The organism is Stenotrophomonas sp. 2201_Sma (assembly GCF_056486685.1).
Map to the genome: position 1 here is coordinate 2,702,799 of NZ_CM151329.1, position 110,950 is coordinate 2,813,748.

General features: G+C 66.0%; 108 protein-coding genes and 8 tRNA genes (2 of these 116 only partly in view). 59 read left to right on the top strand and 57 right to left on the bottom strand.

Translation table 11 applies throughout. The annotated features are described in order from the left end of the window. The 5 genes from lldD to ACZLIF_RS12550 all read right to left on the bottom strand — a co-directional run. On the bottom strand, positions 1 to 303 hold the beginning of the coding sequence (lldD, locus tag ACZLIF_RS12530; protein WP_128988028.1) for an FMN-dependent L-lactate dehydrogenase LldD. It extends 837 nt beyond the left edge of the window; 303 of the gene's 1,140 nt are visible here — the first part of the coding sequence; its start codon is at positions 301 to 303; its stop codon lies off the left edge, out of view. Positions 304 to 307: 4 nt separating this feature from the next. Then, positions 308 to 1,072 carry a transcriptional regulator LldR gene (gene lldR, locus ACZLIF_RS12535; RefSeq protein ID WP_128988029.1) on the bottom strand — a complete coding sequence of 255 codons (765 nt, stop codon included), beginning with the start codon at positions 1,070 to 1,072 and terminating at the stop codon, positions 308 to 310. A 71-nt stretch (positions 1,073 to 1,143) separates the two neighbouring features. After that, positions 1,144 to 2,802: an L-lactate permease gene (gene lldP, locus ACZLIF_RS12540; RefSeq protein ID WP_065182750.1), complete on the bottom strand. Its 1,659-nt coding sequence runs from the start codon at positions 2,800 to 2,802 to the stop codon at positions 1,144 to 1,146. 215 nt (positions 2,803 to 3,017) lie between these two features. Beyond that, complete coding sequence (locus ACZLIF_RS12545; protein ID WP_053517640.1) at positions 3,018 to 3,467, bottom strand: MgtC/SapB family protein; 450 nt, start codon at positions 3,465 to 3,467, stop codon at positions 3,018 to 3,020. A gap of 127 nt (positions 3,468 to 3,594) precedes the next feature. Next, positions 3,595 to 4,353 carry an SDR family NAD(P)-dependent oxidoreductase gene (locus ACZLIF_RS12550; RefSeq protein ID WP_128988030.1) on the bottom strand — a complete coding sequence of 253 codons (759 nt, stop codon included), beginning with the start codon at positions 4,351 to 4,353 and terminating at the stop codon, positions 3,595 to 3,597. Positions 4,354 to 4,525: 172 nt separating this feature from the next. Between ACZLIF_RS12550 and ACZLIF_RS12555 the strand changes: the two genes are divergently transcribed. Then, the gene (locus ACZLIF_RS12555; protein WP_128988031.1) at positions 4,526 to 5,617 is read left to right on the top strand and encodes an alkene reductase; all 1,092 of its coding nucleotides are present in this window, start codon (positions 4,526 to 4,528) and stop codon (positions 5,615 to 5,617) included. Between the two features lie 95 nt (positions 5,618 to 5,712). Here the strand turns inward: ACZLIF_RS12555 and ACZLIF_RS12560 are convergent, their stop codons facing one another. Further along, positions 5,713 to 7,623, bottom strand: coding sequence for a CocE/NonD family hydrolase (locus tag ACZLIF_RS12560; RefSeq protein ID WP_128988032.1), 1,911 nt, complete (start codon positions 7,621 to 7,623; stop codon positions 5,713 to 5,715). A 462-nt stretch (positions 7,624 to 8,085) separates the two neighbouring features. Beyond that, positions 8,086 to 10,881, bottom strand: a complete 2,796-nt coding sequence (locus ACZLIF_RS12565; protein ID WP_128990822.1) for a beta-glucosidase family protein — start codon at positions 10,879 to 10,881, stop codon at positions 8,086 to 8,088. A 334-nt stretch (positions 10,882 to 11,215) separates the two neighbouring features. On the opposite strand from ACZLIF_RS12565, the gene ACZLIF_RS12570 reads away from it, so the two are divergent. The 5 genes from ACZLIF_RS12570 (at position 11,216) to ACZLIF_RS12590 (ending at position 17,599) form a co-directional block, all read left to right on the top strand. After that, positions 11,216 to 11,650 (top strand): VOC family protein, encoded by a 435-nt coding sequence (locus tag ACZLIF_RS12570; protein WP_053517644.1) that lies wholly within the window; start codon positions 11,216 to 11,218, stop codon positions 11,648 to 11,650. 210 nt (positions 11,651 to 11,860) lie between these two features. Further along, the gene (gene imuA / locus ACZLIF_RS12575; protein ID WP_128990820.1) at positions 11,861 to 12,475 is read left to right on the top strand and encodes a translesion DNA synthesis-associated protein ImuA; all 615 of its coding nucleotides are present in this window, start codon (positions 11,861 to 11,863) and stop codon (positions 12,473 to 12,475) included. A 9-nt stretch (positions 12,476 to 12,484) separates the two neighbouring features. Beyond that, a complete protein-coding gene (locus ACZLIF_RS12580) occupies positions 12,485 to 13,894 on the top strand; it encodes a Y-family DNA polymerase (RefSeq protein WP_111185971.1) in 1,410 nt (469 codons plus the stop codon). Positions 13,895 to 13,900: 6 nt separating this feature from the next. Next, positions 13,901 to 17,011, top strand: coding sequence for an error-prone DNA polymerase (locus tag ACZLIF_RS12585; protein WP_128990817.1), 3,111 nt, complete (start codon positions 13,901 to 13,903; stop codon positions 17,009 to 17,011). 81 nt (positions 17,012 to 17,092) lie between these two features. Next, complete coding sequence (locus ACZLIF_RS12590) at positions 17,093 to 17,599, top strand: hypothetical protein (protein ID WP_053517653.1); 507 nt, start codon at positions 17,093 to 17,095, stop codon at positions 17,597 to 17,599. Positions 17,600 to 17,613: 14 nt separating this feature from the next. On the opposite strand, the gene ptsJ is transcribed toward ACZLIF_RS12590, so the two are convergent. After that, a complete protein-coding gene (gene ptsJ / locus ACZLIF_RS12595; RefSeq protein WP_128990815.1) occupies positions 17,614 to 18,897 on the bottom strand; it encodes a MocR-like B6 salvage transcription factor PtsJ in 1,284 nt (427 codons plus the stop codon). Positions 18,898 to 18,973: 76 nt separating this feature from the next. Between ptsJ and ACZLIF_RS12600 the strand changes: the two genes are divergently transcribed. From ACZLIF_RS12600 to ACZLIF_RS12635, 8 genes are all read left to right on the top strand, one after another. Next, positions 18,974 to 19,747 (top strand): YggS family pyridoxal phosphate-dependent enzyme, encoded by a 774-nt coding sequence (locus tag ACZLIF_RS12600; protein ID WP_128990813.1) that lies wholly within the window; start codon positions 18,974 to 18,976, stop codon positions 19,745 to 19,747. Further along, entirely contained in the window at positions 19,744 to 20,445 is a 702-nt protein-coding gene (locus ACZLIF_RS12605) for a glutamine amidotransferase (RefSeq protein WP_128990811.1), read from the top strand. The genes ACZLIF_RS12600 and ACZLIF_RS12605 overlap by 4 nt, the downstream gene beginning before the upstream one ends. Beyond that, entirely contained in the window at positions 20,442 to 20,666 is a 225-nt protein-coding gene (locus ACZLIF_RS12610) for a hypothetical protein (RefSeq protein ID WP_065175302.1), read from the top strand. The genes ACZLIF_RS12605 and ACZLIF_RS12610 overlap by 4 nt, the downstream gene beginning before the upstream one ends. 134 nt (positions 20,667 to 20,800) lie before the next feature. Further along, the gene (locus ACZLIF_RS12615) at positions 20,801 to 21,310 is read left to right on the top strand and encodes an RNA polymerase sigma factor (protein WP_065175303.1); all 510 of its coding nucleotides are present in this window, start codon (positions 20,801 to 20,803) and stop codon (positions 21,308 to 21,310) included. Further along, a complete protein-coding gene (locus ACZLIF_RS12620; protein ID WP_128990809.1) occupies positions 21,307 to 22,233 on the top strand; it encodes a FecR family protein in 927 nt (308 codons plus the stop codon). The genes ACZLIF_RS12615 and ACZLIF_RS12620 overlap by 4 nt, the downstream gene beginning before the upstream one ends. Positions 22,234 to 22,297: 64 nt before the next feature. After that, positions 22,298 to 24,769 (top strand): TonB-dependent receptor, encoded by a 2,472-nt coding sequence (locus tag ACZLIF_RS12625; protein ID WP_128990807.1) that lies wholly within the window; start codon positions 22,298 to 22,300, stop codon positions 24,767 to 24,769. A 10-nt stretch (positions 24,770 to 24,779) separates the two neighbouring features. Further along, complete coding sequence (locus ACZLIF_RS12630; RefSeq protein ID WP_241686025.1) at positions 24,780 to 25,556, top strand: ChaN family lipoprotein; 777 nt, start codon at positions 24,780 to 24,782, stop codon at positions 25,554 to 25,556. Then, on the top strand, positions 25,549 to 26,262 hold the full coding sequence (locus ACZLIF_RS12635; protein WP_128990802.1) for an energy transducer TonB family protein: 714 nt from the start codon (positions 25,549 to 25,551) through the stop codon (positions 26,260 to 26,262). Before ACZLIF_RS12630 ends, ACZLIF_RS12635 begins: the two co-directional genes overlap by 8 nt. 140 nt (positions 26,263 to 26,402) lie before the next feature. Here ACZLIF_RS12635 and ACZLIF_RS12640 read toward each other — a convergent pair whose 3' ends face one another. The 6 genes from ACZLIF_RS12640 to ACZLIF_RS12665 form a co-directional block, all read right to left on the bottom strand. Continuing rightward, positions 26,403 to 28,691 (bottom strand): Orn/Lys/Arg family decarboxylase, encoded by a 2,289-nt coding sequence (locus tag ACZLIF_RS12640; RefSeq protein WP_128990801.1) that lies wholly within the window; start codon positions 28,689 to 28,691, stop codon positions 26,403 to 26,405. A gap of 20 nt (positions 28,692 to 28,711) precedes the next feature. Next, positions 28,712 to 30,064 carry an arginine/agmatine antiporter gene (adiC, locus tag ACZLIF_RS12645; RefSeq protein ID WP_128990799.1) on the bottom strand — a complete coding sequence of 451 codons (1,353 nt, stop codon included), beginning with the start codon at positions 30,062 to 30,064 and terminating at the stop codon, positions 28,712 to 28,714. Positions 30,065 to 30,141: 77 nt separating this feature from the next. Next, positions 30,142 to 31,572 carry a DcaP family trimeric outer membrane transporter gene (locus ACZLIF_RS12650; protein ID WP_128990798.1) on the bottom strand — a complete coding sequence of 477 codons (1,431 nt, stop codon included), beginning with the start codon at positions 31,570 to 31,572 and terminating at the stop codon, positions 30,142 to 30,144. Positions 31,573 to 32,031: 459 nt separating this feature from the next. After that, a complete protein-coding gene (gene dsbG, locus ACZLIF_RS12655; RefSeq protein ID WP_053517670.1) occupies positions 32,032 to 32,874 on the bottom strand; it encodes a thiol:disulfide interchange protein DsbG in 843 nt (280 codons plus the stop codon). A gap of 30 nt (positions 32,875 to 32,904) precedes the next feature. After that, positions 32,905 to 33,708, bottom strand: coding sequence for a TlpA family protein disulfide reductase (locus ACZLIF_RS12660; RefSeq protein WP_478462634.1), 804 nt, complete (start codon positions 33,706 to 33,708; stop codon positions 32,905 to 32,907). An 83-nt stretch (positions 33,709 to 33,791) separates the two neighbouring features. Next, positions 33,792 to 34,865, bottom strand: a complete 1,074-nt coding sequence (locus tag ACZLIF_RS12665) for a GlxA family transcriptional regulator (protein ID WP_065182735.1) — start codon at positions 34,863 to 34,865, stop codon at positions 33,792 to 33,794. 181 nt (positions 34,866 to 35,046) lie between these two features. Between ACZLIF_RS12665 and ACZLIF_RS12670 the strand changes: the two genes are divergently transcribed. From ACZLIF_RS12670 to ACZLIF_RS12700, 7 genes are all read left to right on the top strand, one after another. Beyond that, positions 35,047 to 35,445 carry a heavy metal-responsive transcriptional regulator gene (locus tag ACZLIF_RS12670; protein ID WP_128990797.1) on the top strand — a complete coding sequence of 133 codons (399 nt, stop codon included), beginning with the start codon at positions 35,047 to 35,049 and terminating at the stop codon, positions 35,443 to 35,445. Positions 35,446 to 35,555: 110 nt separating this feature from the next. Continuing rightward, positions 35,556 to 35,631, top strand: a tRNA-Ala gene (locus ACZLIF_RS12675). Between the two features lie 54 nt (positions 35,632 to 35,685). Further along, positions 35,686 to 35,761, top strand: a tRNA-Glu gene (locus ACZLIF_RS12680). 180 nt (positions 35,762 to 35,941) lie between these two features. Further along, positions 35,942 to 36,017, top strand: a tRNA-Ala gene (locus ACZLIF_RS12685). Between the two features lie 49 nt (positions 36,018 to 36,066). Continuing rightward, positions 36,067 to 36,142, top strand: a tRNA-Glu gene (locus ACZLIF_RS12690). 42 nt (positions 36,143 to 36,184) lie between these two features. Then, positions 36,185 to 36,260 (top strand) — tRNA-Ala (locus ACZLIF_RS12695). A 48-nt stretch (positions 36,261 to 36,308) separates the two neighbouring features. After that, positions 36,309 to 36,384, top strand: a tRNA-Glu gene (locus tag ACZLIF_RS12700). A gap of 92 nt (positions 36,385 to 36,476) precedes the next feature. Here ACZLIF_RS12700 and ACZLIF_RS12705 read toward each other — a convergent pair. Next, positions 36,477 to 36,839: a GNAT family N-acetyltransferase gene (locus ACZLIF_RS12705; protein ID WP_128990481.1), complete on the bottom strand. Its 363-nt coding sequence runs from the start codon at positions 36,837 to 36,839 to the stop codon at positions 36,477 to 36,479. A 77-nt stretch (positions 36,840 to 36,916) separates the two neighbouring features. Here ACZLIF_RS12705 and ACZLIF_RS12710 point away from each other — a divergent pair, with 77 nt between their 5' ends. After that, on the top strand, positions 36,917 to 37,873 hold the full coding sequence (locus ACZLIF_RS12710) for an SOS response-associated peptidase family protein (protein WP_053520435.1): 957 nt from the start codon (positions 36,917 to 36,919) through the stop codon (positions 37,871 to 37,873). A gap of 40 nt (positions 37,874 to 37,913) precedes the next feature. On the opposite strand, the gene ACZLIF_RS12715 is transcribed toward ACZLIF_RS12710, so the two are convergent. Then, a complete protein-coding gene (locus ACZLIF_RS12715; protein WP_065175312.1) occupies positions 37,914 to 38,294 on the bottom strand; it encodes a response regulator in 381 nt (126 codons plus the stop codon). A 140-nt stretch (positions 38,295 to 38,434) separates the two neighbouring features. On the opposite strand from ACZLIF_RS12715, the gene ACZLIF_RS12720 reads away from it, so the two are divergent. Next, positions 38,435 to 38,520 (top strand) — tRNA-Leu (locus ACZLIF_RS12720). A 205-nt stretch (positions 38,521 to 38,725) separates the two neighbouring features. Beyond that, on the top strand, positions 38,726 to 40,162 hold the full coding sequence (locus ACZLIF_RS12725; protein WP_128990483.1) for a GGDEF domain-containing protein: 1,437 nt from the start codon (positions 38,726 to 38,728) through the stop codon (positions 40,160 to 40,162). On the opposite strand, the gene ACZLIF_RS12730 is transcribed toward ACZLIF_RS12725, so the two are convergent. After that, positions 40,159 to 41,994, bottom strand: a complete 1,836-nt coding sequence (locus tag ACZLIF_RS12730; RefSeq protein ID WP_128990485.1) for a methyl-accepting chemotaxis protein — start codon at positions 41,992 to 41,994, stop codon at positions 40,159 to 40,161. The two genes, ACZLIF_RS12725 and ACZLIF_RS12730, sit on opposite strands and share 4 nt — an antisense overlap. A gap of 425 nt (positions 41,995 to 42,419) precedes the next feature. Here ACZLIF_RS12730 and ACZLIF_RS12735 point away from each other — a divergent pair, with 425 nt between their 5' ends. Continuing rightward, on the top strand, positions 42,420 to 43,508 hold the full coding sequence (locus tag ACZLIF_RS12735; RefSeq protein WP_128990487.1) for a DUF5694 domain-containing protein: 1,089 nt from the start codon (positions 42,420 to 42,422) through the stop codon (positions 43,506 to 43,508). Between the two features lie 9 nt (positions 43,509 to 43,517). On the opposite strand, the gene ACZLIF_RS12740 is transcribed toward ACZLIF_RS12735, so the two are convergent. The 10 genes from ACZLIF_RS12740 to ACZLIF_RS12785 form a co-directional block, all read right to left on the bottom strand. After that, positions 43,518 to 43,757, bottom strand: a complete 240-nt coding sequence (locus ACZLIF_RS12740; protein WP_128990489.1) for a hypothetical protein — start codon at positions 43,755 to 43,757, stop codon at positions 43,518 to 43,520. A 62-nt stretch (positions 43,758 to 43,819) separates the two neighbouring features. Beyond that, on the bottom strand, positions 43,820 to 46,015 hold the full coding sequence (locus ACZLIF_RS12745; RefSeq protein ID WP_065175317.1) for a PAS domain S-box protein: 2,196 nt from the start codon (positions 46,013 to 46,015) through the stop codon (positions 43,820 to 43,822). A gap of 208 nt (positions 46,016 to 46,223) precedes the next feature. Then, positions 46,224 to 48,611 carry a Tex family protein gene (locus ACZLIF_RS12750; RefSeq protein ID WP_111185985.1) on the bottom strand — a complete coding sequence of 796 codons (2,388 nt, stop codon included), beginning with the start codon at positions 48,609 to 48,611 and terminating at the stop codon, positions 46,224 to 46,226. A 205-nt stretch (positions 48,612 to 48,816) separates the two neighbouring features. Continuing rightward, positions 48,817 to 49,032, bottom strand: a complete 216-nt coding sequence (locus tag ACZLIF_RS12755; RefSeq protein WP_005410085.1) for a hypothetical protein — start codon at positions 49,030 to 49,032, stop codon at positions 48,817 to 48,819. A 707-nt stretch (positions 49,033 to 49,739) separates the two neighbouring features. Beyond that, entirely contained in the window at positions 49,740 to 50,177 is a 438-nt protein-coding gene (locus ACZLIF_RS12760) for a hypothetical protein (RefSeq protein ID WP_128989252.1), read from the bottom strand. 11 nt (positions 50,178 to 50,188) lie between these two features. Further along, a complete protein-coding gene (locus tag ACZLIF_RS12765) occupies positions 50,189 to 50,392 on the bottom strand; it encodes a PspC domain-containing protein (protein WP_074899197.1) in 204 nt (67 codons plus the stop codon). A gap of 63 nt (positions 50,393 to 50,455) precedes the next feature. Then, positions 50,456 to 50,827, bottom strand: a complete 372-nt coding sequence (locus ACZLIF_RS12770) for a YfeK family protein (RefSeq protein ID WP_128989216.1) — start codon at positions 50,825 to 50,827, stop codon at positions 50,456 to 50,458. A gap of 32 nt (positions 50,828 to 50,859) precedes the next feature. After that, the gene (locus ACZLIF_RS12775; RefSeq protein WP_053517887.1) at positions 50,860 to 51,933 is read right to left on the bottom strand and encodes a class III poly(R)-hydroxyalkanoic acid synthase subunit PhaC; all 1,074 of its coding nucleotides are present in this window, start codon (positions 51,931 to 51,933) and stop codon (positions 50,860 to 50,862) included. Positions 51,934 to 51,936: 3 nt separating this feature from the next. Further along, positions 51,937 to 53,028 carry a class III poly(R)-hydroxyalkanoic acid synthase subunit PhaE gene (gene phaE / locus ACZLIF_RS12780; RefSeq protein WP_128989218.1) on the bottom strand — a complete coding sequence of 364 codons (1,092 nt, stop codon included), beginning with the start codon at positions 53,026 to 53,028 and terminating at the stop codon, positions 51,937 to 51,939. Between the two features lie 22 nt (positions 53,029 to 53,050). Beyond that, on the bottom strand, positions 53,051 to 53,665 hold the full coding sequence (locus tag ACZLIF_RS12785; RefSeq protein WP_053517884.1) for a CDP-alcohol phosphatidyltransferase family protein: 615 nt from the start codon (positions 53,663 to 53,665) through the stop codon (positions 53,051 to 53,053). A 343-nt stretch (positions 53,666 to 54,008) separates the two neighbouring features. Between ACZLIF_RS12785 and ACZLIF_RS12790 the strand changes: the two genes are divergently transcribed. After that, the gene (locus tag ACZLIF_RS12790) at positions 54,009 to 54,659 is read left to right on the top strand and encodes a class I SAM-dependent methyltransferase (protein WP_128989220.1); all 651 of its coding nucleotides are present in this window, start codon (positions 54,009 to 54,011) and stop codon (positions 54,657 to 54,659) included. Positions 54,660 to 54,757: 98 nt separating this feature from the next. Here ACZLIF_RS12790 and ACZLIF_RS12795 read toward each other — a convergent pair whose 3' ends face one another. From ACZLIF_RS12795 to ppsR, 5 genes are all read right to left on the bottom strand, one after another. After that, a complete protein-coding gene (locus tag ACZLIF_RS12795; protein ID WP_206733981.1) occupies positions 54,758 to 56,119 on the bottom strand; it encodes an MATE family efflux transporter in 1,362 nt (453 codons plus the stop codon). A gap of 115 nt (positions 56,120 to 56,234) precedes the next feature. Then, on the bottom strand, positions 56,235 to 56,867 hold the full coding sequence (locus ACZLIF_RS12800) for a DUF2239 family protein (protein WP_128989222.1): 633 nt from the start codon (positions 56,865 to 56,867) through the stop codon (positions 56,235 to 56,237). A gap of 93 nt (positions 56,868 to 56,960) precedes the next feature. Then, complete coding sequence (locus ACZLIF_RS12805) at positions 56,961 to 57,449, bottom strand: NUDIX hydrolase (RefSeq protein WP_053517878.1); 489 nt, start codon at positions 57,447 to 57,449, stop codon at positions 56,961 to 56,963. A 40-nt stretch (positions 57,450 to 57,489) separates the two neighbouring features. Beyond that, complete coding sequence (locus ACZLIF_RS12810) at positions 57,490 to 58,002, bottom strand: DUF1249 domain-containing protein (RefSeq protein WP_053517876.1); 513 nt, start codon at positions 58,000 to 58,002, stop codon at positions 57,490 to 57,492. 177 nt (positions 58,003 to 58,179) lie between these two features. Continuing rightward, on the bottom strand, positions 58,180 to 59,001 hold the full coding sequence (ppsR, locus tag ACZLIF_RS12815) for a posphoenolpyruvate synthetase regulatory kinase/phosphorylase PpsR (RefSeq protein WP_053517875.1): 822 nt from the start codon (positions 58,999 to 59,001) through the stop codon (positions 58,180 to 58,182). A gap of 145 nt (positions 59,002 to 59,146) precedes the next feature. Between ppsR and ppsA the strand changes: the two genes are divergently transcribed. Together ppsA and ACZLIF_RS12825 are read left to right on the top strand one after the other, a co-directional pair. Then, complete coding sequence (gene ppsA, locus ACZLIF_RS12820) at positions 59,147 to 61,525, top strand: phosphoenolpyruvate synthase (protein ID WP_128989224.1); 2,379 nt, start codon at positions 59,147 to 59,149, stop codon at positions 61,523 to 61,525. Positions 61,526 to 61,681: 156 nt separating this feature from the next. Continuing rightward, a complete protein-coding gene (locus ACZLIF_RS12825; RefSeq protein WP_128989226.1) occupies positions 61,682 to 62,575 on the top strand; it encodes a mechanosensitive ion channel family protein in 894 nt (297 codons plus the stop codon). Positions 62,576 to 62,862: 287 nt separating this feature from the next. Here ACZLIF_RS12825 and ACZLIF_RS12830 read toward each other — a convergent pair whose 3' ends face one another. From ACZLIF_RS12830 to tadA, 4 genes are all read right to left on the bottom strand, one after another. Further along, positions 62,863 to 63,978 (bottom strand): alkene reductase, encoded by a 1,116-nt coding sequence (locus tag ACZLIF_RS12830; RefSeq protein WP_065182779.1) that lies wholly within the window; start codon positions 63,976 to 63,978, stop codon positions 62,863 to 62,865. Between the two features lie 170 nt (positions 63,979 to 64,148). Beyond that, a complete protein-coding gene (locus tag ACZLIF_RS12835; RefSeq protein WP_053517871.1) occupies positions 64,149 to 65,021 on the bottom strand; it encodes an EcsC family protein in 873 nt (290 codons plus the stop codon). 64 nt (positions 65,022 to 65,085) lie between these two features. Beyond that, positions 65,086 to 65,658, bottom strand: coding sequence for an oligoribonuclease (gene orn, locus ACZLIF_RS12840; protein WP_053517870.1), 573 nt, complete (start codon positions 65,656 to 65,658; stop codon positions 65,086 to 65,088). A gap of 75 nt (positions 65,659 to 65,733) precedes the next feature. Continuing rightward, the gene (tadA, locus tag ACZLIF_RS12845; protein WP_128989228.1) at positions 65,734 to 66,258 is read right to left on the bottom strand and encodes a tRNA adenosine(34) deaminase TadA; all 525 of its coding nucleotides are present in this window, start codon (positions 66,256 to 66,258) and stop codon (positions 65,734 to 65,736) included. A gap of 111 nt (positions 66,259 to 66,369) precedes the next feature. Between tadA and ACZLIF_RS12850 the strand changes: the two genes are divergently transcribed. Next, positions 66,370 to 66,807 (top strand): acetyltransferase, encoded by a 438-nt coding sequence (locus tag ACZLIF_RS12850; protein ID WP_128989230.1) that lies wholly within the window; start codon positions 66,370 to 66,372, stop codon positions 66,805 to 66,807. Positions 66,808 to 66,817: 10 nt separating this feature from the next. Here ACZLIF_RS12850 and ACZLIF_RS12855 read toward each other — a convergent pair whose 3' ends face one another. Next, positions 66,818 to 67,324, bottom strand: coding sequence for a GNAT family N-acetyltransferase (locus ACZLIF_RS12855; protein ID WP_128989232.1), 507 nt, complete (start codon positions 67,322 to 67,324; stop codon positions 66,818 to 66,820). A gap of 308 nt (positions 67,325 to 67,632) precedes the next feature. On the opposite strand from ACZLIF_RS12855, the gene ACZLIF_RS12860 reads away from it, so the two are divergent. The 7 genes from ACZLIF_RS12860 to ACZLIF_RS12890 all read left to right on the top strand — a co-directional run bounded on the left by ACZLIF_RS12860 (position 67,633) and on the right by ACZLIF_RS12890 (position 74,207). Next, on the top strand, positions 67,633 to 68,844 hold the full coding sequence (locus ACZLIF_RS12860) for an MFS transporter (RefSeq protein ID WP_053517900.1): 1,212 nt from the start codon (positions 67,633 to 67,635) through the stop codon (positions 68,842 to 68,844). 139 nt (positions 68,845 to 68,983) lie between these two features. Then, positions 68,984 to 69,253: a hypothetical protein gene (locus ACZLIF_RS12865; RefSeq protein ID WP_065176253.1), complete on the top strand. Its 270-nt coding sequence runs from the start codon at positions 68,984 to 68,986 to the stop codon at positions 69,251 to 69,253. A gap of 129 nt (positions 69,254 to 69,382) precedes the next feature. Then, the gene (locus ACZLIF_RS12870) at positions 69,383 to 69,637 is read left to right on the top strand and encodes a hypothetical protein (RefSeq protein ID WP_053517864.1); all 255 of its coding nucleotides are present in this window, start codon (positions 69,383 to 69,385) and stop codon (positions 69,635 to 69,637) included. 106 nt (positions 69,638 to 69,743) lie between these two features. After that, complete coding sequence (locus tag ACZLIF_RS12875; protein ID WP_053517863.1) at positions 69,744 to 69,983, top strand: hypothetical protein; 240 nt, start codon at positions 69,744 to 69,746, stop codon at positions 69,981 to 69,983. Positions 69,984 to 69,987: 4 nt separating this feature from the next. Beyond that, the gene (locus ACZLIF_RS12880) at positions 69,988 to 70,173 is read left to right on the top strand and encodes a hypothetical protein (RefSeq protein WP_111187042.1); all 186 of its coding nucleotides are present in this window, start codon (positions 69,988 to 69,990) and stop codon (positions 70,171 to 70,173) included. Positions 70,174 to 70,262: 89 nt separating this feature from the next. After that, on the top strand, positions 70,263 to 71,966 hold the full coding sequence (locus ACZLIF_RS12885) for an ATP-binding protein (protein WP_128989234.1): 1,704 nt from the start codon (positions 70,263 to 70,265) through the stop codon (positions 71,964 to 71,966). Positions 71,967 to 72,068: 102 nt separating this feature from the next. Continuing rightward, positions 72,069 to 74,207 carry a TonB-dependent siderophore receptor gene (locus ACZLIF_RS12890; protein ID WP_128989236.1) on the top strand — a complete coding sequence of 713 codons (2,139 nt, stop codon included), beginning with the start codon at positions 72,069 to 72,071 and terminating at the stop codon, positions 74,205 to 74,207. A 54-nt stretch (positions 74,208 to 74,261) separates the two neighbouring features. Here ACZLIF_RS12890 and ACZLIF_RS12895 read toward each other — a convergent pair whose 3' ends face one another. Together ACZLIF_RS12895 and ACZLIF_RS12900 are read right to left on the bottom strand one after the other, a co-directional pair. After that, positions 74,262 to 74,684 (bottom strand): hypothetical protein, encoded by a 423-nt coding sequence (locus ACZLIF_RS12895; RefSeq protein WP_053517859.1) that lies wholly within the window; start codon positions 74,682 to 74,684, stop codon positions 74,262 to 74,264. Beyond that, positions 74,681 to 75,370: a hypothetical protein gene (locus tag ACZLIF_RS12900; RefSeq protein WP_065183042.1), complete on the bottom strand. Its 690-nt coding sequence runs from the start codon at positions 75,368 to 75,370 to the stop codon at positions 74,681 to 74,683. Before ACZLIF_RS12900 ends, ACZLIF_RS12895 begins: the two co-directional genes overlap by 4 nt. Positions 75,371 to 75,638: 268 nt before the next feature. Here ACZLIF_RS12900 and ACZLIF_RS12905 point away from each other — a divergent pair, with 268 nt between their 5' ends. The 6 genes from ACZLIF_RS12905 (at position 75,639) to ACZLIF_RS12930 (ending at position 82,171) form a co-directional block, all read left to right on the top strand. After that, positions 75,639 to 76,259, top strand: coding sequence for a hypothetical protein (locus ACZLIF_RS12905; protein WP_053517857.1), 621 nt, complete (start codon positions 75,639 to 75,641; stop codon positions 76,257 to 76,259). Between the two features lie 49 nt (positions 76,260 to 76,308). Then, the gene (locus ACZLIF_RS12910; protein ID WP_081284461.1) at positions 76,309 to 77,628 is read left to right on the top strand and encodes a retropepsin-like aspartic protease; all 1,320 of its coding nucleotides are present in this window, start codon (positions 76,309 to 76,311) and stop codon (positions 77,626 to 77,628) included. 636 nt (positions 77,629 to 78,264) lie between these two features. Further along, positions 78,265 to 78,819, top strand: a complete 555-nt coding sequence (locus ACZLIF_RS12915) for a hypothetical protein (protein WP_164972387.1) — start codon at positions 78,265 to 78,267, stop codon at positions 78,817 to 78,819. A 68-nt stretch (positions 78,820 to 78,887) separates the two neighbouring features. After that, on the top strand, positions 78,888 to 80,177 hold the full coding sequence (locus ACZLIF_RS12920) for a retropepsin-like aspartic protease (protein ID WP_128989240.1): 1,290 nt from the start codon (positions 78,888 to 78,890) through the stop codon (positions 80,175 to 80,177). Positions 80,178 to 80,225: 48 nt separating this feature from the next. Continuing rightward, entirely contained in the window at positions 80,226 to 81,503 is a 1,278-nt protein-coding gene (locus ACZLIF_RS12925; RefSeq protein ID WP_128989242.1) for an HlyD family secretion protein, read from the top strand. A 110-nt stretch (positions 81,504 to 81,613) separates the two neighbouring features. Continuing rightward, complete coding sequence (locus tag ACZLIF_RS12930; protein WP_128989244.1) at positions 81,614 to 82,171, top strand: hypothetical protein; 558 nt, start codon at positions 81,614 to 81,616, stop codon at positions 82,169 to 82,171. Positions 82,172 to 82,282: 111 nt separating this feature from the next. On the opposite strand, the gene ACZLIF_RS12935 is transcribed toward ACZLIF_RS12930, so the two are convergent. Genes ACZLIF_RS12935 through ACZLIF_RS12945 form a run of 3 tightly spaced genes read right to left on the bottom strand, consistent with a single transcriptional unit; the run spans position 82,283 to position 86,363 of the window. After that, entirely contained in the window at positions 82,283 to 84,487 is a 2,205-nt protein-coding gene (locus ACZLIF_RS12935; protein ID WP_065176244.1) for a peptidase domain-containing ABC transporter, read from the bottom strand. Next, on the bottom strand, positions 84,487 to 85,311 hold the full coding sequence (locus ACZLIF_RS12940; RefSeq protein WP_128989246.1) for a Fic family protein: 825 nt from the start codon (positions 85,309 to 85,311) through the stop codon (positions 84,487 to 84,489). Before ACZLIF_RS12940 ends, ACZLIF_RS12935 begins: the two co-directional genes overlap by 1 nt. Further along, positions 85,311 to 86,363, bottom strand: a complete 1,053-nt coding sequence (locus ACZLIF_RS12945) for a DUF6932 family protein (protein ID WP_128989248.1) — start codon at positions 86,361 to 86,363, stop codon at positions 85,311 to 85,313. Before ACZLIF_RS12945 ends, ACZLIF_RS12940 begins: the two co-directional genes overlap by 1 nt. 169 nt (positions 86,364 to 86,532) lie before the next feature. On the opposite strand from ACZLIF_RS12945, the gene ACZLIF_RS12950 reads away from it, so the two are divergent. Next, a complete protein-coding gene (locus ACZLIF_RS12950; RefSeq protein ID WP_065183049.1) occupies positions 86,533 to 87,177 on the top strand; it encodes a hypothetical protein in 645 nt (214 codons plus the stop codon). On the opposite strand, the gene ACZLIF_RS12955 is transcribed toward ACZLIF_RS12950, so the two are convergent. Then, the gene (locus ACZLIF_RS12955) at positions 87,174 to 87,605 is read right to left on the bottom strand and encodes a hypothetical protein (protein ID WP_180877068.1); all 432 of its coding nucleotides are present in this window, start codon (positions 87,603 to 87,605) and stop codon (positions 87,174 to 87,176) included. The genes ACZLIF_RS12950 and ACZLIF_RS12955 overlap by 4 nt on opposite strands. A gap of 109 nt (positions 87,606 to 87,714) precedes the next feature. Further along, complete coding sequence (locus ACZLIF_RS12960; protein ID WP_065183051.1) at positions 87,715 to 88,122, bottom strand: hypothetical protein; 408 nt, start codon at positions 88,120 to 88,122, stop codon at positions 87,715 to 87,717. Positions 88,123 to 88,640: 518 nt separating this feature from the next. Here ACZLIF_RS12960 and ACZLIF_RS12965 point away from each other — a divergent pair. From ACZLIF_RS12965 to ACZLIF_RS12975, 3 genes are read left to right on the top strand one after another with little or no spacing between them, the layout of a single operon-like run. Next, positions 88,641 to 89,831 (top strand): PAAR domain-containing protein, encoded by a 1,191-nt coding sequence (locus tag ACZLIF_RS12965; RefSeq protein ID WP_478462024.1) that lies wholly within the window; start codon positions 88,641 to 88,643, stop codon positions 89,829 to 89,831. Next, the gene (locus tag ACZLIF_RS12970; RefSeq protein WP_128989615.1) at positions 89,828 to 90,355 is read left to right on the top strand and encodes a hypothetical protein; all 528 of its coding nucleotides are present in this window, start codon (positions 89,828 to 89,830) and stop codon (positions 90,353 to 90,355) included. Before ACZLIF_RS12965 ends, ACZLIF_RS12970 begins: the two co-directional genes overlap by 4 nt. A 25-nt stretch (positions 90,356 to 90,380) precedes the next feature. Further along, positions 90,381 to 90,884: a hypothetical protein gene (locus tag ACZLIF_RS12975; RefSeq protein ID WP_128989617.1), complete on the top strand. Its 504-nt coding sequence runs from the start codon at positions 90,381 to 90,383 to the stop codon at positions 90,882 to 90,884. A gap of 233 nt (positions 90,885 to 91,117) precedes the next feature. On the opposite strand, the gene ACZLIF_RS12980 is transcribed toward ACZLIF_RS12975, so the two are convergent. Continuing rightward, positions 91,118 to 91,516 carry a hypothetical protein gene (locus ACZLIF_RS12980; RefSeq protein ID WP_065183054.1) on the bottom strand — a complete coding sequence of 133 codons (399 nt, stop codon included), beginning with the start codon at positions 91,514 to 91,516 and terminating at the stop codon, positions 91,118 to 91,120. Positions 91,517 to 91,600: 84 nt separating this feature from the next. Between ACZLIF_RS12980 and ACZLIF_RS12985 the strand changes: the two genes are divergently transcribed. Both ACZLIF_RS12985 and ACZLIF_RS12990 read left to right on the top strand, forming a co-directional pair. Then, positions 91,601 to 91,828, top strand: a complete 228-nt coding sequence (locus ACZLIF_RS12985) for a hypothetical protein (protein WP_081284464.1) — start codon at positions 91,601 to 91,603, stop codon at positions 91,826 to 91,828. Between the two features lie 174 nt (positions 91,829 to 92,002). After that, entirely contained in the window at positions 92,003 to 93,187 is a 1,185-nt protein-coding gene (locus ACZLIF_RS12990; RefSeq protein WP_128989619.1) for a tyrosine-type recombinase/integrase, read from the top strand. A gap of 77 nt (positions 93,188 to 93,264) precedes the next feature. Here ACZLIF_RS12990 and ACZLIF_RS12995 read toward each other — a convergent pair whose 3' ends face one another. From ACZLIF_RS12995 to ACZLIF_RS13005, 3 genes are all read right to left on the bottom strand, one after another. Further along, on the bottom strand, positions 93,265 to 94,095 hold the full coding sequence (locus ACZLIF_RS12995) for a hypothetical protein (protein WP_128989621.1): 831 nt from the start codon (positions 94,093 to 94,095) through the stop codon (positions 93,265 to 93,267). Positions 94,096 to 94,306: 211 nt separating this feature from the next. After that, positions 94,307 to 94,741: a hypothetical protein gene (locus ACZLIF_RS13000; RefSeq protein WP_128989623.1), complete on the bottom strand. Its 435-nt coding sequence runs from the start codon at positions 94,739 to 94,741 to the stop codon at positions 94,307 to 94,309. 50 nt (positions 94,742 to 94,791) lie between these two features. After that, positions 94,792 to 95,142: a hypothetical protein gene (locus ACZLIF_RS13005; protein ID WP_128989625.1), complete on the bottom strand. Its 351-nt coding sequence runs from the start codon at positions 95,140 to 95,142 to the stop codon at positions 94,792 to 94,794. Between the two features lie 308 nt (positions 95,143 to 95,450). Between ACZLIF_RS13005 and ACZLIF_RS13010 the strand changes: the two genes are divergently transcribed. Further along, positions 95,451 to 95,738 carry a helix-turn-helix domain-containing protein gene (locus ACZLIF_RS13010; protein WP_241685986.1) on the top strand — a complete coding sequence of 96 codons (288 nt, stop codon included), beginning with the start codon at positions 95,451 to 95,453 and terminating at the stop codon, positions 95,736 to 95,738. A 27-nt stretch (positions 95,739 to 95,765) separates the two neighbouring features. Next, positions 95,766 to 96,311, top strand: coding sequence for a hypothetical protein (locus ACZLIF_RS13015; RefSeq protein WP_478462027.1), 546 nt, complete (start codon positions 95,766 to 95,768; stop codon positions 96,309 to 96,311). On the opposite strand, the gene ACZLIF_RS13020 is transcribed toward ACZLIF_RS13015, so the two are convergent. After that, positions 96,308 to 96,862: a recombinase family protein gene (locus ACZLIF_RS13020; protein ID WP_019660316.1), complete on the bottom strand. Its 555-nt coding sequence runs from the start codon at positions 96,860 to 96,862 to the stop codon at positions 96,308 to 96,310. The genes ACZLIF_RS13015 and ACZLIF_RS13020 overlap by 4 nt on opposite strands. 177 nt (positions 96,863 to 97,039) lie before the next feature. On the opposite strand from ACZLIF_RS13020, the gene ACZLIF_RS13025 reads away from it, so the two are divergent. Continuing rightward, positions 97,040 to 97,810 carry a hypothetical protein gene (locus ACZLIF_RS13025; RefSeq protein ID WP_128989629.1) on the top strand — a complete coding sequence of 257 codons (771 nt, stop codon included), beginning with the start codon at positions 97,040 to 97,042 and terminating at the stop codon, positions 97,808 to 97,810. 185 nt (positions 97,811 to 97,995) lie between these two features. Here the strand turns inward: ACZLIF_RS13025 and ACZLIF_RS13030 are convergent, their stop codons facing one another. After that, entirely contained in the window at positions 97,996 to 98,529 is a 534-nt protein-coding gene (locus ACZLIF_RS13030; protein ID WP_128989631.1) for a hypothetical protein, read from the bottom strand. Between the two features lie 233 nt (positions 98,530 to 98,762). Here ACZLIF_RS13030 and ACZLIF_RS13035 point away from each other — a divergent pair, with 233 nt between their 5' ends. Next, the gene (locus ACZLIF_RS13035) at positions 98,763 to 98,927 is read left to right on the top strand and encodes a recombinase family protein (protein ID WP_478462636.1); all 165 of its coding nucleotides are present in this window, start codon (positions 98,763 to 98,765) and stop codon (positions 98,925 to 98,927) included. A gap of 155 nt (positions 98,928 to 99,082) precedes the next feature. On the opposite strand, the gene ACZLIF_RS13040 is transcribed toward ACZLIF_RS13035, so the two are convergent. Together ACZLIF_RS13040 and ACZLIF_RS13045 are read right to left on the bottom strand one after the other, a co-directional pair. Beyond that, positions 99,083 to 99,172: transfer RNA gene (locus tag ACZLIF_RS13040), tRNA-Ser, on the bottom strand. A 105-nt stretch (positions 99,173 to 99,277) separates the two neighbouring features. After that, on the bottom strand, positions 99,278 to 100,270 hold the full coding sequence (locus tag ACZLIF_RS13045) for a LysR family transcriptional regulator (RefSeq protein ID WP_053520355.1): 993 nt from the start codon (positions 100,268 to 100,270) through the stop codon (positions 99,278 to 99,280). 125 nt (positions 100,271 to 100,395) lie between these two features. Here ACZLIF_RS13045 and ACZLIF_RS13050 point away from each other — a divergent pair, with 125 nt between their 5' ends. Together ACZLIF_RS13050 and ACZLIF_RS13055 are read left to right on the top strand one after the other, a co-directional pair. Continuing rightward, positions 100,396 to 100,983, top strand: a complete 588-nt coding sequence (locus ACZLIF_RS13050) for an FMN-dependent NADH-azoreductase (RefSeq protein WP_074899233.1) — start codon at positions 100,396 to 100,398, stop codon at positions 100,981 to 100,983. 237 nt (positions 100,984 to 101,220) lie between these two features. After that, positions 101,221 to 101,571 (top strand): ligand-binding protein SH3, encoded by a 351-nt coding sequence (locus ACZLIF_RS13055; protein WP_128990879.1) that lies wholly within the window; start codon positions 101,221 to 101,223, stop codon positions 101,569 to 101,571. Between the two features lie 103 nt (positions 101,572 to 101,674). On the opposite strand, the gene serS is transcribed toward ACZLIF_RS13055, so the two are convergent. Beyond that, a complete protein-coding gene (serS, locus tag ACZLIF_RS13060) occupies positions 101,675 to 102,955 on the bottom strand; it encodes a serine--tRNA ligase (protein ID WP_128987793.1) in 1,281 nt (426 codons plus the stop codon). 113 nt (positions 102,956 to 103,068) lie between these two features. On the opposite strand from serS, the gene ACZLIF_RS13065 reads away from it, so the two are divergent. Continuing rightward, complete coding sequence (locus ACZLIF_RS13065) at positions 103,069 to 103,707, top strand: energy transducer TonB (protein ID WP_128987792.1); 639 nt, start codon at positions 103,069 to 103,071, stop codon at positions 103,705 to 103,707. A 119-nt stretch (positions 103,708 to 103,826) separates the two neighbouring features. Beyond that, entirely contained in the window at positions 103,827 to 104,396 is a 570-nt protein-coding gene (locus ACZLIF_RS13070; protein WP_053515518.1) for an energy transducer TonB, read from the top strand. 135 nt (positions 104,397 to 104,531) lie between these two features. Here the strand turns inward: ACZLIF_RS13070 and aroA are convergent, their stop codons facing one another. The 4 genes from aroA to ACZLIF_RS13090 all read right to left on the bottom strand — a co-directional run bounded on the left by aroA (position 104,532) and on the right by ACZLIF_RS13090 (position 109,215). Further along, a complete protein-coding gene (gene aroA, locus ACZLIF_RS13075; protein WP_128987791.1) occupies positions 104,532 to 105,839 on the bottom strand; it encodes a 3-phosphoshikimate 1-carboxyvinyltransferase in 1,308 nt (435 codons plus the stop codon). Between the two features lie 75 nt (positions 105,840 to 105,914). Beyond that, positions 105,915 to 107,111, bottom strand: a complete 1,197-nt coding sequence (gene pheA, locus ACZLIF_RS13080) for a prephenate dehydratase (protein WP_053515513.1) — start codon at positions 107,109 to 107,111, stop codon at positions 105,915 to 105,917. A 52-nt stretch (positions 107,112 to 107,163) separates the two neighbouring features. Next, positions 107,164 to 108,249, bottom strand: coding sequence for a 3-phosphoserine/phosphohydroxythreonine transaminase (serC, locus tag ACZLIF_RS13085; RefSeq protein WP_053515512.1), 1,086 nt, complete (start codon positions 108,247 to 108,249; stop codon positions 107,164 to 107,166). A gap of 162 nt (positions 108,250 to 108,411) precedes the next feature. Next, positions 108,412 to 109,215: an FHA domain-containing protein gene (locus ACZLIF_RS13090; protein WP_128987790.1), complete on the bottom strand. Its 804-nt coding sequence runs from the start codon at positions 109,213 to 109,215 to the stop codon at positions 108,412 to 108,414. 124 nt (positions 109,216 to 109,339) lie between these two features. On the opposite strand from ACZLIF_RS13090, the gene ACZLIF_RS13095 reads away from it, so the two are divergent. From ACZLIF_RS13095 to ACZLIF_RS13105, 3 genes are all read left to right on the top strand, one after another. Next, complete coding sequence (locus ACZLIF_RS13095) at positions 109,340 to 109,615, top strand: polyhydroxyalkanoic acid system family protein (protein WP_053515509.1); 276 nt, start codon at positions 109,340 to 109,342, stop codon at positions 109,613 to 109,615. Positions 109,616 to 109,695: 80 nt separating this feature from the next. Further along, positions 109,696 to 110,187, top strand: a complete 492-nt coding sequence (locus ACZLIF_RS13100; protein ID WP_053515508.1) for a phasin family protein — start codon at positions 109,696 to 109,698, stop codon at positions 110,185 to 110,187. A gap of 237 nt (positions 110,188 to 110,424) precedes the next feature. Further along, a protein-coding gene (locus tag ACZLIF_RS13105) for a restriction endonuclease (protein WP_053515506.1) crosses the window boundary here: on the top strand, positions 110,425 to 110,950 show its 5' portion. 479 nt of this gene lie beyond the right edge of the window; 526 of the gene's 1,005 nt are visible here — the first part of the coding sequence; its start codon is at positions 110,425 to 110,427; the stop codon falls past the right edge of the window.

Consider the following 110,950-nt stretch of genomic DNA (forward strand, 5'->3'; position numbering starts at 1 on the left):
AATGCCGCGGCTGTCAGCTGCCCGCGCCGCCTGCACTTCACCGCGGCGTGCATACATGCCGGTGAGGCCGACCGGCGCCAGTGCCACCGGCATCGCCAGCGTCTGGCCGAACAGCTCGGTCTCCAGGCTCAGGTCGGACATGTTGCGCAGGATGCGCTGGCGCAGCGCGATGTCGGACAGATCCGAAACGTTGCGCTTCAGCGTGTGCTCGGCATAGGCGCCGCCATCGATGTAGTGGAACAGGAACGGCGGCAGCCGGCGTTTGGCTGCGGCGCGGTAATCGGTGGAGGCGGAGATGATCATGGGGTCAACCGTGTGGAGAAGGCAGGCGCGAGGCCCGCGCGCGCCGGGCTTCGTTGTCGTCGAGCGTGCGCAGTGTGGTGTGCACGAACTCGAGGTGGGCATGCGCGGCGGCGCGCGCGCGCTCCGGATCACCGGCCAGCACGGCATCCATCATTTCGCGATGCTGATCGGACAACGGCAAGAATGTTCTGGCCGAGGTGTAGAGCTTTTCGCGGCTCTGCGAGATGTTGGTCTGCAGCAGATCGAACAGGCCACGCATCACCTGCAGCAGCACCAGGTTGTGCGACGCTTCGGCGATGGACAGGTGGAAGGCCGCATCGGCCTCCGCCTCGCCTGAAGGATCATCCTTGCCATGCGCATCCATCATGGTCTGGAAGGCCTGGGCGATGCGTGCCCGATCCTCATCGGTGGCACGCAGCGCTGCATGCCAGGCCGTCGCTCCTTCCAGCGCGTGACGGATCTCCAGCACGTCGAAGCGGTATTCCGGGTCGCCCTGGAACAACGGCAGGTACGGAGCCAGGGGTTCATCCAGCGCCTGCCGCGCGCGCGTGGCCGGCTCCGCCACGTAGGTGCCGCCGCCCACGCGTGCGCTCAGCAGGCCCTGGCTGGACAACTGCGCGATGGCCTCGCGCAGCGCCGTGCGCGAGACACCCAGCTGCACCGCCAGTGCGCGCTCGGCCGGAAGCCGGTCACCCGGCTGCAGCTGCCGCTCCTGCACCAGACCACGCAGCTGCGCGGCCACCTTGTCTGAAATCCGTTGCGTGCTCATGGCGCCATTGTGGCCCGAAGCGCCTGGCAGGTGCGGCCCATGCTGCGCGGATAGGTCGTCGGCTGCATGGCTCAGGGAATCATCCAGGTCAGCCAGTACGCCTGCGCGGTGGTGATCAGGCCGACCATCACGGTGAAGATCAGACTGTGCTTGACAGTGAAGCGGAACAGGTCCGATTCCTTGCCGGCCAGGCCGACCGCGGCGCAGGCGATGGCAATCGACTGCGGCGAGATCATCTTGCCGGTGACGCCGCCGGTGGTGTTGGCCGCCACCAGCAGCACCTCGGACACGCCGATCTGCTGCGCAGTGGTGGCCTGCAAGGCCGAAAACAGCGCGTTGGAGGACGTGTCCGAGCCGGTCAGGAACACGCCCAGCCAGCCCAGGAACGGCGAGAAGAAGGTGAATGCCTTGCCGGTGTGGGCCAGCGCCAGCGCCAGCGTGGCCGACAGACCCGAATAGTTGGCGATGAAGGCGAAGGCCAGCACCATGCCGATCGAGTAGATCGGTGTGCGCAGCTCGCGCACGGTCTCGCCGAAGGTCTGCAGCGCCGCCTTGGCCGGCATGCGCAGGGCGATGATGGCAATCACTGCGGCGAGGATGATCGACGTGCCGGTGGCCGAGAACGCGTCGAATTTATAGACCGCCTCGTAGCTCAACGGCGCAGGCACGATCGGTGGCATCTTCTGCACCATCTGGTCCAGGCCCGGCACCGGGATCTTCAGCACCCAGCTTTCCAGCGGGCCACCCGCCGCGAACAGCGACTTGAACGGCTTGATGCTCCACAGCGTGACCATCGCGGTAAGGATCAGGAACGGCGACCACGCCTTGGCGATCTGGCCAACGCTGTAGCGCGGCGCTTCCAGCGCCTGGGCGGCCGCCTCGGCGCTGGTTTCGGTATCGAAGCGGAAGATCCGTACCGGCTTCCAGCGGCGCAGGAACAGGGTCAGGCACACCAGCGACGCCAGCGACGCGGTGATGTCCGGCAGCTCCGGCCCGATGAAGTTGGAGGTCAGGTACTGGGCAATGGCGAACGACCCGCCGGCCACCAGCACAGCCGGCCAGGTTTCCCTGACGCCACGCCAGCCATCCATGATCGCCATGATCCAGAACAGCACGATGATGGTCAGGAACGGCAGCTGGCGACCGGCCATCTGGCCGATCTCGAAGGCCTCCAGCCCGGTGACCTGTCCCGCCACGATGATCGGAATGCCCATCGCACCGAATGCCACCGGCGCGGTATTGACGATCAGGCACAGGCCCGCTGCATACAGCGGCTTGAAGCCCAGCCCGACCAGCAGCGCTGCGGTGATCGCCACCGGCGCGCCAAACCCCGCCGCGCCTTCCAGGAAGGCACCGAAGGCGAAGCCGACCATCAGCATCTGCAGCCGCTGGTCTTCGGTCACCGACAGGATCGAAGCGCGGATGATGTCGAACTGCCCGGTCTTGACCGAGACTTTGTACAGGAACACCGCGCCGATGATGATCCAGGCGATCGGCCACAGCCCGTAGACGAAACCGAAGCCGGCCGCGCCCAACGCCTGGGTCAGCGGCATGCGGTAGAACAGCAGGGCCACGGCCAGTGCGATGGCCACGGTGATCGTGCCGGCCAGCCAGCCTTTCATGCGCAGCACGGCCAGGGCAACGAAGAAGAACGCGATCGGCAGCAACGCGATCAGGCTGGACAACCACAGGTTGCCGGCGGGGTCGTACAGGTGTTGCCAGGGCTGCATGGAGGCTCTCGACGGGGGGCGGAATGTTTCCCCACCGCATGCGATGGGACGCCGTGGTCACGATTATTGGTATTACCAATAACCAGATTCATCGGACCACTTGAAGTCGATTGAACCGCCATTTCGACGAAGAGCCTATTAGACCATAGAGTTACCGGACATATTGGTATTACCAATAAAGCGCCACATGACAGAAGCTCGAAGGTGCTGCCCCGCTAGAGCCTGTCCGCCAACCGTCGCATCACCGCCAGCACCAGCAGGCACAGCACGCTCACACCAAGGGCAATGACGTACTTGCCGATGCCCACCGCAATCCCGATGGCGGCGGCCATCACCAGCGAACTGGCCGTGGTCAGCCCGCTGACCTGGTCCTCGCGGCTGCCACGCAGGATGGTGCCTGCGGCAACGAAGCCGACGCAGGCCACCACCGCTTCGATCAGGCGCACCGGGTCGACCTGCAGCAGGTCGCGGTAGCGCTCCTGCTGGAAATGCTCGGCCACGGAATCGCCGAGCCCCACGATGAGCGCTGCGGCGCCGGCAATCATCATGTGCGTGCGCAGGCCCGCCGCATGCTTGCCCATCTCGCGCTCGATACCGAGCACGCCACCGAACAGCATCGCGGCGGCCACGCGCAGCAGGATCGATACATCCTGGTTGAGTTCCATCGACGTCTCCGGGAGTTTCCCGGAGCGTTGCGCGTCAGCCGTCGGATCGCGGTGAAGGCCGCACCACGGCCCGTTCACCCGGTAGCGCCGGGCCATGCCCGGCACCACCGTCCCTGCGGTCACCGCATCACTGCGCCAGATAACCGCCATCGATCGCGTAATAGGTGCCGGTCGCGAACGAGGCATCATCGCTGGCCAGCCAGGCCACCAGCGCCGCCACTTCCTCGGCCTTGCCCAGGCGCTTCAACGCGTGGCGGTCTTCCAGCGTGGCGCGCACCTTCGGATCCATCTTCTCCAGCAGCGGCGTGGCGATGAAGCCCGGCCCCACCGCATTGACACGGATGCCATCGGCGGCATGCTCCCACGCTGCGGTCTGCGTCAGGCCGACCACACCATGCTTGGCTGCCACGTACGCGGTCGAACCGGCATAGCCCACCTGGCCCAGGATCGAGGCCATGTTGATGATGCTCCCGCCCTTCCCGGCCGCGCGCATGGCCTGGATCTGCGCACGCTGGCACAGGAATACACTGGTCAGATTCACATCGACCACCCGCTTCCAGCCATCGACGGGATAGTCGCCGCTGCTCGCCGCCGGACCGCTGATGCCGGCGTTGTTGACCGCGACGTGCACCCCGCCCAGCTCCTTCACTGTGCGCTGCACCGCCGCCTCCACGGCAGCCTCATCCGTGACGTCCAGGGCGATGCCGATGGCGCGGCTGCCACGCCGGGCCAGCGCTTCCACGGTGGCGTCCACCGCGTCCTGCTTCAGGTCCCACACTGACACCGCAGCACCGGACGCTGCCAGCAGTTCGGCCACGGCCAGGCCGATGCCGGAAACGCCACCGGTCACGATCGCCGCCTTGCCGCCGAGCTGATAGTCGATCATCTGTGTTCTCCATCTATCGGGAATCGATGTGGACACGCGTCCACCCGCGACCCACGGTACGCCCCGCCGTGTTACGGCCGCGCCACTACCAGGCGCTGCAACGAACCTTCCCATCGCTGCAACGCGTTCGACCGTATGCTCGACCTCACCCTCCCCTGCTGTGGAAACTCCAATGAATCCCGCTGACGCCCTGCTGTTCACGCCCACTCACCTGGGTGACATCGCTGCTGCGAACCGCATCGCCATGGCACCGCTGACGCGCAACCGCGCCCTGCCCGACCGCGTCCCTTCTCCGCTGGCGATCACCTATTACCGCCAACGTGCCAGTGCCGGCCTGATCATTGCAGAAGCCACCCAGATCAGCCCTCTGGGCCAGGGCTACCTTGATACGCCGGGTATCTACAGCGCCGAGCAGGTCGCTGCGTGGAAATCCATCACCGACGCGGTACACGCCGAAGGTGGCCGCATCGTGCTGCAGCTGTGGCATGTGGGTCGCATCTCCCACACCAGCCTGCTGCCGGAAGGCGAAGTGCCGGTGGCACCCAGCGCCCTCCGCGCCAACGGCAAGACCTTCACCGCCAATGGATTCGAGGATGTCTCCACGCCGCGCGCATTGGCGCTGGAGGAGATCCCGCAACTCATCGAGGATTACCGCGTCGCCGCGCGCAATGCCATTGCCGCAGGCTTCGATGGCGTCGAGGTACATGCAGCCAACGGCTACCTGATCGACCAGTTCCTGCGCGATGGCAGCAACCATCGGGACGATGCCTACGGTGGAAGCATCGAGAACCGTACGCGGCTGCTGTTTGAGGTGGTCAGCGCGGTCGCCGAAGCAATCGGCGCCGGCCGCACCGGCGTGCGCCTGTCACCGGTCACCCCGGTCAATGATGCCCATGACAGCAACCCGCAACCGCTGTTCAACCGTGCAGTGGAGCGCCTGGACACGATCGACGGACTGGCCTTCATCCATGTCATCGAAGGTGCAACCGGTGGCGATCGGGACAACATCCCGTTCGACTACCCTGCGCTGCGCGCACGCTTCCGTGGCGCCTGGATCGCCAACAACGGATACGACGCTGAGCGTGCCGGGCAGGCCCTTGCCAGCGGCTATGCCGACATGATCGCGTTTGGTCGGCCCTTCATCGCCAACCCGGATCTGGTCGCGCGACTGCGCAGCGGTGCGCCGTTGGCCGAGCTCGACCCGGCCACGTTGTATGGCGGTGGCGAACACGGCTACATCGACTACCCGGCACTGGATGCCTGACGACAGGTGCAAGCCCGGTCCACCGCGACCGGGCATGGCCCGACGTTGCCCATGGAAGGTGGCGCCGGGCCAGGCCCGGCGTTGCCCGCCCCGTTTCAGTACACCGGCAGATCGATGTAGCTGGCCTGCGCCGCGCTGTGCCAGACCCGCTGCGTGGCCTTCTGGTAGTCGCCCGGCTTGGCCAGGTAGATGTTCGGCACATAGGTCTGCGGGTTGCGGTCATACAGCGGGAACAGGCTCGACTGCACCTGCACCATGACCCGGTGCCCCTTCTGGAAGGTGTGGTTGGCGTTGGGCAGGTCGAAGCGGTAGGGCAGCACCTGGTTCGCCGCCAGCGGCTTCGGATCGCTGAAACTTTCGCGGTAGCGGCCACGGAAGATCGCCAGTGACACCGGCAGCTCATAGCCGCCCATCTCCGGCGCCGAGGCCTCCTGGTCCGGATACACATCGATCAGCTTCACCACCCAGTCGCTGTCAGTGCCGCTGGTGGACGCCTGCAGGTGCACTACCGGCGCGCCGCCGATGCGCAGTGGCGCGGCCAGCGGTTCGGTGATGAAGGTCAGCACGTCAGGTCGGCCATCGACGAAGCGCTGATCCTTGACCAGCCAGGTCGTCCACATGTCGCGGTCACCGAAGCGCACCGGGCGCGGTACGAACGGCACCGGCTTGGCCGGGTCGGACACGTATTCCTCGAAGTCGCCCTCGCCCGCCGCCGGCGCCTGGAACGCCAGCTTGCCGCCGGCACGCAGATAAAGCGGTTTGCTGCTGGCGGCGCACCCCTGGTCGCAGCTGCGCGGCCAGCCCTTCAGGCGATCCCAGTGGTTTTCACCGGTGTTGTAGATCAGCACCGGCGGTGTGTCCGCCTTCGGCGCGCCGTCCACCAGGTACTGGTCGAAGAACGGCTTGAGCACATCGCGGCGGAACTGCAGCGCGGTATCGCCGTCGAACTTCAGCGCGCCCAGTTCGCTGGCGCTGTAGTTCACCTGGCTGTGCCGCCATGGCCCCATCACCAGATAGTTGCGGTCGTTGCCGCTATCGCGTCCCTCCATCGCCTGGTAGGCGTGGTTGGCACCCCACATGTCCTCCTGGTCCCACAGGCCCTGCAACCACAGGGTCGGCACCTTCAACGGCGTCTTGGCCATCACCGCATCCAGCGCCTGGCCCTGCCAGAAGGCGTCATACGCCGGGTGCTCGACCAGCTTCTTCCACCAGGTCAGCTGGTCCACGCCGGTGAAACGGGCGTAGTCGCCAGCCGAGCCGATGCGCAGGAAAGTGCTGTAGTCGTCATAGCCCAGGCTCGGCAGCGGCGTGCCCTTGCCGCGCTTCTCGGTCTGCATCGCGAAGTAGTTGAAGTTGACCTGGCGGAAGGCACCGTAGTTGAGCCAGTCGTCGCCCATCCAGCCATCGACCATCGGGCTCTGTGGTGCCGCCACCTTCAACGCCGGATGCGGATCGGTCAACGCCATCACCACGGTGAAACCTTCATAGGACGAGCCCAGCATGCCGACCTTGCCGTTGCTCTCGGGCACGTGCTTCACCAGCCAGTCGATGGTGTCCCAGGCGTCGGTGGAGTGATCCACCTTGGTGTTGTTCAACGGCCCGCGCAGCGGCCGGGTCATCACGTAATCGCCTTCGGAGCCGTACTTGCCACGGATGTCCTGGAATACGCGGATGTAACCGCTGTCGACGAACACCTCGTCGCCCTGTGGCAGCAGGTCGCGCATGCGCGGCGAGTCACTGCGGTTGGCGCGGCCGGCAGCATCGTAGGGCGTGCGGGTCAGCAGGATCGGCGCGTTACGGGCGCCCTTGGGTACCACGATCACCGTATACAGCCTGGTGCCATCACGCATCGGCACCATCACCACGCGCTTGTCGTAGTCGCGCCCCACATCCGGGGCAACGAAAGGCTTGCCGCTGATGTCCGGGGTCAGCGGCGGAGTATCGGCAGCCAGCACGCTGCTGGACAGGCAAAGGGCGATGGCTATTGCAACGGCACGCACACGCATGGACAACCCCTTCCGGCGGGAAAGTTCCAAGCCTACTCCTGCCCTGCCCTGTGAAGGGTGTGACGGCTTTGCATTCTGCGGCGGATGCGGGCAGGACTGATGGCACATGTGCCTATGCTGCCGCTGCGCTCGCCGGGCATGGCCCGGCGCTACCGTATTCCTCGGCCCATCGCTGCGCCGCCGGGCATGGCCCGGCGCTACCGTATTCCTCGGCCCATCGCTGCGCTCGCCGGGCATGGCCCGGCGCTACCGTATTCCTCGGCCCATCGCTGCGCCGCCGGGCATGGCCCGGCGCTACCGTATTCCTCGGCCCATCGCTGCGCTCGCCGGGCATGGCCCGGCGCTACCGCTCGTGCGGGTCATAGGGTAGCGCCGGGCCATGCCCGGCGAGCGCAGCGGCAGCCCGCAAACAGACACGGCCCCTTGCGGGGCCGTGTCTGCAAGCGTGAGTACCACGCGGTGTCAGCGCAGCACCTGCTCCACCAGCTGCACGTCCACCGTCTGCAGCGGTTCGGCGGCATTGCGCGACAGCTGCACCTGGTAGGTGCCACCTTCAATCTTCCACTGGCGGGCCTGCGCATCGTAGTGGGCCAGGGTCTTCGGCTCGGCTTCGATACGGATGCGGCGCTGCTCACCCGGCTGCAGCTGCACCTTGTCGTAGCCGATCAGCCGGATCGGCGTGCTGCTGCCCGCCGGCAGCTTCAGGTACAGCTGGGCCACGTCGGCACCGGCGCGCTTGCCGGTGTTGCGGATGTCCACGCTGGCGACCAGGCGCGAACCTTCCACGCTCACCTTCAGGTTGTCGTAGGCAAAGGAGGTGTAGGACAGGCCATGGCCGAAGGCGAAGGTCGGAGTCAGGCCCTTGGCGGCCATCCACTTGTAGCCGACGTTGGCGCCTTCGATATCGAAATCGAACACATCACCGAACGGTTTGGCCGGCTTGAAGCCCAGGCCATCGATATGCGGGCGCGGCAGCTGCGACTCGTCCGTCACCCAGGTCACCGGCAGGCGGCCGGACGGATTGGCCTGGCCGGTCAGCAGTGCGGCGATGCCCTCGCCACCGCGGATGCCGGGATACCAGGCCTGCAGCATCGCCGGCACCTGCGCCAGCCACGGCGTGCGCACCGGGCCGTTGGTTTCCAGCACCAGCACGGTCTTCGGGTTGGCCTTGGCCACCGCCGAAATCAGCGCATCCTGATTGTCCGGCAGCTGCATGTCCGGCAGATCCACCGATTCGGCGGCCCACTGCGTGGCGAACACGATGGCGACATCCGCCTGTGCGGCGGCCTTGGCTGCAGCCGCGGCATTGTTGCCGTCCACATACGCGATGGTGGCGTCCGGGCGCGCTGCACGCAGCGCCTCCAGCGGCGAGGACGGATGGAACATCACCGGGCCCGGCCAGGTGGTCGGCATCACGCCCGGCACCGCGTTGGTGCCCTTGGCGGTCACGCCCACCATCGACGAACCGCCACCACCGATCACGCCCTTGTCGGCATGGCCGCCGATGATGACGATGCGCTTCACGCTGTCGGCCAGCGGCAACAGGTTGCCTTCATTGCGCAGCAGCACGCTGCCCTCTTCCACCGTGCGCTGTGCCACGGCAAAACCGGCCTCGGCATCAACCTTCTGGTGCTGCGGCGGGTTGTCGAAGTTGCCGTGCAGGAACATCGTGCGCAGGATGCGCGCCACCATGTCGTTCAGGCGCGCCTGCGGCACCACGCCGCCGTGCACGGCCAGGCGCAGCGGCTCGTCGAAGAACACCGCCGCGTCGAACACTTCACCGGCCGACTGCTGGTCCAGGCCGGCCAGCGCCGCCTTCGAGCCACTGTGCACGCCACCCCAGTCGGACATCACGAAACCAGGGAACTTCCATTCCTGCTTCAGCACCTGGTTCATCAGGTAGCCGTTCTCGCAGCCGTAGGTGCCGTTGATCTTGTTGTACGAGCACATCGCCACGCCCGGGCGGCCGGTCTCCAGCGCGATCTCGAAGGCCAGCAGGTCGGACTCGTGCATGGCCTGTTCGCCGATGCGTACGTCATGGAAGTTGCGGCGGGTCTCCATGTCGTTCAGCGCGAAGTGCTTCATCGAGGAGATCACGTGCTGGCTCTGCACGCCCTGGATCAACGCGCCGACCATCGAGCCTGCCAGCAGCGGATCTTCGCCGGCGTACTCGAAGTTGCGGCCGTTGCGCGGATCGCGCTGCAGGTTGACGCTGCCGGAAAGCAGGATGTTGAAACGCTGCTGCCAGGCCTCGCGGCCCATCGTCGCGCCGCCTGCGAAAGCCACTTCGCGGTTCCAGCTCGATGCGGTGGACGGGCCGGAGGGCATGGCGGTGGCGAAGTCGCCGGGCCGGATGCCGCCGGGGTTGGTCACACCGACGCCGGCGTCGGCCGACTGCTGCGAGGGAATGCCCAGGCGCGGCACGCCCGGCACGAAACCGGCCGAACCGACCGCGCCGTCCGGCAGCGGGCCGCCGTCCTTGCCCAGCCCGAAGTAGCTGTGCAGCATCTGGAATTTCTCATCCTCGGTCATCGCCTTCAGCAGCAGCGCAGCGCGGGCGTCGGCGTTGAGGGTGGTGTCCATCCACGGCGCATCGCCCCCCTTGTCGGCGGCATAGGCCAGGGTCAGCAGGGTCGCGCGCAGGGCGCTGCCCTCAACCTTGAACGGCGCACTGCTGGCGGCCTGGAAGCCATCGCTGAAGTAGCTGGCATCGGCTTCCGGGACCACCCGCGCCGGATCGAAACCGGCAGCCTTGGCGGAATCGCCAGCAACAGCGCCGAGCAGCACCGCCGGCGCACCCAGCCGCGAACGCGACACCAGGGCCGGCAACTGCAGGGCACCCGCGCCGGCATCGGTGTAGACCGCAACGGTGTGGCGACCGTCATCCAGGCGCAGGTAGTTCAGCCCCGGCTGGTCCGGGCCGGATTCCGCCGCGATCGGCAACCGGGTCAGCACGGCCTGACCGCGCTGGGTCCGACCATCGTCCTTCCCGGCGGCGATGAAGCGGTATTCGTAGCCCAGGCCATCAGCCAGCAGCTGCAGCGGATCGACCTGGTCGATGCTGCGCTGCACCTGCCGCACACTCACGGCATCCACCTGCAGGGATCCAAGCTGGGTGGCCAGGGCCGGCATCGCTTCGGCCGGCGGCGCCTGCTCCAGGGTCAACACGGTGAACGCGGCGGGATCGGCCCACGCCGGCGCGATGACGGCGGCGGACACGGCGAGGGACAGGGCAAGCGGCTTTGTAAACGTTTTCATCGACGGGCGTAATTCCGTTGCCAAGGCAATCGGTCCAGGGAAAATGCCGCCGAAGGGTGCAGCGTTCATGCCGTACAGGCGTTGCCGGGCAACACCTCAGGCCGGAGGGCGGACCGGTCTGCGCGCGGGACCCTCCTCCCGGCGTGACAACCTGCCTGCCCGGGCCACGCACGTGGCCCAACCTGTGAAGATTGTGCGAGGGCGTTCATGCCTGTCAACAGGACCTAAGGCACAGGCCAACCCCTGCACGCCGGTTATCAGTCCATCACCGGCGGTCATCAGTGGGGTGCGCGGCGCTGCCGATAATGGAAGCCCCTGGCCACGGATCACGCCCATGAACGTACATCGCGACTTCGACCATCTCTGGCGCGACCGCTGTGACACCTCCAGCCAACGCAGCCCGCGCGTGCTGATCCGCGTATTCGTCGCTCCCGGCGAACTGGAGCGCAGTGTGGCGTTCTACGAGCAGCTGCAGGGTGTGGTCGCCGATGCCGGGTTTCCGTTTCCCGATGCAGGACTGCGCCTGGCCATGGTCGGTGCCTTCCTGTTGATCGAAGGCAGCGAGACCGCACTGGCACCCTTCACCTCGACCACGGGCACCCTGCTGGTCGACGATGTCCGGCCCTATCACGACAAACTGATCGCTGCCGGGGCCGAGATCATCTTCCCGCTGCAGATCGTCCCGACCGGTGCGGCGTTCAATGCAGTCCATCCCGATGGCACCGTGGTCGAGTACGTGCACCATCGCCCAGATCCGCAGGGGCGGTGAGTGCGGGGCACGTTGATCGATGAACCGCGCCCGCTCTTCAGCAACCTGAAACGCGGCTCCCGAATTCATTAGTAATTCTACTCACGAGGCGAGTAGCATGTCCGGTCTCAGCCCTTGATACCGGCCTGTCGATACTCGCTCCATGCCAGCCGTTTCCGACAACTATTGTCGCTCTCAGCCAGCCCCCACGCGTTTCCGGACGGTGGGCTGATGGGTGCGGTCATTGCCCTCGACCGTCTCCTGGACGGTCGCCAGCTATGGCGCGGTCCGGCGCGGCACGGCCCGGCCAGCGACCATCTGGCCAGTGGCCACCCCGCCCTGGATGCACGCCTGCCCGGGGGGGGATGGCCGGCCAGCGGGCTGTGCGAGGTGCTGCAGGGCGCGCCGGGTGTAGGCGAACTGGCGCTGGTCTGGCCGGCATTGGCAAAGCTGAGCCACCGCGAGCGGCCGATCGTGCTGGTCGCGCCGCCTTACCGGCCGCATGCGCCGGCCTGGGCCGCGGCCGGGCTGGATCTGGCGCAGCTGCAGATCATCCAGGCCGGGCCGAAGCAGGCGCTGTGGGCCACCGAACAATGCCTGCGCTCGGCGGCCTGCGCGGCAGTGCTGTGCTGGCCACAGCAGGCCGACGACCGCGCCCTGCGCCGCCTGCAGGTAGCCGCCGACAGTGGCCAGTGCCTGGGCTTCGTGTTCCGCGAGGCGCGTGCAGCCCGCAACCCGTCCCCGGCCAGCCTGCGCCTGCAGCTCGACCACGGCCAAGTCCGGGTCCTGAAGTGCCGTGGCGGATTGCCGCCGGCACAGCCGCTGCCATTGGCCATCGCCCACTGAGGCGGCCGCATGGACTGGGCCTGCCTGTTGTTGCCGCAGCTGGCGCTGGATTGCGTGCTGCGCCTGCAAGCGGATCCGCAGCGGCCACTGGTGCTGCTGCAGGGGCCGGCGCAGCGTCGCGTGCTGCGCGCCGTCAGCCCTGCTGCGCGTGCAGCCGGCCTGCGTCCGGGCATGCTGTTGTCGGCCGCACAGGTACTGGTGCAGGACCTGCAGCTGCATGACTACGATCCGGCCACCGAGCTGCACACCCGCCAGTTGCTGGCCAGCTGGCTGTACGGCTTCAGTTCGCAGGTCAGCCTCGACTTTCCGCATGCGCTGGTCCTGGAGATCGGTGCCAGCCGTGCCCTGTTCGGCGATTGGCTGGCGATCGAACGGCGCCTGCGTGATGGCCTGCATGAACTTGGATTCCGTCACCGCCTGGTCGCGGCGCCCAATCCCCATGCCGCACGGGTGCTGGCCAACGTGCATGATGGCCTCGGTATCGATGCAGGACAGTTGCCAGCCCTGTTGGCGCAGCTGCCCTTGCCGCGCAGCGGATTGCCGGCCGATGCGGTGACCGTGCTTGGCCGCTCCGGGCTGCGTACGCTGGGGGCAGTGTTCGACCTGCCGCGCGAAAGCCTGGCGCGTCGCTTCGCGCCGGACGTGCTGCAGCAGCTGGACGCGCTGCGTGGCCAGCCCACCGCACCCCTGCGCTACTACCAGCCACCAGACCGTTTCGACGCACGCATCGAATTCGAGTACGAGATCGAATCCAGCCAGGCCCTGCTGTTTCCGCTGCGGCGCCTGCTGCTGGATCTGGCGGCCTTCCTGTGCTCGCGCGATGGCGGCGTGCAGCGTTTCGACCTGCATTTCGAACACGACCTGCTGCCTGCCAGCGTGCTGACCATCGGCCTGCTCGCACCCGAGCGCGATGCCGCGCTGCTGTTCGAGATCGCCCGTAACCGCATGGAGGCTTTCCCGCTGCCGGCGGGCAGCCGGGCCCTGCGCCTGCAGGCCGAACAGCTGCCGCCCTTCGTGCCCGCCGCACGCGATCTGTTCGACACCCGCCCGGCACAGGCGATGCCGTGGACCCAGCTGCGCGAGCGCCTGCGTGCACGGCTTGGCGATGACGCCGTGCAGCCCCTTGCCGTGCAGGCCGACCATCGCCCCGAACGCGCCAGTGGCACCCAGGCACCCGCCAGGCCACCGGCGTACTGGCCGCTGCGCCCCGGCTGGTTGCTGGACACACCACAGGTGCTGCGTGACCCGCGGCTGCGCATCGTCACCGGGCCGGAGCGGATCGAATCAGGCTGGTGGGACCACGCCGATGCGCGCCGCGACTACTATGTGGTGGAAACCGCACACGGCCAGCGCGGCTGGGCCTTCCGTGAGCGCAATGATCCACATGCACCGTGGATGCTGCACGGCTGGTTCGGCTGAACCACCATGCATGATGAACTGCCCGGCTATGCCGAACTGCACTGCCTGTCGGCCTTCAGCTTCCAGCGCGGTGCCTCCACCGCCGAGGAACTGTTCGCGCGTGCCCGCGGCCAGGGCTACCGCGCGCTGGCGATCACTGACGAGTGTTCGCTGGCTGGCATCGTGCGCGCCTGGCAGGCAGCGAAGACACAGGGCGTGGCGCTCATCGTCGGTGCCGAGTTCCAGGTCGAAGAGGGACCGAAGCTGGCGCTGCTGTGCACCGACCAGGCTGCCTACGCCGGGTTGTGCCAGTTGATCACCACCTGCCGGCGGCGGGCCGGCAAGGGCGAGTACCGCTGCCTGCGCGATGACCTGCCCGGCCTGCCCGACGGCCTGTTGTGCCTGTGGCTGGACCGGCAGCCCGCCGCCACCGATCTGCCACTGCTGCGCGCAGCCTTCAAGGACCGCCTGTGGCTGGCGGTGGAACTGCATCATGAGCACGACGACGCGCGCCGCCTGCAGCAGCTGCAGGCGTTCGGCGAACGCCACGGCCTGCCGCTGGTCGCCAGCGGCGATGTGCACATGCATGTGCGCCGCCGCCGCGCGCTGCAGGACACGCTGACCGCGATCCGTCACCGCTGCAGCGTGGCCGAAGCCGGCTGGCGCCTGTTCCCCAATGGCGAACGCCATCTGCGCCCGCGCACCGCGCTGGCCCGGTTGTACCCCCCTGAACTGCTGGCCGAGACCGTGCGCATCGCCGAGCGCTGCCACTTCACCCTGGACCAGTTGAAGTACACCTACCCGCGTGAACTGGTGCCGGAAGGGCATGACCCGGACAGCTGGTTGCGCGAGCTGGTGGAAGAAAAGATTCCCTGGCGCTGGCCGGAGGGCATCCAGGAACCACAGCGCAGGCAGATCGAGCACGAGCTGGCATTGATCAAGAAGAAGAACTATGCCTCCTACTTCCTCACCGTGCACGACATCGTGCGCTTCGCCCGCAGCCAGGACATCCTCTGCCAGGGCCGCGGCTCGGCTGCCAATTCAACGGTGTGCTTCGTACTGGGCGTGACCGAGATCGACCCCGCGCGCAGTAACCTGCTGTTCGAGCGCTTCATCTCCGCCGAGCGGAATGAACCACCGGATATCGATATCGATTTCGAGCATGAACGGCGCGAGGAAGTCCTGCAGTACGTGTTCAAGCGCTATGGCCGCGAACGCGCCGCGTTGACGGCGGTGGCGATCAGCTATCGCGGCCGCAGTGCGATCCGTGATGTCGCCCGCGCGCTGGGACTGCCGATGGACCAGGTCAATGAACTGGGCGCGGCGATGGACCATTGGGGTGGCAACATTCCGCTACCGGAAACCCTGCGCGAGCGCGGCTTCGACCCGGAGACGCCGCTGATGCGGCGACTGCTGTCATTGACCGCCGAGCTGATCGACTTCCCGCGCCACCTGTCGCAGCATCCGGGCGGTTTCGTGATTTCCGAACACCCGCTGTCGACGCTGGTGCCGGTGGAGAACGCAGCGATGGCCGACCGCACCGTCATCCAGTGGGACAAGGACGATCTGGATGCCACCGGCCTGATGAAGGTCGACTGCCTGGCGCTGGGCATGCTCACCGCCATCCGCAAATGCCTGGCAATGCTGAAGCAGCATGGCCTGCACGAAGGACGCATGGATGCGATCCCGCCCAAGGATGCGAAGACCTTCGACATGATCTGCGCCGCCGACACCATCGGCGTGTTCCAGATCGAATCGCGCGCGCAGATGGCGATGCTGCCGCGCATGCAGCCGCGCACGTTCTATGACCTGGTGATCGAAGTCGCGATCGTGCGGCCCGGTCCGATCCAGGGCGACATGGTGCATCCCTATCTGGAGCGGCGGCGGATCCTGCGCGAACACGGCCCTGATGCACTGAACGATCCGCACAATCCGCTCTACCCACCGCGGCTGGAACGCGTGTTCGCACGTACGCTGGGCGTGCCATTGTTCCAGGAACAGGTGATGCAGCTGGCGGTGGATGCGGCCGGCTATACCCCGGGCGAGGCCGATGCCCTGCGCCGTTCGATGGCGGCCTGGAAGCGCCGCGGCGGGCTGGAGCCGCATCGCGAGAAGCTGTTGGCCGGCATGCTGGAGAACGGCTTCAGTCGCGAATACGGCGAGCACCTGTTCGAGCAGATCAAGGGCTTCGGCGATTACGGCTTCCCGGAAAGCCACGCCGCCAGCTTCGCCCTGCTGACCTATAACAGCTGCTGGCTGAAGTGCCATCATCCGGCCGCGTTCACCGCCAGCCTGATCAACAGCCAGCCACTGGGGTTCTACAGCCCCGACCAGCTGCTGCAGGATGCGCGTCGGCACGGCATCATCGTGCTGCCGGTGGACGTGCGCCACAGCGACTGGGACTGCACGCTGGATTTCAGCAGGGGTCCCGCGGCGATCCGGCTGGGCCTGCGCCTGGTCGATGGCTGCAACGAACAGGTGGCACAGGCCATCATGCGCGAACGCGCGCGACGGCCATTCGACGATGTCGGCGATCTGTGCCAGCGCACCGTCCTGGACCGGCGCCATCAGGGCCTGCTGGCCGATGCCGGCGCGCTGCGCGGCCTCAGCGGGCATCGTCATCGTGCGCGCTGGGATGTCTCCGGCGTGGAAAACCGCCTGCCGCTGTTCGATCAGGCCCGCACCACCGCTGAAGCACGCGTGCCATTGCCGTTGCCCAGTGCGTGGGAAGACATGCAGGCCGACTACCGCAGCATCGGCACTACCCTGGGTCGCCATCCCATGTCATTCCTGCGCACGCAGCTGCGCAGCCGCGGCTGCCTCGACGCCGCACAACTGGCCGGCCACGGCCATGGCCGCCGCGTACGCATCGCCGGGCTGGTACGCATGCGCCAGCGTCCCCAGACCGCCAGCGGCGTCACCTTCCTTACCCTGGAAGATGAAACCGGCATGGTCAATGCCGTGGTCTGGCGGCACCTGGCCGACCGGCAGCACCGTGTACTGGTCGATACCCAGCTGATGCAGATCGACGGCCGACTGGAGCGTGTCGATGGCGTGCAGCATGTGATCGTGCAACGCATGCACTGCCTGGATGAACTGCTGCAGGGCCTGCGCAGCCGAAGCCGCGACTTCCACTGAGGACACACCGCGTCACACAGCGAACTGGTCATGAGCGGCCCGCTTCCGTTATCGTCGGCACATCCAAGGAAGGACGATCCGATGCCCCGTGCACTCACGCTGACCACGCTGCTGGTCTCCACCCTCGCCCTGCTCGTTTCCGGCTGGACTGCCTGGAGCCTGCATCGCAGCCAATCGCCGCAGCGGGTGATCGAAGCCCGGGGCCTGGTCATCCACGATGGCGCCGGTCAGGCGCGGGTGATCCTGGGCGCCCCGGTGCCCGACCCGCGCAGTCGCGGCCAGGTGCAGGGAACACGTGCCAGCGCCCTGTCCGGCCTGGTTCTGCTGGGTCCGGACGGCTCCGAACGCGGCGGCTACGGCACGACCGACCACGGTGGTGAAGCCCTGCTGACGCTTGACGATGCAGCCGGCACCACCGAAGTGTTCAAGGTGGTCGCCAACCCCGACCGCGGCGCCAGCCTGATGGTCAAACACCAGAACAACACCGGCGCGATGCTCACCTCCTGGCAGGGCAAGCCGGAGTTGATGTTCGTGGATGACAGCGGGCAGTCCTACTACGTGCGCCCCGGCGTCAGTGCCGCGCCCTGAAGGACGCGGGTTCATCATCCCAGCACCGCCGCCAGGTCATCGGCCAGCTGTCGCTGCTGCGGTGTTCCCAGCGCCGCACAGGTGATGCGCAGGCCATGGCCGGGGGCGGAAACCGCGAACACTTCGCCGGCACGCACATGCCAGCCGCGGGCGGCCAGCGCCAGTACCTGCGGGCGGCTGTCATCCGGCAGCGGCAACCACAGGTTCAACCCCTCCATCGGCACGGCCTGCTGCACGCCCCGCGCCTGCAGCAGCATCTGCAGCGACTGCAACCGCTGCTGGTAACGCACGCCGGCCGAAGCGATCTTCGCCCGCTGCGGGGCTGATTCCAGCACCGAGACCGCCGCGTCCTGCAGCAGGTGGCTGACCCAGCCGGTTCCCGCTGCCAGCCGCAGGCGCAGCCGTACTGCGGTTTCCTCATCGCAGGCCAGCCACGCCAGGCGCAGATCCGGGCCCAACGGCTTGGACAGCGAGCGCAGCAGTGCCCAGCGCCGGCCATCGACGGGCAGCACCGAGTGGTAGGCCTGCTGCGAGAGCAACGCGTAATGATCGTCGATCAGCACTGCCACCTGCGGGTAGCCGGCCAGCAGCTGGCGCAGTGCCCGCGCCCGCTTCGCATCCAGGCTGGCGCCGGTAGGATTGTGTGCGCGCGGCGTCAGCAATACCGCGCGTGCGCCAGCCTCCAGCGCCCGCCGCAGCGACGCCACCTGCATCCCATGCGTGTCCACCGCCACGGACAGCGGCGTGTGGCCAGCGGCATTGAGCACGTTGAGGCTGCCAAGGAAGCAGGGATCCTCTACAGCGATGCGGTCGCCGGGCAGTAGCCAGGCAGCCAGCAGGCGTTCGATGCCATCGACGGCACCGTGGCTCAGCTCCAGGGCATAGCCCTGCGGACAATCGGCATCCAGCGACGCACGTGCCAGCCGCTGCATGCGCGGGTCGACCGTACCCACGCCATACAGCCGAGGTGGCGCCGGTGCCAGGCGCAGGCTCGGCAACAGCCGTGGGTCCGGATTGCCACCTGCCAGATCGTGCAGCGCCAGCCCCGGCGGACTGCCTTCGCGCGCGACGGGGGCCGGCACGCCACGCACCGTGGTACCGCGCCGCCCCCCCGTACTGGCCAGGCCCGCCGCGTCCAGCCGCTTGTACGCGGCCGCCACCGTGTTGCGGTTGACGCCCAGCCGCTCGGCCAGCTCGCGTACCGGCGGCAGCACGCTGCCGGCGGTCAGCCGCCCGTCGCCGATGCCCTCGCGGATGCTTTCGAAGATCGATTCGGCACTGTGCCCGGTGATTTTCATTTTGTCCTATGCCAAAATAAATCTTGTCCTGTGCCAGTGTATCCCACCCTGGCCACCCTGCATTGGAGGTGCACGCATGCCCCTTGCCGCCGCCGACTGGCCCGTCGCCCGGTCCGTCGAACAGATCGCCACCAACCTGCTCACGGTGCGCCAGCGCATCGCGCGTGCCTGTGCCCGCGCGGGCCGCGACCCGCAGAGCGTGCGCCTGCTGCCGGTCAGCAAGACCGTGGATGAGGCGCGCATCCGCATGGCCGTGGCTGCCGGCTGCCATGAGCTGGGTGAGAACAAGGTGCAGGAGGCACAGCGCAAGGCCGAGTCGATGGCCGACCTTGGCGTGCGCTGGTCGGTGATCGGCCACCTGCAGACCAACAAGGCCCGCCATGTGGCGCGCTTCGCCAGTGAATTCCAGGCGCTGGACAGCCTGCGCGTGGCCGAAGCGCTGCAGCAGCGCCTGCTGCTTGAGGACCGCACTCTGGACGTGTTCGTGCAGGTCAACACCTCCGCCGAACCCAGCAAGTACGGCCTGGAGCCCGGCGCCGTCGACGCTTTCGTGCAGCAGCTGCCCATGTTCGACCGCCTGCGCGTACGCGGATTGATGACCCTGGCCATCTTCACTCCGGAGGTGGAACGCGTACGCGCCTGCTTCGTCCGCCTGCGCACGCTGCGCGACCAGCTGCAGCGCAGCGCGCCGACCGGCATCGACCTGTCGGAGCTGTCGATGGGCATGTCCGGCGACTTCGAGGTCGCCATCGAGGAGGGCGCCACCGTGGTCCGCGTCGGCCAGGCCATCTTCGGAGCACGCGCGACACCGGACAGCGCCTACTGGCCCACCCGTGGAGGGGCCGCATGAAGCACGCAGTCGTCCTGCAACACATCGCCTTCGAAGACCTCGGCACGCTGCAGCCGCTGCTGTTGGCCCAGGGCTGGCAGCTGCACGTGCTGCAGGCCGGCATCGATGCGCTTGACGCGGCCGAAGCGGCTGATCTGCTGGTCGTACTGGGAGGCCCGGTCAGCGTCAACGATGGCCTGCTCTACCCCTTCCTGGCTGACAGCATCGCGCTGCTGCAACGGCGCCTGCACCTGCAGCGGCCGACCCTCGGCATCTGCCTGGGTGCGCAGCTGATGGCACGTGCGCTGGGGGCGGAGGTGGCGCCCAGCGGAGGCAAGGAAATCGGATTCGCGCCACTGCTGCTGACCGACGAGGGCCAGCGTTCTCCCCTGCTGGCATTGCAGGGCATTCCTGTGCTGCATTGGCATGGCGAAGCCTTCGAACTCCCGAACGGTGCGCACCGTCTTGCCAGCACACCCGCCTGCCGCCACCAGGCCTTTTCCATCGGCAAGCATGCACTGGCCCTGCAGTGCCACCCGGAACTGGACGCGCGGCAGTTCGAACGCTGGCTGATCGGCCACGCGCTCGAGCTGGCCCAGGCGGGCATCGACCCGAACGATCTTCGCGCGCAGGCACGCCGCTATGGCGCCCCGCTGGCCGCAGCCGCGACTGCGATGTTCAACCACTGGCTGCAGGAACTACCGGAGAACGCACGATGAACTACCGCCTGCTGGTCCACCGTCACGGCGCCTACTGGGGTCATTTCGACTGCCAAGGGGCCGATGCGCTGCAACGCCTGGAGGCCATCGCCGCGCACCTGCCCAACGCAGCGGGATTCCAGCTGCAACGCCAGAAGGGCATTGGCGAAGAACGCATCCTGTCCAGCAATGCCGAAGGCCTGCGCGTACTCGCTGCACAGATCCAGTACCGCGACCTCTGACGCAGAGAGCGCTGCCGGCCCGCTCGCCTTCGATGCGCCGGCACCATGGATGCAAATGATTCTCTTTTACTGTAAGGTGCAGGCGCTGCCCTTGCCGCCGCGGGCTGTTCCCTTTCCCAGTTGTAGCCCGCCCCGTGTCCACGCCTGTCGAACCGACGGATGTCGCGCATCTGTGCGCCGCCCATTACCGGCCGCTGCACGCCCACGTCCGCCGCAAACTCCCGCAACGCAGCGATGCCGATGACGTCGTCCAGGAGACCTGGCTGCGTGTCGTCAAGGTCGCCGCCAGTGGCCTGCTCAGCAATGGCCGCGCCTACCTGTACCGCGTCGCCCACAACCTGATCGCCGACCATTACCGGCAACGCCAGCGCCGCCGGGAAGACCCGCTGGACGAAGCCTCTCTGACCACCCTCGCCGATCCGGCGCCCCTGCCGGAACAACGCCTGCTCGATCTCGAACAACTGCGTCACCTGGACGCGATCATCGCCGCCCTGCCGCCGCGCTCGCGGCAGGTGTTCCTGCTGGCCCGGGTCGAACAGATGGCCCTGGCCGATATCGGTCGCCAGCTCGGCATCAGCCGGCAGACCGTGCATGGACACCTGCTGCGCGCGCTGGTCGCGCTGCAACAGGTGCCCGGCCCATGAGCCAGGACACGATCGCACGCGAAGCCGCACGCTGGTGGCTCGACGGCCATGACGGTACGCGCGACGAGCGCGCGTTCGCCCACTGGTATCAGGCAGACCCGCGCCATGCAGCACAGTACCTGCACCTGCAGCAGCTGTGGCAGGCCGGTGCCGGCCTGCCCAGCCTGCAACGCCAGCAGCAGCGTCACCGCCGGCGCGCCCTGCGCGAGGCGGGCATCGGCGCCCTGCTGCTGTGCGTGCTGGGCCTGTCGCTCCGCCAGGACGCACCGCCGCCAGAACTGGTGCTGCGCACCACCGTCGGCGAGATCCGCGAGACACCCTTGCAGGACGGTTCGCGCGTCGTGCTGTCTCCGGGCAGCGAGGTGCGCGTCCGCATCGACGGGCAGCGCCGGCAGCTGCAGCTCAAGAAGGGACAGGCCTGGTTCCAGGTTGCCGCCGATGCCGACCGGCCGTTCCAGGTGCGCACGCCGCATGGCAGGGTCACCGCGCTGGGCACCGCATTCGATGTCGCCGTGCAGAACGGCAGCAGCGTGGTGACCGTCACCGAACACCAGGTGCGGGTGGACAGCGGCAGCGGCAGCGGAGAGGCAAGCCAGGGCGAACAACTGCGCTTCGATGGCCAGACACCCGGCACCCCGTCGGCCGCACCGGCAGGCGTGCTCGCCTGGCGCGAGCGGCGCCTGCACTGGGTATCGGCACCATTGGAGGATGTCGCCCGGGGGCTGGACCGCTGGGATGGCGGGCACACCTGGATCATGGGCGCGCGCCTGCGCCAGCAGCGGGTCACCGTGCTGGGCAATGCCGCCGGCGCCACCGGCACCCGCGACCAGCTCGCCCGGCAGTTGCAGGTCCGCGTGCTGCGCATCGGTCCCGGACTGCAGCTGTGGCTGTCATCAACGCACGGCACCGGCCATGCACCCTGACATCGTCCCTGCCCGTGCGTCTTCCCAGGCTGACGACGCTCTGCGTCACTCCCTGGAGACCTCGATGCTGTCCCACCGCCCCCTTGTCCTGGCCTTGTCGCTGGCCTGCGCCAGCCCGGTTCCGTTCCTGTCCGGCCACGCCCAGGCACAGACCGCAACCCGCCACTACGACCTGCCTGCACAGCCGCTGGCCGGCGCACTGGATGCCTACAGCCGGCTCACCGGCATCGATCTGGTGATCGGTGGCGCGCTGCCCCAGCGCCAGATGGCGCCCGCGCTGCGCGGCAACTTCGACGACAGGCAGGCGCTGTCACAATTGTTGGTCGGCACCGGCCTGCGGCCCCGCTTCATCGACGCACGGCGTGCCACCCTCGAGCCGGCGCCTGCCGAGTCCAGCGATGGCAGCCGCCGCACCGGTCCGTTGCGCGTGCAGGGCACTCCTGCACAGGGCCATGCGCCCGGCACCGGCGCCAGCCAGTACCTCCCCGCCACCCGCGATGGCTTCGCGCCAGCCGTTGGCAGCGAACGCGTGGCGATGGCCGAACGCCAGGAGGGCAACAGCCTGCTGCGCTCGATGCCCGGCACGCACAGCTTCCACTCGCGCAGCCAGCCCGGTCTCCAGGTCAACATCCGTGGCATGACCGGCGCCGGCCGCGTCAACACGATGATCGACGGTGTCACCCAGACCTTCCGCAACAACGCCGGGCACGGCTCCGGCGGCCCGTTCGCCTATGTCGATCCATTCCTGCTGGCCGGGGTGGATGTGCAGCGCGGTGCCGTCGCTGGCGGCGATGGCGCTGGCACCCTGGCCGGTACCGCCAACTTCCGCACGCTGGATATCGATGACCTGCTGGGTGAGAGCCGCGACTGGGGCCTGCGCGCCGGCTACCGGCACGGCGACAACGGCTATGGCAGTGGCCGCACCTTCGCCGGCGCCTGGCGCCACAGCGAGGAAGGCGGTGACCGTCAGTTCGGCCTGCTTGCGGCGGCCAGCAGCAGCCGCAGCAGCGAGTACGCGACCGCCAACGGGCAGAAGAACAGCGCCGACCCGGGCAGCCAGCACCCCAGAAGCTGGCTGCTCAAGGCCCGCCTGCAACCCAGTGAGCTGCACCGGCTGGACCTGAGCCACATGCGCTACGAGAACGACTTCTATCACAACTACCCGTGGCAGATTTCGGCACGCAACCAGCGCGCCAGCTATCACTACACGCCCTACACACCCTGGATCGACCTGCGCGCCAGCTTCGCCGCCAACAAGACGCGGCTGTTCTATCCGCCAGTGGAAGTGTCCAGCTACATCGGCCGGCGTACCCACAGCAGCCTGAGCAGCTGGAACATCGACAACACCAGCCGCTTCGAGATCGGCTCGCTGCAGGCACGCTGGAACACCGGCCTCAAGCACCAGTCGGACATCTTCGTTGCTGATACGCCCACCCTGCGCGGCGCCAACCCGCAGGGGCGCAGCCAGCTGGACAGCGTGTTCAGTACGCTCGAACTGCAGTACGGCATCTACGCGCTGACCACCGGACTGCGCCAGGATCGCTACGGCATCCGCGGGCACATCCCGACCTGTTCGGATGTGCCGGGACAGTGCACCCGGATCAACGGCGGGGGCATCGACATCCACCGCCGCCAACATGCACTCAGTCCCAGCCTCTCGGTTTCGTTGCAGGCGACCGACTGGCTGCAGCTGTACGCCGAGGCCTCGCGGACGTCGCGGCCCCCACGCGTGCAGGAGATGTTCTTCGAGAAGATTCCGCTGGAAGGCATGAGCGATGCCGATGGCGTAGGCGCCAATCCATTCCTGCGCCGCGAACGCTCGCGCAACCTGCAGTTCGGCGCCAATCTCAGCACCGACTCGCTGCTGCGCGACGGCGACCTGGCCCAGTTGCGGGTAACCCGCTTCGACAACCGCATCCGCGACTACATCAAGCCGCAGTACCTGCTGATCGTGCATCCACCGGAAATCGAGCCCGTCGTGGTACCGATCGACAGCGACCCGCAGCTTTCGGCCTGGACCGATGCGCTGGATGTGGACGACTTCAGCGTCACCACCCGCTGGATGAACGACCCGGGCGTGGTGCGCATGCGTGGCATCGAGCTGGAGGCCCACTACGCCAGCGAGCACTATCACGCGACGCTGAGCTGGACACGATCACACACCAGCGCGCCCACCATCGAGTTCGTCAACCTGGAAGACATCACCGCGCTTCCCGACCGCTACTGGACGCTGGACGTCGGCGGTCGCTGGTGGCAGCAGCGCGTGCAGGCCGGCGTGCGCGCCGAATACTCCGGCCCCACTGAGGAAGGCTACGACTTCTTCCAGACCCGCAAGACCCGCGGCACGGGTGTGCTGCTGGACTTCTACGCCAGCTTCAAGCCACAGGCCAGCACCACCGTATGGCTGAACATCGAAAACCTGCAAAACAAAGCCTATGACAACAATGCCTCGATCGACAGCATCTTCAGCCCGATCCTGGACCGCGGCAACGGCCGCGGCCGCACCGTCTCGATGGGCGTCAACGTGGCGTTCTAGCCGACGCTGGTTGCCGCTGTGCCTGCTTGCCGTGCTGGCGACCGGGCAGGCCCAGTCGATGCCCGGCACGGTGATCGACCTGGCCAGCGGCCGGCCGTTGCAGGAAGCGGCGTTCGTGCAGCGCGTCGCCGCCGCCCGGCACCTGTTGCTGGGGGAACGCCATGACGTCGCCACCGACCATGCCGCCGAACGCTGGCTGTTGCAGGCCCTGCACCAGCAGCGACCACAGGGTGCGCTGGTCCTGGAGATGATCGGCAGTGAACGCCAGCCCCGCCTGCAGCGCGTGCAGCGCTGGCTGGACAAGGGCAACCGTGCCGACGGGCAACACCTGCAGGAACTGCTGGACTGGGACCCTCGTTGGCCGTGGTCGGCCTATGGCGGACTGGTGCAGGATGCCGCCGCTGCAGGCATCGCCCTGCACGGTGGCAATCTCTCGCGTGCGGAGGTCGACGCGCTGCTCGCTTCGTCGGCGCCGGCGCGCTTCCCGGTGCCTGGCGCACGCCACCGCCTGTCGAACGTAGTGCTGGCCCAGCACGCCGACGCCGCACCGCTGCTGGAAGGCATGCTGGCCGTTCAGCAGGCCCGCGATTCGCGTATGGCGCAGGTACTGACAACCGCGCGGACACCCGCGCTGCTGGTTGCCGGCCGCTGGCATGTGCTGCGTGGCACCGGCGTACCAGGCTATCTGCCCGCATCCACACCTGCGCTGGTGGTCGCTCTGGCATCGGCGGAAGAAGCCATCGACGCCAGCGACGCCGACCTGATGTGGGTGATCGCAGATGAGTGAACGCAGGCAACACTGGCAGGCAATGGCGATCACCGTCGGGATCCACCTGCTGCCGCTGCTGCTGCTCGTGCACTGGGTGGCAGCCCCGCCTACGCTGCCGCCGCCAGAGCAGGATGTGCGCATCAGCCTGCGCCTGCTTGCGCCGGCTGCACCGCCACAGCCTGTGGAGGAACGCCAGGCCGAACAGCCCAGCCAGGCGCAACACGCGCGCGCCGCGCAGCCACGGAAATCGCCGCCGCCACCCGCGCCGACCCACGCGCGTGAAGGCGAACTGGCCGCCAGCGAGATCGCCGGCGCCGGCCGGCAACCCACGCAGGTCGCCCCACCTGCGGCCGCGGCCGATGCCCGTCCCGCACCGGCATCGATCTCGGCCGCGCCGCCTGCTCCGGACGCCCCACCCGCGGACGTCCAGGCCGGCGCTGCCAGCGACCAGTGGGAAGCGCGGCTGATGGCACGACTGGAGCGATACCGCTACTACCCCTCCAGCGCTAGATCGCGGCGCCAGCAGGGCACCAGCTGGGTCCGCGCCAGCATCGACCGCGACGGACGCCTTCTGGCGCTGCGCCTGGAGCAGTCCAGCGGCCAGTCCCTGCTCGATGACGCGGCGCTGCAGACCTTCCGCCGCGCACAGCCGCTGCCACGCATTCCCGACGAAATGAAGGCACCGCAGGAACTGGTGGTGCCCGTGGAGTACTACCTGCGCTAGGCAGTCCGCGCTTCCGCTTCGATCTCGAACAGCATGCCAACCACTGCCAGATGCAGCAACGGGATCAACGCGACGGTGCACCGGGCCCCCTCCTTGGCAGTCCTCCGCACCGCGATGCGTGCGGAGGACCACGGAGTGGCTCAGGCCTTCAGCACTTCCACCTTGTACGAAACGGCCTCGCCGTCGTGCTCGATGATCAGTCCGTGCACGTCCGACTCGAAGCCCGGGAAGCGCGCATTCTGCTCGCGCGCGATGCGCAGCGACTCGATGATGGGCTCATCGCTGGCACCGAAGCGCTCGCCCGGCATGATGGTGGGAATGCCGGGCGGGTACGGCACCAGCATGGTCGCCGCGATGCGGCCACTGAGCTGTTCGATGTCCACCCGTTCGATTTCCCCCTTCACCAGATGGTTGTAGGCATCGGCCGGGGTCATCACCGGCGTCGGCAGGTCCACATACATCTCGCGCATCACCCGGGCCACTGCGAACTCCTGGTTGAAGGCGTGCAGCGCATCGCAGAGGTCGCGCAGTCCCCAGCCGGCGTAGGCAACGGGATAGTCCGCCGCCAGCGTCGGCAGCGCCTGGCTCAGGGGGGCGTTGCGGTCATACAGCTCCTTGAACGCCATCAGCTCGGTGACCAGCGTGCTCCACTTGCCCTTGGTGATCCCCATCGAGAACAGGAACAGCACCGAGTAGAGGTTGGTCTTCTCCACAGTGATGCCACGACCCCACAGGAACTTGCTCAGCACCGCCGCTGGAATGCCCAGCCGGCCCATTCCGCCATCCATCGACAGGCCGGGGGTCAGCAGGGTCACCTTGATGGGATCGATCAGTACATAGTCGTCCACCAGATTCTCGAAACCATGCCAGTGCCCATCCGGCTGCAGGTACCACTCCTCCCGCTTGGCCACCATCGGCGCCGGCGTGTCGCCCTTGTCAAGGCTGCGCTCGACCTTGGTCGGCTGCCACACGCTGAACCACCAATCATCACGGCCGAGGTCGTCGCGCACATGCAGCATGGCGCGCCGGAATGCGATCGCTTCGTCGTGCATCTCCTGCACCAGCGAGCGACCGGCTTCGCCTTCCATCATCTTCGACGCGACATCACAGGCAGCGATCACACCGTAGTGCGGGCTGGTGGAGGTGTGCATCATGAACGATTCGTTGAAACGCTCGGCATCCAGATTGCGCTGTGCCGAGTTGCGCACATGGATCATCGAGGCCTGCGAGAACGCGGCGAGCAGCTTATGGGTGGAGTGCGTGGTGAAGATGATCGCATCCTGCTCGCGCGGCTTGCCCTTGGCCATGCCGTAGTGGTTCTCGTAGAAGGGATGGAATGCGGCGTAGGCATACCAGGCTTCATCGAAGTGCAGAAAGTCCACCGCACTGCCGATCTCGTCGGCGATCTTCTCGGCGTTGTAGCACAGGCCATCGTAGGTGGAGTTGGTGACCACGGCGATACGCGGCTTGGAGCCCGCCGTGTATGCCTTGCTCGCCAGCGGGTTCGCGGCGATGCGCTGCTGCAGCGATTCCGGAGTGAACTGGTCCAGGCTGATCGGGCCGATGATGCCGTGCGCGTTGCGGCTGGGCGTGAAGTACACGGGTACCGCGCCCGTCATGATCAGCGCATGCAGGAGCGACTTGTGGCAGTTGCGGTCGACGAACACCACATCGCCGCGCGCCACCGTGCCGTGCCAGACGATCTTGTTGGCCGTGGAGGTGCCATTGGTCACGAAGAACGTATGGTCGGCGCCGAAGTTGCGGGCCGCTTCGTTCTCGGCCTCCTTGATCGGCCCGGTGTGGTCCAGCAGCGACCCCAGCTCCGGCACCGAGATCGACAGATCACTGCGCAGCGTGTTCTCGCCATAGAACTGGTGGAATGCACGGCCAACCGGTGATTTGGTGAAGGCCACGCCACCGGCGTGGCCGGGCGTATGCCAGGAGTAGTTCGACTCGGCGGCATGATGGATCAGTGCCTTGAAGAACGGCGGCAGCAGGTGCTGCATGTAGTCTTCAGCGGCCCGCATCACCTGCCGGGAGATGAAGTTCTTGGTATCCTCGAACAGGAAGATGAAGCCGTGGATGTACTTGAGCAGCTTGCTCGGTACCTTCTCGATGGTGCGGCGTTCGCCGTACAGGAAGACCGGCAGGTTCGCGCGGCGCGCACTCTGCTCGCGCAGGAACGCGGTCAGGCGCTGGAACTCGCCATCGACTTCCTCGCTGCCATCGATCGATATCAGCACGGCTGACGCCGCGACATAGGTGCGTGCTCCTGCACGGGCATCATCCAGGTTCAACCCGCACAGCACGCGCTGGTCGTTGCTGCGCAGCTCTTCCACCAGAGCGCGGATCAGGATGCCGCCGATGCGTGGTGAGTCGTAATCACCGTCGATGACTATGACCGGATAGTCCAATGACTTGAAATACACGTTGTTTCTCCTTGTCCGAATCAGGAATGCTGCGCGCCGGCAGAAATCGCCGCCGCCTCGCGGGCACGCTGCCGCTGCTGGCGGCGCTCCTCGCTGAAAAAGGGATAGAACACGGTGATGAACAGGACGAACAGGAAGGCGTACTGCACGATCGTTCCCGACGAGCCATAGATCGCCCACAGGCAGTACACGACGGTGAGGCTGGTCAAGGTCCAGAACGCGCCGGTATGCACCAGGGTGTGCGAGCGTTCGACCACGAAGTAGCAGGCCACGCAGGAATAGATGTAGGGCAGCAGGGTCAGCACCACCGCGGCCGAGGTGATCACATCGAACTGCGCGGATGCCGTTTCCGAGGTGGAAGTGACCAGCACGGCCAGCGTCATCAGCACCGCCACGATCAGCACGCCCTTGACCGGCACGTCATCCTTGTTGGTTTTGCTGAAGATGCTCGGGAACAGGCCATCATCCGATGCGGCCTTCGCGCTCTGTGCGGTCAGCAGGATCCAGCCACCGAGCGAGCCGGCCGCACCGATGAACGCGCACAGGCTGACCAGCGCACCGCCCCACCCCCCCACGGCCTTGGCCGCCGCCAAGGCGAACGGCGCGTCCGAAGTCTGCAGTTCACCGTTGGGGACCATGCCCATGATCACCGACGAACTGGCGATGTAGGCGATGGCCGCAAGGAACACGCCGGCCAGCGTAGCGCGCGCGACATTCTTCTCCGGGTTCTCGACCACGCCGGCGGTCACCGACGCTGACTCTACGCCAATGAACGCCCACAGCGTCAGTGCGGCTGCACTGGAGATCGCACCGAAGTTGGATTCACCGGAGACGTTGTAGGCCCCTTTGAAGATGTCGGCATCGAAGAAGAACCAGCCGAAGATGGCGATGCCCAGGATCGGCACCAGCGCGAAGCTGGTGGTGACGGTCTGCACGCGACTGACGAAGGCCGGACCGATCACATTGGCGAAACTCAGCGCCCATACCAGCACCAGGACCGCGATGCAGCGCACCAGCGGCTCGGACAGGATCGGGAAGAAGTAGCTGAAGTAACCCACCGCCGCGATCGGGATGGCGACATTGCCGATCCAGTTGGCGAACCAGTAGATGGTATTGGTCTGGAAGCCCATGTAGGGGCCGAACCAGTCGCGCGCATAGGCATAGGGGCCGCCGGCCTTCGGGGCCAGCTTGCCCAGTTTGGCGAACACGAACGCCAACAGCAGCGCACCCGCCGTGGTGATCAGCCAGCCCCAGATCGAGGCGGTACCGATCTTGGCCAGGCTGGAGGGCAACAGGAATACGCCTGAGCCCATCATGTTGCCCGCGACGAGGAAGGTGGCTCCCACCACCCCGATCTTCTTTGCCTTTGCCATGACAATCTCCTGTACCGGCATCAGCCCGGTTGCGCCGGGCATGGGGGTTGGCTGCGCTGGCGTGCTGCCGCTGGCGCCTATTTGATGAAGTTGTACTGCAGGCTGCCCTGCACTCTTACTGTGTCGCCGCGTGCACCGTCCTGCTGCTGCAGGCGGCCGTAAAGCAGCTCCATGCCCATCGTCCACGAGGGCGCGGGGCTCCAGATCAGGTTGAAGACGCCGTAACGGCTTTGCCGGAACGCGTCACTGGCAAGAGCGGCGTTCCGCTCCAGCGTGAGCTGTCCGAAAATCAGATTCGAGCGCCACAGATCGGACCAGTAATGGGTGTAACCGACGAAGCCGCCGTGCAGATCCAGTGCCTCCAGGCGACCGTCCGCATCCACCACGGCATCCAGGCCGGAGCCGGTCAGATCAGCGGTGTAGCGGCTCAGGCCGCGGCCGCCCAGCACACCGAACAGCAGCAGGTCGCGCGTGCCCACGGAAGCAGAACCGCTGAGCTGCAGGCCGCCGGCGATGCGCCGGTCGCGCTGGTCCTGGCCGTCATAGGCCAGACTGCGGGCCACCGCACCCAGCTGCAGGTGGCCCCAATCGCGCTCCATGCGCGCGGTTACCGTGACATCCGGCAGCCGGTTCACCGCCGCCAGCGTCTCGCTGGCCCCGGCCAGTTCCGTCTCCGGGTCTTCGGCGGCGATCGTCAGCGTGCTTCCCTTGCCCAGCGCGAAACTGTGGTGGATGCCGGCCACCAGCAGGTAGCCAGCACCTCCCGGGCCTGCGAAATCCAGCGTGTCGGGCAGGCTGTCGGCATCCATGAAGCTGGAGTAGCCATAGCCGGCATAGGTATTGCCAAGCTGCCCATAGGCGTGGCGAAGACGGAACTGGTATCCATCGCTGCTGCCGAAGAAATCATTCTCCAGATAGAAGCGCAGGTTGCCGTGCGTGGTCGGCCGGCGCGCCTCGAAGCTGAACCGCGTCTGCTTGGCGTGGATGTTGAAGTTGGAAACGTCGCGATGGCTGTCCCCTACCGGCATCGATGAAGGGATGAACTGGTCCTCGTCCCCCGCCCGGCGCGAGTCGGCGATGGCATCGAGCTTGGCATAGCCGCCGATGCGGATGACCGTGTCGGTTCCGGGGATGGCGAAGAAGCCTTTCAGATCCGCGTCGGTGGGGCTGGCAGCGTTGTCTGGACGCGAGGCGGCCGTCGACGGGTCCGCCACTGATTCGCGCGCCGGCAGCACCGGTTGCGCCACGCCGGGCACGCGGGTGGGCTGCAATGTGGCGGCCGTCGTCGCCGGAGCTGGGGACACGGGCGTAGGCGTAGCAGCAGGCACGACGCCCGCATCATGCCGCTCGAGCTGGTCCAGGCGTTGCTGCATGCCTTCCAGGGCCTGTCGCATCGCCGCAATCTCACGGCGCAGCGCCTGCGCGTCGTCGTCGGCAACCGCCTGCGCCTGCAGCGGCGCAGCGGCCAGCGCGGCCAGGCAGGCAAGACTCAGTACTGCCATGCGCATTGCATCCCCCGTGCACGAACACTCGCCACGCGATGCCGGACCGCACGCGTGCGCCGTCCTGGCTTCGCTCCGCCGTTGCTGGAAATACGGATACTGCGATTAAGACAGACGGTCGCCGGCAGGTTCGTACCGCCGATGAGGCAGCGACCGGAGCAGTCTGGGTAGCAAGCGCAGAGTGAGAGTGTCGTGAATTGCGATGCAGGCATGCTCTGGGTAGAGCCCTGCGTGTGCAGCAGTGCAGAAGCGATATCGCTGTATTTCATGCGTCACAGGCTAATGCGCATGTCGTTTTTGGCCTTGATTGGAATCAAGGCACGATGCTTGATCTCAGTCACGATTCAGACGTGACGGCGAACAAGCACTGCGCAGCCGTTCAGCCCGTCATGGCCATGCAAACGCAGCAGGCCCGCACGTTTCCGTACGGGCCTGTCGATGACACCCTGCATGCAGGATCGCTTTTCAGCGTGGACCCAGCACCGTCTGCAGATCGGCACCCTGTGGAAGACCGGAGCGACGCTGCACCTGGCCCTGCGCATCCTGGAACAGGATGCCCGGCGTACCCTGGAAGCCCATCTCGATCATCAGGACCTGGTTGGCATCCAGCTTCCCCGCGATCTCGCGGCTGATGTTCGGCAGCGGTTTGATGCCACCGCGGTCGAACTGGCGCTCATTCTCCAGCAGCGCCGCGCTGGGGTCGCGTGCGGCCAGAATCGCGGCCGCCTTGGCCGGGCTGTCCTCGCGGATCACACCGACCATCACATGACGCAGCTGCACCTTGCCGGCATCCACCCATGGGCGTGCCGCCTCCCAGAACTTGTGGCAGTACGGGCAGTTGGCATCACTGAATGTGTAGACCACGCGCGGTGCGTCGGCCTTGCCATCCCGCACCCACGCACTGGCGTCCAGCTTGCTCCACATCTTGGCCGACATCGGCGCGGCCACCAGCTTTTCCACTGCATCAGCGGCGACATCGTTACCCTCGGCATCGAACAGACTGCCTACCACCACATGCTTGCCGTCCGCGGTCACGTAAGCGGCGGCAGGCTGCTGGCCACCGACCACGCCGGCAAAGCCGCGCAGCCCACCCGGTGCGTCGAACTCGGCGACGACCTCGAAACCATGCTTCTCGATGCCCTTCAGGACCGCCGGGCGATCCCCCTTGGCAGCGGAGGCCGGCGCACCGGCTGCCGGCGCAGCTCCTGCCTTGCCCGGTGGCGTCTGCGCCTGGCTGCAGGCGGCCAAGGCCAGCAGGGCCGGCAGCAACAGCACCGCAGGAACGGTGCGCAGGGAAATCAACGACATGGGAACTCCATAGTGGGATGCCAGCGCAGGCTACCGCAGCCGGCGCAGTTTGTGTTCAAGCCCTGCCATGGTCAGTTCACCCAGATGCAGCTCCTGCAGGCGTCCGTCAGCATCGAAGAACAGGGTGGAAGGATACGCCTGCACCCCGAGCGCCGCAGATGCGGCAGCATCGTCATCCAGCAGCACGTTGCGCAGCTGCAGGCGTTCGCCGGCAATGAAACCCTGGACCTCGTCCAGACTTTCTCCCTGATTGAGGAACACGAACCGCACATCGTCATGTGCGTCCTGCGCGGCTGCCAGCACGGGCATTTCACGTCGGCACGGACCACACCACGTTGCCCATAGATTCACGACCACGGGTTTCCCGCGGAACTGCTGCAGATCGATGACACAGCCCTGCAGGTCCATCACCTCCAGCCTGGGCAGCGGCATATGCCGCGCCTGCCACCCGGACACGCCGTGAGTGGCTGCGCCCCACAGCAGCGTACCTGCCAGCGCTGCTGCCAGTACCGGCCGGCGCAGCGCGGGATGTCCACGCAGCCGCCACAATCCCCACGCCAACGCAGCCATCAGCACGACGACCAGGTGGTATCCGCCATCGGTGATCTGCAGAACGCTCCATGGCGAGTCGCGATACAGCGCCGCATTGACGGCGACGAAGCTGATGCGGCCACACAGCAGCCCCACCAGCAGCATATCCAGCACCATGCCGGCCGCCGAAGGCTGCGGTCCCTGCGCACGGCGACCGGGCCAGAGCCGGGCGATCGTCATCGCAATCAGTACACAGATCAGAATCAGAACGACCGGCATCGGCACCGGCCCAACGCTGGACATCATTCCACCCACTCAACGATCGACTGACCGCATGGTCGAAGCGTCGCGCCTGCGATGCAAGCGCGACGACCGACCGTCAATCGTCAAGCCGCGCTGCGCCCCATCTGAATGCCCGGCGTCGGCGCCGGCGCCAATCCGCGCAGGCTCCCTGCCACGGAGGGCAGCAGCGGGCGTTCGCGGCGCTTGTTGCTGACGTGACGTCGATAGTTCGCCGGCGTCATGCCGACGATGCGCAGGAACAGACGCCGGAACGCACTCTGATCGGCATAGCCGACCCCCCAGGCCACCTCATCGATACCCGCCCCCTGCTGCAGCAATGTCTGCGCCTTGGCCACCCGCAGTCGCTGGCAGTATTCGATCGGACGCAGCCCGGTCGCTCTGAGGAAGCGGCGCTGCAGAGTGCGCGGCTCCAGCCCGGCCACTTCGCAGATCGAAGCAAGCGTGGCGCCGCGCGCCGCCGTGGTGTGCAGCCAGCGCTGGGCCTTCAGCACGTCGCGGTCCCCATGGGCGAAGTTGGCGCTGAAGCGCTCCAGATCCTGCTGGATCGGTTCCGGAACGGTGATCGCGAGCTGCGTGGCCACCGCGCTGGCCACGCCCTGACCGAACAGCCGGTGCAGCAGTCGCAGGCCGAGAAAGCGCCATGCCTGCACACCTGCGACGGTCAGCAGATCACCATCGTCCACCAGTGCGCGTTCGCTGGGTACCCAGCTGACAGCCTGCGCCACCAGTCCGGGATGGCGGCTGAGATCCGGACCCGACACGGTCCGGCCCGCCAGCAGGCCGGCCCGGGCCAATACGCTCACCCCATCCGCCGCGGCCGCCAGCAGACTGCCGCCGTCGTAGTGCGCGCGGAGCCAGTCGAGCAGGATTTCATCGGTACGAAGAGAGGCCGTCGAACTGACCTGGCCCGGAACCGCGATCACCGCGGGAATGGCCGCGTCCAGCATGTCCGCGCCCGCGATGCGATGTACCCCGCTGCGGCTGGCCGGCACGATCCAGCGGGTCACCAGCACCCGCTTGAACGGGCGCCGCTGCTGCTGCGCCACGCGATTGGCCACATGTGCCATTTCAGCCAGTACCGATGCTGCCGACGGGTCGCCACCGGGGTACTCGACCACCCCCACTTCAACGAACCCCTCGCTCCTGATTCCCTCCACGGTGCACCTCCTCGGTTCTGGCCAGCGAATGACCGGTTCAGGTGCAGGGTAGAAAGTGCTCCATCGGCGAGGCTATGAAGAAAGTTGCAAAGTGCACTGGATGCGTATCTCACACATCGCATTGACCCTGGACCAGACTCAAGGCTTCAGAATGGCGACCGGAAACCCGAGGAATTCCGCCATGAACATTGGTCAGCTGGCGCGCCGGGCCGGCGTCCCGATCGATACGGTCCGCTACTACGAGCGCCAGCAGCTGTTGCCCACCGCGGCACGTTCGGCCGGTGGCTACCGCATCTTCGGCGAGCAGGACCTGCGTCGCCTGCGTTTCATCCGCCGTGCGAAGGCGCTGGGTTTCGGCCTGGAGGAGATCGCTGAACTGCTCGCACTGAGCGACCAGCACCAGCACGACATGGGCAGCGTGCGTGACACCGCACGGACGCGCCTGCGCGACATCGAGCAGCGCATGAACGAACTGCAGCGCATGCATGCGGCACTGTCGCAACTGGTCGAGGCCTGCCCTGGCCACGGTGCGCTGGTGCACTGCCCGATCCTGGCGGCGCTGACCGAAGACGGCGAGTGACCAGGCACCCGGCGGAACGATGGCGCACCCGGCCGCGGACGTGAAGAAAAGTGCAACAAATGCTTGCCAACCCCAGGGGGCATCGCTATTATTTCGCTCCTCAGCGACGTGGGGCCATAGCTCAGCTGGGAGAGCGCCTGCATGGCATGCAGGAGGTCAGCGGTTCGATCCCGCTTGGCTCCACCAATCTTTCGGCATTAGGCCGTCGAAAGGTCGCTAAAGAACATTGATGAGAATTGCGTCCCCATCGTCTAGAGGCCTAGGACATCACCCTTTCACGGTGGCGACCGGGGTTCGAATCCCCGTGGGGACGCCACTCATCACGAACAACGAGGACCCGGCCGATAACCGGGTCTTTTTTGTTCACCGCCAACCGGCATTCAGGTTGTGGCGTCACGGTGGTCTCCCGGATCGTATGCGGGGCGCCGGAACGAAAGAAGCTCAAAAGGCTTCCACAAACGTGAACACGCAGGTATGATAGGCGGCTCGGTAACACGGGGCCATAGCTCAGCTGGGAGAGCGCCTGCATGGCATGCAGGAGGTCAGCGGTTCGATCCCGCTTGGCTCCACCACTTTCGACATTAGGCCGTCGAAAGTTCTACAACTTGAAGTTTTTCGTGCGTCCCCATCGTCTAGAGGCCTAGGACATCACCCTTTCACGGTGGCGACCGGGGTTCGAATCCCCGTGGGGACGCCAGTTTCAAAAGGACCCTGCTCCCGGCAGGCATCCTGGTTTCATGGGGCCATAGCTCAGCTGGGAGAGCGCCTGCATGGCATGCAGGAGGTCAGCGGTTCGATCCCGCTTGGCTCCACCACTTTCGACATCAGGCCGTCGAAGGTTCTACAACTTGAAGTTTTCGTGCGTCCCCATCGTCTAGAGGCCTAGGACATCACCCTTTCACGGTGGCGACCGGGGTTCGAATCCCCGTGGGGACGCCAATTTCTGAAAACCCTGGCTTCGGCCGGGGTTTTTCTTTTCAGAAGCGTCGATACATTCCGATCGAGGCTGGCGCCGTCGGCGCGAATCCGTACTACGCATACAACCGATGTGCCTCGCCATCGGCGAGCAGGCTCACATAGGCCGAAGGCGGAAGGTTGGCCTGCATCCATTCGTCCAGACGCCGCATCACCTCCTTGCCCAGTCCCTGCCCCTGCAACCGCGGCAGCACGGCGATATCGCAGACCTGCAGGTGGCAGCCGCCATCGCCGACGATCCGGCCCATCGCCACCAGCTCACTGCCCTGATAGGCGCAGACACCGAACAGAGTATTGGGCAGCGCACGTGCAGCCGCTTCGGCGGTCTTGGCGCTGAGCCCGGCCAGCGCCCGGAGCTGGCAATAGGCCTCGACCGTGGGCACGCCTTCACGGAAATGGCAATGGGCCGGATCGTTCATGCGGAATCTCCCTGAGTGTCAGGCTATCCTGCCGCATCCGCGTCGCAGCCGCCGCGACCCACCCCGACAGATATCGCATGTGCTACTCCGCTTTGATCCGGGCCGACTACGCCAAGCTGGTGCGCGAGTTCGGTGCCGTGCTGTCGCTGGAGGAGTTCGCCGCGCTGTACGCGTACGACCCCGGCAAAAAGCAGCCCAGGACGCCCAAGGCCATGGATGACGGCTTCGCTGGCGCGCGCACGGAGCTCGGCCGCGACATCGTGGCCCGGATCCAGCGGTGGCATGCACAGGAGCAGGCCACGCTGGAAGCCGAGCTGGCCCAGCAGCGCGAACGCCGCGACATCGCAATCGCAGCCCTGGCCACCCGTCCCACACTGAAGGCGCGCAACGAGCTGCGCATCGCCGGCAACCGCATCGATCGCGCGCAGACCCGGCTCGACGACCTGCATCGCGTGCAGCTGCTGCCTCGCGACAACCGCATCTTCCCCGGCACCTACGCGCCGGTGATGGTGAGCGAGAACGGGCAACGGGTGATCAAGCCGATGCGCTACCGGTGCCGTCTGCCGGATGCGCCCGCGCGCAACGACGTGCTCTATCCGGGCAGTTACAACGCCCGCCGTGACAGCCTGGAAGGCTACTGGCGCGGCGCTTTCGGGCAGCGTCATGGCGTGGTCGTCATCCAGGCCTTCTACGAGCATGTGTCCCGGCACGCGGTTGGCGGACGCGCACCGGCCCCTGATGACAGGACGGGAGATGTGGTCCTTGAGTTCCGCCCCGACCCGCCCCGCGACCTGCTGGTAGCCTGCCTCTGGTCCGAGTGGGACGGCCCCGAAGGACGCCTCCTCTCATTTGCGACCATCACCGATACGCCGCCGGCCGATATCTCCGCCGCCGGCCATGATCGCGGCATCGTGCCGATCCGGCCCGAGCACCTCGATGCATGGCTCAATCCGGAACCTGGCGATCTGGCCAGCCAATACCGCATCCTCGACGATCGCGAGGAGATCCGTTACGTCTTCGAGGAGTCCGCCTGAGCACGCACTGCGGCCGGATCGTCCGGGCACCGCGCCTGGATCAGGCGCGGGCGCTGGAATGCCCGACCGCGCGGGCCAGCGCCTGCGACAGCTCCGCGGACAGGTAGGGCTTGACCAGCAGCACACCCGACTGCATGGCCTGTGGCAGCTGCTCCGCCGACATGCCGGTCGCGAGCACGAAGGGCACGCCGCGGGCGGCCAGCGCCGCCGCGACCGGCTCACTGGTTTCCTGGTGGGCCAGGCGATAGTCCAGCAGCGCCACGTCCGGCGTGGATTCTTCCAGCAGCCTCAGCGCTTCGCCGACGCTCGCAGCCAGCCCCACCACCTGTGCACCGGCCTGCACCAGTTGCATCTGCAGCAGGGCCGCGCTCATCTCGTCGTTCTCGACCACCAGTACCCGCAGGTCCTGCAACGCCGCCATCGATTCCCGCTCCTGTGCATATCACGCCGGCGCAGTATAGCGATCACGGGGGCAATGCCGGCAGATTCGGCCGCAATCGTCCCGCGCCGGGCAGCCTCTATGAAAGTGCGCTCGACCTCGGGTAAAATCACCCGCTGCCTGCCGGTGTGGCGGAATGGTATACGCAGCTGACTCAAAATCAGCCGGGGGCAACCCCATGAAGGTTCGAGTCCTTTCACCGGCACCATGCATCAAAGGCCAGGTCCACGACCTGGCCTTCTGCATTTCCGGCCCGTCACCTGCGTCGCCCCTCCCGCGCGGCGACCGCCCAGCGCCGCCGCCGTGCGCGCCGCAGCTGACAACGTTGCCAGCAGGCCAACGCTGCGGAATTCTTGCAAGGCGCATGCGCATCTGCCTATCGTGACTGGCCGTACCTGGGGGCGGGGGAATGCATGACGTTGCCGGCTGCACTGTTTTTTCTGGTCACGCATGCATTCGTCGTCGGCCTGGCAGGCCCTGGAGATCCGGTGGGTTCGTTCCTGATGTCAAGCGCCGCGCCGCTGCTGGCGGCCATGGCATGCGTGCGCCGTGCGCGTGACAGCCACGCCGCCTGCAAATGGAGGACCTTCGCTTTCGCCGTCAGCCTGTTTCCGGTCGCACTGCTGCCACTGCTGTTTCCAGGCATCACCGATGCCTGGCCGGCGCAGGTCGCACTGACATCGTTGATCCTCTACGTGTTCTATCGCATCCCGCTGACCTACGTGGCCGCCAGCGCTGACAGCCGGAACCGCCATGTCCGCAGCGTCGACCTGTCGATCATCGGCCTGCTCTGGCTGCTGTACTACACGCATGCGCAATCGACTGCGCAGCTGGATACCGCGCTGTGGACGCATGGCCTGAACGCCATCAGCACCACGCAGAACAGCCTGCTGTTCAGCTTCGCGCTGATCCGCTACCTGGCCGAGGACAACGCAGATCGCCGCGACTTCTTCCGCACCCTCACCCTGTTCCTGCTCGGCTACTTCCTGATCGAGCAGTACGTCAGCCGGTATCGGCCGCAGACCCCGGACGGCGGATGGGCAGATCTGCTCATCAGCGGCCTGTTCCTGCTGCTGGCGGTGATCGCCGGCAGTCCGCGGCGCAGGACCGCGCCGCCTGTCCCGCGCAACCTGCGGCGTTTCGTCGAGGCCAGCGTGCCGTTGATGCTGCCGCTTCTGCTGATGCTGGTCGCATTGCTGATGGCGCGCACGAACCAGACGATGGCAACGGTGGGCTTCATCGGCGCCATGCTGGGCTATGCGCTGCGCAGCGTGCTGAGCCAGGTGGACATCCAGCGCCAGCGCGACGACCTGGCAGCGCTGGCCCGGCGCGACCCGCTGACCGGGCTGGGCAACCGCCGCAGTTTCGATGAATCGCTGCCGGGTGCCCAACGGCGCGCGCGGCGCCAGGGCCTGGGCCTGGCGGTGCTGATGATCGACATCGACCACTTCAAGCGCCTCAACGATACCTACGGACACCCGGAGGGCGATCGCCGCCTGCAGGCGGTGGCCGCGATCATCGATGGCTGCCTGCAGCGCGGTGACGACCTGCTCGCCCGCTACGGCGGCGAGGAATTCATCGCTGCGCTGCCTTCCTCCGACGTGGCCCATGCGATGGCCATGGGCGAGCGCATCCGCGTGGCGGTCGAAGACGCCGCGCTGCCGTCCGGCCCGTCCAGCGTAACCGTCAGCATCGGCGTGGCATGGTTGGCTGCCGATGCTCGGCAGGAACCGGACAGCGTGGTCGAACGTGCGGACCAGGCCCTGTACCGGGCCAAGCGCGCGGGCCGCAACTGCGTCCGCGGCGAGGCTTTGCCGGAACGTACAGCGGCCCCTGCCCTGCGCGCCTAGACCACGCGCAGGGTCGGCACGCCATGCTGCAGGGCAGCGCCGCCCGCCGCCCCCTGCACACGAAATCCGGCGACGGTCTGCAGCAGGTGGGCCGACTGTTCTTCCATGCTGCGCGCCGCGGCAGACGCTTCCTCGACCAGCGCCGCGTTCTGCTGGGTTCCCTGGTCGATCAGGTCCACCGCGTGGTTCATCTGCTGGATGTCATCGCTCTGCTGCTGCGAGGCGCTGCTGATCTCGGTGACCAGGTCACTGACCCTGCGCACGTTGAGTACGATCTCGTCCATCGTGCGGCCAGCACTTTCCACCTGCGCAGTACCCGCACCGACATTGGCCACCGATGTGTCGATCAGCTGCTTGATCTCCTTGGCGGCGCTGGCCGAGCGCTGCGAAAGTTCGCGGATCTCGGTGGCGACGACCGCGAACCCGCGGCCGTGCTCGCCGGCACGGGCCGCCTCCACGGCAGCGTTCAGCGCCAGGATGTTGGTCTGGAATGCGATGCCGTCAATCACCCCGATGATGTCGACGATGCGACGCGAGGAGGCGTTGATCAAGGCCATCGTCGCCACCACCTCGTGCACCACGCTGCCGCCACGCGCAGCCACCTCCGCTGCGCCGCCGGCCAGCTGGCTTGCCTGGCGCGCATTGGCCGCCGTGCGCTGCACCGTATCGGCCAGGCCCTTCATGGACACGGCGGTTTCTTCCAGCGAGGCCGCCTGCTGTTCGGTGCGCTGCGACAGGTCGCTGTTGCCCTGCGCAATTTCGGTCGCGCCGACCGCGATGGTATCGGCAGCGAACTTGATCTGGCCGATGATGCCCGCCATGGCTTCGACCAGCGCGTTGACGCCATCGCACAGCTCGGCGATGGGGCCACTCTTGTCGGCAATGGCGACGGTGCGGGTCAGGTCGCCCTGCTTGGCCGCCGCCACGACCTCCCGGGTCTGCGCCACCGCACGCTGCATGGCCTGGTTCTCATGCACCTGCGCGGTGATGTCGGTAGCGTATTTGACGACCTTGAAGGGCCTGCCGTTGCCATCCAGGATGGGGTTGTAGGAGGCCTGGATCCAGATCTCGCGGCCGCCCTTGCCGAGCCGCCGGTACTGCCCGGCGTCGTACTCGCCGCGCCCGAGCTTTTCCCAGAACCGGCGGTACTCGAGGCTGCCGCGAAGCTCGGGCTCCACGAACAGCGCATGGTGTTGGCCGCGCACTTCTTCCAGGCTGTAGCCGGTGGCGGCGAGGAAGTTGGCGTTCGCCGAGAGAATGTGCCCGTCCAGGCTGAACTCGATCACCGCCTGCGACTTGTCGATGGCGGCAAGCTGCCCCGCCGAGTCGGCGGCCTGCAGCTTCTGCGCGGTGATGTCGGTCGCGAACTTGACGACCTTGAAGGGCCGGCCCTGCGGGTCCAGCACCGGGTTGTAGGAGGCCTGGATCCAGATTTCGCGCCCGCCCTTGCCCAGCCGTCGGTACTGTCCGGCGTCGAACTCGCCACGTCCCAGCCGGGCCCAGAAGTCCCGATACTCGGCGCTGGACGCCTGATCGGGATCGACGAACAGCGAATGATGCCGGCCCTGGATTTCGTCCAGACGATAGCCCACCGCCTGCAGGAAGTTGTCGTTGGCCTGCAGGATGGTGCCATCCAGATCGAATTCGATCACCGCCTGCACGCGATGCAGTGCGGCCACCTGGGCGGCCAGCTCGGCATGACCGCGGTCGGTGTCGACCCTGCCGGGCCGAGGCTGTCCCGCCAGCGCCCCCAGCAGGGAACGCAACGGCGACCAACGGGTGTGCAGCTCGGCCGGCGCCTGCGCGCCCGCCGTGAGGCCTGGAATGAGCATTGTCTGATCCTCGGTGTCCGGTAAGCGGCTGCGATCCGTCAAGCGGGATGCCCGACGGCAACATCAATTGCTTGGACTACAGGTGCCGGCAGGCACCTCTCGAGCAACGGGCAAGAACATCTGGGGGCGGGTGCGATCGACATCCGGGAGCGGCGGAACACACTGCGCGGGCCGCCCGACAGGGCAGCCTGGGGTCCTGCAGCGGGTGACGGGAGCGGGATCCAGTGAGGTTATCGGCACCTCCGTTCCGGGCTTTAGGCCCCTCCGCAGCGGGCCCTGTCCAGCCCCCTCCCCCTGCAGCGCCTGACGGGCCCCTAGATGCAGCCTGCAACGAAAAGGTTGCCATGACCATCGGGGCTGTCGGCAAGGGGGGGGGACAGGCAAGGATGCGCCCACCACGGACCGTCCATCGACACGGAGATCGCATGTTTTCACGCCTGGCTGCTCTTTTCGCCCTCGGCCTGTGCAGCAGCGGCGCGCTGGCCGCCGATGCAGGCTATCGGCCGAGTTTCAATCCCGCACAGCTCAAGGGCCCGCCCGCCGGCCGCGTCAACGAAGTGCTGGTGCTGGGTTCACCGCACCTGTCCGACCTGCCCCCGACCTTCCAGCCGGCAATGCTGGAGCCGCTGCTGCAGCGCCTGCAGGCATGGCGGCCAACGGCGATCGCCGTGGAGAACCTGTCCGGACTGCAATGCGATTTCATGCGCCGCAATCCCACCCGCTATGCCGAGAGCGTGGAAAGTTACTGCGTCGATCCTGCACCTGCCCAGGCCGCCACCGGTCTGGATGTTCCAGCGGCCAACGCCGAAGTCGATCGCGTACTGGCGGCATGGCCCGCTACACCGACGCACGCACAGCGTCGCCGGCTGGCCGCACTGTTCCTGGCCGCAGGTGAGAACGGCTCCGCGCTGGTGCAGTGGCTGCGCCTGCCGGCGCAGGAGCGTCGCGCCGCAGACAGCCTGTCACCGCAACTGGTGCAGTTCCTCGACAAACGCGCCGTGCGACGCAACGAAGTCAGCCTGATCGCGGCCGAGCTTGCCGCACGCCTGGGCCTGGAACGCCTGTGGGCAGTCGATGACCACACCGCTGATTCGCCCACCCCTGCGGCACTGGAGAAGGCGGCTGGCGAAGCCATCATGAACGCCTGGAACAATCCCGCCAGCAAGGCACGACGGGCCGCCGATACGGCCCTGCACGCCGAACTCGGCAGCACGGATGGCCTGCTGGCGCTCTATCGGAACTACAACGCGCCCGACACCATCGCCCAGGTCTACAACAGCGATTTCGGCGCGGCCCTGGTCGAACCATCGCCAGAAGGCTTCGGCCGCAACTACGTCGGCTACTGGGAAACCCGCAACCTGCGCATGGTCGCCAATATGCGCGAGGTGCTGGGCCAGCACCCGGGCACCCGCATGCTGACCCTCGTCGGCGCCTCGCACAAGGGCTACTACGAGGCCTACCTCAACCAGATGCACGACGTGCGGCTGGTTGATGCCAACAGCGTGCTGGACTGAGCGCCAGGGCTAGCAGGGGGCCGGCGCATCGCCGCGCCGCGACCGCCACAGCAGCACGCAGGCGACCACGATCGCACCCAGGGTCAGTATCAGCAGCACCACCACGCCGCCCTGTAGGGTGGGCAGCAGCGCCTGCGCCCGGGCATCGCCGTGCAGTTGCTCCAAACGCAGGCAGGCGGCTACCGCCAGCCACCAGCCGACCATCGCCGGCGCGAAGGCACGCAGGGCATCCGGGGTCCAGAAACGCATGTCGTTCTCCAACGGGGTGGGTGTGCGCGCAGTATTCGCGGCCGCCCTCTCACAGACTGAGATCAGCCGCCACCGGCGTCGCTGTCCACGCCCTCAGCCGGCCATTCGCCGGCTTCCCCCTGCACCTGCACGTTGTTGCGTCCCATTGCCTTGGCCCTGTAGCACTGCGCATCGGCCGCAGCCACGGCCTGGTCCACCCCCATGCCGCCCAGCAGCGGCGCGATGCCGATGCTGGCGCCCACCCGCAGGCGGTGCTGGTCCCAGGGAATGGAGAGGCTGGCCAGGGTCTGCAGCAGTTCGCCGCCGATCCGCGCCGCGCGGCGCGGCGTGCAGCCGGACAGGATCACCGCGAACTCGTCCCCGCCCAGCCGGGCCACCACGTCCGAATCGCGCACGCCGTGGCGCAGCACGCTGGCCACCGCCCACAGCACCGCATCGCCGGCCAGGTGGCCCCAGGTGTCGTTGACCGGCTTGAAGCGGTCCAGGTCGATGTACATCAGCGATGCCGCCTGGCCTGTCCGCTCGACCCGGGTGATGGCCTGCTGCAGATGGACTTCGAACCCCCGCCGGTTGCTCAGTTCGGTCAGCGGATCGATCTCCGCCAGCTGGCGCGCTTCGCGCTGCCGTGCACGCTGCTGGGTATCATCGCGCAGCACCCACACCGCACCGCGCACATGGCCCTCATCGTCGCGCAGCCAGGCGCGGGTCAGGTCCACCGGCACCGTCGCCGTGCCCAGCCGCAGCAGCAGGTCGGCATGCAGGTCGACCGCGTTGCTTTCCGGGTCCAGCAGTACGGCCACGTCCAGCATCGAGCCGGGGGCGTACTCGGTGGTCAGTTGCAGCACGTCCTGCACCCTGTAGCCGGCCAGCGCCTGTGCGCCGTCGCCGGCCAGCATGCGCACGGCAGCGGCATTGGCATATTCGATGCGGCCCTCCAGGCTGACGCTCAGCACCAGGTCGGCGACGGCGTCGAGGGTGATGCGGCTGCGCTGCTCGCTTTCAAACAGGCGCTGTTCACTGCTGCGTTGTGCGCTGATGTCCTGGATCTGCGAGACGAAATGCACCGGCTCACCGCGTTCGTTGCGCACCAGCGATACCGACAGCCGCGTCCAGATCACCCTGCCGTTGCGATCGAGAAAGCGCTTCTCCAGGTGGTAATGGCTGCACCGGCCTGCCAGCAGGTCCTGCACCAGGGCCAGATCGGCCTGCAGATCGTCCGGATGTGTCAGCCGCTGGAAATCGACCTGCAGCAGCTCCTCGCGCGCATAGCCCAGGATGCGGCACAGCGCGTCATTGACATCCAGCCAGCGCCCTTCCAGCGAAACCAGCGCCATGCCGAGCGCAGCCGAGGTGAAGGCGCCTGCGAACTTCTCCGCCGCCATGCGTGCTTCCGCACGTGCCTGCAGGATCTCGGTGATATCGATGGCCATGCCGACATAGCCGATGCGCGTGCCATCGGCGCCGTCCATGCGGCTGATCGAAAGCCGCACCTGGCGTTGCCGGCCATCCTTGCGCAGCAGCGTCCATCGCCGCGAATAGGTCTGCCCTTCGGCATGCGCACTGAGGGCCTCGAACACATCCGGCAGGTGACCCTGCGGGTCGGCCAGCGGTTGCAGCCAGGCCTTCAGCTCATCCGGCTCATGGAAGGCATCCAGCCGCCGCAGGCCGACCACCTCGGCGGCGCTGTAACCCAGCAGGCGCTGCGCCCCCGTGTTGAACAGGGTGATGGTGCCATCGGTATCGGTCGCGATCACCGCGACGTCGTCGGAGGCGTCCACCACCGACTGCAGGCGCTGGCGGCTCTCGGCCGCGTCCTGTCGTGCCTGCTGCAGCTCGGTGACGTCGGCGTGGGCACCAGCCATCCACAGCGGCCGCCCCTGACCGTCCCATTCGAACACGCGACCGCGGTCATGGACCCAGATCCACTGGCCGTTCTTGTGGCGCATACGCACCAGGCAGGCGTAGTTGTCGCTGCGCCCGTCGAAATGCTCCTGCAGCGCGGTATCCGACAGCGCGATGTCGTCCGGATGCACCAGTGCCGCGAAGGTCTTCTGGCAGATCGGCTCCAGCTCTTCCAGCCGGTAGCCGACGATTTCGGCCCAGCGCGCGTTGACCCGCATTTCGCCGGTCTGCACGTTCCACTCCCAGGTGCCGGCAGCGGTGCCTTCGATGATCATCGCAAGCCGCCGACGCTCTTCGGCCAGCGCATGCAGACGGCGTTCGAGCAGATCGTTGCTGTTGTTGCCCTGACCCGCCATCAAGCCCTTCTCCGTCCCGCGCAGGCGTGCACGGGCCGCAGCAATCCGCTGCAGCTGTCACGGAATCGGACGGGGCGTGCTGGCGTCATGGTCCTCCCCAGCGACAGCGGGTCGGCCACACGCCTCCCCAGATGCGCAAGTGTGCGCAATCACGGGGAAAATCGACAAGTCCCCCGCCCCGGTTCAACCGTGACGGGGGACACGCTCCTCAACTGCGCTTGGCGCGGGCGAAGGCTTCAGCCAGTGCGTTGTTGGCCGGGGCTGCCGATGGGGCGGGCCGACCGCCGTTGCCCTGGCCCCGCCCCGGGCTCCGGCCCGGCCCGACTGCGTCACGCCGCGGCCCTTGTCCCTGACCACGCTCGTCACGGCTGCCGGGGCGGCTGGTGGCCTGGCCGGGGGTATCGTCCAGGCGCCGGGTCAGCGCGATGCGCTTGCGCGGCACATCCACCTCAAGCACCTTCACCTTGACGATATCGCCAGCCTTGACCACGTCGCGCGGGTCCTTCACGAAGGTGTCGGAGAGCGCCGAAATGTGGATCAGGCCGTCCTGGTGCACGCCGATATCGACAAAGGCACCAAACGCGGCGACGTTGCTGACCACGCCTTCCAGCACCATGCCCTCGCGCAGGTCCTTGATGTCTTCCACGCCCTCGGCGAAACGTGCGGCCTTGAACTCCGGGCGCGGGTCACGGCCGGGCTTTTCCAGCTCCCTGAGGATGTCGCGCACCGTCGGCACGCCGAAGGTCGCATCGGTGAACTGCTCGGCCTTCAGCCCACGCAGGAAGCTGCCATCGCCGATCAACGCCTTGATCGGGCGCTGGGTACTGGCGACGATGCGCTCGACCACCGGATAGGCTTCCGGATGCACGGCGGACGCGTCCAGCGGCTCGTCGCCGTCGGCAATGCGCAGGAAGCCGGCACACTGCTCGAAGGTCTTCTCACCCAGCCGGGCGACTTTCAGCAGGTCCTTGCGGCGCTTGAACGGACCATTGTCATCGCGATGGCGCACGATGTTCTCGGCCACCGTCGCCGACAGGCCGGACACGCGCGACAACAGCGCGGCCGAGGCGGTGTTCACGTACACCCCGACCGCGTTCACGCAGTCCTCCACGCGGGCGTCCAGCGCGCGCGCCAGGCGGTACTGATCGACGTCATGCTGATACTGGCCCACGCCGATGGCCTTCGGTTCGATCTTGACCAGCTCGGCCAACGGATCCTGCAGGCGGCGCGCGATCGACACCGCGCCGCGCAGCGACACGTCCAGGTCCGGGAACTCCCTGGCTGCGAGCTCGGAAGCCGAGTACACCGAAGCACCGGCCTCACTGACCACCACCTTCTGCAGCTTCGGGTTGCCGACCGCCTTGATCGCTTCGCCGGCCAGCTTGTCGGTCTCGCGGCTTGCGGTGCCGTTGCCGATCGCGATCAGTTCCACGTTGTGCCGGGTACACAGCTGCCTGATCGTCTGCAGCGACTGCTCCCACTGGCGCCGGGGCTCGTGCGGATAGATCGTCTCGGTGGCGACCAGCTTGCCGGTGGCATCGACCACTGCGATCTTGCAGCCGGTGCGGATGCCTGGATCCAGCCCGAGCACGGTCTTCGGGCCCGCCGGCGCAGCCAACAGCAGATCCTTCAGGTTGTCACCGAACACGGTGATCGCGTCCGCTTCGGCCTTTTCGCGGGCCTGGTTGAACAGATCCAGCAGCAGGTGCATGTGCAGCTTGGCACGCCAGGTCAGGCGGCAGGCATCGAGCAGCCAGCGGTCGGCGGCACGGCCCTGGTCGGCGATGCCGGCCTTGCGGGCCACGCGCCCCTCTGCGTACTGATGGCCTGCCTCGGCATCGCTGCCCGGGTCCAGCTCCAGGTACAGGATCTCCTCGCGACGCGCGCGGAACAGCGCCAGCAGGCGATGCGAGGGAATTTTCGCCAAGGCTTCGGCGTGCTCGAAATAGTCGCGGTACTTGGCGCCCTCGGTCTCCTTGCCCTCGGCCACGCGGGCGCGGATCACGCCGTGTTCGCCCAGCCAGGTGCGCAGCTCGCCCACCAGTGCGGCATCTTCCCCCCAGCGCTCCATCAGGATCGCCCGCGCGCCCTCCAGCGCCGCCTTGGTATCGGCCACGCCCTTGTCAGCATCGACAAAGCTGGCCGCGAAGGCCTGAGGGTCCTGCGTCGGATCGGCGAGCAGTCCATCGGCCAGCGGCTCCAGGCCGGCCTCGCGGGCAATCTGCGCACGGGTACGGCGCTTGGGCTTGTACGGCAGGTACAGGTCCTCCAGCCGGCTCTTGGTATCGGCGGCGAGGATGTCGTTGCGCAGTTCGTCGCTGAGCTTGCCCTGCTCGTCGATGCTGGCCAGCACCGCCGCACGGCGGTCTTCCAGTTCGCGCAGGTAGGTCAGGCGCACTTCGAGATTGCGCAGCTGGGTGTCGTCCAGGCCACCGGTCACTTCCTTGCGGTAGCGGGCGATGAACGGAACGCTGGCACCTTCGTCAAGCAGGCCGACCGCGGCGCGCACCTGGCTGGGCTGGGCACCGATTTCCTCGGCGATGGTCTGGGCGATCTGCTGGGCGAGCGCGCTCTGGGCGTTCTTGGCGTCGTGCATTGCTTCAGGTCTGTGCCGCGTTACGGGAAGACCCCATTCTGGCAATCCGCGACGGAGCCGGACAAGGCATTGACAGCAGACGGGGTTCAGCGGCGTGGCCGGTCTGGACGCCGGCATCCTGGCAAGGGGGGCTCGGACTGGCCCGGGGCTGGGATGCCGGCGCGGGCGCGCGATGGTGGGCGCGCCCTGCCGCGTGTTGCGAGGGTCAGCGGTAGTGGCGGGCGGCGCGCTGCATGACGATTTCGTCACGCATGCCTTCCAGTGCCATCAGCCTGACCTTGCCGACACCCTGCAGTTCCATGAACCGCTCGGTGTAGAACTCCGGCCCCAGCGCGGTGTCGGCGCGCGATTTGCTGAAGCCATAGGGCACCACGCCCTTCTCGCCATCCTTGCTACCACCGACATAGAGAACGATTGCCATGTGATGTATTCCTCCAAATTGCTACTGCGTACTGCACTCGATGAGCGATGCTGCGAGCCCATCGGAGAGGAGCTTACCGCGTCGTACCTGACTGGAACGTCACGCAGGCTAATGACGATCGGTTGCATGCAGATGACGGCGGGATCGCAGCAGAATGCTTACGGATCTTTAACTTCCAGCTAACGAATTCCAAGGGAATTCCCGCCAACGGCGCAGCCCCTCGCGGGCGGTCGTGTAACGCGTTTCATGTGATTGGGCCGGGCGGGGTGGGTTCGCGGGACACGCCGTAAACCCGTCCCTGGGGGCTCGATGGCGCCATCCATGGCGCCAACGGTCCCGCGAACCCACCCCGCCCGGCCCCTGACAGTTCTTCGGGCACGTTCACCCACGGAAAAGAAAAAGAAGATCGAAAGCAAAAGCAGCCTGGCCGGCTGCATTTTGTAGAGCCGAGCCCACGCTCGGCTGCTTTCAGGTCAGTCCACGAAGCCGAGCGCAGGCTCGGCTCTACACGAGCACGTGCAGCGGGCGACCGGCTTCTGCTGTTCTTTCTTCTTTTCCGTGGGTGGTGCAGGCCACAGCCCTCTATCAGAGGGCGGTCGGGTTGGGGTCGCGGGGGTGTCCGCGGCATGGATGCCGCGGCCAAGCCCCCAGGGAACGGCTCACGGCGTCCATTGCCGCCCACGAGGGGCTGTGCCGTTGGCTGCAGACTACGGCCACCAGCCGTGCCCGAACCGGGCGTAATGATCCGCCGCCCGCTCGAACGGGTTGCGCGCACTCACCCCGCCGCACAGCAGGTACACCGGCAGGTACAGCGGCCCCAGCACCAGGTACTGGTAGACGTGCGCGCGCTCATGGTCGTCCAGCCGGATCAGCGGCTCCGCCCCCCACCCCGCCTGATGCGCATAGGTCCGGCACGGCATGGCCAGATCATGGCCGGTATGCAGGATCACGTTGCCCAGGGTGATCGCCCCGCCGGGACCCCAGGGCCAGCGGTCGAACACCAGCGCGCAGTCAAGGCCGCTCCAGCGCACCGTCGCACCTCCCAGCAGCCCGGCCAGGCCTCCGACCAGGCCGATCAGCGAATTGGGGACGGTCCAGGCTGCACCCAGCACCTGCAAGGCACGCAGCCAGATCGGCCGGACCATGGCAGGACGGTTCAATCGGCCTCGTTGGGAATCAGCAGCCACAGGATCAGATAGACCAGGATGCCGGGGAATGCCGCCGATGCCAGCGACACCAGTACGAAGACCACCCGCAGCAGCGTGGAATTCCAGCCGAAGCGATGCGCGATGCCGCCCATCACCCCGGCGATCATCCGGTCGTTCAGCGAGCGCGACAACGTGCGGGGCGCGGTACTCATGGCGGATCCTCCTGGCAGTGCATAAAGCAGTCGAACAGGGCTCGACTCTACACCGCCCCCTGTCTACGGCGTGCGTTGGCGCAGCGCCTGCAGCCGGGCGCTGAACCATGCGGCCGACGCCTGCTCCGGTTGCCCGGGGCACTGGATGCGGTAGGCCTTGCCGCTCATGCTGCTCTGGGTAGCGGCGCGTTCGATGAACTGCTCGGCGCTCTCCACCAGGTCCTTCTTCAGCAGGTAGTCGTACTTGCGCTGCAGGTGCGCGCGCGCACTGCTGCCGTCGTACCAGCGGCCGTTGCGCTGGAAACGGCACTGGGAGCCGTCCAGGCTGGAGATCAGCTGCGCGATTTCGCCGCGCGCTACGGGGCCCGGGGCCGCAGGGGCCCATGCAGGGGTCAGCAGCAGCGCTGCAACCAGCAGTGATTTGTGCGACAGCATCCTTGGCTCCAGCCCGTCCAGAGCGCCTGAGACTAGCCCTTCCCGTCCCGGGCCTTCAACCAGCCATCAATCGTAGCTGGCACTTCGCGCTGCGCCCGTCCGGACACGTAGATTCCAATATGCCCCCCGCGGAAACTGGACTCGGTGTAGTCCTCCGTGCCCAGGCGCCCCCGCATCGCGCGCGACGCATCCGGTGGCACCAGATGGTCCTGCTCGGCATAGATGTTCAGCACGGGCAGGGTCACCTGCGACAGATCCACGGCTTCCTCGCCGATCCGCACCGTACCGTTCACCAGCGCGTTGTCCTGGTAGAACTGCTTGATGAAGTCGCGGAACGCCTCGCCCGCCAGATCCGGCGAATCGAAGATCCATTTCTCCATGCGCAGGAAATCCTCCAGCGCGGCCTTGTCATCGAGGATGTCCAGCAGGCCCACGTACTTCTGCACGTTCAGGCGGAACGGCTTGAGCATCAGGTAACTGGCATTCATCAGGTCGGCCGGGATGTTGCCCAGCGTGTCCACCAGCAGGTCCACGTCCACCTGCCGCGCCCAGTGCGAGAGCATGTTGTCGGCGGTGTGGAAATCAACGGGCGTCACCATGGTGATCAGCTTGCCCAGCTTCTGCCGGCGCAGCGCCGCATAGCACAGCGCGAACACACCGCCCTGGCAGATGCCGAGCAGGTCCACCGGGCCGCCGCTGCGCGCGCGCAGGGCATCCACCGCGCCCTCGATGTAGCGCAGCAGGTAGTCCTCCAGCGTCTGGAACCGTTCGGATCGATCCGGGTAGCCCCAGTCCAGCACGTACACGTCCTGCCCCAGTGCCAGCAGCTTCTGCACCAGCGAGCGATCGGCCTGCAGGTCAACCATGTAGGGGCGGTTGACCAGTGCGTAGACGATCAGCAGCGGCGTCCGCCGGGTCGGTGCCTGTTCGCCGACGAAGCGATAGAGCACCACCTTGCCATCACGCCAGACTTCCTCGCGGGCGGTCACCCCGTAATCGACATCTTCCACCTGTGGCAGCAGCTTCAGCCCTTCCATCAGCTTGCGCTGCATGGCCAGGGTCTCCTGCATCAGGTCATCGGCATTGAAGCCCAGAGGTCCCTTCATCGGTCATGTTTTCCGCGAGGAAGTACGGGATGTCGCCTTCCTGGCTGGCGCACGCTTTGCAGCAGCCTTCTTGACTGCAGCCTTCTTGACTGCCGCCTTCGGCGTTGGCGCGGCCTTCTTCGCGGCCACCCTGCGAGTGCCAGGCTTCACCCTGGCCGGGGCTGGCTGTGCGGCCGGATCCACCGTCGCCGTGCCCGCCAGCACCGTCACCTGTGCCTGCAGGCGACGCAGGCTGCGCTCCAGCTCGGCAATGCGACGGTGCGCGGCATCCATTTCGGAACGGGTCGGCAGGCCGATCCGCTCGCTTACCTGCTCCACTTCGCGCTGCAGCCCAGCGCGCAGGCGCATCTGTGCGTTGCCGAGGTCGGCATAGACCTGCTGGAACGGCTCGGACAGGGCCACCTTGGCGTAAGCCTCTTCGGCCGCCTCGATCCACAGGTCGAACATCGCCCGCGCGCTGGTCAATTGGCTGCCGGGCTGCTCATGCTGGGCCAGCCGCTGCTCGAACAGCTCGAAGGCCTCGTCCAGCGCCTGCCGGATCTGTTCGACATAGGCGCGTGACTGCTGCTGGTAATCCTCCTGCGCGCGCAGCAGGGCCTGCCAGCGCGCCTGGTGTTCACGGCCGGGACCGAAGGCGGGGCTCTGCAGCCACGGGCCCGCCTGCAGCTGCCATTGCTGCAGCCAGTTGGCGAACTCCGGCAACGAACCGCCGGCCTGGGTGCTGCCGCGCGCGCCCTGCAGCATCCATTGCAGCAGGCCATCCCCCTGGCCCTGCACTGCCTCACGCCAGGCCTGTGCCACTTCTGCGCTGCTGGCGTCGCGTCCGGCGAAGCGGCTGGCGACCTCCTGCATCGTGCCGTACCAGCTGCCCGCCTGCTCGCGGAACCGGCGCACCGCGTCCTCCGGCGCACCCGGCCCCTGCTCGGGCAGCATCTGGCTCCAGCCGTCAAACAGGCGCTGCCAGTTGCCGGCATCGCCGCTACCCGGCGCACCGGCGGCGGAGGCATGGCGCAGGGCATCGCCCCAAGCCCCGAAATACTGCCGGGCCAGAGTCTCGAAACCGCTGCTGCCGGCGTCATGGGCCGAACTGGTCATCGCAGGCCTCCGCGGGATGCCGTCATGGCTTGGGAATACGCAGGGTCTTGCTGATCATCAGCGACCCGGACAGGGCGAACAGCAGCACCATCGGATGCAACTGCCACGGACCCAGCTGCCATTGGCCAAGCCAGATGTCCGGGCCGATCGCGTCGGTACCCGCCGCGATCGCCAGCACGATCACCAGCACCAGGCTGGTCGGGATCGGGGTGCCCTCGAAAAACTTCACCTTGCCCTCGTCGCCGGCCAGCGCCTCGGCAGTCACGTTGTAGCGGGCCAGACGGCTGACGCCACAGCAGACGAAGTAGCTCAGCACCAGCCAGTCCCACCCGCCCTGCATGCCACAGGCATAGGCCAGCGCGGCCGGGGCCACGCCGAAGGAGATCACGTCGGACAGCGAATCCAGCTCGCGGCCCAGCGTCGAACTGGATTTGCGCCAGCGCGCGATGCGGCCGTCCAGCGCGTCGAAGATGAAGGCCAGCGGGATCAACGCCATGCCGAACAGCAGGTAGCCACGCTCGCCATCCTGCAGGAAGCGCATGGCGGCGAACACCGCGCCGGTGCCGCAGAAGGCGTTGGCCAGGGTGAACCAGTCCGCCAGCTGGAACTCGCGCAGCATCGAGAAGTGACGTTTCATGAAGTCTCACGGGGCATCAAGGGCCACAGGTTACCGCGAGCGCAGCCGCTGGCGACAGCACGGCCCGCGTTCCCCCTTCACCGGTCGCTCACGCATCGTCACCAGCGGTGAATTTTTCGCCACCCATCTTGACAGCCTAGGGGGGTGGCGCCTGTCGAGGCTTATCCACAAAGTTGCCCACGCGTAATCCACACCCCCTGTGGACAACCCGTTCTCACCGACTGCGACGGTGGACATTTGCTCATCACTTCTGGCGGGGTTTCCGCCCTTCCCAAGCCGGCTCTCTGGCGCTATGGTCAGCGGCGGACCCGCCGTCGCCACGTCCTGATCCCCTCACCGGACGATGCCGATGCTGGACGCAGCCACCCTGGCCGCTCAACTGCGGATGCCCCATGGCGACCACGCCCTGGACGTGGCCGACGCGATGAACCGCAGCAATGGCGGGCTCAACCAGGCCGCCATCCGCCTGCTCGCGACCGCTGCAGGCGAGAGCGTGCTGGAAATCGGCCCGGGCAATGGCGCGTTCGCGCCCCTGCTGCTGCAAGCGGCCAACAGCCGCTACCTCGGTATCGAACTGTCCACCGCCATGGTTGCGGCCGGCAACCAGCGACTGGCCTCGACCGGCCTGGGTGATCGCGCGGAAGTGCGCCATGGCGACGCCCACGCCCTGCCCGTCACCGATGCCTGCATGGACGCGGCGCTGAGCGTAAACACCCTCTACTTCTGGCCGAACCTGGCGCCGGTGCTGGACGAACTGGCGCGGGTGCTGCGCCCTGGCGGCCGCCTGTGCCTGGCGTTCGGCGATGCCACTTTCATGCGCGGTCTGCCGTTTGCCTCGACCTTCCACCTGCACGAACTGGAGGCGGTGGAACGCGCGCTGCGGATCTCGGGCTTCCGTGTTTCGGCCTGGCGGGCACACCGTGAAACCGCGGAAGGCAACGATGGCCAGCAGCGCGAGAAGCACTTCCATCTGCTGCTGGCGCACCGGCAGTGATCGTTTTCCGTCGGGGATGGCCCGGCGCTACCTCAAGGATGCCGGCCCGGTAGCGCCGGGCCATGCCCGGCGGGCGCAGCGGCCAGGCGCCCAGGCGCTCAGCCGGCAATCCGGCGCCGCCAACCGGCGAAGCAGAACAGCTGCAGCACCAGCATCATCACCAGTCCCAGCGGCCAGGCCCACCACAGTCCCGCCAGGCCATGCCGCGCATGCAGCCAAGCCGCCAGCGGCAGTTCCAGCAGCACGATGGCCGCCATTCCGAGCAGCGCCGGCCACACGACCGTGCCGCTGCCGCGCATCACGCCCACCAGCACCGAGGCGCCGCCCATTGCCAGCACGCCCCAGGCCACCGTGCGCAGCTGCTCTGTCGCCAGCGCGCGTACGTCCGGTGCGTCCAGGATCAGGCCGACCAGCCACGGTGCCGACAGCATCACCAGCCCCACCACCGCAGCCAGCAGCCCGCCCCCCAGCCACGCACCGGTGCGGGCGATCGCAGGCAGCCGCGCCACGCGCCCTGCGCCCATCGCGTGCGCAGCCAGTACAGTGGCGGTGATGCCCAGCGACATCGCCGGCAGCTGCACCCAGCTCATCAGCTGGTTGACCGCGCCATAGGCGGCGGTCGCCAGGTAACCGTGCCGGTTGATCCAGCCCAGCAGTACGATTTCGGCAACGGCCAGGCTGAGCATCTGCAGCGACGACGGCACCCCGATCCGCAACATTGATCGCGCCGTGCCCGCATCCACGCGCACCGCACGCAGCAGATCACGATCGGGTGCCAGCGGATGCCCCTGTCGGCGCCAGCGCCACGACAGCCAGGCCAACGCCAGCGTGGAAGCCAGCACCGCGGAGAATGCGGCGCTGGCTGCTCCCATCCTCGGCAGGCCTGCAGCACCGACGATCAGCAAGGGTGTACACAGCAGGCCGATCAAGGTAGCGATCAGCAACGCGTGCAGCGGCGACATCGCATCGCCCACCGCGCGGCTGACCGACGTTGCCAGCCAGAGCAGGAAGATCACCGGCACGCCGCCCAGCATGATGCGCGCGTAGGCGATGGCCTCACCCAGGATCGGCGCCGGTGTGCCGAGCGCCTGCAGCAGCTGTGGTGCGAACAGGATACCGACCACCATCACCAGCAACGACACCGCCAGCATCAGCGCGACCGCCGTTCCGGCGACCCGCCGCACCCGCACCACATCACCGCAGCCCCACGCCTGCCCGATCAGCACCGTGGCGCCCGTAGCCAGGCCCATTGCCAGGGCCAGCAACAGGAAGAACATCGGAAACACCGCTGCCGCCGCGGCCACCGCATGCGCACCGAGCAGGTGGCCGAGGTAGACGTTGTCAAGCGTTCCAGACGCCAGCTGCAGGGCGTTGGTCAACAGCATCGGCAGCAACAACCCGAGATAGGCGCGCCACAGGGAGGGCGCCACAGGCGGTGCGGACAGTGATGGGGGATTCATGGGCATTCCATGGGCAAGGCGTTGCCCTGCCCGGCCAAGGGGCCAGCAGGAGACGCAGGTGGGAGGAGTGATGGCCCGCGGTCAGCGCGGCCGCTTGCATCTGCGGAGCGGCAGGTCAGTCGTCGGTGCTGCCGGCAGGTTCGTCGAAGGCCAGGCGCAAAGCGTGACTGCGTACGTCGACGGGCCAGCTTTCCAGCACGGCCTGCAGGCGCGTGCGGTCATGCGCGAACAACGCACGCGTGGCTTCCTCGAAGCCGGGCAGATCGCCGCCGATGGTCTGCAGGAAGTGATACGCGCGTTCGGCGTTGCGGCGCTGCCGGTCCAGATCGGCACCGGTCCGGCTGGCCGCTTCCACCAGCCGCCGCAGCGCCACCGAGGCGCCGCCCGGCTGTCCGGCCAGCCAGGTCCAATGACGCGGCAGCAGCGTGACCTCGCGTGCAACCACGCCCAGTTTCGGTCGCCCACGCCCGCGCGCCACCACCGGTTCATCGGTGGCCGCCGTCTGCACATCGGCGTCCGGGTGTGATGCCGGGAAGGCCTGGGCGATACGCGCCAGCAGCTGCGCGACGCTGCCACGCGTGTCGAAATCCCGGGTCAGGCCGGTGGCGTTGTCGAACACCAGCAGCGGACCGGCAGCCGCATCGGCACGCAGCTGCCTGAGTGCCAGCGCGGCGACGTCCGGCATACCGGAAGCGACAAGTCGATGACCGTCGAAGCAGCTGAACGGCGGAAGGGGAGCATTGGACATGGCACGGGCACCGGGACGATGCGGAAATATTACCCGGGCAATTTTATGGCGTCAATATTCCCCGGGTATTAATCCACGCTGCCTCGACGCGGTTCACAGCCGGCTGAACGACCAGCTTTGCATGCGTCCGTCCTTGTAGGGCATCACCCCGTGGAATGGACGCGGGTCCGCATCGAACACCAGCGGCAGGAAATTGCGGTCGCCCTCCCACATCGGCAGCGTGTCGAGCTTGTCCAGGTCCACCCACTCCAACGTGCCCTCATGGTTGCCGCCATGCGGGCTGCCTTCAAAGCCGTCGATCACGAACACGAACCCGAACCAGTCCTCACCGTGCTTGCCGAAACCCGGCCAGCTGATGGTGCCGCGCAGGCGCATCGAGGTGCACGCGATGCCGGCTTCCTCTGCGATTTCGCGGCGCATGCCGGCTGCCACGTCCTCGCTCGGCTCGATCTTGCCCCCCAGGCCGTTGTACTTGCCCAGATGGTGGTCGCCGGGGCGGGTATTGCGATGGATCATCAGCACCTGGCGCCCGTCGGGCGAAAGCACATAGCCCAGGGTGGCGACGATCGGGGTATACGGCATGGCGGCATCCGGCGGCAGGTCAGCCCCGGATTATGGCCGATCAGCGCACCAGCGACAGGCGACGCTCGCCATCGGCTGCCGCGCTGCCGTCCGGATCGCGACGCAGGGTGGCCACGCCATGGCCACGCTCGGCCAGGTATTCCAGCCACTTGCCGAGGAAGGTGTTCATCCGCATGCGGTGGCTGATCAGTTCGGCCGGCGGCGGATACAGACCCATGGTGTCCTGCCAGCGGCGGCCGACGTAGCAGTGGGTGGTTTCAGCCTGGCGTGCGTCGCGGTACAGGCGCACATAGGCCGACGGGTCCGGCTCGCCGGTCACCGGGTCGGCCAGGTCGTAGGTCAGGCGCAGTTCGACGGTGTAGCGATGGCACTCGATCACGTCCAGGCGCACATCCAGGCCATCACCCACCGAAGAGATGTAGCTGCCCGCAACCAGCTCGGCCGGTGCGAACAGGCGCACCAGGTGCCGGTAGTTTTCCGCATACAGGCCCATGAGCCAGCTCAGCCGGCTCAGGCGGGGAATGCGTTCGGTGCGGGGCAAGGCTCGGGCCATGGGTCGATCCTACACGTTGGTGGTTCAACGTGGGGGCGGTTCACGCCGCAGCCAACCCACCGGCCGCGATCGTCCCTGTCCAGCCACGCGCCGACGGGTAGCGCCGGGCCATGCCCGGCGAGCACGCAGCGCAGCCATCAAGCGTGGCCCGGCATCGCCGGCGCCGCCGGGAGAGGATCAGTACATTTCGCGCTGCAGCCCCAGCGTGCCCAGCACCTTGCTGGAGATTTCCTCGATGGAGGTGTGCGTGGTGCTCAGGGTCGGAATCCTCTCCATGCGGAACATGGTCTCGGCCGCCGCCACTTCGCGCCGGCAGGTTTCCAGATTGGCGTAGCGCGAGTTCGGCCGGCGCTCCTGGCGGATCTGCTGCAGCCTGTCCGGGTCGATGGTCAGGCCGAACAGCTTGCGCCGGTAGTTGCGCAGCCGCGCCGGCAGGCGGTCGCTTTCCAGGTCTTCATCGGTCAGCGGGTAGTTGGCTGCGCGCACCCCGTAGTGCAGGGCCAGGTAGATGCAGGTCGGGGTCTTGCCGGCCCGCGACACCGCCACCAGGATCACGTCGGCATCGTCGTAGTTCACCGCGATGCCGTCGTCGTGGGTCAAGGCGAAGTTCATCGCATTGATACGGCGGTGGTAGGTGTCGAAATCGACCATGCCGTGGGCCTGGCCGACCCGGGCCAGGCGCGGGCTGGACAGTTCCCGCTCCAGCGGCTCGATGAACGGCGCGAACACGTCCAGCATCAGCGCCCCGCTGTCGGCCAGGATCAGGCTCAGGCTCTGGTCCACGCAGGAGTTCACCACGATCGGCCGGACCTGGTAGCGCTCCCCCGCCGCCTGGATCCGGGCACAGGCTTCACGGGCCTTTTCGGGGTCATCGACGAACGACATGCGATCGGTAATGAAGCTGAACCCGGAGAACTGGGTCAGCAGGCTATGTCCAATGGTTTCAGCGGTGATACCGGTTCCATCGGAAACATAGAACACCGGGCGGATGGTCGACATGCGCGCTTTTACCCCCTACGAAGCCTAAAAAGGCCGCCAGCACAAGCTTGTGCCGACGGTACTCTGCCCGGCATCATATCGGCTTCTTCCTACGGACGCGGCCATTACAGCCCGCCTCGGGCGATGGCCAAACGGAGCATCGCGCTTGAACGAGAACATCCTGTGGTTGCACGAACTGCGTCTGGCCGACCTGGCCCGCGTAGGCGGCAAGAATTCGTCGCTGGGCGAGATGATCGGCAATCTGGCCGGTCTGGGCGTGTCGGTGCCAGGCGGTTATGCCACCACCGCTGAAGCCTTCAAGGACTTCATCGCGCACAACGATCTGTCCAAGCGCATCTTCGACAAGCTGGCCACGCTGGACGTCGAGGACGTGACCGCGCTGACCGCGGCCGGCAAGGAAATCCGCGGCTGGGTCATCGACGCTCCGCTGCAGCCGCAGCTGGACCAGGACATCCGCGCCGCCTATGCGCAGCTGAGCAACGAGAACGGCGGCGGCGACGTGGCCGTGGCGGTGCGCTCTTCGGCGACCGCCGAAGACCTGCCGGATGCCTCGTTCGCCGGCCAGCAGGAAACCTTCCTCAACGTCACCGGTGCCGACGATGTCGTGCACAAGGTCAAGGAAGTGTTCGCTTCGCTGTACAACGACCGCGCCATCGCCTACCGCGTACACCACGGCTTCAAGCATGAGGACGTGTTCCTGTCCGCCGGCGTGCAGCTGATGGTGCGCTCGGGCGTGGGTTCCTCCGGCGTGCTGTTCACCCTGGATACCGAATCGGGCTTCCGCGACGTGGTGTTCGTCACCTCGTCCTTCGGCCTGGGCGAAATGGTCGTGCAGGGCGCGGTCAACCCGGACGAGTACTACGTCTACAAGCCCACCCTGCAGGCCGGCAAGCCGGCGATCCTGCGCCGCTCGCTCGGCAGCAAGGCGATCCGCATGGTGTACTCGGACGTTCCCGGCGAGCGCGTCAGGATCGAGGACACTCCGGCCGAACTGCGCAACACCTTCTCGATCAGCGACGAGGACGTGCAGGAACTGGCCAAGCAGGCGCTGGTGATCGAAAAGCACTACGGCCGCCCGATGGATATCGAGTGGGCCAAGGACGGTGTCAGCGGCAAGCTGTTCATCGTGCAGGCGCGCCCGGAGACGGTGAAGTCGCGCAGCCACGCCACCCAGATCGAGCGCTTCGCGCTGACCGAGAAGGGCGGTAACGTGTTGGCCGAAGGCCGTGCCGTGGGCGCCAAGATCGGTTCGGGCGTGGCCCGCGTGGTGAAGACGCTGGACGACATGAACCGCGTGCAGCCGGGCGACGTGCTGATTGCCGACATGACCGATCCCGATTGGGAACCGGTGATGAAGCGCGCTTCGGCCATCGTCACCAACCGCGGTGGCCGTACCTGCCACGCCGCGATCATCGCCCGCGAGCTGGGCGTACCGGCCGTGGTCGGCTCGGGCAACGCCACCAAGGTCATCGAAGACGGCCAGCTGGTCACCGTCAGCTGCGCTGAAGGCGATACCGGCTTCATCTACGAAGGCAAGCTCGGCTTTGAGCGCACCACCACCGATCTGGGCAACATGCCGCCGGCTCCTCTGAAGATCATGATGAACGTGGCCAACCCGGAACGTGCCTTCGACTTCGGCCAGCTGCCGAACGCCGGCATCGGCCTGGCGCGCCTGGAAATGATCATCGCCAGCCACATCGGCATCCATCCGAACGCGCTGCTGGAGTACGACCGCCAGGACGCGGCAACGAAGAAGAAGATCGACGAGAAGATCGCCGGCTATGGCGACCCGGTCAGCTTCTACGTGGACCGCCTGGCCGAGGGCATCGCCACCCTCACCGCGTCGGTCGCGCCGAACCCGGTGATCGTGCGCCTGTCGGACTTCAAGTCCAACGAGTACGCCAACCTGATCGGCGGCAGCAACTACGAGCCGCACGAAGAGAACCCGATGATCGGCTTCCGCGGCGCCAGCCGTTATGTCGATCCGAGCTTCTCGGCCGCCTTCGCGCTGGAGTGCAAGGCCGTGCTGCGCGTGCGCAACGAAATGGGCCTGGACAACCTGTGGGTCATGATTCCGTTCGTGCGCACCCTGGAAGAAGGCCGCAAGGTGGTGGAAGTCCTCGCCCAGAACGGCCTGAAGCAGGGCGAGAACGGCCTGAAGATCATCATGATGTGCGAAGTGCCGTCCAACGCGCTGCTCGCCGATGAGTTCCTGGAAATCTTCGACGGCTTCTCGATCGGCTCCAACGACCTGACCCAGCTCAGCCTGGGCCTGGACCGCGACTCGTCGATCGTCGCCCACCTGTTCGACGAACGTAACCCGGCCGTCAAGAAACTGCTGTCGATGGCGATCAAGTCGGCACGGGCCAAGGGCAAGTACGTCGGCATCTGTGGCCAAGGCCCGTCCGATCACCCGGACCTGGCCGAATGGCTGATGCAGGAAGGCATTGAATCGGTGTCGCTGAACCCGGACACCGTGGTCGATACCTGGCTGCGCCTGGCCAAGCTGAAGGCCAGCGCATGATGCGGTGAAGGCTGCAGGCTGACGTCGTTTTCATCGACGTCCGCCCATACTGCTGCTGCATGCAAGCCCCGCCTCTGCGGGGCTTGCTGTTTCTGGCGTGCGCGCACGCCCTGCCCTGCCCTGGGCAACTCCCTTTCGCAGCAGAGGACCACCCGCATGATCGCCGCCGCACCCGCTACGCCCGCCACGTCATCCTGGTTCCACACCTTGAACTGGGAGCGACTGCTGGAAACCTATGGCGTGCCACTGCTGGCCGCCATCGTGGTGCTGCTGGTCGGCCTGTGGGTGGCACGCCGCCTGTCCAACGCGATGCCGCGCGCGACCGCGCGCATGGGCGTGGACCCGATGCTGGGCAGTTTCCTGCGCAACGTGGTCTACGCCGCATCGCTGGTGATCGTGGTGGTGCTGGCCATCGGCACGCTGGGCGTGCAGATCACCCCGCTGCTGGCCGTGCTCGGTACCGCAGGCCTGGCCGTCGGCCTGGCGCTGAAGGATTCGCTGTCCAACATCGCTTCAGGCGTGATGCTGGTGACCCTGCGCCCGTTCCGCGTGGGCGATGTGGTGACGGTCGCCGGCCAGACCGGCACGGTACGCGAAGTGCGCATTTTCCAGACCGTCATCACCGGCGCTGACAACCAGCACACCACCATTCCGAACACCCTGATCACCGCGGCGCCGATCATCAACCTCACGGCCGAACCGACCCGTCGCGTCGAGTTGGTGGTCGGCATCGGCTACGACGACGACATCCAGCTGGCGCGCGATACCGCCCTCGCGCTGATGAAGGCCGACCCGCGCGTACTTCAGACGCCGGTGCCGGACGTGGTGGTCTACGAGCTGGGCGCGCACGCGATCAATCTGGGCATCCGCTGCTATGTGAAGTCGGCCGACTGGTTCGGCACGAAGGTGACGCTGCTCGAGCAGATCAAGCTGGGCTACGACAAGGCTGGTATCAACATTCCTTACCCGCAGCAGGACATGCATCTGTACCTGCACGGCAAGGACGGTGGCGTGGTCGAGGTCGACGCGCTGGTGCGCGACACGCCCTGACCGCCGCGCCTCATCCCGCGCTGCGCGCTCGCCGGGCATGGCCCGGCGCTACCTGCTACCGGTCTGCACGGGTAGCGCCGGGCCATGCCCGGCGGATGCGGAATCACCCGGCGACGCTCTCTTCCAGCGTCGGATAATCGGTGAAGCCCATCGCCCCGCCTCCGAAGAACGTCGCGCGATGTGGCACGGTCGTGGTCCCGCGCTGCGCGCTCGCCGGGCATGGCCCGGCGCTACCTGCTCAACCGGCCGGCACGGGTAACGCCGGGCCATGCCCGGCGGATGCGGAATCAGGCAGCGACGCTCTTTTCCAGCGTCGGGTAATCGGTGAAGCCCACCGCCCCGCCTCCGAAGAACGTCGCGCGGTCCGGCAGGTTCAGTTCCGAACCTTGGCGCAGCCGCTCCGGCAGGTCCGGGTTGGCGATGAACGGCCGGCCGAAGCCGATCAGGTCAGCCCAGCCTTCGGCCAGTGCCTGCTCGGCGCGCTCGGCGGTGTACTTGCCGGCGTAGATCAGTGTTCCCGGATAGACCATGCGCAGCGCCTGCTTGAATGCCAGCGGCATCGGTGGTGCGTCGTCCCAGTCGGCTTCGGCGATGTGCAGGTAGCCCACGCCCAGCCCACCCAGCAGATGCGCGGCCGCCAGATAGGTGGCCTGCGGCGTATCGTCCACCGCCCCCTGCAGCGTGGTCAGCGGCGCCAGGCGCACCCCCACCCGGTCGCCACCCGCCACCTCAACCACCGCCCGCGTCACCTCACGCAGGAAGCGCAGCCGGTTCTGCAGCGCGCCACCATAGCCATCGGTGCGCTGGTTGGCCTGCGAATCGATGAACTGGTTGATGAGATAGCCATTGGCCCCATGCAGCTCGACCCCGTCGAAGCCCGCCGCCAGTGCATTGCGTGCCGCCTGCGCGTAGTCCTCGACGATGCCAGGAATCTCGTCCTCGCGCAGGGCGCGCGGCATCGAGTGCTGGATCATCTCGCCGACGCCGGCCTCCGGGCCGGCACCGGTCGGGTCAACGAACACCTTCACGCCTTCGGCCAGCAGTGCCGACGACGACACCGGCGCCTCACCGTTCGGCTGCAGGGCAACATGCGAAACACGCCCCACGTGCCACAGCTGCGCATAGATGCGCCCGCCGGCCGCGTGCACCGCATCGGTGACCTGGCGCCACCCCTGTACCTGTTGCGGACTGTGGATGCCCGGGGTCCAGGCATAGCCCTGGCCCTGCGGGCTGATCTGGGTGCCTTCGCTGATGATCAGGCCGGCGCCGGCACGTTGCGCGTAGTACGCCGCCATTTCGGCGGTGGCAACATTGCCGTGGGCCGCACGCGAACGGGTCATCGGCGGCATCACGATGCGGTTGGGCAGGGTCAGTGCGCCCAGGCGGTGGGGAGTGAACAGCATGTCGGCCATCTCTTGCGGGGGAGTGCCGCAAAGAATGGGGATGGCGCCCGCCGGGCAACAGGCATGGACTGGCAAAACAGTTGTTCCGCCGGGGCAATGATAGGCTCGCCCGCGGTCTCGCCCGGGGTCAGATCCCTTTGCACGGCAAAGGGATCTGACCCCGACACCGGTTACAGCGTCGGCTCGATCAGGGCGCCGCCATGCGCCACGCGGTCATAGCAGGTGCGCACTACATCCTCACCGTACTTGCGCTCCAGCCGGCGCACGATGAAGTGACCGCGTGCCATGTCCTGGTAGTAGTCGGTGAACATGGTGTTGAGCGTGGCGCCGGCGGCAGCACCCACGATGGGGACCGCCTGCGCGGCGAACTTCTCGGTCACCACCACACCGAAACGCGCGGCGACCTTCTCCACCAGCTTGGCCAACAGCTTGCCGGCCTCCTTCGGGGCCACGCCCAGGGTGAGGTCGCGGCCGGTCACCACGCGGCCGGCCAGCTCGGCCGACAGGTGGCGCATCACATCGGTGGTGAAGCCGCGGGCCAGGTAGTAGCCCGTCTCGCTGGCGTCGTCGCGCGGCGAATTGCCGCCCAGCGCGAACACTTCCAGACAGGCCTGGCGTGTGCTGAACTCGGACAGGTCGAAGCCTTCGCTGCGCGCCACATCGGCCACGGCGCGCATCATGATGGTGGTCGACACCGGCAGTTCGATGAACAACGCGGCAAAACCGAAGGCACCGCCGACCGCGCCGGACGTTGCGGCAGCCACCTTGTGCCAGCGGGTGGATGCGCCCTTGCCGGGTGAATTGTCCATGCTCCACAGCGCAGCCTGCGCGGATTTCGACAGCGCCGCCTGCACCGCGCCGTGGATGCGGCTGGACACCGACGTCGGCAGGGCCTTCACTGCGAACTCCAGCGGCGTGCCGACCAGGTTGGCCATGCGCGCAGTCAGGGTCGGCGCCTCCAGCAGTGCCACCGCCCGCTGCAGGTCGGACCAGTCGCGGGCGTCGTGAGCGATATCGCGCGGCAGCAGGATCGGCTCGTTCATGGGCCGATAGTAGCGCCACGCGGTTGAACGATGGGTAGCGCCGGGCCATGCCCGGCGTCGTCGTTCAGGCAGTCGGCAACCCTGAAAGCGCGCCCATGAACCGGCGATAGTGGCGCAGCTCGTTGATCGAATCATGCACGTCGCTGAGTGCGGTGTGGCTGCTGTTCTTGCCGACGCCAGCGGCCACGCCCGGCGCCCAGCGCCTGGCCAGTTCCTTCACCGTGGACACATCCAGGTTGCGGTAGTGGAAGTACTTCTCCAGGCGCGGCATCTGCCGGTGCAGGAAGCGGCGATCCTGGCAGATCGAATTGCCGCACATCGGCGACAGGCCGGCCGGAATCCACTCCGCCAGGAAATTCACCGTCTGCGCCTCGGCCTGGGCAAGGGTCACGCTGCTGTCCAGAACGCGCTGCCACAGGCCGGAACGACGATGCTGGTTGCGGTTCCACTCGTCCATCGCCTCCAGCGTCTCCAGCGGATGATGGATGGCGAATTCCGGTCCTTCGGCCAGCACGTTGAGCTGGGCATCGGTCACTACGGTGGCGATCTCGATGATCGAATCGTTGTCGGTATCCAACCCGGTCATTTCCAGGTCGATCCAGATCAATCGCTCGTTGGCCGCGCCGTTCTCCACCATCGTGTCGTCTCGCTGCAGGGCTGGCCCGCGGGCCGCCGGGAAAGGAAAGGGGCGCCCATCATACCCTTTCGCTGCTCATCCCTCGTCCGCCGGGCCTTCCAGCAGCAGGGGCGGCTTGCCGCGCTTGGCGCGGAAGTAGTTGGTCAGGCGCGTGCTCGCCTCCTTGGCCAGCACCCCGCCGTGGATCTCCACGCGGTGGTTGTGGCGCGCGTCGCCCAGCAGGTCGAACACGCTGCCACAGGCACCGGTCTTCGGGTCGCTGGCACCGTAGACCAGCCGCGACACACGCGCATGCACGATCGCCATCGCGCACATCGCGCAGGGCTCCAGCGTCACGTACAGCGTGCTGCCCAGCAGCCGATGGTTGGCCAGCGCCTTGCCGCCGGCACGCATCGCAACGATCTCGGCGTGCGCGCTGGGGTCGTGCGAAGCGATATTGAGGTTCCAGCCCTCACCCAGCAGCTGGCCGTCGGCACCGACCAGCACCGCACCGACCGGGATCTCGTCGAACTCATGTTGCGCGCGTTCGGCCAGCGCCAGCGCATGGCGCATCCACTGTTCGTCGGCGTCGTGCACCGGTACACCCGGAGCGTCGGTCATGGCGGTTTCCGTGAGGCGGCGGAGCTCAGGCGCACAGTGTAACGCCGGGCTGCGCAGCGGATGCCAGAATGACGTCATACTGTGCTGCCTGCCCGCTTCACGTTCCCGCCCATGACCACCCTGCGCCCCTCGCGCGCCGATGACGGTGCCGCACTTGTCGATCTGTGGCGCCGCGCCGTCGACGCCACCCACGACTTCCTAAGCCCTGAAGACCGCCTGGCCATCGATGCCGAAGTGGCTGGTTTCCTGCCCCAGGCGCCGGCCACCGTGGCCGTGGATGCAGATGATCGTCCTCTGGGCTTCATGTTGATCGACGGGACGCATCTGGAAGCCTTGTTCATCGACCCGGACGTGCGCGGCACCGGCATCGGCCGTCGGCTGCTGCAGCACGCACTGGCCCTGCACCCGCAGCTGAGCACCGACGTCAATGCGCAGAATGCGCAGGCAGTGGGGTTCTACCTGCGCATGGGCTTCATGGAAACCGGCCGCTCGGCGCTGGATTCGCAGGGCCGTCCGTATCCGCTGATCCATCTTCGGCACGCGGGCTGAACGCCCGCGATCAGTTGGTCGCTTCGAACGCCTGGGAGTAGCGCACCTCTCCCTGCGCCAGTGGCGGCTGCAGGCACAGCGCCTGGAAGTACTCGGCAGGAACGTTCGGCAGCACCAGCCCCGGCTCGGCGCGGAAGCCGAAACGACCGTAGTACGCCGGCTCGCCCAGCAACACGCAGCCTCGCGCATGCTGCTGGCGAAGGGCCTCGATGGCCGCGCGCATCAATGCGGCACCGATGCCCTGCCCCTGTCGCTCCGGCAGCACCGAGATCGGGCCCAGGCCGTACCAGCCGCTGCTGCCGTCGCTGACGGACACCGGCGAAACAGCGACGTGGCCGATGACTTCTCCGGCCACGTCGGCCACCAGCGAGATGCTCAGTTCGCCGCGCTCGCGCAGCGCATCAACGATGTACTGCTCGGTGTGACTGCTGTGTCCGGCCGTGGCGAAAGCGGCAGTGGTCACGGCATGGATGGCGGCGATGTCGGCCGGCGTTTCAGTACGGATGGAAAATGTCATGGAGCACCTTGAGCTGGGTCACGTACCGGCCCGGAGGCCGCCGCGACAGGGAACGAAAGGGTGTATCGACCGTGCATCCGCGATTGTCCAACTGCGGAGGTGTCGCGGGAAACGGCGCTGCAGCTGCTTTGGGCGAGCACATGCCGTGTGCTCTGCTCCGCTATGGAGATATTCATGGAAATGGAGATTCCGTCGACATGCGCTGCGCAGCACTACCAGTGGCCAAACGCTGATTCTCGGCGGCGGGCGATGCCCCTGCTGCGGTGCAGCAGTACAATAGGCCGCTCCCCCGCCCCCTGCGCCCCCGCATGAGCCCCAATTCCTCCCTGGCCGCGCAGCTGACGCCCCGCCAGCGCACCCTGATCATCCTCGCCCTGTCGCTCGGCGGCTTTGCCATCGGTACCAGCGAGTTCGCCAGCATGGGCCTGATGCTGGAAATCAGTCGTGGCCTGTCGATCACCGAAACACAGGTCGGCCATCTCATCAGCGCCTACGCCATCGGCGTGGTGGTCGGTGCACCGGTCCTGGCGTTCGTCGGCGCCAGCTTCCCACGCCGTCGCCTGCTGCTGGCGCTGATGGGCTTCTATGCAGTGGGCAATCTGGCCAGCGCGCTGGCACCGAACTACGCCACCATGCTCATCGCGCGCTTCGTCGCGGGTCTTCCGCATGGCGCTTACTTTGGCGTGGCGATGCTGGTAGCGGCGGCGATCAGCCCGGCCGGCCAGCGCGGCCAGGCGATGTCGCGCGTGCTGCTCGGCCTGTCCATCGCCATCCTGATCGGCAACCCGCTCACCACCTGGCTGGGCCAGCAACTGAGCTGGCGTACGGCGTTTGCGCTGGTCACCCTGCTGGCCATTGCCACCGTTGCGATGATCGCGCGCTTCCTGCTGCCCGACCCGGAGGAGGTGCGCACCTCGCCGATGCGCGAGCTGCGCGCCTTCAACACCACGCAGGTATGGCTGGCACTGGCCATCGGTGCGGTCGGATTCGCCGGCATGTTCTGTGTGTTCACCTATCTTGCGCCGACCCTGGTGCAGGTGACCGGGGTTGCCGAATCGTGGATGCCGCTCGCCGTGGGTGTGTTCGGCATCGGCGCCATCATCGGCAACATCGCCGGCGGCTGGCTGGTGGACAGATTCCACTTCAAGGCCGCCGCGCTGGTACTGGCGTGGTCGATCGTGATGCTGCTGCTGTATCCGCTGGCTGCGCAGTCGGTGTGGACCATCGGCCCGATGATCATCACCGTGGGCACCATGGGTGCGCTCGCCGCCGTGCTGCAGACCCGCCTGATGGATGTGGCGGGAGAAGCGCAGACGCTGGCTGCGGCCTCCAACCATGCCGCGTTCAACACCGCCAACGCGCTGGGGCCGTGGCTGGGTGGCATGGCCATCAGCGCCGGCTTCAGTCCCGCCACCACCGGCTATGTCGGCGCAGCCACGGCCTTCGGTGGCTTGCTGCTGTGGTGCGTAGCGGTGATGCTGGAAAAGAACCGCGCACGCACGGTCGCCCGCAGTCACTGACACTGCTGTCCTGCGGCCGTCCCGCAGCGCCGCACGCGGCAGGCAGGCCTGCGGCGGCCGCCGACGGGACTACACATGGCGTGGATATCCGTTCGGGCAGACTTCGATCAACACCCCCTGGTCGATCGTCCGGACCGCAATGCCTCCCCGCCGTGCCCCTGCCCACCATGACGCGGTCGCCCTGCAGGCCGGCGTGCTGGGCAGTGTGCTGGGTATCGCGCTGTTCAAGGCGTCCGCCCTGTCAGCCATTGCTGCAGGGTCACTGATGACCATCGGCCTGTGGCTGCTCACCTGCGTCCTGCTGGCGGCCTGGGCCCTGGCCGCCTGCCTGGCCTGCCTGGCCTTGAGCCGACGGGTCTTCATGCTGATGCTGGCGCTGTCCGCACTGTTCATGATCTGCGTCGCGTAGACCGCAGGCGCCACAATCGCACAGTATCGTCACACTTGTTACTGAATAACAAGTGCAGGCAGACCGATTGCGTCGGCACGGGGTCACATTATTGAATCAGGGCACCCCCACTTTCCCAGGATGCCGTCCATGCCTACCTGCTTCGCCCCCGCCGCGCTCCGCGCCTCGGTCTATGCCGTCATGCTTGCCTCGCTCGCTGCCTGCGCCACCTATGACGACACGGCCATGCATTCGGGCTGCCAGGAATCACCGCACCTGAAGGACCTGCCGCCGCAGGTCGCCGCACGCGAAAGCCGCTGCAACAAGAGTCTTGAAGTCTGGTCCAGCGAGCGCAAGGGCGATGACAAGCCACTGGATCTGAGCGGCAAGAAGAAGGAGCTTTGAAGAAAGCTCTGACGGCGGGGTGTCTTGATGCGGCCGATGCACACAGCTGACTGCGCCGTCACGGGTGGCAGGCGAGGATGCGGACGTGTACTACTCGCGAGCGGTTATGTCCCACCCTGTCATCCGCGCTTTCGAAGCCGTCTTCAACCTGTCCGGTGGCGTTGAACGCATCACCGCGCTCACCGTCACCTGCCACCATTGCGCGGAGACCACCTCCGCCAGTGAGGACACATTGCTGCAGCTGCCAGGCGGTGCCCTGTTCCGCTGCGAGCGTTGCGGCTGCCACCAGCCGATCAGCCATGCGCGTGTTTCGGAGTGGCAGCTCCCGTCGCTGCTGGGGGTATGAGGCGATGGAGCTGACCGCAGCGCAGATCAGGATCCTGCAGGACATCGCCGACGCGCAGCCGGTGCGCGGTGACGCTGCGACCTGGGCAGTGAATGCGGGCTTTGCGGTGCAGGCCGAGGATGCGGACATCGACCTGACGCCGGCAGGCCGGCACGCCCTGGCCGGGCAACCAGGCCAGGAGCCAGGCTAGCCGCTGCGGTTGCCCCGACCCATTGGCGATGTGCAGGCCCTGCTGACATCGGTTCGGCTATGCTGCCGCACCTTCCCGCGCCGACGGCCATGCATCCTTTCCCCCTTCCCGTCTCCGCACCCGACCAGCTTGCCTATCGCCTGCTGCAGGACAGCGACTGGGCACGCTCGCCGGCGGCGGCACAGGCGCCCTGCGAGCTGCGCACGCTGCTTGCGATGATCCTCGACTCTCCGGAACCTCTGTGGATCGCCTGGGGCCAGAGCGAAAAGGCATTCTTCTTCAACGATGCCTACCTGCCGATGCTGGGTGACAAGCTGCACGGCGCCATGGGCAACCGCCTGGACGTGGTGTGGTCTGACGTCTGGGCCGATGTGGAGCATGCCATCGATGCGGCGTTCGCGGGCCGCAGCCGCAGCTTCAAGAACCTGCCGCTGATGATGGACCGCGACGGCACGCTGCGCGAGACCTTCTGGACCTTCTCCTATTCGCCTCTGCGCGATGCCAGCGGTACCGTCGCCGGGATCATCTGCGTGGTCAGCGAGCAGACCGAACGCGTGATCGAGCGCGACCTGCACAGCCGCCAGGTGGCCGCGATCACCGAACAGGCGCGCGAGGCGCACCTGGAACTGGTGCGGGCCCGTGAGCAGCTCAGGCAGTCGCAGAAGCTGGAAGCCATCGGCCAGCTCACCGGAGGCGTCGCACACGACTTCAACAACCTGCTGCAGGTCATCACCGGCTCGGTGGACATGCTGCTGCATACCTGGCCAGCGGAAGATCCGCGACGCCGCTACGTGCAGGCGATCGGCAACGCGTCGGACCGCGCCACACGGCTGACGGCGCAGCTGCTGGCCTTCTCGCGCCGGCAGAGCCTGTCACCGGAGGTCTTCGACCTGTGCGAGAGCGTGCAGGCCCTGTCGGACATCATCACTACGGTACTGGGGGCACGCATCCAGGTGTCGGTCAACCTGCCTGATCGCCCGCTACCGGTGCTGCTGGACCGCACCCAGCTGGACACCGCGCTGATCAACATCGCCGTCAACGCGCGCGATGCGATCGACGGCCACGGCACGGTCACCATCGACGTCGAGCAGGTTACAGCGGTGCCTTCGGTCCGCTTCGCGGCACCGCTGAAAGGTGACTTCGCCGCCATCAGCGTGACCGATACGGGCACTGGCATCGACCCGGGCGTGGTGGATCGCATCTTCGAACCCTTCTTCACCACCAAAGGTATTGGTGCCGGCACCGGCCTGGGCCTCAGCCAGGTATTCGGTTTCGTCAAGCAGTCCGAAGGCGAGGTGGACGTGAAGAGCGAGGCTGGCGTCGGTACCCGGTTCACGCTGTATCTGCCGCTCACCGGTTCCAGCGAGACGGTGGTGCGGCCGGCGGCACAGCCGGGCCTGCTGCACGGGCACGGGCTGTGCGTGCTGGTGGTGGAGGACAACGTGGATGTGGCCGAGTTCGCGGTCGGAGCCCTGCGCGAACTCGACTATGAGGTGGTACTGGCCCGCAACGCCAATGAGGCACTTGCCGAACTGGAACAGGACGCCACGCGGTTCCATGTGATGTTCAGCGACGTGGTGATGCCCGGCACCAACGGCCTGGAACTGGCCCGGCACGTGCGCGATCGCTTTCCGGATCTGCCCATCATCCTGACCAGCGGCTACAGCGAGCTGCTGGCACGCGACCCCGGCCACGGCTTCACCCTGCTGCGCAAGCCCTACTCGCTCAAGCAGCTCGCCGTCGTGATGACCGAGGCCGCAGGTCAAAGGGACGTAGCGGCGGTGCGGGCGTAACGCTCTCCGCACGGGCCCCGATGTCCATCGCGCCATCAGGGAATAGGCACAGCATCACTGCAAATGCTAATCTTTCTCATTTGCAGTTGCCAATCCCCTCCCATGACCCTATTCCCGCTCCGCCGCCGCGCGCTGTGCGCGGCCCTCGCCCTGCCCCTGGCACCCCTGGCACAGGCGACCCCACCCACCACCGCGACCACCCAGCTCGACAAGGTCGAAGTGCGTGGCCGTGCTCAGACGCTGTACCGGGTTGACGACGCCGCGGTTGGCACCCGCACCGATACCCCGCTGGAGCTGGTGCCGCAATCGGTGCAGGTGGTGCCGCGCGAGTTGATCGACGACCAGGCTGCGCGCCAGGTGACCGACCTGTACCGCAGCATCAGCGGCATCAGCTTCTTCAGCTATGCGGGCGTGACCCTGCGTGGCTTCCGGCAGGAAAACGTGCTCTATGACGGCCTGCGCGGCGACCCGTATGCGGGCTTCGCGGTGCCCCAGCTGTTCAACATCGAGCGGGTGGAGGTGCTGAAGGGTCCGGCCGGCGCACTGTATGGCGGTGGTGATGCCGGCGGCGTCATCAATTATGTGACCCGCAAACCGCAGGCCACGGCTGAGCGCCGCATCGAAGTCCAGCTGGGCAACGAGGATTTCCGCGCCGGCTCGGTCGAGGCCACCGGCCCCCTGGATGCGGCCGGCCACGTGCGCTACCGCGCCGGTCTGTACGGCGACACCGAGCAGGGCGTGCGCTGGAACACCGACAGCGAAAGCGTGATCGGCGATGCATCGTTGGCCTTCGATGTGGGCGATACCGGCGAGCTGACCCTGCAGTTCACCGACATCACCCAGAACCTGGGCGGCAACCGCCTGCGGGGTGTACCGGTGAATGACGCAGGTACGTTCCTGACCGATCGCCGCTGGAACCACAACGAGGCCAGCGACTTCCTCGACATGCGCGCGAAGGTCGCCCTGGCGCAGTATCGCTTCGCGCCGGCCTCGAATGTGGATGTGGATTTCGCCGCGCGCTGGTTCACCAACAACGAGCACCAGATGTATCACGAGCCGATGGGGTTGATCGACCGCGATCGCGATGGCGTGGCCGAGTGGATGACGCGCCAGCTGCGCAACCAGATCCGCGACAACGAGGCGTTTACTGTCAACGGCAATGCCGTGTGGCGGGTCAGTACCGGCCGCATCGAGCATAAAGTGCTGTTCGGCGCTGACGTGTACCAGCTCGATGCCGACTTCACCGCGCAGACCGCCAACAGTGCCGACCTCGCGCGCGGTGCGGGACCGGTGCGTGGCATCGACCTGTTCAATCCAGTGTATGGCGCCAGCACCTGGCACGACTACGCTCTGACTACCCTGCCCTGGCGCAGCACCTCCACGCGCAGCACCCGCTACGGCGGCTACCTGCAGGACGAACTTGCGCTGGGCACGCGCTGGCATGTGCTGGCCGGCCTGCGCTGGGATGGCTTCAAGGACGAGGATCGCCTCGGCGGCAGCAGCGTGGATGGGCACGACCTCAGCTGGCGGCTGGGCAGCACTTTCACCGTGCGCGAGGGGCTGAACCTGTATGCGAACGTGGCCAGCGGATTCGTGCCACAGAGCGCGGCCAACCAGGACCGTGCTGCCGGCGGCCCGTTCGACGCTGAACGCAGCAAACAGTGGGAGATAGGCATGAAGTCGCTGCTGGCCGAGCGTGTCACCCTGAACATGGCGGCCTACCGCATCGACCGCAGCAACATCGTGCAGGCCACCGGCGAAGTGATCGCAGGCGTGAACCAGCTCGCCGCGCTGGGCCTGGTGCGCAGCACCGGCATGGAACTCGATCTGCTGGCCGATGTGACCGATCGCTGGGTGGTGAACCTCACCTACGCGTACAACGACGCACGGGTGAAGGATGCTGGCCCGAACGGCATCACCAATGCCTCCGGAGACCGCTTCGCCAATGCACCGCGCAACACGCTCGGCCTGTGGACGCGTTACGACCTGCCTGCGCTGAACTCGGCCATTGGTTTCGGTGCCGACCATGTCGGCGAGCGCATCAGCCTGGACGGGCAGAGCGTGAAGGCCTACACCGTGTTCGACATGAGCTGGAAGACGACGTGGAAGCAGTGGCAGTTCCAGGCCAACGTCAAGAACCTGTTCGACAAGGTGTATGCGGCCAGCGGCTTCATCGCGCGCAACGGGCACTTCCCCGGGGAACCGCGCCGGGTGTACGTGCAGGCGGCCTACCGCTTCTGACGGGCGGTCGTGCTGCCGGCCCCGCGCAGGGGCCGGCAGCCTGCAGCACCTGCGTTACCGGGCGGGTGCCGCCGGCACCAGCACGCCATCCTTGAACGAAAGCGGGATGGTCACCGCCCCCTGCGGCGATGACAGCTGAAGGGTCAGCGACTGGCGGGCCGACGTGCAGGACGAGGCGATGCCCTGGAACCAGGAGCGCTCCGGTACCTGTGCATTGATGGCCTGCAGCTGCGCGGCAGGAACCGCGACGCCATCCACCTTCAGGCCAGTCAACCTGACCGGACCCGGCGATTCCACCACGAGCTCGAACACGCGGCTGCCACAACTCATCTGGTGCTGCGAGGTGTAGCGGTTCGCAGGCAGCCCATCTTCGCTGCGCAGCACCGCCAGCCCTGGCGAATCGGCACGCGCCACCGGCGCACAGGCTGCTGCGCCCACCGCCAGAACGGCCACCGCCCATGCGGCCTCTATCTTCATAGCGTCGTACCCAGCGTTTCCGCATCGCGGTCGTTGAAATCATACTCACGGGTCACACCATCGGGCCCGATGATGTAGTAGCGGAACTCTTCGGCATTCATGCCGTTGTCGCGCAGCAGATCGGCCACACCCCAGTCCCCGCCCTCATAGGCCACGCCGCCAACGGTGCGGTTGTCGGACGGGTACTTGTTGACCTCATGCGTCTCCGACGGGAAGACCCCGGCCGGATGGGAATGGATGATGCCCACCACCTGGCCCGGCGAGATGCCCCACTCCAGCAGCGGATAGCTGATGGCCCCGGGATTGCTGGCATCACCGCGCGCCAGTGGGCTGGTCTTGATTTCACCGGTCACTGCGTCGCGGTAGATCACCGTGCCCAGCTCCTGGCTCTGATAACCCGGATCGGCCTTGATCAGTGCCTCCACCTCACGCGCGATGGTGTCAGCCTGTCCATCGACCTGCTCATACGCGCTCGGCGGCGCTTCGCCACCGCCACCGCCGCCACCACCGCCGCCATCGCCCGGGTCCCACGGATCGGTCCAGTCTGGCGGATCGATATCCGGCCAGCCGCCGTCATCGGGCGGCAACGCATCCACCGGAGGCAGATCGGTGGTGTCCATCTGCGCACCGCCAGAAACCAGCGCGAGCTCTTCCAACGACAGCTCGCGAATTCCATTTTCCTGCATGCGTGCAACTCCTTGCTTCGAGCGTGAGGTGTGGTGTTTAGCGCAGCAACTGCGTGAAGGTCAAATAGCACATTCGCATTACTTCAAGATGAAGAATCGTCGTGGCGCAAGTGCGATGCGCGTTCATTTTTGTCGTCTATCACCCTTCCGTCCAAATCAGACTTTTCTGACAGAGCACTGTCCACTTCGTGTGATAAATGTCCGAGGGCCGCATGAAGGCGGCAACGACGCATCCGTAATCTGCATCGGACAAACAAGGAGTTGTGAGATGTCTGCAAGTGGAGTTCGTGATCTCTCCCCCGAAGAACGTGCACTGGTCTCCGGTGGCGCGCAGGTGGACACCACCGATCTGCCGCCGGTCGATGTGACCCCACCGGACGACTGGGGTCCCAACCCGGATCCGCCGGACTGGCCCGATCCGTGGGATCCGGGAGATGGCGGCGGCGGCGGTGGCGGTGGCGGCGGTGATGGAGGTGGTGGCGACGGCGGTGGTGACGGCGATGGACAGCCAGACTTCACCTTCATCGATGTCAAGCCTTTTGAAAGCAAGCTGACCTACACGCCGGGCGAGAATGGCGAGCCGGGCTTCAACAAAGCGGTGTTGACCTACCCGATTCCCAATGAATTCGGCCAGTGGACGGTCAGCACCGAGCTGAAGTTCAACACCGACGGCACCTTCAAGGACGGCAAGGGCACATTGGATTTCGTCGGCAACGATGGCAGTCTTCTCAAGTGGCAGCTGAACGAAGGTTCCTGGACCTCCACCGTCAATGGTGGTTACTACTGGGATATCGGCGCAGGCTTCGGCTTTCAGATCAACCTGATCTACAACTCAGCGGACAACGACATAAAGGGCGAAGCCCAGTTCCTCTACAACAAGAGTCCTTGATCCCTCTTGGGATGCCGCGTTCGCGGACGCGGCATCCATCTGGAGTCCCATGCGTCCCCTTTTACTTGCATTGCTGCTCGTTTCATCCTGTGCTGGTGCCGCTGAGACAACCCGCGTCACGCAGATATTCAACGACCCCACGCCGGTCAGCCAAGCGCTGGCTCAAGGTGATGTCGCTGCACTACGGCAGCTGCAGGTCAATGCAACCAATACCGTCGTAAAGAAGATGGCCAGGGCCGCCGAACGCCGCGTTCTGCTGGACGTTCCTGGAGCCCGCGAAGCGTCAGATGAATGTATCCAGATGGCGCAGCAGACTACGCATCTGGCCGGGCTGACTGTCTGCGGAGCACTGCGAGCTGGCGTCGAGGTGGTAGCGGGTGACCTGCCTGCATGGGCACGCCTGTCGATGCAGGCGCGGGAGCGCGTTCGGGCCGCTGCGGAGAAGCGGGGCAAAACATTGGGAAACGTCGATGTATTCACCCGCATTCCAGACTACGCCGCGATGGCCGGTCGGCCCGCTCCCAAAGTCGATTCATCTGGCAAAGGACGCATCGCCATGCACACAGGAACGGTTACGGTAGCGTCCAGCCAGGATCATGACGGCGGCCGTGTCGCTTATCCCAACATGGCGCAACTGCAGATTGACGGTAAGACTGTTGAGGTCTTGGTCGACACAGGCTCGGCACTGACCATAGTGCATCCCGCGGCGATAACTGCGCCCCCGCTCATGGAGGGATTCACGCTTTCCGGCGTGCTGGGCGACTCACAACAGCGCAGCAGGATCGCCCAGCCACAGACCCTCCAGTTTGGTCCCTTGATCATCTCGCAGCCATTGGTATCCGTCAGCGAACGCATTCCTGCGAACCTTCTTGGCCTCGATGTTCTATCTCGTCTCGGCCGAGTCCTGATCGGCAAGGATGGCCTGCAGGTGCTCGCGGAGGGATCTGCCGCTCCGGCCTGCGACGCCCCGATGTTCTCGGCGGCAGACCTGAGCGGTACGCAGACCGTCCCAAGGTTGTTCATTACTGTTGACGGCAAGCGCCAGGAAGCAATGCTGGATACTGGTAACAGTGGCGAGTTGATGGAAGCCCTGCCAATCGGTGTGGCTCTGCCACCAGGTTCAGTTCAACACAGTGTTGTTCAAGGCGTACAAGGACAGCAGCGAAGAGCATCGGTCGCGCGCGAAGCCGTTGTGCAGACCTTGGACGGCTCTGCAGAATTGCAGATCAGCACATCCACTGGAAACCATCCAAGCAAGACGCGCTATGTGCTGGGCGGCGGCAGCCTGCGCAAGGTCTCCATCTATCTGGATTTCATCACAAACAAGGCCTGCCTGATGTCTTCGGGGTCCACCCAGTCGGCACAGTGATATCGCATCCTGTTTGAATCTCCGCATCAGCACAGCCACTCAGGCCAAATGGAATCGGCCGGCTGATGATGAGGAGCCTGATACGGTCAATTGAAAGGGTCTGCTGCAGTGCAGAGCAAACTACTCGTATTCGTGGCTGTCGTTGCAATGGCATCCTGCAGCAGCCATGGCGACGCCTATCTGGCGCAGGGGGCTCGTGAAACCACGGCTGCACGCCAATGCATGGACCAGTGTCGGGACCACTATGCCAGCTGTCATTCCGCCGGAAGCAATAGCGGCTGCCTGGGCTCGGCATCCCAATGGGGTGGCAACTGCGAAGAAATCCAGGACAGGGATCTTCGTCGATCATGCCAGGCGAGCGTGGATTTCTGCCGGAATCGCCTTCCGGACATCAAGTGCGGGGAAATACGCGACCGCTGCCTGAGTTCCTGCGGTGGGGGCTAGCGTGTCGCAGCAAGCGGCCGCTTAACGAAAGCAAGCGCAGGGCGCGTTCATTTTTGTCGTTTATCACCCTTCTGTCCGAATCAGATTTTTCTGACAGAGCACTGTCCACTTCGTGTGATAAATGTCGGAGTGCCGCATGAAGGCGGCAACGACGCATCCGTACTCAGCATCGGACAAACAAGGAGTTGTGAGATGTCTGCAAGTGGAATTCGTGATCTCTCCCCCGAAGAACGTGCACTGGTCTCCGGTGGCGCGCAGGTGGATACCACCGATCTGCCGCCGGTCGATGTGACCCCGCCGGACGACTGGGGTCCCAACCCGGATCCGCCGGACTGGACCGATCCGTGGGATCCGGGCGATGGCGGCGGTGGCGGTGGTGGTGGCGGCGGTGGTGGTGGCGACGGCGGTGGCGAGACCACCTTCAGTTCCAACGCCAGCATTGATGGCAACGGTGTAGCCAGCGCGACCCAGACATGGGTCTTGCAGGACTACAACCTGACCTTCAACCTGACCGAGAACCTGAATCTGACCAATGGCAACTGGGGCCTGGCCGGTAACGGCAGCTTCCAGTATGCAGGCCAGACCTACACCCTCGGTCTGACCACCGATCACTTCAATGTGAGCAACTACAACGCCAGCTTCAACCAGGACTTCGGTAACGGTGTGTCGTTCAACATCGGCCTGACGTTCGATCCGAACACCAACTCGTTCACCGGCCAGTTCAACCTGGTCATCAGCGGGTTCTGACGCTACACCGGAACATCGGCCGCCCGGGAGACCGGGCGGCCGATACGTGTCACAGAGGAGCTGAGGCAATGAAATTCCTGATGTCCGCAGTGATCGCGCTGGGCGTGGCCGCCCCCGCCGGGGCCCGCGATGTGGTCGCTGAAGACAGCCATGGCATCACCGTGGCGGTGATGCAGGGCAACAGCGCGGCCCTGGAGCGGATCGGCAAATCCAATACCACGGCACGGCTGGCCGCACGTGCCGGCTACCACCGCACGCGTGGCGAAATCGCCCAGTCCAATCGCTGGGCCGACACCTGTATCGCCGACGCTGCCGTGGTGGCCGAAAAGAGCCAGGGGGTCATGTACCTGTGCCGGAGCCTGCGTGCCGGCAACCGTCTGCTGGAAGGCGACATCGCCGGCTGGGCCGCCGACATGCAGAAGGTCCGCGCGCTCTATCAGCAGCATGTCGCGCCGTCGCTGCGTGCAGGCGAGGAAGTACGCGCCATCACCGCCCCCGCGTTCGAGTCCTTCAGCCAATGGCCGCGATCGGCCACGCTGGCCGCACCGCCGCCTGCCGGAACCCGCCTGCCGCTGTCGGCCAAGGCTGGTGTTCCTGTCATCCGCGGCAAGATCCGGGGCGGCCAGGATGGAAAGCAGCGCGACATCGACTCCGATTTCATCATCGACACCGGCGCCACCCGTTCGCATATCAGCCGCAAGGCCGCACAGGCGATGGGCCTGGCGGTGACCGACAACTTCGCCACCGACAATTCGCGGCCCGGGCAGACCGTGGCGATCGGCCTGGCCGCTCCGGTCGATGTGCAGCTGGGCGATCTGCACTTCAGCAACGTCGCCTTCACGGTCACCGACCAGATCGAGTTCAACATCATCGGCCTAGACCTGCTGTACCGGCTGGGTCCGCTGGTGCTGCGGCCCACCGAGCTGGAGCTGCTGAAGGCACTGCCTGCCGATACCTGCCGGCAACCCCTGGCAACCACCTCTGCACTGTGGGGCGGCCAGTACTCGCTGCGCCTGCCGATGCGCATCGGCAAGCGCGACGAGCTCGTCCTGCTCGACACCGGCACCGATGTCGCACTGGAAGCCTCCGGCGTGAACCTGTCCACCTACCCACAGGCCAGCCTGGTGCAGCGACGCCGCTGGACGATGCACGGCCTGCAACCGGTCCGCTATGCCGAAGCCACCGCACCGGTCACGTTCAATGGCCGCACGGTCACCCTGCAGACCCAGGTCTCCGACCAACCGGCCAACGTGTTCCCGATCTCCTGGCGGGTGGGTTTCGGCCTGCGCGACGATTACGACTACTACGTGGACGTGGCCGGTGGCCATGGCTGCCTTGCGCCCCGAACCGCGCGATGATGTCCCTACCCATCCCACTCTCCGCAACGACGCGGCACCGCAGGCCACATGGAACCAGCCAGAAAGGATGAGACGGCGGATGTGATTCCGCTGTTCCGCAACGAAGCGATCGAGGCCGCCACGCAGCGCTTCGGCTCCCCGGTGCAGGCCCCCGGTGTCGGCATGTGGCTGGCCACCGGCTTCGTGGTTGCGCTGCTGGGCCTGGCGGTACTGTTCCTGGTGACCACCTCGTTCCCGCGCAAGGAAACCGTATCCGGTGCGCTGGTCCCCTCGCGCGGCCTGTTGCCGATCATCAGCCAGCGCTCGGGCATCGTCAGCAACGTGCATGTGGAGGAAGGCGCGAAGGTCCGCCAGGGCGACCCCATCGTCAGCGTCTCGGTGGATTCGGTGATCGACACCGGCGAAAGCACCGGTGCCACCCTGTCCGGCATGGCCGAGCGCCTCACCCAGGCTTCGGTCGATCGCGAACGCGCCACCGAAGCATCCCTGGAAAGCCAGGAGGCCGGCATCCGCGAGCGCATGCTGGGCACCACCCGCCAGCTTTCGGTACTGCGTGACAACGTCACGCTGTACCAGCAACAGCAGGCCATCGCCGAGAAGACCGTGCACGACCTGGGCCGCCTGCGCGCGGACAAGCTGGTATCCGAACTGCAGTACCGCGACGCGGAGGTGCGGGTACTGAACGTGCGCCAATCGGTGGCCGAAGTGCAGACGCGCATTGCCCAGCTGGAACAGGAGCACGAGCAGATGCGGCATGAGCTGGGCCGCCTCAAGGCCGAGCGTGACGCCAACCGCGCCACCGCGCTGTCCGAACTGCTGGGCGCACGCGAGAAGGCGATCAACTACAAGCTGGGCACGCAGTTCAATCTGGTGGCGCAGTCCGCCGGGCAGGTCACCTGGCTGCAGGCCAAGCCGGGCGCCACGGTCACCGCCGGGCGCACGCTCGGGGTGATGATGCCGGAAGGCTCGCAGCTGTTCGCCGAGCTGTGGGTGCCCTCCTCGGCCATCGCCTTCGTCAATGTCGGCACCGACGTGCGGCTGATGTACGACGCCTTCCCCTACCAGAAGTTCGGCGTCGGCCGCGCCCGGATCGTCAAGATCGCGCGCTCACCGACCGCACCGGACGAACTGCCCGCCGATCTGCAGGCCGTGGAAAGCCAGTACCGCCTGCTGGCCGCGCTGGACGACCAGCAGATGCAGGCCTATGGCAAGGCGCTGGCACTGACCCCGGGCATGCGCCTCAAAGCCGATCTGGTTCTGGAGAAGCGTTCGCTGCTGGACTGGCTGCTGGAGCCACTGCTGGCGGCGAAACGACGGCAGGAATGAGGTTGACGGTCGGCGCCGTCGCGGAACCGCAATGCCGACGCTCCGCGCAGAGCTGGCGATGAGGTGGCTTCCATGTGGCGACTTGGCGGCCGTCTCCAGGAACAGGAACGATGAACCTCAATCTCTCCCGGAAGCATCTCCTGCTGCCTCTGTTGTCTTTGACCCTGTCACTCGCATTCCAGGCATCTGCTGAAGACGGCGCCCGAGGAAAGGACAGCAACGAGAATTCACTTGAAGACGTGATTCAGAAGCTTGCCGATGCCCCTTGGCCGCTGGGCTTCGATTTCTTCCGAAGCATGGGCGCACGTGAATTCATGCAGCAGGGCAACAGCAATACCGACCCCGTCGTTTTCAGGTCAAGCCCGATCGAGACCCGCGATGGTTACCGGATCGCCCATACCGAATTCAGGATCCATCCGCGCCTGGTGCAGGGAATCAGTTTCTTCTATGCCAAGCTGGAACAGGGTCATTGCTATCCCGCTGCGTCCTTGAAGGAAAAATACGCGCTTGAGCAGTTCATGTATCCGCCGAACCCGCACAATGCAGCCGCTGAACGAGTGAGCAGGGAATCTGCTTACGAGCTTCGTTCCAATGGGACTGTCCTGCACTTCACTACCGATGGATCCCGCGACGAGTGCCTGCTCAGCTTCTATCGCGCCGCACGCTAGGATATGCGCCCCACCGTGCAGTGAAGGATGGCGATTGTCGGGCGCTGGGCGCCCGGTAATTCTGGTTGGATGCCCGCATCGGCGTGGTTTCATTCCTGGCTGTAGCACGTCTCAAAGCCTGTCTGGTTCTGGAGAAGCGTTCGCTGCTGGACTGGCTGCTGGAGCCACTGCTGGCGGCGAAACGACGGCAGGAATGAGGTTGACGGTCGGCGCTGCTGTGGGCGCCGCTGCGGTGGGCTTGCGGGTATCGCCCACCACCCTGCCCTGGTCGATGCGCACCAGACGGTCGGCCAGGCGCATGGTGTCGGGTCGGTGGGTGATCAGGATGCGGGTGATATCCAGCTGCGCCAGCGCCTGGTAGATGCGGCTCTCGCGCGCCACGTCCAGGTTCGCGGTGGCCTCATCCAGCACCAGGATGCTGGGCTTGCGGTACAGCGCGCGGGCCAGCAGCAGGCGCTGCTTCTGGCCGCCGGAGAGGGTCGAGCCCATGTCGCCCACCAGCGTTTCCAGCTGCATCGGCATGCGCTGCACATCCTCCTTCACTGCCGCCATTTCCAGGCACTGCCAGACCAGCGCGATGTCCGGGCGCTCGGCGAAGAAGGTCACGTTCTCCACGATCGAACCGGTCAGCAGCTCATCATCCTGCATCACCACGCCCATCCGCTGACGGACCACGCGCGGCCCCCAGCTGGCGATGTTCAGCCCGTCATAGAGCAGCTCGCCGGCGCTGGGCGGGTACAGCCCGGTCAGCACTTTCACCAGCGTGCTCTTGCCACAGCCGGACGGGCCGGTGATGGCCACGAACTCGCCCGGCGCAATGGCCAGGTTGATGTCCTTCAGCGCCGGCGCTTCCTGTGCCGAGTACTGGAAGTACACCGAACGCAGCTGGATGTGCCCTTCCATGCTGTCCGACGCCGAAGGATCCTTGCTGAAGCCTTCTTCGCTGGGACTGAGGGCAATATCGGCAATGCGGTCCGAATGCAGCTCGGTCAGGCGCCAGGCGATGCACTGGTCCACCAGCGTGGTCAGCCGGTTGCTCAGCTGCTGCCGGTAGGCCACGAAGGCATACAGCGCGCCTACTGTCAGCGTGTTGGCCAGTACCGCCTGGGCGCCGATGTAGACGATGGCCACCAGGCTGAGGCCATCAAGCAGGGTGCGCCCCGCGCCGATGCCAATCTGCAGGTTGGCGCTGTTCAACGAAGCACGCACCAGATCGGCGTACTTGTTGGCCCAGATCGATTCGCGCGAGAACTCGCCGCCCATGGTCTTGATCGACTGCATCGCGCGCAGCGTTTCGATGCGCGTACCGCGCTCGGCGATGTTCGCCTGCAGACTGGCCATGCCCATCTTCATCGACATCGGGATGGCGGCCACCCGCATCAGTACGTACAGCCCCAGCGCAGTCAGTGCGACCAGACTCATCAGCGGCGAGTAGACGAACATCAGCACGATGATGCCCAGCGCCAGCACACCGTCCAGCAGTGCGCCGATGAGCCCGTTGGCGATCAGCTGGCGGATCGGGTCGATCGACTCCATCCGCGACAGCGCATCGGCCAGACGGCGTCGATGGAACCAGGTCAGCGGCAGGCTGACCAGATGATGGAACAGGCGCCGGCTCATGTCCCAGCCCATCAACGCCGACGCCCGCTGCAGCGTGACCCCGCGCAGCGCCTCGGCCAGGCTGTTGAACACGGCCACCGCACCGAACCCCAGCGCGAGCGCCATCAGGAAGCCGCGGTCGCCGCGCAGCACACCTTCGTCCACCGCCAGCTGCATGAAGAACGGTGACAACAGCACGAAGCCCTGCAGCAGCAGCGTATAGACCAGCGTATGGAACAGCGCGGTGCCGACGCCGCCCTTGAAGCGGATCATCGACCAGATGTTGAGCGGCGAACGCTGCTTGCGCGGCCGGAAGCTGGGCGAGGAACTGACCTCCACCGCGATGCCGGTGAAGGCCTGGGAAAGCTCCGCTTCGCTGAAGGACAGCGAGCCATGGGCCGGGTCGATGATGTGGTAGCGGCCGCGCGAGACCTTCTCCAGCACCACGAAATGATTGAGCTTCCAGTGCAGGATGGCCGGCGTGCCCAGGTGCTGCAGATCGCTGGGCTCGCAGCGCACCGGCCGGCACTGCATGTCCAGCGCGCTGGCCAGCGCGATCAGCTGGTTCAGGTCCACACCGCGCTGGGAGTTGTGGTACTTGCGCCGCAGCTCGCTCATTTCCAGATCCGCGCCCAGCATGGACGAGCAGATCGCCAGGCATGCCAGCCCGCACTCGCTCACTTCAGACTGCACCCGCCAATAGCGCTTGTTGAACATCAGACATCCTCGTTCCGGTCGGGCATGGCCGGCTGCTGTCCCAGCCATGCATACAACTCGATTGCCGCGCAGTGCCAGGCGTACAGCCCTTCCCAGCGACCGTACAGTTCCGCCTCGCGCAGGCGCACTTCGTAGCCGCCACGGGACAGCACCGTCAGCACCTTCAGCGGGATGAAGCAGGCCTGCGGAAGCCCGGCGCGGTGCAGGCAGAAATTGAACAGCGCGCGCCCCAGCCGGCCATTGCCGTCGGCAAAGGCATGCGCATTGTTGGCCAGCGCCAGCAGCTGCACCGCAGACCGCAGGCCCTCAGCCGGATCGGGCGCGGCCCGTTGCTGCAGCAGCTCGTCCCAACGCGCGGCCCCCTGCAGGGCCGGCACCATCGGCAGCTGCGCGCGCCCATCACGGGCGCGGATCCATACCGGCCCGCTGCGCAGCGCGCCGTCACCGCCCGTGCTGAGCGAGACGAAGCGCTGCACATCGGCCATCGACAGCGGCCCCTGCACGGTGCGGTGCCACTGCCGATAGACGTCGGCCTCGGCCGCCTCCGCCGCAGCCAGCGCAGCCAGATCGAACGCCGGCATCTGCATGTGCGCCGACAGCGGATGGCGCAGCTGCTGCACCGCCGCCCGCAGCCGCGGATGCCCGCGATGGGACCACAGCGTTTCGCAGGGCTGCGCACAGGGCAGCAGTGCGGGCAGCCTGAGGTTGCACGCCTGCAGCCGCTCTGCCAGCGCCGGGGACGGCGGCGGCGGCGGCAGCGGCATCAGCACCCGTTCCGTGGCAACGGGGGCACCTGTGGGTGTGGTGGCCAAGCGTGCGGTCATCACTGCCCCGTCCCGGTACCCGGCAGCAACAGCACCAGGCCATGTTCGCGCACGTCCGTGCCCGGCCGACGCGATTGATACAACTGGGTGAAGTACGAGGTCAGCTTGACCATCAGCCACGGCTCGGCGTCGCACGGCACGAAGCGCATGTCGATGTGCTCAAGCAGGAATTTGCGGGTCAGCCGCTGCAGCGCACGCCCCGGCTCGAAGCGGACGTCTGCCCGCGCACTGTAGAACACCACGATGTCCAGATCGTTCGGCACGGCATTGGAGACGTCCACGAAGCTGCCGCCCACCAGACAGCAGTGCACCTGCACCACCTGCGCCAGGTCGGCGAGTGCGCGCCCCAGCGCCGCCAGCCGCACCCGGCGCAGGCTGCTGCCGCCGAACGCGCGCTCGAAGGCCGCACGGTCGGCCAGCCAGGGTGAGGCATTGCCCGGTGTACTGGCAGCGATGGGCAGCAGGTACTGCGGCAGGCCCGCATCCACGATGTGCTGGAAGGGGGTTTCCTCGGCGCCGGCGGGCGCGGCACCGGCCGGCCGGGCAGCGGGCGCCGGGCCCGCAACGCCCAGATAGGCACGGATGCGCCCTGCCTGTGCGCGCACCAGCGCGGCCTGGTCCGGGAACACCGCGACCGAGACGTAGGCGAAGCGGTCGGCCACTGAAAGTGAAAGCGCATCGAATGCCTTGCGCACTGCGATGCGCTCGTCGGCGGGGAAATCACGCTCCGGGAAGCGGGCGGCATCGGCCGACGCCGCCGTCGGCGCCGAGCACCGCTGATACAACCCGGCGTTGACGATGGCCAGATCCAGATCGGAAAACGCGGGATCGAAAGCCGCGCCATCGCGCAGCGAAAAGCCGAAGCGGGCCGAGCCGACAATCTGCACATCGGCCACCGGCACCGCCAGCAGCTGGCTCACTCCCCGCAGCAGCGGCGCAAGGCTTTCGCTGTCGCCAGCACACAGTGCCGGCCCGTCCAGCGCGGCCTCGGCGATCTGCTCGGCCGCCACACTGCGAGCGTGCTGTTCGCGAATCCATTCAGCGTAGTTCATCAGGCATCCAGGCCAACGGTGGAACGTCTCAACGCTAGCATATCCACGCGTCGGGCTTGTGCACGCAGCCCCGCAAATACATGCCTGAACAGGCAGCGCAACGCGTCGGACCGTTGCCGCTGCCGCAGAGCGTGGTCTACTGTCGTCCCCCAAGGATGAGGCACATCGCATGATCCACCCCCGTTCCGCGCTCGGACGCGCGTTGCCGCTGGCCCTGCTGGCCCTGCTCTCGGCCTGCCAGAGCGAGAAGGTCGGCGAGTTCTTCAACCCACCGCAGGAGGTGCAGGCGCACAGCGAGTTCCGTGTCAGCGGGCTGCCGGCGCTGGCCTACCCGAACCTGGTCTCGTCGGCTTCGGTGGAAGGCGGGCAGGCCCGCGTCGATGGCAACGGCCCCGGTTACATGGATCTCCAGTTCTTCCCCATCACCTCCGCCGATGCGCTGGACAGCACCGACGCTGCGTGGGCCCGGCAATCGCAGTACCGCGCGCCGGATCTTTCCGGTATCGACTTCAGCACGCAGTTCGCCTTTCTGGTGGCGCACCCGGAGCTGTCCGGCTATGCCGCGATGACCAGCGGCCAGTACGCCACGTTCTTCAGCACGGTGAAGGTGGCGTACCTGGACGACCGCGTCGTGGTGCATCTGGACGCCAGCCGGCTGGGCAACATCAATCCGATCACGGCCCTGGGCAGCCCCTGGGCCGGCAAGCTGTACACCCTCGAACGGCGCGGCCGGACGCAGCTGGAAGTGAAGCTTTACGAGAACCGCTACCGGTTCACGCTGGTGCCGGACACCGCGCCTCCGATGGCGCCCTAGCGGACCTTGTACAGCACCGCGGCGCCAGGGCGCGGCTCGAAGGCCGGCACGGTCTGCTGGCTCAGCGCCCTGCCCTGGGCATCCCACACCAGGGTTTCCACCGGGTACTCGTCCTTGCGCGTCATCGCGTCGATCTGGCCGATGACCACGGTCGCTGCCGCTGGAACGTCCGGGTTCCAGCCGAACACACCTACCCGGCCGTAGAACACGGCCGGCGCGCTGGCGTCCAGGCGCCGGTCCGGGCACATCACCAGGCCACGATCGAGCATCACCCGCAGCGCGCCGACCGGGACCTTCTTCACCGTGGGCGTGGTGCGCTCGGCGCTGTGGCCGGGGCAGACATTGGCGGCGCGGGTGACCATGTGTTCGGCCACCTCGCGATCGGACTGGGCGCAGGCCAGCGTGGGGGCGAGGCAGAGTGCGAGCAGCGTGAGCGAGGACATCCGGGTCATTGCAGGTTCCTGTTCGGGGTGCGCAGCGACCTTAGCAATGGCGGACGGCGGAAATGCAAACGAGGCGTGAGGGACAACAGGCGGCTCAGGGAACGAGGCAGCGCTCGATCTGCAGCGACAGCGCATGGCAGGCATCGAACATGCCATGGACCAGCGCCGCCGAGGGATAACCGTCGGGATCGTCGTTTTCCCGGGCCACGTGGGATGCCTGCAGCACTGCCGTCAGCGCGGTGATGCCGGATGCGCATCGGGTCGCCAGGGCCAGATCGAACGCGCGCCCCGGGCTAAGGCGGGTTTCGGTCCAGGGCTGGCCATCCGCGCGCAGGTTCCTGCCATGGCCCAGCAGATGGGTGAAGAACGCGGACGGCGGCGAGGACGCGGCGGCATCGCTGAGGGCGTCTTCCATCTTTTCAGCAAGGGTGTTGGGAAGATCACGCAGCGCATCGCCGAGCAGGGCGTGCAGGCGGGGATAGTCGGGGCGCAGATCAGGCATGGCGGCAACCTCACAGGTGGGCCACCCGCAAAGGCAAGGTGGCGGACGGTGCGGGTTGGCGTGCCGGATACATGCCGCAGGAAGCCGGCGGATCAATGATCCCCACGCACCATCCGCCATGAACTGGCAGAGTGATGCATTGTCGCGATTGCAGTTTCCACTACAACCGCGACGCCGCGCGTCATGTAAGTTCGGGACGCCAATCCCGGCCAGGGCGGGTGCCTTGGCGCGGCCATCGTTTGCCCTGCGCGGCCTCTGGAAAAGAGGCAGATGCGGCATTTGGCGCAGCACGCGACAGAGCGCCGCGAGTGAAACATCAACTTGTGACCGCCTTCACTCGACGCCGCTGACCGAGGCGCGCCTGCGTTGATCCAGAACCCGCAGCACCACGGCGGGTCGCGACACACAGCGGCCCCGCCATCGGCCTCGCCGCCTATTCAGCCAACCCGACCTGAACCGGCGCATCATGGAGCCCTGGTCTGCAATGGAAGCGAACCATGGGACGGAACTGGATTGTGATGGGGGACCCGACCTCCAGCGGCGGACGGGTCATCACGGCCTCAAGTGAAACCGACATCGGCGGCATCGGCGTCGCGCGGGTCAGCGACAAGGCGACCTGCCCTACCCTGCATAAAGGCGTCTTTCCAATTGTTGAAGGCGATGCCACCTTGATGGTGGACGGCCAGCCGGTGGCGTTGCACGGCAGCGCGCTGGCCTGCGGCTGCCGGGTGTTGTCCAGCCAACAGGCCGTGGTGCATGTCACGGGGGGCGGCGGGGGTGGTGGTGGCGGCGGGGCCGCAGGCGGTGCCGGCAAGGCGGCCGCGGTCGCCAGCACGGCCGCACAGCTGGCGCGCGCACTGCCCACCGCGTTCGATCAGGCCATCCGTTTTCTCGGCGTGCAGGGCGCACCGTTGGCCGAGGTGCCGTACACGCTGCATCTGGCCGATGGGCAGACCCTTTCCGGCACCACCAATGCGCAGGGCGAGACGGCGCGGGTATCGACCGCGCAGAGCCAGGCCATCGTGCGTGCCGAACTGCGCCCGCCGACACAGCCGACCGGCTGCTGTGCGCGCACGGCACCGGCCAGCACCGACGAAGCAGAAGTGTTCGATGTGGACGGTGTGGTGACCACCGCCGAGGGCATGGGCACCTCCGTGGTACCGGTAAGAGCGCCTGGCCACGAACGCGCCATGACCGCCGGCGAGATCGAAATGGCACGCCTGGTGTTCGGCGATGCAGTCGACTACAGCACCGTGAAGGTCCATAACCACGGCTACTGGATGTTCTTCGGCTTCCAGGACAAGGACACTGCCGTGACGCCCAACGGGCAGATGTATTTCCCGAAGGGTATCTATCGGGAGGATTACTCCGCCGACGACATCGATTTCCAGCAGTTCTTCATCCACGAGATGACCCACGTCTGGCAGTATCAGCTCGGCTACAACGTCAAACTGGTACGGGCGCCCCGGCCGAACATGAGCTACGACTATCTGCTCGACGAAACGCGCCTGTTCCATGAGTACAACATGGAGGCACAGGGCAATATGCTGGCAGATTACTTCCTGGTCACCTTCCGTGACTCCCAGTGGCGCATGAACAATGTCCGTTATCGCGCGACAGCTGATATCGGCGCGCAGCTGGAACGCGCCCTCTCCCAGTTCCTTGCCGACCGCAGCAGCAAGGACAACCTGCCGAGGACGACCCGATGATGCGCGTGCGATTGCCGGTAGCCCTGTTTGGTCTGCTGGGTCTGCTGCTGCCGATGATGGCCAGTTGCTCGCAGCCGCGAGGAACCTATCAGCGCGCAACGATCCAGGAGAGAGAAGGCACACTCTGTTTTGGTGTGCCCGACACGCGTGAAACGCGTGACGCCCCGCCGCTCATCGCCGGCGTGACAGTAACGGAAGTGGGTAAAGGAAATCAGCCTGTATGGCAGCGCATTTTCCTGCGCGAAGGGGCTCCCGAACCTGCGATGCCTCCAGACCAGTGCTTGACGTATGGCGCAGGCAAGACAGCCGCCCCGGCACTGGGGGTGGGCAAGTATTACCAGGTGGTTCTCTCGGGTTACACACCCGGCGCACCAGGCAGGGAGGGCGAGGCGCAGAAGCGCGTCTTCAACGCCTGCTTCCATGTTGAGGACGTCGCCGGCAAAGGCGCGGTGAAGCCTGTCGTTTCGGACTGCGCAACGGCGTCCTCTTCCGCATTACGATCTGCGCAGCCAGCCGGCAAGTAGCGGATGCCTCTTTGAGGACGACGCCATGACGAGACTGCCGCTGACCTTGCTGGGCCTGCTGCTGCCCATGATGGCCATCGGTTCATCGCCAGCCGGCCGGTACCAGCAGGCGACGATACAGGACCGTGATGGCGTGCCCTGCTTCGGCGTGCCCGATACCCATGAAACGCGCGCCAATGCTCCCCTTGTCACCGGCGTGTCAGTGATGGAAGTGGGCACCGGTGGCATCCCGCTGTGGGAACACGATTTTCTGCGCGAAGGGACAACCGAACCCGAGCTGCCACCCAGCCAGTGCCTCACCTACGGCGAGGGCGCGGCGTCCGCCCCCGCGCTGCGGCCGGGCAAGCGCTACCAGATGGAGATATGGGGGCGCACACCCGGCACGCCGGGCAAGAAGGGTGAAGCACAGGCGCGTGTGTTCAGTGCCTGCTTCCACATGGTGGACGTGGCCGGCAAAAGCATGAAACCCGTCATGTCGGACTGCGCGACCGTGTTCTCGGCGGGACCGCCAACGGTCCGCGAAGATTAGCGAGGCTCCTACGGACAAGGCGAGTCCATTTTGCCCACTGATAATTTAACTGCGTCTGCGCCGCCAGCGTATGCTGGTACGGCGGAGTGGTTAGAGCGCGGCAAACGCCTGCAATGACGACGTGGCGCCGGTCACCGGGTCCAGCCTCGGATACGCGGCGGTGATCTGGGCGGAATGGCACATGGTGCAATTCAATCACGCCCAGATTCCGCAACGCGTGATCATGTGGAGGTCTACCGGTAGCGGTTGGCCTTGATGTAGAGCCAACTCGCTCCGACTACCAGGGCCGCCAGCATCCCCCACAAGAATGCGGGCGTCGCCCACCAGTCCAACGCAGGGTCTGCGCCTCGCAGTACGAAGAATTCCGGAGCGCTGGTGCCTTTGGCAATCAACGCCGGCCACGATGCAAACCACAGCCCCGGGACAAGGAATTGCCACGGATTGCTATACCCCAATGAGCTGGCGAGCCACGATGCCAACCCATAGAGCACCAGCACTCCGAGCACTCTCACCAACGCCGTCAAGATCACTTCGAAATTCAGACCGGACTTGACCGACAGCCACCAGGTGAACAATGCCAAAGGGATAGCTAGTGCACCTGCCACCCAGAGTACGTCGCTGCTTTCCCTCATTCTGAGGCACCATTTCTAGACGGGGTTGAGCCGTTATCGGCCGGCGGCTCCAAATCTTGAGACGCAAGAGGATCGCCCCCGGTGATGGCCGAATCACAACCGCGATGGCAAACGGGAAAAGCTGCGCTTGCCTATCTCGTGCGCCAGATGACCGGCATGAGCACGACCTTCACCTATGGCGAGATCAAGGCCGGTCGCTTCCGCATCGGTCGCCGCGCTCTATGGATCCAGTCCGAGGTGCAATGCTGGGTTCGTAGAAAATCGCGCATGCTGGATGCAAAAAAAAGCCCCTGTTTCCAGGGGCTTTTTTGAGCGATTGGCGGAGAGAGTGGCAGACGAACAAAATTTATGTTTAAAGTCTGAGCAGCTCACCCATCCAGAAAAAACACATAAATTCAATGTCTTATTTCAAATAAATTGGTTCGCCTTCGCTGGCCAGCAAATCAAGATGTCCCTACAATGTTGGGAACAAAGTAGGGAACACATATGAAGCTCACGGTCCCATTCATCGGCAAGGCAACCCCGGGCAGACACGGTGATGGAGGGGGACTCTATCTGCTTGTGAAGTTGGATGGGCGGAAGACTTGGGTGTTCCGTTATCGAGACAGAACAACGGGGAAGCAACGCGACAAAGGACTGGGCCCTTACCCGGATGTCAAGCTTGCTGAGGCCCGGGAACTTGCCGCCAACTGTCGTTCACAACTCCGGCAGGACATCGACCCTATTGCCTTCAAGAGGGACGCCCGAGAGCGAGCGAAGGCTGAGCAAGGAAGAATGATGACCTTTGGTGAGTGCGCCACACGATTCATTGCCGCCAACAGGCCCTCATGGCGAAACGCAAAGCACGCAGACCAGTGGCAGTCGACCATTGAGACCTACTGCAGCGCAATTCTTAAGCTTCCCGTGTCCGAAGTCGATACCAATCATGTCTATCGTGCTCTTTATGAAATCTGGGAAAGAAAGACAGAGACAGCGACGAGATTGCGTGGGCGCATTGAGCGAGTTCTGGATTGGGCTAGCGTGAACAAGCTTCGTTCAGGCGACAACCCGGCGAGATGGAAAGGCAATCTGCAGCACCTCTTACCTGCACCCGAGCCACTCAAGAATGTCGAGCACCGCCCTGCCCTACCGTACTCAGAGGTGCCTGGATTCATGAAGAAGCTCGAGCAGCGAAGAGAGCTCTCAGCCCTCGCGCTACAGCTTCAGGTACTGACAGCCACCCGGCCTGGTGAAGCAACAGGCGCAAAATGGGAAGAAATTGATTGGCAGGCGAAGCTGTGGACAGTGCCGTCCAGCCGAACAAAGAGCAAGAAAGCGCACGAAGTTCCGTTAAGCGAAGAAGCCATTGCGCTTCTGAAAAGGGTGCCCAATTGCGGGGAGCCCCACATCTTCCCCGGCAGGGCGAACAGGCCAATAGTTACCGCGTCTTCCTTGAAGGTTCTGCGGGGAATTCCTGGTGCCGAAGAAGCCACTTGCCACGGGTTTCGCAGTTCGTTCCGAGACTGGGCTGCTGACAAGACAAATCATGAAAGGGACATCATCGAGATGTCCCTTGCACACAAGGTGGCAGGGAAAGTTGAAGCCGCTTATCTGCGAACCAAGATGCTTGAAAAGCGGGCAGCGCTCATGGCGGACTGGGGAAATTACTGCCTCGGAATCACTGGCGACTGAAAGCACCATGCCCCTGTGCCACAGCAAGTACCTAAGCGCCTAAGTCGAAAGAATGTCGAACTTGTTGCCCCGAAGCGCTAGCCCTCGTTGAGAAATCGTCCATTCTCGTAGCTCCAAGCCTTCCTCCCCGGAAGGTCTCGGACCTTGACTACTCCGCCACTCCAATCGAGGTAGTAGTTGCTGCCATTCCTGCTGAAGTATCCAGGCAACGTCGCGGCACTGACATCCCGCCATTGCCGACCGTCGAAACGCTCCACGGTTAGGAAGGGTGTGCCAGCGTTGTTCTCGGTGTAGATGACAAGCGTATCGGTAGAACCAGGCGGCAAGAACAATTGCGTGCTTGCATCCAGCTCGGCAAGACCGCTGGCAGCATCCACGCGCACAAAGTCCGATATCGCAAGAGTGGCGTAGTCCGAATGCGCCTTGAGGGCCGCGATTGCGTCGTAGATGCCCTTAAATCCCCCGAAGGCCGACGACTCGTTGTTGCCGCAATCCGAAGTCAACGGAGAGGCGATTCGCCTGGCTTTAACGTTGACCAGACGGGCCTCCAGTCGCTCATCGTACATTTCGTCCTCGGGCAGTACCCGCAAGCCCGACAGGACCACTGTCGCGTCACCATCGGCTGCGTAGCCGCACCCGGCCCGCCGTGGCCGCTGAGCAATACCCAGGAGCTTCGAACCTTCGGCAGGATTGGACACGCAGAGAGCACCGCCGAAATGGCGTAGCTCGGGGCTCTGTGCAATCGATATAGCCCGCAGTCGGAAGCAAAGGCTCATCCCTTCATCTGTCTCCTTCTGCGATGCGTCTTGGTACTCCCATTGACCACTGACTACTAGGGGGGTGACTTGAGCCTGCGACGTCAGCGGGTACAGCGCCAAAGCCGTCACCAACACAATTGGCTTATACATTCTTCGTCCTTGTGTCAGGTCAATTCGAGTACGGCAGGCGATAGACAGACTGCGCCGTGTAACCGGGATTCTGGGCCTCGGCGGTACGTCGGGCTTGGTCCGGGGTGCTGGCGTGGACTGTCACCACGAACGTGCCACTGCCGCCTCCAGGGCGGCCCATCTTCACTTCATATGCTGCCATTGTGGTTCGCCTTCATCCTTGTTGGAGTTGTCAAAGGGGCAGAACGGACGTGATGTCCTTTGCCCTCGAGTCGGAAAGCAGTTCACGCATGCGGTCGTACGGCGGGATGCTATCTCCCACATCAGCGCAGACTATCGTTGCCACCCCCTTTTCATAGAAGAACGTTGCTACTCGCTCTTCGTGCGGCCGCATCGTGACGTGCATCAGCGCGTGTACGCTCTTGGAGCGCCCCACCATTCGGCCCTCCGCATCAAAGCCAGCACACTCCATGTTCACTTCACGCAACCCGTTAAGGTGATTCCTCATTACGCAGTTGTAGCTGATGGGGCCGCGCCGCTCGCATGACACCGGCCGAACATAGCCGAATGAAACCAGCTCGCCGGGACCGGCCTTAGACGCGAGCTTGTCGCATCCAGCTGGCAAGAACAGAACGATGGCAATGCAAAGCGAGCGGAAAGCGCTCATAAGACTCCAAATTGAAGATTGGTTAGGAAAATTGCCGTCGCCAGCACCACTCAGCGCCGGTGCAGGTCGGCTTCGCAGTTGGGGCAGGAGTGAATGTCCCGGCCGCCCGAGAGCCCCAGAGCGCTTGCCAGGCCGCCCACGATGACAGCGACCATCGTCCCGATACCACCAAACAGAACAGAGGCAATGCTCGCCGCTATCGCCGCCAGCAGAATGCTGCCCCACCACGTGGCATACCAAGGCTTGATGCGCGCCTTGATGCCCATCGGACCTACATAGCCGCATTCGAGGCATGTGATGCGCTCGGCGTGCTGACGATACTTCTTGAGGTTCTGCCGAATGTGCTCGGGAAGGACTCCCTGCTGAGCGGGAGTTCCGCCGGGTCCCATACGCTGACTCATCTATCCCCCTGTGGTTGGCAATTCCATGCAGCGCGCTGTAGGCGTAGTTGACTAAATCACTTGCACCTTAGGAGCCGACCATCACCCTCAAACCATTGCCAGGCAATGGTTTCGGACGAAGCGGCACCACCCGTTCTCACGGAAACAAATAAGACCGCGAGAGCACCACGCTACAAATAATGTAGCATACGAAGGGTGTCGGGAAAGCCATCCTGTAGAACGCTACAGGACTGTTTCTTTCACGGCTCATGGCGCTTCCCAAACTCCGCAGCATGTTCACCAAGCGCCTGAAAGAGGCGCGCTTGGCTATGGGCATCTCTCAACGAGAGCTTGGAAGGCGAATTGGCCTCTCGGAGGAAGTCGTGTCCAGCAGGGTGACTAGGTACGAGTTGGGAACTTCGGAACCCGACTTCGCCACGGCAGATAGGCTCGCCAAGGAGCTTGGCGTTCCGTTGGCCTATCTGGTGGCTGACAATGACGCAATGGCCCAGATTATTCTGAGCGCAGCCTCCCTATCACCATCCGAGCAGCGAAAACTAGCGTCAGAGCTGTCTGCCGACGCCGTGCGCAGTCCCATTAGACCTAAACGCGAGTGACCAGTGGTCCACCACATTAGACAGAGCTTGGCATGGCACTACCACAATGATGCTCGGGAGTTCCTTCGCCGCTATGGACTACTGCGGCCAGAGGATTTCACCAAATCCGGCCGGGTGAAGAATTTCGTGGACGTGCTGTTAGCCGCTGAGTGCGTTCTCAAGGCGCACATTTTCCTGGGAAAGAGTCAGACCGAGCCGCTGGCGCTGTATCGAGAGGTCCGAGGACTCCGCCACGGCATTCGCTCCCTCGCCGACAGGGCTGACTACTCGGACGATAGAGAGCCCTACAATGCCCTCTCCGCTCGCTTTGACCAGCTATCTGTCAATCTCAGGTATTCCCTCGACATGTGGGAGACGTTCTTCCCTGGCTTGGGGGGCGAAGAACAAGTCGCGCGATATGACAACACCGTGGCCAACACCCGATGGCGGGAAGCAGCGGTTGCCGAGGTGCAGCATCTGGTTGAGATGTTAAGCGGGGAGCTCACCGGAGAGGTGGACTGCGGGATAGATGATGAGTTCAGGCAGATGGTGGAGATGGCTGAGTTCGTGCGTGAGGCCAAAATCATCCGCTAGGTCTGCAGTGCGCGATATACGCTACTGCGACTTATAGAGAAGCGTTCGGCCAGCTGCTCGATGCTAAAGCCGTCTTCAGCGCGCATCCTGCGGATACGCTCCTCCTGCACCTCTGTCAAAGCCTTTTTCCGGCCAAATTTGGTTCCCTTCTGCTGAGCAAGCGCAATCCCATCACGCTGGCGCTCAGCCCGAATATCCGCCTCGAACTCAGCGAAAGCCCCCAGTAGGTTGAACATCAGCTTCCCCTCTGATGTCGTGGTGTCCAAACCCTGGTCCAAGACGCGAAGACTGACGTTCTTGCGCTTAAGCCTGTCTGCAATCTTGGCCAAGTCCAGGACGGACCTAGCGACACGGTCTAGACGGGAGACCACAAGCACGTCGCCATCCCGCACGTACTCAAGAGCTGCTTGAAGCTCAGGACGATTCTCTGCCTGACGGCCAGAGCGCTTCTCTTGGTAGACCTTCCCGCAGCCCGCCTTGGTGAGCTTGTCCAGTTGGACATCCAGAGATTGACCAGCCGAGCTGACACGTGCGTAGCCAATGATTTCCATTTCAATGAGTCTCCAAAGCTCTAGATGTTTTGAGAATACCATTTTGAAATGAGATTTGGAACATGCTGACAGGCATCCCAAGATGTATACAAATTGAAACAGCCGGTGGCATGCTGAGGCGTGCTCATATCAACCTGCGTCTCGGAATGAACAACGCCACGGGAACTGGAAGTCTCGATGAAATACTTTGCTAGTGCCACAGTCATCCTAATGGGGGTAGCCGCTGCCGCGAATGCCACCGATGACTTCAATGACGACGAGCTTTATCCTGTTGCCATCGTGCTAGACGGCAGCTATCGATACGAGCTAACGGAACTGTCCTGCGCAAAAGAAGAGCGAGTCCAGCGAGCCTCAGACGCAGGCAAACCTACGGCTTATGGGCTATGGCTAACCCAACATGTAGGGAGCCATCCTCTGACCAAAGCCTTTTCTCGGTTTACCGGCTCAGCGTATGACGGCGGGGGCTGCTACGAACGCACCCCTAAGGGCATCCGTGTTTATCGCCCTAATGAGGCGACAACCGAGGTCAACGCTGCTGTAGTGCCGTGTCGTGCCCAACTCGTGCAATCCGGCACCTGCGCGAGGCAGAGAACCCCATCATCTCCACAGACGCAACAGCGCTGGACACCAAGCCCTGCTTCAAGTGAAAAGCTCATCGGAACACTGATGAGACAGCCATATGCACGCTCGGCTGAGCCATTCCTATTCGAGAATCAGCCCGGTGTTCTTTGGGCGGCAACCTGCAAGCTGGTTGCGCAGATGCAGATGTCAGAGATGGAAGGCTCCGATTTCCCGTTCTTCCAGTGGCAGGCTTCTCAGGCAGGAAACCTCCTCACGGTTCAACGCACCGATGGGACTTACAGCCAGGCATGCTACGAGCGAACCGCCGACGGCATACGCGTCTATTCCTTTGGCAACGTGGAACCATACATCATGCGCTGGAAGTAGTTGCCGGCGGAAAGAAGTACCTCACCACTGAGCGAATCCGCATCTAGCGAACAAAGTGACGCGATTGAGCAGGGTTTTAACAATAGTGTAGTCAAGGGCTGGGGCGGCCAATCCCCAGCTCCAACGACTTCAGCGATGTACAACCTTGACTCTGGCGCCCGGCAGGGAAGCAGTCTAGCCGCTAATCAAGCAGTCCGAATCTTGCGCGCAAAGTTCCAGAGCACAGGCTGGTGGTCGCTACAGCACTGCTTCAATGAGTAATTGACGTACTTCCTCATTAGGACAGGCATGTGCAGCGGGATATACCAATCTTCACCGTTCGGGCAGTAAATTTCGGGGTTTCCGCATACTCCGCCTACACCAAGCCACATCTTCTGGACCAGTTCCTTGTGGTCCAGAGGATTTCCGGGAAGCTTGATGCAGCAATGGATATGGGTCCGCTCGATGGGGTCATACGGAGCGCCGCTGCACAACGGCCTCCCCGGATAACTTTCAACGACCGGGACCAAGGGCATCCTGTACGTGCATCTTTCCTTGAACAGGCTGCACCGGAGCGCATGCATGAAGCGACCGAAGGTCTCCTCGGCGTACTCGTAGCTAACCGAGTCCTTAGACCTGAAGGTCAGGGTGATGAAGGCGTTGTAGTCGTCTTGCAGGAAATGGCTTGCTAGCCCCTTCTGCAGGTCAGTTTGTCGTGCTTCGTATTCCCAGTCTTCCATTGCGTTCCTCGCGGGAGCATTGCGTTTCTGTGCTCTCGTGGGGTATTTGTATTTCCGATTTTACATTTCGCAATTAGGAGTCGGATATGGCGAGGCCCGGAGGCAACCCAGGCCTGAAGAAGGTCCGGAACGAGGACACCAGCCCCGCTAACACTAAGCGGCGAGCACTGGCCCACGCGTATGCCATGAGCACCGCTGAAAAGCTCTTGGAAGCTTCAAAGCTGCAATCGGGAATGACCGACACGCAGTACGCCGAATGGCTCAACGCCGAAGGCTGGCCGACCCGACGTGGCTCCGTCTGGACTGCCACTCAAGTTCGCCGGGTGTTTCGTCACTTGGGGCTGAGCAAGCCCCCTCGCGTCAAGAAGTCCCCACAACGGAAGGCTAACCAGCCATAGTGACCACCGCAGCCATCGCGCTCAGTTTGCAGCAGCGGAATCGACGCCTAGCAAGGGAGAAATGAACTGCGGCCCTTCAAGTAGGGAACAAAGAAGGGAACAACAGGGACATTAGGAATTTAATCCCTTGTATATCATACGGTTGTGCGCACTATTGGCGGAGAGAGTGGGATTCGAACCCACGGAAGGTTTAACCCTTCGCCGGTTTTCAAGACCGGTGCCTTAAACCGCTCGGCCATCTCTCCGTATCGGCCCGGTACTGCTGGCCGGGCACGCATTCTCGCACGGCCGGGCGATTTGCCCAAGACCGTCGTCGCGGCCGGGTCTGGCCCGGCGTTACCGCTCCAGGCTCAGCCCGCATCCACCGCCAGCGCACCCAGCGCGCTGGCCTTGATGCGTTCCTTGGCCTTCTCGCAGGCGCCGTCGCAATGCAGGCGCGAGGCCTCCAGCTGCGGCGGCAGGTGCTCGGCCAGGAAATCGATGAACACGCGCACCGCCGGCAGCAGGCCCCGACGCGAGGCAAACACGGCGTGGCACACGCCCTGCGGCAGCGACCAGTCCGGCAACACCACCTCCAGTTCGCCATTGCGCACAGCATCGGCGCACACGGTTTCCGGCAGCATGGTGATGCCGAAGCCGTCCTTCACCATGCTCTGCAGCAGCGGGAAGTCGAAGCCGGCCACGCGCGGCTGCAGGTCCACCCGGCGCACTTCGCCTTCCGGGCCATGCAGTTCCCAGCGCTGGCGCGCCTCGTCCTCGCTGATGCTGAGGGTGACGTGCTGGGTCAGCTCTTCCGGCTCCTTCGGGCGGCCGGCGCGGTCCAGGTACTTCGGGCTGGCCACCAGCAGTTCCTGCACCTGGCCGAAGCTGCGCATCACCAGGCTGCCATCGTCGTCCAGCCGCGAGCGCACGCGCAGGGCCACGTCGTAGCCTTCGTTGATGATGTCCACGCGGCGGTTGCTGATGTTCAGCTGCAGCCGCACCTTCGGGTACTGCTCCAGGAACTTGGGCAGCAGCTTGGGCAGCTGCATCTGCGCCAACGACACCGGCACGCTGGCGCGGACCACGCCGCGCGGCTCCGCACTGAGGCGGTCCACCACTTCGCGTGCGGCCTGTGCTTCGGCCAGCATGGTCTGGGCGTGGCGGTGCACACTGGTGCCGACGTCGGTGACCGCGAAGCGGCGCGTGGAGCGCTGCAGCAGGCGCACGCCCAGGTCGGTCTCCAGCTGGCTGATGCGGCGGCTCAGGCGCGATTTGGGGATGCCCAGGGCGCGCTCGGCCGCGGCGAACCCGCCGTGGTCGACCACCATCGCGAAGTAGTACAGATCATTCAGGTCATGCATACCCGAGTTCCATATCTAGAACAATACGTGGCATTCAACCACCTTTATTCCGCCTTTGCAACAACCTATCGTTCTCTCCGTCGGCGGCGAACCCGCCCCCTCCTTCCAGAACATAGGTGACTGCCATGAAGCTTCTGCATCTCGACGCCAGCGTGCTTGGCGACAATTCCGTCTCCCGCCAGCTGTCGGCGGCGGTGGTGGCCCGGTTCAAGGACCAGATCGACGGCCTGCAGGTCGATTATCGCGATCTTGACGCCAATCCGGTACCGCATCTGCGCAGCAGCTCGCTGGCCAAGACCGATGCGGCCGAGGCGACCGATGCTGAACAGGTGATGCAGCAGTTCCTCGATGCCGATGTCGTGGTGATCGGCGCGCCGATGTACAACTTCAGCATCCCGTCCACCCTGAAGGCCTGGATCGACCGCGTGGCCGTGGCCGGCCGCACCTTCAAGTACACCGAGAATGGCCCGGTGGGTCTGGCCGGTGGCAAGCGGGTGATCATCGCCAGCAGCCGTGGCGGCATCTACACCGATTCGCCGGCCGACTTCCAGGAGCCGTTCCTGCGCCAGGTGTTCGCCTTCATGGGCATCAATGAGGTCGAGTTCGTGCGTGCCGAGGGCATCGCCTACTCGCCGCAGCATCGCGAAGATGCCATTGCCGGTGCACTGGCTGCGCTGCCCTCCCATGAGGCGGCGGAAGCGGCAGCGGCGTAACGCGTTCCAGCGTTCAGCGCCCCTCTCTCCTCGTCTGGGCGTTGAACGCGGGCCGGGATTCCCCTCCCCCCTCCCGGCCCACCCCGGCGGCCCCGCAATGCGGGGCCGTTTTTTTGTGGCCCGGTTCCCGCCCGCCGGGCATGGCCCGGCGCTACCCGATCGGTGTGCTGACACCGGGCCGTACCCGAATGGTGTGGTAGCGCCGGGCCATGCCCGGCGGAGACGGTACAGTGGGCCATGAACTACATCGTGACGACCACGCACCGCAGCGAATTCCCACACCCGATCACCCTGCTCCGCGGCCAGGCGCTGGCGGTAGGCGAGCGCTATGAAGGCCCGGAGGGCTGGGAGGACGGGTTCCTGTGCCAGGCCGAGGGGCAGCAGCCTGGATTCGTGCCGGCACCGGTGATCGGTCGCGATGCGCAGGGTGACGCGTTTGCCACCGAGGATTACTGCGCGCGGGAGCTGGATGTCGATCCCGGGCAGCTGCTGCGCGGGCTGCGCACACTGAATGGTTGGGCGTGGTGCATGCCCGAGGCGGGCGAGGCGGGATGGGTGCCGTTGGAGAAGGTGCGGGTTGTGGAGTGATCGCGGGGTTCATCCGCGCAGGGCGTGGATGTAGCCGCATTGCAGATCCACGCCATGCGTGGATTCGGTGCCATGCAAGCATGGCACCCACCTGAGCTGGTTGTCAGGCGATGGTTTCCAGCCCACCCATGTACGGGCGCAGCGCTTCCGGCACGGTGATGCTGCCGTCGGCGTTCTGGTAGTTCTCCATCACCGCGATCATCGCGCGGCCGACTGCCACGCCCGAGCCATTCAGGGTGTGCACCAGCTCGGGCTTGCCGGTGGCCGGATTGCGCCAGCGCGCCTGCATGCGGCGGGCCTGGAAGTCACCGCAGTTCGAGCACGAGGAGATCTCGCGGTAGGTTTCCTGCGACGGCAGCCAGACTTCCAGATCGTAGGTTTTCACCGCCGCGAAGCCCATGTCACCGGTGCACAGCAGCACCTTGCGGTACGGCAGGCCCAGCTTTTCCAGCACGACTTCCGCACAGCGGGTCATGCGCTGGTGCTCGGCCTCGCTGTCTTCCGGGCGGCTGATCGAGACCAGTTCGACCTTCTCGAACTGGTGCTGGCGGATCATGCCACGCACGTCGCGGCCGCCGCTGCCGGCCTCGGCACGGAAGCACATCGAATGCGCGGTCATGCGCAGCGGCAGGCGCTCGGCGTCGACGATCTCGTCGCGCACGATGTTGGTCAGCGGCACTTCCGAGGTGGGGATCAGGTAGCGCGTGGACTCGCCGACGGCCGTCTTGAACAGGTCATCCTCGAACTTCGGCAGCTGGCTGGTGCCGCGCAGCGATTCGGCGTTGACCAGCAGCGGTACGTTGGTTTCCTCGTAGCCGTGTTCGCCCGTGTGCAGATCGACCATGAACTGGGCCAGCGCACGGTGCAGGCGCGCGATCGGGCCGCGCAGCACGGTGAAGCGCGAACCGGACAGCTTGGCGGCGGTTTCGCCATCCAGCCAGCCGTTGCGGGCGCCCAGTTCAACATGGTCCAGCACCTTGAAATCGAACTGGCGCGGGGTACCCCAGCGCGCCTGCTCGACGTTGTCGTTCTCGTCGGCACCGGCCGGTACGTCGTCGGCCGGAATGTTCGGAATACCCAGCGAGATTGCTTCGATCTTCTCGCGCAGCTCGTCCAGCGCCACTTCCGAGGCCTTCAGTTCGTCGGCGAAGGCGGCGACCTCGGCCATGATGGCCGAGACATCCTCGCCCTTGGCCTTGGCCTGGCCGATGGCCTTGGAGCGGCTGTTGCGCAGGCTCTGCAGCTCCTGGGTCCGCACCTGGATGCGCTTGCGATCGGCCTCCAGGGACTCCAGGGCAGACACGTCGAGCTCGAAGCCGCGGCTGGTGCGCAGGCGTTCGGCGAGGTCGGCGGGCTGGTGGCGGAGCAGGGCTGAATCAAGCATGGCAGGTGTCGTGGTGGGTGTCAGGACCGGGATTATCGCCTGTTATGCGGATTTCTGCCGCCCGGTTCATTCGGGCCGTGGCAGAATCGGGCTATTCCGTACTGGTCCGGTCCATGTCTGCACCCCGCTCGTCGTCCGCCAAGTCGTTCACTGTGCATATTCCGCGCAACACCCTGAAGATCGCCGGCATCGCTTTCGGCGTGGGGGTGCTGCTGTTCGTGGTGGTCTGGCTGACCGGCCGCGACAAGGAATTCTTCCGCGCCGACCCTGCGGCACAGACGCCGCAGGAAACCGCCCAGGTGGAGCCTCTGCCGGAACCCCTGCCGGCGGCAGCCGGGTCCAGCGACATGCCCGACGCCAAGCCGGCGCCGGCACCGGAAGACGCCCCGAAGCTGGTGGAAACCGCTCCGCCCCCGCCGCCTGCAATGGCTGAACCGGCACCCGCTGCGCCCGGCACCGTGCCGGTCGCCGGTGGCGGCAGCCAGCCCATGCCGATCGCGGGCCAATCGCCGCCGCCGGCCTATCCGGCTGCTGCGCTGCGTGCGGGCGAAACAGGCAGTGTGGTGGTGCGGGTGGAGGTGGACGCTACGGGCTATCCGAACAACGTCACCGTCATCCAGCGCAGCGGCTCGCGTGACCTGGACCGCGCAGCGACCGACGCGGTGCGCCGCTGGCGCTTCACCCCGGCGCAGAGCAACGGGCAGGCGGTGCCGGGCACCATTGAAGTGCCGTTCGACTTCAAGACCCAGTAACTGAACGCATACCGGAAGGCAAACTGAACCCTCCCGGTTGCGTTGACGCAACACTGACACTTTTCTTCGTGGCCTCGGGCAACACTCGGCACGTCGTCAACCGACGTAAGGAGTTTGCGATGACTGTCACCACCCATGAAGACCTTCATTCGCCGCAGATGCAGCAGGACGGTACGCCGCGCCGGGCCACATCGCCTTGGCTGTGGGTCGCGCTGATCGTGGCGATGTTCGCCGCCGCGCTGCTCTGGCTGCGCTATTCCGGACCGGATGAGGTGGCGCCTGCACCGGTCGGCGAGCGCATGCTGCCAGCCACCGAACAGACGCCTGTTGCCGAAACGGCACCGCCTGCCGCACGACAGGCCACGCCGGCCACGAGCGAGCGCAAGGCAGTGCCGGCGGTGCGCAACCGCGAGGCGCGCCCGCTCGCCAGCAACAGCAAGCCGGACTATCCGGCGGCTGCGCTTCGTAACGGCGTGCAGGGCAGCGTGATCGCCAGCCTTGATGTGGATACCCGCGGCAACGTCACCAATGCCGCGATCGTGTCGCGCAGTGGCGAACGCAGCCGTGACCTGGATCGTGCGGTCCTGCGCACGGTGCAGAACTGGAAGTTCCAGCCGGCCATGCAGGATGGCCGTGCTGTGGCCAGTGTGGTGCGGGTCCCGGTGGATTTCCGTACCGAGCAGCGTTGATCGCGGACGAGGGGTTCGTGATGTTCGACGGAGGCTTCGGCCTCCGTCATTTTATGCGGAAAAGCGTGCCAACCAAGGTTGGCACCTACCGCGCAATGCGATCCGCCGGGCATGGCCCGGCGGTTGCGGTGCAGGTCAGGCCAGGTTGAATCCGGCGCTGCGTGCCAAGCCGTCGAAGTCGGGGAACGAGGTGGCCACGTTGGCGATGTCGTTGATCCGTACTTCGCCGTCGCTGATCTGGCCGGCAATGGCAAAGGCCATGGCGATGCGATGGTCGCCGTGGCTTTCGATGGTGCCGCTGCCCAGACGCGTGCCGCCATGCAGGGTCGCGCCGTCTTCGGTTTCATCCACCTGCATGCCCAGCGCGCGCAGGCCGGTGGCCATCGCTGCCAGGCGATCCGATTCCTTCACCCGCAGCTCTGCTGCGCCGCTCACCACGGTCTTGCCTTCGGCGGCGGCGGCGGCGACGAACAGTGCCGGGAATTCATCGATCATGTCCGGCACCAGCGCTTCGGGAATGCGCGCGCCCTTCAGCGGCGCGTAGCGCACCACCAGGTCAGCGACCGGCTCGCCGCCCTGCTCGGCTGGATTTTCTTCGGTGATGTCCGCCCCCATCAGCCGCAGTGCATGCAGCAGGCCGGTGCGACGCGGGTTCAGGCCAACCTGCTTCAGGCGCAGCTCGGAGCCGGGAATGATGCTGGCGGCCACCAGGAAGAACGCTGCCGAGGAAAAATCGGCAGGCACCGCGATGTTGGTGGCACGCAGGCGCTGGCCACCGTGCAGGCGCGCCTTGCCCGGCGAGAACTCGATCTGCACGCCGAACGCGGACAGCATGCGCTCGGTGTAGTCGCGGGTGGGGTGCGGTTCGACGACGCTGGTTTCGCCCTGTGCGTACAGGCCTGCCAGCAGCACGGCCGACTTGATCTGCGCGCTGGCCACCGGCGAGGTGAACGCGATGCCGTGCAGTGCCTGGCCACCATGCACGTGCAGCGGCGGCGTGCCATCGTCCTGGGTATCGATCTTCGCGCCCATCTGCGACAGCGGGCCGGTGACACGGCGCATCGGCCGGCCGGACAGCGATTCGTCGCCGATCAGGGTGCAGTCGAACGACTGCCCGGCCAGCAGGCCCGCCAGCAGGCGCATGCCGGTGCCGGCGTTGCCGCAGTCCAGCGCTGCGCTGGGCGCCTGCAGGCCATCGATGCCGACGCCGTGGACGATGCGCTGCGACGGGCTGGGGGTTTCGATGCGCACGCCCAGCTGGCTGAAGATGCGCGCGGTGGCGCGGGTGTCTTCGCCTTCCAGGAAACCCTCGATGTGAGAGGTGCCGTCAGCCAGCGCGGCAAACATCACCGAACGGTGCGAAACCGACTTGTCGCCGGGAATGGTGAGGCTGCCCTGCAGCGGCTGGCCCTTGCGGGCGATCCAGTGTTGCGCGTTGCTCATCGTTCGATCATTCCGTAGACGCCGGCGGGCCGGCGGTGCATCAAGGGGCGGTGGCCGCGGCCACCGCGGCAGGCATCAGGGCACGGCCACCGGATAGGAGCCGAGGACCTTGATCTGCGCTGAGTGTGCTTCCAGTTCGGCCAGCGCGGCCTGCATCGGCGCGTCGTCGATGTGGCCGGCCAGGTCGATGAAGAAGCCGTACTCCCACTTGCCGTGGTGCGAAGGCCGCGACTCGATGCGGTTCATGCTGATGCCGTGGCGTGCGAACGGACTGAGCACGTCGAACAGCGCACCCGGCTTGTCATGGATGAAGACCAGCACCGAGGTGCGGTCATGGCCGGAGGTCGGGAAGATGTTGCGGCCCACCACCAGGAAACGGGTGGTGTTGTCGGCATCGTTCTGGATCGGCTTGGTCACCACCTTCTTCAGGCCGTACACGTGGCCGGCACTTTCGCCACCGATGGCCGCCGCATCGTCGGCGTTGCGCGCGCGGCGTGCGCCTTCGGCGTTGCTGGAGACCGGAATCTTCTCGGCCTTGGGCAGGTTGGCGCGCATCCACGCCGAGGTCTGCATGAACGACTGCGGGTGGCCGTAGACGCGTTCGATGTCCTCGATGCGGCCGCTGCGCGACATCAGGTACTGCTGCACGCGCAGTTCCACTTCGCCGCAGATCTTCAGGTTGGAGGTCAGGAACATGTCCAGGGTGATCTGGATGGTGCCCTGCCCCGAGTTCTCCACCGGCACCACGCCGAAATCGGCGTTGCCCGCTTCCACTTCCTGGAAGACTTCTTCGATGCTGGCCAATGGCAGGCCCAGCGCCGAGCGACCGAAATGCTTGAGCACGGCCTGCTGGCTGAAGGTGCCTTCCGGGCCGAGGTAGCCGATCTTCAACGGCTCCTGCTGGGCCAGGCAGGCCGACATGATCTCGCGATAGACGTGCACCAGCACTTCATCGCTGAGCGGACCTTCGTTGCGGTCCACCACCATGCGCAGCACCTGTGCTTCACGCTCGGGGCGGTAGTAATCGACGGCGGCGGCAAGCTTGCCCTTGGCCTTGCCGACCTGGTGGGCGAACTGCGCGCGCTCGGCGATCAGGCGCTGGATGTCGCGGTCGATCTGGTCGATCTTCGAACGCACGTCGGCCAGTGCCAGCGGCGCCTGGGTGGGGGCCGGCGTCGATGCAGCCCTGGCCTTGGACGTGCCCTTGGACGCAGCGCTGTCCTTGGCCGGTGCGGCCTGCTTCGGCGCCTTCTTGCTGGATTTGCTTGCCATCGGAATTCCCTGTTGCGTGGGCACGCACCCGACGGTGCGCGCCGTTCATTGCTCAGCCGTAGCGCTGCTGGAAGTCGGCCATGAAGGCGACCAGCGCCTCCGCACCCGCCAGCGGCATGGCGTTGTACAGCGAAGCACGGATGCCGCCGACCACCTTGTGACCCTTCAGCGCCAGCAGGCCGGCGGCCTTGGCCTCGGCGACGAAACGCGCATCGAGGTCGGCGTTGGGCAGGAAGAACGGGATGTTCATCCGCGAACGCGCCGCGTGCGCGACTTCATTGCGATAGAAGCCGCCGGACGCATCGATGGCGCCGTACACCAGCGCGGCCTTGGCCGCATTGCGCCGGGCGAACTCGGCCACGCCGCCTTCAGCCAGCATCCACTTGAACACCAGCCCCGCCAGGTACCAGTTCCAGGTGGGCGGGGTGTTGAGCATCGAGTCGCGCGCCACGTGCGAGCGGTAGTCGAAGATGTCCGCGCGCGGCTGGCCACTGCGCTCCAGCAGGTCGCGACGGATGATCATCACCGCGATGCCGACCGGGCCCAGGTTCTTCTGCGCGCCCGCGTAGATGACGCCGTAGCGGCGCACATCCAGCGGTTCGCTGGCGATGGACGAACTGAAATCGGCCACCAGCGGCACATCGCCGGTATCGGGCACGTCACGGAACTCGACGCCGTGGATGGTCTCGTTGGCGGTGATGTGCACATAGGCCGCATCGGGCGAAAGCTGCCAGCTGCTGCGCGCGGGCAGCTCGCGGTAGCCCCCGTCCTCGCTGCTGCCAGCGATGTTGACGTCCACATAGGGGCCGGCCTGCTTGACCGCCGTCCTGCCCCAGTGGCCGCTGACCACGTAGTCGGCACGCTGGCCGGGGCTTGCGAAATTCAGCGGGATCAACGCCTGCTGGGTGGTGGCGCCGCCGGACAGGAACAGCACGGCGTAGTCCTCGGGAATGTCGAGCAGGCGGCGCAGGTCCGCCTCGGCCTCGGCGGCGACGGACATGAATTCCGCACCGCGATGGCTCATTTCCACGATCGAGGCGCCGGTACCGTGCCAGTCCAGCATTTCCGCCTGCGCCTGGCGCAGGACCGATTCCGGCAAGGTTGCAGGGCCGGCACTGAAGTTGAACGCGCGCGTCATGTCACACCTGTGGGGCAAGATCCCTAGTATGCCGCAGTGCACCAGCCTTGCGGCCTTGCGCGGCAAGGGAAATTTGGTTTCATCGGAATCCATCGCCTGCGGCACTGCGCCGACGGTCGCCGGCCTGGGCCGGCGCCTGCCCGAAGCACGGCGACGACAGGCTCAGCGCGCGCCGAACCAGAGCAGCAGGCTGAGCAGCGCAGCCAGCAGCAGTGCGCTGACCAGCAGCCACGGCCAGCGGCGGACCCGGCGCGGAGGAAGGGGCTCGGCGGGCGCCCGTTCGGCCTCGTGGCTGGACTCATCCTCGGCCGCCAGCGGCCGCCGGCGCGGATCACGCGGCACTTCCAGCACGAAACGGTGCTGGCCATCGAATACCACCTGGTCGCCCGGCTGCAGCCAGCAGTGGCGCACGGCCACGCCGTTGACGCAGGTGCCGTCGGCGCTGCCCAGGTCACGCAGCAGGACGCGATCGCCGTGCACTTCCACGCGCGCGTGCTGTTCGGCGAACGCCGGATCGTCGATGGCGATGTCGGCCTCGCTGCCGCGGCCGATCACGCGGGCGCGCGACAAGGTGAAACTGCGGCCATGGTGCAGGCCACCGACGCCCCGCAGCAGGCGCTGCTCGTCGCCGGCATCCTCGCCGTCCGGTGACGGCGCCTGCAGCAGGCTCTCGGCTTCGCCCTGCAGGACCATCTCAACGCCATCGACATACACCGCATCGCCGGCGCGCAGCAGCGCCATGCGCCGTACCGGACGGCCGTTGACATGGATGCCGCGGATGCCGTTGCCGACCTGCAGCCAGAGGCCGCGATCATCCATGCAGAACTGCGCCAGCAGCAACGCGCCGTTGCCTGCTTCGCCCAGCCGCACGCTGCCGTTGGCATGGCGCACGATGCGTTGCACCCCGGGCCGCAGCGGCTGGTCGGGCTGTTGTTGTTGACTGAAGTGAACAAGCAGGTTCTGCACGCGGCGCAGCCTAGCAGGTTGGCCGGCATCGAAGAAGAACCCCGGATGAGCGCTTGGCGCGGACGCGATCGATGCGCACAATGCTCGCCCTCTCTGATCACCCCGCCCTGCGCCAGGAGCCTGCATGTCCACCATCGATGTCCGCCACGCCCACGCCCTGCCCGACGCACAGGCGCGCGAGGCGATCGAACAGGTTGCCGCCAAGCTGGCCGAGCGCTTTGGCCTGAAGTCCTCGTGGAGCGCCGATGTGCTGAATTTCTCCGGCAGCGGCGTGGACGGCGCGATCGAGCTGCAACCGGGCGCCGTGCGGGTGACCGCCAAGCTCGGCTTCCTGCTGTCGGCAATGAAAGGCATGGTCGAAAGCGAAATCCAGCGCGTGCTGAAGGAAAAGCTGGGCTGAACCACGACAGCGGCCGTCACGGCCCTGCAACGGCGGCGCGCGCTACTCTCGGGGCAGGTCCAACTCCCACGGGAAGTGCGATGAACCGCTACGAAAACGACGACCGCCGCGACGACGACGCCACCTTTGGTGAACAGGCCGGACGCTTCTCACGCAAGCTGAGCGATTCGGCCCAGCAGGTCTGGCTGGCCGGACTGGGTGCGCTGGGCCGGGCACAGGCCGAAGGCAGCCGTTTCTTCGATGGGCTGGTGAAGGAAGGCGAGGCCTGGGAGGCCCGCCGCCGTGAGCGCGCCAGCGAGCAGGGCCCGGGATGGCGCGACAACGTCGAGTCCTCGCTGGATGAGGCGCGCGAGAAGGCCTCGGGCACCTGGAACAAGGTCGAAAAGGCCTTCGACGACCAGGTGCAGGGCGTGCTCAAGCGCCTGCATGTGCCCACCGCCGACGAGCTCACCGCGCTGGAGGCACGCCTGGACGCCCTGCATGCGCGCCTGGCCAAGCTGGAGACGCGGGCGGCCTCGGGCAGCGATGCGCCGGCGCCGGGCAGCCACCAGTCGCCGGGCAGCGTGCCCTGACGATGGATTGTTGCAATGCAATAAAATTTGCCTGACAATCGCGAGCAACCCGCCAATCGCTTCGCCTGCCGTTTGTTCCCTCCCCTCACGGCTTCAGGATTGGCGGGTTTTTCGTGCCTGCGGAACGCCGATCTGAGCGTTCCATCACGCTTGCTGTGGGGAACGTCCTGACCCTGCCAGGCAGTGCGCGCTTTACACTGTCTGCTTCCGTTTTCGCCCCTTCCGCGCTCTCCCTGCATGCTTCCCTGGATTCTGGCCCTGCTGTCGGCCCTGCTTATCTGTTCCCTGGCCGTCGTTCACCTGTGGTGGATCAAGCGGCGGCAGAAGGAGATGCAACTGGGCCTGCAGGCCTTGGCCGGCATGCACTGGCGGGAGTTCTCCGCGCTGGTCAAGCGGATGCTGCGCGAGCAGCGCGGCCTGCGCGAACTGGAGGTTCCTGCCGAGGATGCCCGCGAGCCCAGCAGCGATTTCCTGCTCAGCGATGGCCCCAATACCTGGCGGGTGTCCTGCAAGCATGGCCTGGCCTATCGCATCGGTACCGCTGCGGTGAACGAACTGGGCGCGGCAGCGCGGCTGGCCGGGGCCAAGGGCGGCGTGCTGATCACCGAAGGCCGGATCCAGCGCGATGGCCGTAGTGCCGCCGAGCTGCAGGCCGTGGAGGTGCTGGACGGCCCGCGCCTGTGGCCATTGCTGCAGCCCTATCTGCCGGCCGACATCGATGCGCGCGTGCGCGCCACTGCACGCCACGAGGCCCTGCGTCGCA

Bases quoted from the DNA above. Each gene is read 5' to 3' on its own strand.
- ACZLIF_RS12600 (WP_128990813.1), top strand. From the start codon at position 18,974: ATGCCCCTTGCCGCCGCCGACTGGCCCGTCGCCCGGTCCGTCGAACAG.
- ACZLIF_RS12865 (WP_065176253.1), top strand. From the start codon at position 68,984: ATGCCTCCCCGCCGTGCCCCTGCCCACCATGACGCGGTCGCCCTGCAG.
- ptsJ (WP_128990815.1), bottom strand. From the start codon at position 18,897: ATGAAAATCACCGGGCACAGTGCCGAATCGATCTTCGAAAGCATCCGC.
- ACZLIF_RS12750 (WP_111185985.1), bottom strand. From the start codon at position 48,611: ATGCACGACGCCAAGAACGCCCAGAGCGCGCTCGCCCAGCAGATCGCC.
- dsbG (WP_053517670.1), bottom strand. From the start codon at position 32,874: ATGTCGTTGATTTCCCTGCGCACCGTTCCTGCGGTGCTGTTGCTGCCG.
- ACZLIF_RS12850 (WP_128989230.1), top strand. From the start codon at position 66,370: ATGACCACCCTGCGCCCCTCGCGCGCCGATGACGGTGCCGCACTTGTC.
- ACZLIF_RS13020 (WP_019660316.1), bottom strand. From the start codon at position 96,862: ATGGAAATCATTGGCTACGCACGTGTCAGCTCGGCTGGTCAATCTCTG.
- ACZLIF_RS12930 (WP_128989244.1), top strand. From the start codon at position 81,614: ATGAACCTCAATCTCTCCCGGAAGCATCTCCTGCTGCCTCTGTTGTCT.
- ACZLIF_RS12985 (WP_081284464.1), top strand. From the start codon at position 91,601: ATGGCCGAATCACAACCGCGATGGCAAACGGGAAAAGCTGCGCTTGCC.
- ACZLIF_RS12585 (WP_128990817.1), top strand. From the start codon at position 13,901: ATGCATGATGAACTGCCCGGCTATGCCGAACTGCACTGCCTGTCGGCC.
- ACZLIF_RS12795 (WP_206733981.1), bottom strand. From the start codon at position 56,119: ATGAATCCCCCATCACTGTCCGCACCGCCTGTGGCGCCCTCCCTGTGG.
- ACZLIF_RS12935 (WP_065176244.1), bottom strand. From the start codon at position 84,487: ATGTTCAACAAGCGCTATTGGCGGGTGCAGTCTGAAGTGAGCGAGTGC.
- ACZLIF_RS12715 (WP_065175312.1), bottom strand. From the start codon at position 38,294: ATGGCGGCGTTGCAGGACCTGCGGGTACTGGTGGTCGAGAACGACGAG.
- ACZLIF_RS12960 (WP_065183051.1), bottom strand. From the start codon at position 88,122: ATGCCTGATCTGCGCCCCGACTATCCCCGCCTGCACGCCCTGCTCGGC.
- ACZLIF_RS12755 (WP_005410085.1), bottom strand. From the start codon at position 49,032: ATGGCAATCGTTCTCTATGTCGGTGGTAGCAAGGATGGCGAGAAGGGC.
- ACZLIF_RS12565 (WP_128990822.1), bottom strand. From the start codon at position 10,881: ATGAAAACGTTTACAAAGCCGCTTGCCCTGTCCCTCGCCGTGTCCGCC.
- ACZLIF_RS12920 (WP_128989240.1), top strand. From the start codon at position 78,888: ATGAAATTCCTGATGTCCGCAGTGATCGCGCTGGGCGTGGCCGCCCCC.
- ACZLIF_RS12560 (WP_128988032.1), bottom strand. From the start codon at position 7,623: ATGCGTGTGCGTGCCGTTGCAATAGCCATCGCCCTTTGCCTGTCCAGC.
- ACZLIF_RS13050 (WP_074899233.1), top strand. From the start codon at position 100,396: ATGAAGCTTCTGCATCTCGACGCCAGCGTGCTTGGCGACAATTCCGTC.
- adiC (WP_128990799.1), bottom strand. From the start codon at position 30,064: ATGGCAAAGGCAAAGAAGATCGGGGTGGTGGGAGCCACCTTCCTCGTC.
- ACZLIF_RS12610 (WP_065175302.1), top strand. From the start codon at position 20,442: ATGAACTACCGCCTGCTGGTCCACCGTCACGGCGCCTACTGGGGTCAT.
- ACZLIF_RS12945 (WP_128989248.1), bottom strand. From the start codon at position 86,363: ATGAACTACGCTGAATGGATTCGCGAACAGCACGCTCGCAGTGTGGCG.
- ACZLIF_RS12620 (WP_128990809.1), top strand. From the start codon at position 21,307: ATGAGCCAGGACACGATCGCACGCGAAGCCGCACGCTGGTGGCTCGAC.
- phaE (WP_128989218.1), bottom strand. From the start codon at position 53,028: ATGACCAGTTCGGCCCATGACGCCGGCAGCAGCGGTTTCGAGACTCTG.
- ppsR (WP_053517875.1), bottom strand. From the start codon at position 59,001: ATGTCGACCATCCGCCCGGTGTTCTATGTTTCCGATGGAACCGGTATC.
- ACZLIF_RS12965 (WP_478462024.1), top strand. From the start codon at position 88,641: ATGGGGGACCCGACCTCCAGCGGCGGACGGGTCATCACGGCCTCAAGT.
- serC (WP_053515512.1), bottom strand. From the start codon at position 108,249: ATGACGCGCGCGTTCAACTTCAGTGCCGGCCCTGCAACCTTGCCGGAA.
- ACZLIF_RS12725 (WP_128990483.1), top strand. From the start codon at position 38,726: ATGACGTTGCCGGCTGCACTGTTTTTTCTGGTCACGCATGCATTCGTC.
- ACZLIF_RS12805 (WP_053517878.1), bottom strand. From the start codon at position 57,449: ATGCCGTATACCCCGATCGTCGCCACCCTGGGCTATGTGCTTTCGCCC.
- ACZLIF_RS12705 (WP_128990481.1), bottom strand. From the start codon at position 36,839: ATGAACGATCCGGCCCATTGCCATTTCCGTGAAGGCGTGCCCACGGTC.
- ACZLIF_RS12895 (WP_053517859.1), bottom strand. From the start codon at position 74,684: ATGAAGATAGAGGCCGCATGGGCGGTGGCCGTTCTGGCGGTGGGCGCA.
- ACZLIF_RS12810 (WP_053517876.1), bottom strand. From the start codon at position 58,002: ATGGCCCGAGCCTTGCCCCGCACCGAACGCATTCCCCGCCTGAGCCGG.
- ACZLIF_RS12910 (WP_081284461.1), top strand. From the start codon at position 76,309: ATGCGTCCCCTTTTACTTGCATTGCTGCTCGTTTCATCCTGTGCTGGT.
- ACZLIF_RS12830 (WP_065182779.1), bottom strand. From the start codon at position 63,978: ATGCTGTTCACTCCCCACCGCCTGGGCGCACTGACCCTGCCCAACCGC.
- ACZLIF_RS12835 (WP_053517871.1), bottom strand. From the start codon at position 65,021: ATGAACGAGCCGATCCTGCTGCCGCGCGATATCGCTCACGACGCCCGC.
- ACZLIF_RS12890 (WP_128989236.1), top strand. From the start codon at position 72,069: ATGACCCTATTCCCGCTCCGCCGCCGCGCGCTGTGCGCGGCCCTCGCC.
- ACZLIF_RS12885 (WP_128989234.1), top strand. From the start codon at position 70,263: ATGCATCCTTTCCCCCTTCCCGTCTCCGCACCCGACCAGCTTGCCTAT.
- ACZLIF_RS12625 (WP_128990807.1), top strand. From the start codon at position 22,298: ATGCTGTCCCACCGCCCCCTTGTCCTGGCCTTGTCGCTGGCCTGCGCC.
- ACZLIF_RS12740 (WP_128990489.1), bottom strand. From the start codon at position 43,757: ATGCGTTTCTGGACCCCGGATGCCCTGCGTGCCTTCGCGCCGGCGATG.
- ACZLIF_RS12870 (WP_053517864.1), top strand. From the start codon at position 69,383: ATGCCTACCTGCTTCGCCCCCGCCGCGCTCCGCGCCTCGGTCTATGCC.
- ACZLIF_RS12980 (WP_065183054.1), bottom strand. From the start codon at position 91,516: ATGAGGGAAAGCAGCGACGTACTCTGGGTGGCAGGTGCACTAGCTATC.
- ACZLIF_RS13025 (WP_128989629.1), top strand. From the start codon at position 97,040: ATGAAATACTTTGCTAGTGCCACAGTCATCCTAATGGGGGTAGCCGCT.
- ACZLIF_RS12950 (WP_065183049.1), top strand. From the start codon at position 86,533: ATGATCCACCCCCGTTCCGCGCTCGGACGCGCGTTGCCGCTGGCCCTG.
- ACZLIF_RS12650 (WP_128990798.1), bottom strand. From the start codon at position 31,572: ATGCGCATGGCAGTACTGAGTCTTGCCTGCCTGGCCGCGCTGGCCGCT.
- ACZLIF_RS12590 (WP_053517653.1), top strand. From the start codon at position 17,093: ATGCCCCGTGCACTCACGCTGACCACGCTGCTGGTCTCCACCCTCGCC.
- ACZLIF_RS13005 (WP_128989625.1), bottom strand. From the start codon at position 95,142: ATGAGTCAGCGTATGGGACCCGGCGGAACTCCCGCTCAGCAGGGAGTC.
- ACZLIF_RS12710 (WP_053520435.1), top strand. From the start codon at position 36,917: ATGTGCTACTCCGCTTTGATCCGGGCCGACTACGCCAAGCTGGTGCGC.
- orn (WP_053517870.1), bottom strand. From the start codon at position 65,658: ATGGTGGAGAACGGCGCGGCCAACGAGCGATTGATCTGGATCGACCTG.
- ACZLIF_RS12735 (WP_128990487.1), top strand. From the start codon at position 42,420: ATGTTTTCACGCCTGGCTGCTCTTTTCGCCCTCGGCCTGTGCAGCAGC.
- ACZLIF_RS12555 (WP_128988031.1), top strand. From the start codon at position 4,526: ATGAATCCCGCTGACGCCCTGCTGTTCACGCCCACTCACCTGGGTGAC.
- ACZLIF_RS12545 (WP_053517640.1), bottom strand. From the start codon at position 3,467: ATGGAACTCAACCAGGATGTATCGATCCTGCTGCGCGTGGCCGCCGCG.
- ACZLIF_RS12775 (WP_053517887.1), bottom strand. From the start codon at position 51,933: ATGAAGGGACCTCTGGGCTTCAATGCCGATGACCTGATGCAGGAGACC.
- ACZLIF_RS13010 (WP_241685986.1), top strand. From the start codon at position 95,451: ATGGGCATCTCTCAACGAGAGCTTGGAAGGCGAATTGGCCTCTCGGAG.
- ACZLIF_RS12570 (WP_053517644.1), top strand. From the start codon at position 11,216: ATGAACGTACATCGCGACTTCGACCATCTCTGGCGCGACCGCTGTGAC.
- ACZLIF_RS13070 (WP_053515518.1), top strand. From the start codon at position 103,827: ATGACTGTCACCACCCATGAAGACCTTCATTCGCCGCAGATGCAGCAG.
- lldR (WP_128988029.1), bottom strand. From the start codon at position 1,072: ATGAGCACGCAACGGATTTCAGACAAGGTGGCCGCGCAGCTGCGTGGT.
- tadA (WP_128989228.1), bottom strand. From the start codon at position 66,258: ATGACCGACGCTCCGGGTGTACCGGTGCACGACGCCGACGAACAGTGG.
- ACZLIF_RS13055 (WP_128990879.1), top strand. From the start codon at position 101,221: ATGAACTACATCGTGACGACCACGCACCGCAGCGAATTCCCACACCCG.
- ACZLIF_RS13100 (WP_053515508.1), top strand. From the start codon at position 109,696: ATGAACCGCTACGAAAACGACGACCGCCGCGACGACGACGCCACCTTT.
- imuA (WP_128990820.1), top strand. From the start codon at position 11,861: ATGGGTGCGGTCATTGCCCTCGACCGTCTCCTGGACGGTCGCCAGCTA.
- ACZLIF_RS12875 (WP_053517863.1), top strand. From the start codon at position 69,744: ATGTCCCACCCTGTCATCCGCGCTTTCGAAGCCGTCTTCAACCTGTCC.
- ACZLIF_RS12745 (WP_065175317.1), bottom strand. From the start codon at position 46,015: ATGGCGGGTCAGGGCAACAACAGCAACGATCTGCTCGAACGCCGTCTG.
- ACZLIF_RS12660 (WP_478462634.1), bottom strand. From the start codon at position 33,708: ATGTCCAGCGTTGGGCCGGTGCCGATGCCGGTCGTTCTGATTCTGATC.
- ACZLIF_RS12825 (WP_128989226.1), top strand. From the start codon at position 61,682: ATGATCGCCGCCGCACCCGCTACGCCCGCCACGTCATCCTGGTTCCAC.
- ACZLIF_RS12855 (WP_128989232.1), bottom strand. From the start codon at position 67,324: ATGACATTTTCCATCCGTACTGAAACGCCGGCCGACATCGCCGCCATC.
- ACZLIF_RS12800 (WP_128989222.1), bottom strand. From the start codon at position 56,867: ATGTCCAATGCTCCCCTTCCGCCGTTCAGCTGCTTCGACGGTCATCGA.
- ACZLIF_RS12785 (WP_053517884.1), bottom strand. From the start codon at position 53,665: ATGAAACGTCACTTCTCGATGCTGCGCGAGTTCCAGCTGGCGGACTGG.
- ACZLIF_RS12670 (WP_128990797.1), top strand. From the start codon at position 35,047: ATGAACATTGGTCAGCTGGCGCGCCGGGCCGGCGTCCCGATCGATACG.
- ACZLIF_RS12990 (WP_128989619.1), top strand. From the start codon at position 92,003: ATGAAGCTCACGGTCCCATTCATCGGCAAGGCAACCCCGGGCAGACAC.
- ACZLIF_RS13095 (WP_053515509.1), top strand. From the start codon at position 109,340: ATGTCCACCATCGATGTCCGCCACGCCCACGCCCTGCCCGACGCACAG.
- ACZLIF_RS12550 (WP_128988030.1), bottom strand. From the start codon at position 4,353: ATGATCGACTATCAGCTCGGCGGCAAGGCGGCGATCGTGACCGGTGGC.
- ACZLIF_RS12765 (WP_074899197.1), bottom strand. From the start codon at position 50,392: ATGAGTACCGCGCCCCGCACGTTGTCGCGCTCGCTGAACGACCGGATG.
- ACZLIF_RS12940 (WP_128989246.1), bottom strand. From the start codon at position 85,311: ATGACCGCACGCTTGGCCACCACACCCACAGGTGCCCCCGTTGCCACG.
- lldP (WP_065182750.1), bottom strand. From the start codon at position 2,802: ATGCAGCCCTGGCAACACCTGTACGACCCCGCCGGCAACCTGTGGTTG.
- pheA (WP_053515513.1), bottom strand. From the start codon at position 107,111: ATGGCAAGCAAATCCAGCAAGAAGGCGCCGAAGCAGGCCGCACCGGCC.
- ACZLIF_RS12970 (WP_128989615.1), top strand. From the start codon at position 89,828: ATGATGCGCGTGCGATTGCCGGTAGCCCTGTTTGGTCTGCTGGGTCTG.
- ACZLIF_RS13065 (WP_128987792.1), top strand. From the start codon at position 103,069: ATGTCTGCACCCCGCTCGTCGTCCGCCAAGTCGTTCACTGTGCATATT.
- ACZLIF_RS12900 (WP_065183042.1), bottom strand. From the start codon at position 75,370: ATGCAGGAAAATGGAATTCGCGAGCTGTCGTTGGAAGAGCTCGCGCTG.
- ACZLIF_RS12915 (WP_164972387.1), top strand. From the start codon at position 78,265: ATGTCTGCAAGTGGAATTCGTGATCTCTCCCCCGAAGAACGTGCACTG.
- ACZLIF_RS12605 (WP_128990811.1), top strand. From the start codon at position 19,744: ATGAAGCACGCAGTCGTCCTGCAACACATCGCCTTCGAAGACCTCGGC.
- ACZLIF_RS12880 (WP_111187042.1), top strand. From the start codon at position 69,988: ATGGAGCTGACCGCAGCGCAGATCAGGATCCTGCAGGACATCGCCGAC.
- serS (WP_128987793.1), bottom strand. From the start codon at position 102,955: ATGCTTGATTCAGCCCTGCTCCGCCACCAGCCCGCCGACCTCGCCGAA.
- ACZLIF_RS12860 (WP_053517900.1), top strand. From the start codon at position 67,633: ATGAGCCCCAATTCCTCCCTGGCCGCGCAGCTGACGCCCCGCCAGCGC.
- ACZLIF_RS12975 (WP_128989617.1), top strand. From the start codon at position 90,381: ATGACGAGACTGCCGCTGACCTTGCTGGGCCTGCTGCTGCCCATGATG.
- aroA (WP_128987791.1), bottom strand. From the start codon at position 105,839: ATGAGCAACGCGCAACACTGGATCGCCCGCAAGGGCCAGCCGCTGCAG.
- ACZLIF_RS13000 (WP_128989623.1), bottom strand. From the start codon at position 94,741: ATGAGCGCTTTCCGCTCGCTTTGCATTGCCATCGTTCTGTTCTTGCCA.
- ACZLIF_RS12790 (WP_128989220.1), top strand. From the start codon at position 54,009: ATGCCGATGCTGGACGCAGCCACCCTGGCCGCTCAACTGCGGATGCCC.
- ACZLIF_RS13030 (WP_128989631.1), bottom strand. From the start codon at position 98,529: ATGGAAGACTGGGAATACGAAGCACGACAAACTGACCTGCAGAAGGGG.
- ACZLIF_RS12905 (WP_053517857.1), top strand. From the start codon at position 75,639: ATGTCTGCAAGTGGAGTTCGTGATCTCTCCCCCGAAGAACGTGCACTG.
- ACZLIF_RS12925 (WP_128989242.1), top strand. From the start codon at position 80,226: ATGGAACCAGCCAGAAAGGATGAGACGGCGGATGTGATTCCGCTGTTC.
- ACZLIF_RS12730 (WP_128990485.1), bottom strand. From the start codon at position 41,994: ATGCTCATTCCAGGCCTCACGGCGGGCGCGCAGGCGCCGGCCGAGCTG.
- ACZLIF_RS12635 (WP_128990802.1), top strand. From the start codon at position 25,549: ATGAGTGAACGCAGGCAACACTGGCAGGCAATGGCGATCACCGTCGGG.
- ACZLIF_RS12995 (WP_128989621.1), bottom strand. From the start codon at position 94,095: ATGTATAAGCCAATTGTGTTGGTGACGGCTTTGGCGCTGTACCCGCTG.
- ACZLIF_RS12760 (WP_128989252.1), bottom strand. From the start codon at position 50,177: ATGGTCCGGCCGATCTGGCTGCGTGCCTTGCAGGTGCTGGGTGCAGCC.
- ACZLIF_RS12770 (WP_128989216.1), bottom strand. From the start codon at position 50,827: ATGCTGTCGCACAAATCACTGCTGGTTGCAGCGCTGCTGCTGACCCCT.
- ACZLIF_RS13035 (WP_478462636.1), top strand. From the start codon at position 98,763: ATGACCGACACGCAGTACGCCGAATGGCTCAACGCCGAAGGCTGGCCG.
- ACZLIF_RS12580 (WP_111185971.1), top strand. From the start codon at position 12,485: ATGGACTGGGCCTGCCTGTTGTTGCCGCAGCTGGCGCTGGATTGCGTG.
- ACZLIF_RS13045 (WP_053520355.1), bottom strand. From the start codon at position 100,270: ATGCATGACCTGAATGATCTGTACTACTTCGCGATGGTGGTCGACCAC.